A 93,078-nucleotide genomic window follows, 5' to 3' on the forward strand; every position below is an offset into this window, starting at 1 on the left:
GATAGCGGCGAGCCTGTGCGGCGTTCACCTCCACCGCTAGCACGGTGTTGCCGAAAAAGCCGTTATCTCCACTGGTCGATTCGGGTGCGGGCGTGCCTCCGCCGGCGATGTCGCTGGACGGCGACCATGCGGCTGGTGCCGGCAAGGAACCGGACAGGCCGTTGTCGGTGATCGATACTGTGCTGGCGGTGCTCGCCTGCGAGGGAGCGACCCGGCCGGTACCGAAGTCCGGGATCGGCGACGGCTTCAGCGCGGCGGCGAACGGACGGGTGAGCACGGCGGTCAGGAAACCAGCTGGCACGGAGACGCGCGGCGCACCCACGGCCCATGGGCCGGTCTGTGCGGAGGGCGCGGCGGGCACATAGTCCCACGCGCTCGTGATGCCCGCTGCGCTGTCCTGTGCCTTGGCGGCAAGCGGCAGCAGCGCGGCGAGCGCGGCGGCGCAGGAGGTCGTGAACGATGAAAGCGCGGTGCTGCGCGGCATGGCCAGGGGTCCGTTCGGGAGCTGTCGATGTTGCGGGGGTAGGCCGCGGGAGGCTGCGCAATCGCCAAGCTGGGCCTCCGTCAGAACCACGACAAGCGGCGCGATTTTCGGTAATCATGCCGCGCCGGAGCGAATGCGCGCCGGCGGCGTTGTGCGGGGAAACCGGCCCGACTCGAAAGGAAGCGCCCATGATCGACAAGCAGATTCCCGACGTCACCCTGAAGACCCGCGTGCGCGACGAGAGCATCGGCGGGGCCAATCCGTTCCGCTGGCAGGACCTGAAAGTGCGCGAGGCCTTTGCCGGCAAGCGCATCGTGCTGTTCTCGCTGCCCGGCGCCTTCACGCCCACGTGCAGCAACGAGCAGTGCCCGGCCTACGAACGGCTTTATGACGACTTGCGCGCGGCGGGCGCGGACGAGGTCTATTGCCTGTCCGTCAACGATGCCTTCGTCATGTACCAGTGGGGCAAGCACCTCGGCCTCGACAAGGTGAAGCTCCTGCCCGACGGCTCGGGCCATTTCAGCCGGCGCATGGGGATGCTGATCGACAAGGACCACCTGGGCTTCGGGATGCGCAGCTGGCGCTATGCCGCAGTGATCGAGGACAATGCCGTGACCCACTGGTTCGAGGAGCCGGGCATCAACGACGAGGGTTCTGACAGCGATCCTTACGGCGAAAGCAGCCCTGAAAAGGTGCTCGCGGCGCTGCGTTCGGCCTGATGCGCGTGGTGGACCGGGAGGCGGACGAGGCGGAGTCGCTTGCGGCGGCGGGCGCGCGCGCGCCGTTGATCGTGACGGCCACCCTGCCGCCCCCGGTCCACGCCTGGGCCGACGCCCTGCGCCGCGCGCATTTCCCGCCCGAGCGCAACGTGCTTTCGGCGCACGTCACGCTGTTCCACGCGCTGCCGCCGTTCGCGCAGGACGAGGCAAAGGCGGTGCTGGCCGACCTTGCCAAGCGTACCGCGCCGGTTGCGGCACGGCTGGAACGGGTGATGGACCTTGGCCGGGGCACCGCGTTCGCCATCTCCAGCCCGGATCTGCTGGTGGTGCGGGCGGAGATCGCCGAGCGGTTTCACGGCTTGCTGACCCAGCAGGACCAGCAGAAGCCGCGCCTGCACGTGACGGTGCAGAACAAGGTGACGACCGCCGAGGCCCGCACGCTCCAGCGCGAACTGGCCGAAGTGTTCATCCCCCGCGACTTTGCATTCGCCGGACTGGAACTGCACTTCTATCGCGGCGGGCCGTGGGAAGCGGCCGGACGCTGGGCGTTCCGCGGCAAGGCCCGCTGAACGCCTGCATTCTGCAGCGTCCTTCGTCGGCGTGGCAGTCGATCTCGTCGTGCATAAAATGGTTATTTAACAAATACCTGGCGATGCTCTATCCAAAATATCTGCGGATATAACCCATATTTCTGCCGTCGATATGCCTAGGTTGCCATTGTCTGCGGCTGCCTTCCTGCGATGGTTCGGGATGGTATTCAAGCGTGAACAGGGCGATTTATTAGCTTTATCGCTCCCGGATGTCGTCCGATTTGACCGATGATGAAATCACGTCTCGAAAATAAAATGATAGTAATTATCAAGAACGGTGGAAATTTAATTCTTCGGTGAACATCGGTCGGTCCCGTTGGGTCGTCCGATCCATCAACGGAAGAAAGCATGGCGGTTCAGGATAGACTTGCGGCTGAAAGCGACGCGCGCGTTCGCCACCTGCGCACCGCTGCGGAGCTGCTGCCCAGCCCGGACTCGGGCGATTTCGCCGACCTTTTCGAGCGCTTTGCCGATGCCCGCGTGATCCTGCTGGGCGAAGCCACGCATGGCACGCACGAATTCTATGCCGCGCGCGCCGCGATCACCCGCCGGCTGATCGAACGCCACGGGTTCAATATCGTGGCAGTCGAGGGGGATTGGCCAGACATTGCCCGCATCGACGATTACGTGCGCCACAATGCCGCGCGCCCGCATCGCGGTGACGCATTTGCGCGCTTTCCCACCTGGATGTGGCGCAACGTGGAAGTGCTGGGCTTTGCCGACTGGCTACGGGCGCACAACGCGGCGCTGCCGGAGGATGAGCGGGCGAGCCTGCGCGGGCTCGATGTCTACAGCCTTGGGCAATCGATCCATGCGGTGCTGGCCTATCTCGGCGATCACGCGCCGGATGCGGCGGAGGAGGCGCGCCGCCGTTATGGCTGTCTGCTGCCGTGGCAGGACGAGCCGCAGCACTATGGCCGTGCGGTGGAACACGGCCAGCTGGCCGGTTGCGAGGATGCGGTGGTTGCCCAGCTTGGCGACCTTCTGCGGCGGCGGATGCAACTGATCCGCGAGGATGGCGATGCCTATTTCGATGCGGAGCAGAACGCCCGGATCGTCCGTGCCGCCGAAAGTTACTACCGCGCCATGTACCGGGGATCGATCGCGAGCTGGAACCTGCGCGACCGGCACATGTTCGACACGCTGCAGCGACTGATGGCGCACAGGGCTGATGCGCGTGCGGTGGTCTGGGCGCACAATTCGCACATCGGCAATGCCTCTGCCACCGCGATGGGCTGGAACGGCGAGTTCAACGTCGGTGAACTCGTCCGTGCCGCCTACGGGGATGAGGCGGTGCTGATCGGTTTCGGGACCGACAGGGGGACCGTGGCCGCGGCCTCCGACTGGGGGGCCCAGATGCAGGTCATGCAGGTCAGGCCGGCGCGTGATGACAGCTGGGAAGGGGCATTCCGCCAGACCGGCTTCGCACGCAGCCTCACCGACCGGAGGAGCGGGCGCCCCGAACTCGCCCAAGCTCTTGCAGGGCCCTTGCTCGAACGGGCGATCGGCGTGGTCTACCGGCCGCAGACGGAGTTCGCGAGCCACTATTTCGAAGCGTCCCTGGCGGATCAGTTCGATGCCTATGTCTGGTTCGAAGAGACGCGGGCGGTCACCCCACTGGGCGCCGAACGCCCGCATGGCGTGCCCGAGACATGGCCGTTCGGACTATGAACGCGGGGCAGGGCTTTGCGGAGCCGCATGAACTGTGGCTGGAAGGGGCGCCGGCGCTGGCCGCCATCCTGGCCGTTCCCGCAGGGGCGAAAGGCATCGTCATCTTCGCCCATGGCAGCGGCAGCGGGCGATGGAGCCCGCGCAACAATCATGTGGCCGGCGAACTGCGCAAGTCAGGGCTGGCCACGCTGCTGCTCGATCTGCTGACGCCGGATGAAGAGGCGGACCGGCGCAACGTCTTCGATATCGACCTGCTGGCCCGGCGGCTGAAACGGGCGGTGGATTGGGCGGCGCATCGCCCAGAGACCGCCGGGCTGCGGCCCTGCTATTTCGGGGCCAGCACGGGCGGCGGCGCAGCATTGCGCGCGGCTGCATCCGATCTGCGCATCGCCGCAGTGGTCTCGCGTGGGGGGAGGCCCGATCTGGCCGGGGAACAGGCGCTTGGCGCGGTGGCTGCGCCCACCCTGCTGATCGTCGGCGGACGTGACGAGCAGGTGATCGACCTGAACGAGTCAGCATTCAATGCCATGCACTGCCGGCGCGAACTGGTGATCGTGCCCGGAGCCGGGCACCTGTTCGAGGAGCCGGGAACGCTTGACCAGGTGGTGAAGCTCGCGCGGGACTGGTTCCTGACCCATCTGGAGGGTCCGTCATGAATGGTGACTATGGCCGGTTCGCCGATCGCAGGGCGGCGGGCAGGGCGCTTGCTGTAGCGGTGAAGGCTGCGGCGCCGGTGGACCCGGTGGTGCTGGGGCTGCCGCGCGGCGGAGTTCCGGTCGCCTTTGAAGTCGCGCGGGCGCTCGTGGCACCGCTCGATATCCTGCTGGTGCGGAAAATCGGGGCCCCGGGGCATGAGGAGTACGGGATCGGCGCGCTCGTCGATGGCGCTTCGCCGCAAGTGGTGATCGACGAAGGCGCCGCGCGACTTGTCGGCGCGGACCAGGCCTATATCGACCGCGAAGTGACCCGGCAGCTGGCGGAAATAGAACGCCGGCGCGCCATCTATCGCACTGGAGCGCCCCAGCCGCTCGCGGGGCGGACGGTCATCGTGGTCGACGACGGGATTGCCACCGGAGGCACCGTCCGCGCCGCGCTGAAGGCGCTGGCCCGGGTGGACGCCGCGCGTGTCGTGCTGGCGGTGCCGCTTGCGCCGGCCGAGGTGCTGCCCGACCTGCGCCCGCTTTGCGACGAGGTGATCTGCCTGATGGTGCCCGAGCCTTTCCGCGCGGTCGGCATGCACTACGCTGATTTTACCCAGACCACCGACGCGGAAGTGATCGACCTTCTGGCCAAGGCGACCGAGTGGGCCGGACAGGGCAGCCCTTGAAGATCGCGGCGGTTCACAGCTTGCCGCCTTCGTGCAGCGAATCGGCAAGCAGCGAAAAACGGGCTGCCTGGGCATGGCAGGACCAGGATTGTCGCCGAGCCATAGCCAACGCATGAGCTCGTGCGAGCAGCCCGGGGCGCCGCGCGGCATCACCCGGCTCCGCAAGGCATTCGGCGCAGGCGCTTGAAGCGGTTCGCGAACCGTGTGCTCAAACGATCAAAGCTGGGGATTTTGGTAGCGGAGGAGGCGCTATAACTTTCGTCTCAGGCAATTTCAGAGCGTCTCCAACTACCCTGTAATATCAGCGATTTATCTTGTAACGTGTTCGCGGTCGGTCGCCCTGAATCGCCTGAATTCCCGCTGAAATGTGGGAACGATTGTGGGACCAAATACCCCTGATTTTGGCGGTATGAATCCCTGACAGGGACTCGAACCTGATGGCGCTGACAGTGTTGAAAGTGAAGAATGCGAAGCCCGGTCGCCATGTCGATGGGAGGGGCTTGTGCCTGGTCGTGAAGCCCAGCGGCGCGCGCACCTGGGTGCTGCGCATGCAGTTGAAAGGCCAACGCCGCGACTACGGGCTTGGATCGGCGCATGATGTCTCGCTGGCCGATGCCAGAACAGCGGCGGCGGAATTGCGCCGCCGGGTTCGTGACGGTTTCGATCCTGTTGCCGAGCGACGCAAGGCCCGGAAGATCATTCCGACCTTCGAAGCCGCAACCCGCACCTGCCATGAAACCCTGGGTGACGGCTGGAAGGACGGACATCATGCCCGCTGGCTGTCCGGTTTCGAGCGCCACCTCTTTCCGCGCATCGGCAAGAAGCCGGTTGATAAGGTGGACAGCGCCTGCGTCGTCGAGGCCCTGTCCCCGATATGGCTGGAGATACCGGAAACAGCGCGGCGCTTGCTCCAGCGCATCGGCGTGGTGCTCGATTTTGCGCATGTGAAAGGCTGGGTGCCGGAAGAGGTCTCGTTGCGTTCGGTGCGCAAAGGCCTGCCGCGTCAGAACGACAAGCGGGGGCACATGGAGGCTATGCCCTATTCCGATGTCCCGGCGCTTATGCAGAAGCTGGCCGCCGCCTCCCCAACAACCGGGCGCGACGCCCTGCGCTTCACGATCTACAACGCCGTACGATCCAACGAGACGCGCCTTGCGGCATGGTCCGAATTCGACCTCGAAAATGCGGTATGGACCATTCCCGCCGAGCGGATGAAAGCAGGCGAAACCCATGTCGTGCCGCTTTCGGCACCGGTTGTTGCACTGCTACGCAAGCGCTGGAATGAACGGACCAGCGATACTGGGCTGGTCTTTTCCAATGATGGCAAGAAGCCGATCAGCGACATGACCATGACCAAACTGCTGCGCGACGATGGTTTCGCTACCGTCACTGTGCACGGCTTTCGTTCGACCTTCACGGACTGGGCCGCTGAATGCACGGACTTTCCCAAGGAGGTCGCTGACAAGGCGTTGGCCCACAAACTGCCTAACAAGGTCGAAGCCGCCTACCGTCGAACCGATTTCTTCGAGAAGCGCCGGAGCCTGATGAAGCAATGGGCGGATTATCTGGGCACTATCGCCCCGGCGGCGAATGCGGCGGCAGCCGAGCCTATTCCGGCCCGCGCTGCCGCATGACCAGTTCGTGCAGACTGGCAGTCATGATGCGGGTCGACTTGCCAAGCTTGATGGCCTCGATCTCGCCCGACGCAATCAATTCGTACAGCTTGGTGCGACCGACGCCGATCATGCGCGCAGCGTCATTGACCTTCACGCAGATCGGCTCGACCGGAGGCGGCGCTTTCACTGCGCCGCGCCGTCGTTTCGATATGCCACGGGATCATCGATCCAGCGATTGATGGCGGATTCCCTCCAGCCCACGCCATGGATGCTGATCTTCACCTGGGGCGGAAAAGTCCCCTCATCGATCTTGCGATACATGGTGGAGCGGGACAGGCCGGTTCGGGCGAGGACGGTCTTCAGGCGGATGATCTTGTCGGTGTTGGACATGGGACTTGCTTCCATTCGTTGGCGTTTACTGGTTGCCCCTGACGCAAGAGTTCATCGTCGAAATGCCTGGTGCAAGGCGATTTTCAGCCCATCGGCCCGTCATCGCAAATGCGGATAGAATGACTGGAAGAAGGATAGGCACGGCTATGGACGGATAGAGAAGGTGGCGGACGCCAGCCTAGGCGTGCTCAGTGGGACAAAAATCTGACCATCTGTCCCGCTCCGAAGGCCCGCAACTCCAGCCATCGCCGTCAGCGGCGGAGATTTGCGCCACGACCGTCGGGGATTGCGCCCGAATCAGCCGGAAATGCGCAGCCTCTGCCCAAGGTCTGCCAATGAGCGAGAGCGCGAAGCCGCGCTTTGCCATTTGCACGCTTCGCGAACCCGAATTCCTGCACTCATTGGTTGCCGATAGCCCGCCACCTCCGCTACCTGTCAGGGACAAGGGGAATATGATTCAATGGCATCGCAAAGTAATACGGGCAGCGATCTTGGCTTCGAGGCCGATCTCTTCAAGGCGGCTGACAAGCTACGCGGCAATCTGGAGCCTTCGGAATACAAGCACGTTGCCCTTGGCCTGATCTTCCTCAAGTATATCTCCGAAGCGTTTGAACATCACCGCGCCAAGCTGATGCAGGAAGAGTTCGCCGATCCGGAGGATCCGGAGGAATATCTCGCCTCCAACGTGTTCTGGGTGCCTCAGGAAGCACGGTGGGAGCATTTGCAAGCCAATGCCAAGCGTCCGCAGATCACCTTCACCGATGTGACCACCGGCAAGGAGCGCGTGGGCGACATCGGAAACCTGATCGACAATGCGATGGACTCCATTGAGCGCGCCAACGCCGCCGTGCTCAAGGATGTTTTACCCAAGGAATATGGCCGCCCGCAGCTCGATAAGACGATGCTGGGCGAGCTGATCGACCTGTTTTCCAAAGTCGGGATGCACAGCGCGGACGGCAAATCGAAAGACCTGCTGGGCCGCGCCTATGAGTATTTTATCAGCCAGTTTGCGGGTGCGGAAGGGCGGCGCGGCGGCGAGTTCTTCACACCGCGATCTGTGGTGCAGACCATCGTGGAGATGCTGGAGCCGCACAATGGGCGGGTTTATGATCCGGCCTGCGGGTCTGGCGGGATGTTCGTGCAGTCGGAACGGTTCATTGAAAACCATCAGGGCCGCCGCAGCGACATCGCGATCTATGGGCAGGAGCGCAACCACACCACGTGGAAGCTCTGCAAGATGAACCTGGCCGTGCGCGGCATCGATGCGGACATCAAGTGGAACAACGAAGGCTCGTTCCTGAACGATGCCTTCCCCACGCTGAAGTTCGACTATGCGATGGCCAACCCGCCCTTCAACATCTCGGACTGGTGGCAGCCCCAGCTTGAGGGCGATGTCCGCTGGAAGTACGGAACGCCGCCCGCAGGCAATGCCAACTTTGCCTGGCTTCAGCACATCATCCACCACCTGGCCCCGCGCGGCACGGCGGGCGTGGTGCTGGCCAACGGATCGATGTCATCCCAGCAATCGGGCGAAGGTGAAATCCGCAAGGCGATGATTGAGGGCGACGTGGTGGATTGCATGGTCGCACTGCCCGGGCAGCTTTTCTATTCCACGCAGATTCCGGCCTGCCTGTGGTTTCTGGCGCGAGACAAGAGCGCGAATGGTCACCGCGACCGGCGCGGCGAAATCCTGTTCATCGATGCCCGCAACCTTGGCCACATGGTGGACCGGACCCGACGTGAGTTCTCCGAAAGCGACATTGCCGCTATCACGGGCGCCTACCACCGCTGGCGGGCAAAGCCCGATGCGGGACTAGGCGAGTATCAGGATATTCCGGGCTTTTGCCGTTCAGCGACTTTGGATGAAGTGCGCAAGCACGGCCATGTTCTTACGCCGGGGCGTTATGTCGGGGCGGAAGATGCAGAGGATGACGGGCTGCCCTTTGCGGAGCGGCTTCAGGAATTGGTAGCCGAACTAAGTGGGCAGTTTGTGACCGCGCGACAACTCGAAAATGAAATCCGCACGTTGTTGGGGCGTGTAGTCTGATGCCTCCCTGGCCAGTTGTGTCAGTCAGCGAAATCGCCGCGCAAGCGCGTAACGCGCTTGTTGGCGGCCCCTTTGGCTCGAACCTTGTTTCGGCTGACTACGTGCCTGCGGGAGTCCCGGTCATTCGGGGTCAAAACATGGGAGGGCGATGGGTAGGCGGTGATTTCGCCTTTGTGAGTACAGGTAAAGCTGAGAATTTGTCGTCAAATATCGCACAACCGGATGATCTAATTTTTACACAGCGGGGGACGCTTGGGCAGGTCGCGCTTGTTCCATCTGCCCCATATGACAGATATATTATCTCGCAGAGCCAGATGAAGTTAACGGTAAATCGGGAAATTGCCTGTCCGATCTTCTACTACTATCTGTTCTCTTCAGAGGATCAGCAGGCCTACATTTTTAATAATGCCATTCAAACCGGAGTTCCCCACACGAATTTGGGAATTTTACGAAATACACCCGTTCCGTTGCCGCCGCTTTCAGTTCAACGGGAAATTGCCCAACTGCTCTCATCCCTTGACGACAAGATCGAACTCAACCGGCGGTTGAATGACACGCTGGAAGGGATTGCGCAGGCGATCTTTCGCGACTGGTTTGTCGATTTCGGTCCCACGCGCCGCAAGGCAGCTGGCGAGGCTGATCCGGTAGCAATCATGGGCGGCCTGACCCCAGACCCCGCCCGCGCCGCCCAGCTCGCCGCCCTCTTCCCCGCCGCCTTTGGCGACGATGGCTTGCCAGTGGGGTGGACTGAAACCGCAATCGGCGATCTTGTGAAGGCTCAAGGCGGATCGACGCCAAGCACGGGTGACGAGTCCCTTTGGGCACCGGCCAAGCACTATTGGGCAACGCCCAAAGATCTGTCGAACATGAACGACCTCGCGCTATTCAACACGGCGCGGCAAATCAGCGACGCGGGATTGGCCAAAATTACGTCCGGCCTGTTGCCAGTCGGCTCGGTGCTGCTGTCGTCGCGCGCGCCGATTGGGTATCTCGCTATTGCCCAGGTGCCAGTGGCCATCAATCAGGGCTTTATCGGCCTTGCCCCCACTGCCGAAGTGGGCAGCGCCTACCTCTATTGTTGGTGCAAAGCCAACATGGACAAGATCGTTGCCAACGCAAACGGCTCGACCTTTCAGGAAATCAGCAAGAAGAACTTCCGCCCGATCACGTCGCCCCTGCCAGCGGATCGGCGGCTGATTTCTGCGTTTGTAGATGTTGCCGAGCCGCTATTCGCCCGCCTGATCGCCGGGGCCAGCGAGAACCGCACGCTCGCCGAAACCCGCGACTATCTCCTACCCCGGTTGATGTCGGGCACAGTGCGTGTCGCGCCCAAGGTTGAAGCTGCCTGATGGCCGAACCCTATTTCCGCTCGCTCCCACTGTTCCCTACCTATGCCATTGGCGATGTGGGCATCGACGGGCTGGTCCCGGCCTGCCGGGTGGAAAGCTGGGAAGCCTTCATCGAGGCGATGCGCTCGCCCGATCACAACAAGGCCAAAGGGGAAATCGTCTATCGCGGCCAGGCCGGGCATGACTGGCACCTGTCTTCCACGCTGGCCCGCCTGTTCGATGGCGGGGCGGTGCCCGCCGATCATCAGGCCAATCTGCTCGCCCAGTTCCGGCTCGCCATGCGCGGGCGCGGCCTGGATGTCAGCAATCTGGACGAGCAGGAAATCTGGGCTTTTGGGCAGCATCACGGCCTCAGAACCCCGCTGATTGACTGGACCAAGTCCCCCTACGTTGCGCTGTTCTTCGCCTTCGATGAGCCGGATGCCGAAGGCGTGGACAATCCGTCCCGCGCCGTGTTCTGCCTCAACATGACCGCGATCCGCGCCGACGAGAGCCTGTCGGAGATCATCTTCGAACCCACGCACCACGAGAATGCCCGCTTGGTCAATCAGGCCGGGCTGTTTACGATCACGCCCAGCGGCAAAGACAATCTCGTTTCGGCCATCCTCAACGAGCTGGCCGAAAACGAGGTCATCAATCCCGACGATCCGATGGATGTGGCGCGCTACATCAGCAAAATCCATATTCCGAACGAGAACCGGGTCGAGTGCCTGAACACTCTTCGGAAAATGAACATCCATCACGCGAACCTGTTTCCCGATCCGGGCGGCGCATCGAAATACTGCAACGATTGGCTTGCCCGTCTGATCGAAGAGGAGCGGCGCGACGCGGCAGAAGCCAAGGCGATTGAGGATGCGGCGGACAGGGCATTGGCAGAGCCCGATCCGACGCCCCAGACAGTCGAGGCGGTTTCCGCAGAGGCCATCGCCAAGCTGCTGCGGAACACGGTGCGCAATGATAGCGAATACCCGCCAGAGATGCTCGCCGGTTGGGCAACAAAGCTCATCTCGCTGTATGAACGAACGGCGGAAACCGACTGGCCCACACGCCCCTCGTCCGAACTCCGGCTGAAGCTGGAATTCCGCAAATTCCTCATGAGCAACAGCGTTAATCGCGCCGTTGCCGAAACTGGCGCACGGCGCTTGATCGAGTTCTTCAAGGCAAATTGGCGCGCAACGCATGCGTCGTAAGCCGTCTCGCCTTCAGATTTGGCGGAACCGGCTGGTTACGTCGCGCGCTGCCGGGAATTGGCGGAGCTTCTGGAACGAGACCAATTTCCCGATAGCGATTGGCCTGTTCATCGTCTGTGCCGCCATCACTTATGTCTGGTGGCGACTGGCCCCCCAGGACCCCAGCAACCTTTGGCCCGAAATGGGCGGAATGACGCTGGATGTGTTCTTCATCCTGATCGTGTTCGCACTGTTCGAACACCGCCGTAACAAGCGCCAGGATATTGCCCGCCAGCGTGAAGTGATCGATGACTACAAGCGCTGGGATCACCCAGAGGCGCATTTGCGCATTGCAGGTGCTATCCGCCGCCTCAATCGCCTCGGTGTTTTTGCGCTGGACATGGCTGGCGCACGGCTGAGCAAGTTCGATTTTGCCGAACAGGGCATCGAGAAAATCGATGGATCAACTTTCTTCAATGGCCAGTGGGGTGAACGGTTCGGCGATAGCACCGTGCATTTGGTTAAAGTTGATTTCGACCGAGTCAGCTGCCGGAACGTCACCTTTTCGCCATACAATCCATTTGGCGGATTTGGCCTTTCTGGTTCGAATTATGCTCGATTCGTGGACTGCTCGTTCAATGAAGCAGACTTGAGCCAATCCCTTTTCAATGGTGCGGAATTGACTTGGTCCGAACCGCCCCCAGAGGAAAATGGGTATGCTGAAGATATGGGGGACGGCCAATGGTGCTGGGATCAGACGCATTATGGCCCGTTTTACAATGCCGATCTGCAACAGACCTCATTCAAAGATTGCTGGTTTAAGAACGCAGATTTCCGTAACGCAGATAATATATTAGAAGCTGACTTCACTGGCGCAAAAGGCCTGGAGGACGCTTTCTTTGATAATGACGAAATCAGGGCGGCGATCCTGGCACAAGCGGCGGGTGGCCCAGCGGCATGAAGGTTCTTTTTCTTGACGAGTCCGGTGATCACAATTTGACTGTGATCGATCCGCTTTATCCGGTGTTCGTGCTGGGCGGCGTAATCATGGATCGGGACTATGCGCGCATCGAAGTTGCGGCAGCGCTCGACAAGTTCAAGTTGGCGATGTTCGGCACCACGGACATCGTGCTGCACACGGCGGACATCGCACGCAACCGCGCCGGGTTTGAACGCCTGAAAGATGCGGGATTTCGGCAGGCATTTTACGCCGAGATCAATGCGCTGATGGCGCAGCTTGAATATCAGGTGGTCGCCTGCGTAGTGCACAAGGATGTCCATCTCCAGCGATACGGGCTGGCTGCCGTTGACCCCTACATGCTCAGCCTGGATATCCTGGTGGAGCGCTTCTGCCTTGATGTTGGTCCAGTCGCAGGCGGCGGCATAATCGTTGCCGAGAAGCGCGGCAGCACCTTGGACCGGGGCATTGAATTGGCATGGTTGAACCTGAAAATTCAGGGGACTCGGTTCATGCAGGCCGCTGACATCGAACGGCGCGTGAGGGGGCTGCATCTGCGTGACAAGAAAGAGAATATCGCCGGACTGCAACTCGCTGATCTGGTGGTATCGCCCATCGGTCGCCATGTTCTGGGCAAGCCCGACAAGGCGGATTGGACGATTGTAGAGAGCAAGCTGCGGCGCAGCGCGAGCGGCAGAACAGATGGTTTTGGATTGGTTGTCCTGCCCAAAAAAGCAGGGCCAGCCCCCGCTACGCAGTGACTGACCCATGAACTTTTATATACATAACTCCCTGGGGAAGTCAAGGAATGTTCCGATAATCGGAACTCCTGCCTACCCATATATCCTGATAAATCAATGGCTTGTGGCTGAATGACAATCACGGAAGATATTGTCGAACTGGCGGCCATTGAAACGCTGCAGGAACTGGGCTGGAGCTATCTCCACGGCTCGGTGATCGCGCCAGATGGTTCCGCGCCAGAGCGCCGTTCGTTTGGCGATGTTGTCCTGACCGGCAGGCTGGAAGCTGCCATCGCCCGGATCAACCCGGATGTGCCGGATGCCGCGCGCTCAGAAGCCCTGCGGCGGATTCTGACCGGCGAGTTGCCCGATCTGGTCGAGGAGAACCGTCGCATCCACAAGCTACTGACCGAGGGCGTCGATGTCGAATATCGCGCCGACAACGGAAAGACCGCCGCCACCAAAATCTGGTTGATCGACCTTGACCGCCCGGACGCCAATGACTGGCTGGCGGTCAACCAGTTTGTCGTAGTCCAGAACCGCGCCAATCGCCGCCCGGACCTGGTCCTGTTCGTCAACGGCCTACCGCTTGCCGTGCTGGAGCTGAAGAACGCCGCCGCGCAGAACGCGACGATTGCTGACGCTTACAACCAGTTGCAGACCTATCAGCACCAGATCCCCGGACTGTTCAGCACCAACGCCGTTCTGGTGACATCGGACGGCATGGAAGCGCGCATCGGCTCCATCACCGCCAATGCCGAACGGTTCATGCCCTGGCGCACGGTAGACGGCGAGGACTTTGCCCACCGGGGCACGCCCGAGCTGGAGACCCTGCTACGCGGCGTGTTCACTCGCGCCAATCTGCTCGCTCTGATCCGCGATTTCATCGTTTTCGGCGACAAGGGCGAAGGCCCCTTCAAGATCATTGCCGGCTATCACCAGTTCCATGGCGCACAGAAAGCCGTGCGGCAGGCGGTTGAAGCATCGCGGCCCGATGGCGACCGCAAGATCGGCGTCATCTGGCACACCCAGGGTTCAGGCAAGAGCCTGTTGATGGCGTTCTTCGCTGGCCTAGCCGTGAAATCGCAGGCGCTGGAAAACCCGACGCTGGTCGTGCTGACCGACCGCAACGACCTGGACGATCAGCTTTACGGCACCTTTGGCCTGTGCCGCGACCTGATCCGCCAGAACCCGGAACAGGCAGACAGCCGCGCAGACCTCAAGCGGCTGCTCGACAAGGCGGCTGGCGGCGTGGTGTTCACCACCGTGCAGAAGTTCTCGCCAGAGAAGGGCGAAGAGAGTTTTCCGCTGCTGTCCGACCGGCGCAACATCATCGTCATCGCCGACGAAGCGCACCGCAGCCAGTATGGATTCGAGTCAAAGCTGAACCGGGAAACCGGCCTCAGGCGCTATGGCTATGCCCACTATATCCGGCAGGCCATGCCGAACGCGTCGTTCATCGGCTTTACCGGCACGCCGATTGAAGCCGCCGACATCAACACACCCGCGATTTTCGGCGAATATATCGACATCTACGACATCAGCCGCGCCGTGGAAGACGGGGCCACGGTGCCGATCTTCTACGAAAGCCGTCTCGCCAGGATCGAGCTGAACGACGATGAAAAGCCGCTGATCGACAGCGAGATCGAGGCGCTGGTCGAAGATCAATCGCTGACCGAAGCGGAAAAGCTGAAGGCGAAATGGTCCGCCGTTGAGGCGCTGGTCGGTTCGGAAAAGCGGCTGGCGCAGGTAGCGGAGGACATGGTTGCGCACCTGGAGGCGCGCATCGAGGCGATGAACGGCAAGGCGATGGCCGTTTGCATGAGCCGCCGCATCTGCGTTGCTCTCTACGAGCGGATCGTCGCCTTGCGGCCCGAGTGGCATTCGACCGATGATGCCGAGGGCGCGGTCAAGATCGTGATGACCGGATCGGCATCCGACCCGCTCGACTGGCAGCCGCATATCGGATCGAAGAAGCGCCGCGATGACCTCGCCAAGCGTGCCCGCAATCCCGATGATCCGCTTCGCCTGGTGATCGTCTGCGACATGTGGCTGACCGGCTTTGACGCGCCGTGCATGAACACCATGTACATCGACAAGCCGATGCGCGGGCACGGACTGATGCAGGCAATCGCCCGCGTGAACCGCGTGTTCAAGGACAAGCCCGGCGGGCTGGTGGTCGATTACATCGGCGTCGCACAGAACCTGCGCAACGCGCTCAGCCAGTACACCGATTCCGACCGCGACAAGACTGGCATCGACGAGTCCGCCGCCGTCGCGGCGATGATGGAACGGTACGAAAGCATCCGCGATCTGTTCCATGGTTTCGACTATCGCCCCGGCATCATAGGGCAGCCGCGCGAACGCCTTATCTGCCTTGGCGGTGCCATCGATTGGGTACTGAAGTGGCAGGAATCGCAGGCCGCACGGCAGAAGACCGACGAGGACAAGAAGCGCGCTCATCGTCGGTTCCTCGATATGGTTCTGGAATTGTCGAAGGCCTATGCCTTGGCTTCAGCCAGCGACGAAGCCCGCGCCATTAGGGACGAAGTCGGGTTCTTCCAGGCCATCCGGGCGGCACTCGCCAAGACCACTGCAACCGGCAAGATCAGCGAGAAGGACCGCGCCTTTGCCGTGCAGCAGCTCGTGGACCGGGCCGTTGCATCATCCGAGATCATCGACATCCTGAAAGTGGCCGGGCTTCAATCCCCGGACATCTCCATCCTGTCCGACGAATTCCTCATGGAAGTCGGCAAGATGGAGAAAAAGAACCTCGCGCTGGAAGCCCTGAAGAAGCTTCTCAACGGTGAAATCGTCAGCCGTTCCAGGACTAATCTGGTCGAGAGCAAGGCATTCTCGAACCGGCTGGAGGAAGCCGTCGCCCGCTATCACGCCGGGGCCATTTCTGCGGTGGAGATGATCCAGGAGCTGATCGAACTCGCCAAGGACATGAAAGCCGCCCGCGCACGTGGCGAGGATATGGGCCTCAGTCAGGAAGAAGTCGCGTTCTACATGGCCCTCGCGGAAAACGAGAGCGCGGTTGAAGCCATGGGCAACGAGAAGCTGCGCGTCATTGCCCATGAGCTGCTGGAGCAGTTGCGCAGCAACGTGACCGTCGATTGGCATCAGCGGGAAAGCGCCCGTGCCCGCATGCGCGTTTTGGTGAAGCGCATCCTCAAAAAATACGGCTATCCGCCAGACCTGGCTGACGAGGCGGTTCAGACCGTTCTGGCGCAGGCGGAAATCCTGCTGCGGGAAATCGGGAACTGAACCTCACTCAGTCGCTTTCCATCTCGAATGCCCGCTTGCCCTTGCGTTTCCACAGCAGCAGTGCCTGTTCCCGCTCCTCGCCGCGCAGCTTGGCCGCGACGGTGAGGAACGCGCCGTAAAGCGTGGCGCGATCATCATCGGCCAGTTCGACCAATCCGGCCTTCACGACCAGGCCGCCGAGTTCAATCAGTTGCCGGGTGCGCTCGCGTCGCTGGACCTGCCATTCGCGCATGTCGGTTCGCGCCTTTCGTGCCTCAAGCCGATGCCGCGCCGCCGTCAAGCGGGAGAGAGCCATTCGGCTGGCCTTGAGGTCCGCCGCCACGCTTGCGCGCCTTGCTCTGAAAGAAGGCAGCGCCGCGCTTGCGCCATGCCTCCTTCCTCTGGGCTTCGCTGGTTTCGGCAATGACCAGCAGCGCACCCGCCAGCGTTTCCGCATCGGTTGCATCGGCCCCGGTGGCGATCACCAGTTCGCCAAGCTGCTGGACGCGGCGTTCCTTCAGTTGCCTCGCCTTGTCGGCGAGCGCCTTCAGTTCCGAATCAATGTCACGGGGTTTGCGCATCGAAGTTCTCCATTGAGGGGCGATGCGCTGATGATAATATCGATGCTCTCCCAATGCTGTAGAGTCGTCGAGACGGCCTGATACTGCATAGTCCCGAGCAGGATTTTATCATGGGAGGGCGCGCTTATACGTCGTGCCGACGTCGCGCTCATGGCGTAGATGGATTGCCGTCATGGCGATTTTCCACCTCTCCGTCAAAGTCATCAGCCGGTCGAGCGGGCGCAGCGCTGTGGCCGCAGCCGCCTATCGCGGCGGCGAGCGGCTGCACGACGAACGGCTCGACCGCGACCATGATTTCACCAACAAGGACGGGGTCATCCATTCCGAAGTGCTGCTGCCGGAAGGCGCACCGGAAGAATTCGCCGACCGCGAAAAGCTCTGGAACGCGGTCGAGGCCGCCGAAAAGCGCAAGGACGCGCAGCTATCCCGCGAGGTCGAATTCGCCATTCCGCGCGAGCTGACCAAGGAACAGGGCATCGAACTGGCACGGGAGTTTGCTGAGGCCGAATTCGTCGAAAAGGGCATGGTCGCGGACCTCAATGTCCATTGGGATATTGGCGCGGACGGCCAGCCCAAACCCCACGCCCATGTCATGCTCACCATGCGCGAGGTCGGCAAAGACGGGTTCGGCGCGAAGGTGCGCGACTGGAACAAGGCCGAGCTGGTTGAACAATGGCGCGAACGCTGGGCCGACCATGTCAATCAGCGGCTGGCAGAACTCGATATCGATGCGCGGATAGATCACCGCAGCCTGGATGCGCAAGGCATTGCGCTGGAGCCGCAGGACAAGATTGGCCCCGCCGCTTCGCGCATGGGCGAGCTTGGGCTGGAGGCCGAACGGATCGAGGAACATCGCGCCGTCGCGCGGCGCAACGGCGAGCGGATCATTGCCAACCCCGCTGTCGCCCTGGACGCGATCACGCACCAACAGGCGACGTTCACGACCCACGACCTTGCCATGTTCGTGCATCGGCACAGCGACGGAAAGGAGCAGTTTGACCTGGCCATGGGCGCCGTGCGCGGATCGCCCGTCCTGATCGCGCTCGGCAAGGACGGACGCGGCGAAGAGCGGTTCACGTCCAGGCAGATGATCGAGACCGAACAGCGGCTTGGCCGCGCATCGGAATTGCTGGCAGAGCGCGAGCAGCATCGGGTCGAAGATCATGGCCGGGAAGGCGCGCTGACGCGCGCGGCGGTGCGCGGACTGGTGCTGTCCGGCGAGCAGCGCGCGGCGTTCGAGCATGTGACCGATGGGCGCGGCCTCAGTGTTGTCGTCGGCTATGCCGGGACCGGCAAGAGCGCGATGCTGGGCGAAGCGCGCGAGGCTTGGGAGAGCGCGGGTTATACCGTTCGCGGTGCGGCGCTGTCCGGCATTGCCGCCGAAGGGCTGGAGCACGGTTCGGGCATTGCCTCGCGCACCATCGCCAGCCTTGAACATCAGTGGGGCCAGGGCCGCGAATTGCTCACCTCGCGCGATGTGCTGGTCATCGACGAGGCAGGCATGGTCGGCACGCGCCAGATGGAGCGCGTCCTCTCCCACGCCGCCGATGCCGGCGCGAAGGTTGTCCTCGTTGGCGACCCGCAGCAGCTCCAGGCTATCGAAGCCGGAGCAGCCTTCCGTGCGATCCATGAACGGCACGGCGGCGTCGAAATCAGCGAAGTGCGCCGCCAGCATGACGGCTGGCAGCAGGACTCCACCCGGCATCTCGCGACCGGGCGCACTGGCCTTGCCATTCAGGCCTATGGCGAACGGGGCATGGTCCATGTTGCCGAGACGCGTGAGGCAGCGCGCGGCGAACTGATCGAGCGTTGGGATCGAGAACGGCAGGCCAGCCCCAGCGATACGCGGATCATTCTCACGCACACCAATGACGAGGTGCGCGAACTCAATGACGCGGCGCGTGGGCGGCTGAGTGCAAGCGGCGAACTTGGCAACGACGTGGCAATCCGCGTCGAGCGTGGCGACCGCCAGTTCGCCAGCGGCGACCGCATCATGTTCCTGCGCAATGAGCGGGGCCTGGGCGTCAAGAACGGCACACTCGGCACCGTCGAGCAGGTGACGCCGCAACGCATGGCCGTGCGTACCGACGATGGCCGCAACGTGGCTTTCGACACCAAGGATTATGCGCACATCGATCATGGCTATGCCGCGACGATCCATAAGGCGCAGGGCATGACGGTGGACCGCGCGCACGTGCTGGCCACGCCAGGCATGGACAGCCACGGGACCTATGTCGCGATGTCCCGCCACCGCGACGAGCTTGCCCTGCATTATGGCCGCGATGACTTCACCGATCAGTCGAAACTGGTCCGCACGCTGAGCCGCGAGCGCGGCAAGGACATGGCGAGCGACTACAAGCCGGAGCAGCAGTTCGCCGAACGTCGTGGCATCACCTTCCGCGAACGCATTGTCGAAATCGCCCGGCAGTTGCCGGAACGGGCGAAGTCGATTTTCGCAGGGTTCCGCCCGCAGGCCCAAAAGCTCGAAGCATTGCCGAGCGATCAGGCTGGCCTGTCCGATCAGCGCCGTGCGGTCGAACGTTATGCCCGTGCCGCCGCCGACATTGGGCAGATGCGCGAACAGGGATTGCCGGTCCTGCCACACCAGCGCGACGCACTGGAGAAGGCTGGAAAGGCGCTCGATACGATCCGGCCGCATGGCACGGCCGACCTCGCCAGTGCGTTGCAGCGCCAGCCCTCGCTGGCCCGTGAGGCCGCCGATGGTCGTACCCAGGGCGCTATCCGCGCCATGCAGCTTGAAGCGGAAATCCGCATCGATCCCGCGCAGCGCGCCGACCGCTTTGTCAGCGACTGGCAACGGCTTGGGCAGGCACGACAGGCCATGCAGCGTGATGGCGACACCAAGGGCGCGCAGAGGCTCACCAACCACATGACGGACATGGCGAAGAGCCTGGAGCGCGACGCGCAGGTGGAATCCCTGCTGCGCGGTCGCACCCGCGAACTTGGCATCAAGACAGAACTTGGTCGCGATCTGGCCCGCGACCTGGCCGCCTCCATCACGATGGAGCGGAGCCGGTCAATCGGCATGGGCCTGTAGGAGAAGCACGATGGATACCGATGACGTGGACCTGACCTTGGATCTTGAGCCGGAACCTGATCCTGACCCGCCCGTCCCGGACGCCACAGGCGACCCCGCCGCCGAGGCCTTTGCCCGCCTTGAAGGGGAGCTGGCCCTCATGCGCCGAGCCGTCCAGCACCTCGCCGCCGAACGCGCAGACATTGTCATTCCCGACTACGGCACGACCCTGACCGACATGGCCAAGCGGATGGGTGCGATCAGCGAGAGCCTGAAGGGCATGGCTGGTCATCCGGCGATGCAGATGACGCCTGACAGCATTGGCAATCGGATCGCCGCCGCAGCAGAAACGGCACGGCGGACAGATCACGACCGGATCAGTCAGGCACGGGATGATTTGCACCATGCAGCCCAGGCGATGCGCAGCGTAACTGCCCAAGCGCGCAATGCCGCTGAGCAGCGGCAACAGCTTTACCAGGTGGCAGGCGGAGCCTTGCTGGCGGGCATCCTGCTATGGTCTTTCATCCCCGGCACCATTGCCCGTACCATGCCCGAGAGCTGGCACTGGCCGGAGCGTATGGCCGCGCGGCTGGTGGGCGCATCCTCTCGCTGGGACGCAGGCGCACGGATGATGCAAAGCGACAACCCCGAGGCATGGAATGCACTGGTGCAGGCCGCTGACATCCAGCGCGACAATCGCGACGCCGTTGACGATTGCCGGAAGAACGCGGCAACCTCGCAGCAGCCGGTGCGATGCACCGTAAAGATTCGTCCGGATAACTCGGAGAGGAAGACTGCAACAACGCTAGAAGGGGCTGCGCAACGATCCCAACGAGGGGCATGACGGCCCATTCCGACCCGCACAAAATGTGGGATCAAATGTGGTTTCGATTTTCCGGAAAAGTCATATTATCCTTTGAAAACAGAGCGATAAATGACTTGAATGGTAGCGGAGGAGGGACTCGAACCCCCGACACGCGGATTATGATTCCGCTGCTCTAACCAACTGAGCTACTCCGCCCCGGACCGCGCCATCTGCTGATGACGCGCGGTAGGCGGCGCTATTAGGCGGGGAGTCGTGGCGGGTCAACCGGGTAATTTCCTGCTTGGCGCATCATCTCGCGCGGCCCGGGCGCGTAGGGCATTGCCTTTGTTCGCGTGTGCAGCAATGACAATGCGATGCGGATTGCCATTGTCGACGAAAGCGCCTCGCGCGCCGCAGTGATCGGCGAAGGACTTGCCGCGCTGGACGATTGCGAGATCTTCGTTGTGACCGAGCGGCGCGGGCTGGTGGCGCGCATTGGCGAGATTGCCCCGGACATCGTGTTGATGGACCTCGGCAACCCTTCACGCGACGTGCTCGAGGAATATTTTGCGGTCAGCCGAGCGCTGGATCGCCCGATCGCCATGTTCGTGGACGAAAGCGACGACGAGGCGATTGCCGCATCGATCGATGCGGGCGTCTCGTCCTATGTGGTCGATGGGCTGGCGGCGCACCGGATCCGCCCGATCCTCGATCTCGCGGTCAAGCGCTTCAACGCCTTCGCACGGCTTCAGGCCGATCTGGCTGAAGCCAAAGGCCGGCTGGCCGAACGAGACGCGGTCGACAAGGCCAAGCGCATCCTGATGGACAGCCGCGCTCTGACCGAGCCGCAGGCCTATGCCGAACTGCGCAAGACCGCGATGAACCAGGGCCGCCGCATCGCGGAGATCGCGGAAGCCGTGGTGACCGCGCACCAGTTGATGGGGGGGAAGTGATGTCCGCCGAACTGACCATTGGCTTCCTGCCGCTGGTGGACGCGTGCCTGCCGATCCTCGCGCGCGAGCACGGCTTTGCCGAAGACGAAGGGCTGTCGCTACGGCTGGTCAGGGACATGAGCTGGGCCACGGTGCTCGACCGGCTGCTCTATGGCCACAGCGATGCCGCGCATCTTGTCGCGCCGCTGGCCATCGCGACCACGCTGGGCCGGGGACGGCCGGCGCAGGCGCTGTCAGTGCCGTTCGTGCTGGGGCTGAACGGCAATGCCATCACCATGCGGCCCGAACTGGCGCGCCGCCTGACCTCTCCGGGCACGCTCGGCGATCCGATCAGGGCGGGGGCGGCGTTGAAGCTGGTGGCGGCCGAGCGGTGCGCCGCCGGACGGCCGCTGCGCTTTGGCGTGGTCCACCGCTATTCCAGCCACAACTATATGCTGCGCTACTGGCTGGCGGGCTGTGGCGTGCGGCCGGATCACGATGTCGAGATAACCACTGTGGCACCTCCGTTTTGCGCCGACGCGCTTGAGGCAGGGGAAGTTGACGCGATCTGCGTAGGCGAGCCATGGAACAGCGTCGCGGTGGAGCGCGGTGCCGGCGAGATCGTGCTCATGACCGCGCAGATCTGGCGGCGCGGCGTGGAAAAGGTGCTCGCTTTCAAGGAGCGCGTGCTCGACGAACGGCGCGCGGATGTCGAGGCGCTGATTCGTGCCATGGTGCGCGCGGCCCGGCATTTCGTCGATCCGGAGCACTGGGACGAGAACGCGGCGATCCTCGCCCGCGCCGAATATCTGGATGGCGATGCCGTGCTGATCAAGCGCGCGATCTCGGACCGGCTGCTGCTGGCCAAGGGCAGCGAAGTGGTTCCTTTTCCGGATTTCATGTTCCAGTATCGCGAGGCGGCGAACTTTCCGTGGGTCAGCCAGGCGGAATGGCTCTACACCCAGATGGTTCGCTGGGAGGGCGGCAAGATCGACCCAGGCGAAGCGGCGCGGGCGGCGCGGGTGTTTCGCCCCGATGTCTACCGCAGTGCACTGACCGGTGGTGCGGAGCCGCTACCGGGCGCCAGTTCCAAGGTCGAGGGAAGCCTGGGGCAGACCACGGTTGTGGGCACGCAACAAGGGCGCATGACGCTGGAAAGCAACCGTTTCTTCGATGGCGGCGTGTTCGATCCTGCGGACCTTGAGGGATACCTCGCCAGCCTGCCGTGATGCTGCGCTGCAAAAAACGCTTTACCTGTCCCCCGCGAATCGCTTACGCTTCAGTCAGCAGGTTGTTGCTTTCCGACGATGGGAAGCGCCGATGATGGCCTGCTGACAGCAACATTGCGTGGCAACGACGCCGCCCGATCTGACCTTCAGAGGTCAAGTCGAGGCGGCTTTTTTGCGTGCGCGTTTCGGACGGGACGGCATGGGCAGGCAGGGGACATCAGCGCAGCAGCAGCGAGGCGACCAGACCGGTCGCCAGCAGCGCGCTGGTCGCCTTCCAGAACAGCACCGGGTCACGTTCGAGCACGCTTCGGTGCCGTTCGGGTCCAAGCCCGAGCGCACCGCCGCTTTCCAGCGCGCGGAGCAGTTCGACCACGTCGCCGAAGCGTTGTTCGCGGCGCGGTTCGATGGCGGTGAGGATCGCGCCGTCGAGCCAGCTGGGGATTTCCGGGCGGTGGCGCGACGGGGCCGGAGCCTGCCCGAAGCGCGGGCGCTGGAAGGCTTCCTGCTCTCCGTAGGGCCACTTGCCGGTGAACCAGCGGTAGAGCGTGACGCCGAGCGCGAACTGGTCGGTCAGCGCGTCGCCGGCGTTCCCCTCGAACTGTTCCGGCGCCATGAAACCGGGTGTGCCGGGGATTTCGTCGGCGTGGAAATCCTCCACCCTGGGCAGGCGGGCCACGCCGAGGTCGATCAGTTTCAGGCCGCTCGCGCCGTCCTTGCCTTCGGTGGTGAGCATCACGTTGTCGGGCTTGATGTCGCGGTGAACAACGTCGAGCCGGTGCAGGGCGGCGACGCCGCGTACCAGCTTGACCGCCGCGTCACGTGCGACTTCGAGCGAGGGCACGCCGCGGCTCAACCGCTCGGCCATGGTTTCGCCTTCGAGCAGAGGCTGGACGCCGTAGAGCGCGCTTTGGCGGCCTGGCCGAACGGCGCGGGCGGCGAGCACGAACGGGCTCGTAACCCGCTGCGAAAGAAGCATTTCACGCGCGAAGGCGAGGCGCAGGGCGCGCTCGGACAGGACTTCGCGGCGGGGGAATTTCAGCACGACGCGTGCCTTTTCCTCCGCATCCTCGGCCACGAGCAGGACGGCGTGGCGGCCTTCGCTGAGCACACGCTCGATGCGGAAGCCGTCGATGCTTTCGCCCGGCTTGGGCGCTTCGGCGAAAGGCAGGGCGGACAGGCCGGCGAGGATGCCGTCGTGATCAGGTTCGGGCAGGCGCACCACGTCGAGGACCAGCGCGGTCGCGTTGTCCTTGCCGCCTGCACCGAGCGCGGCTTCGACCAGCATTTCGGCCGTGGCTTCGGCACTGGCGTTTTCGCGCAGGATTCCGGCGATCTTCGCCGCGGAGAGGGCGGCATGGACGCCGTCGCTGGTAAGGATCAGGCGGTCGTGCTCGGCCAGTTCGATCGCTGCGTGATCGAGCCGCAGTTCAGGCTCCAGGCCGAGCGCACGGATCAGCACGTGGTTGAGATCCGGCTCGGGCCGGACGTGGTCGGTGGTCAGGCAGGCGAGGCGCCCGGCGGCAAAGCGCCACGCGCGGCTGTCGCCCACGTGGACCAGATGGGCGCGGCGGCCGCGCAGCGCCAGCGCGGTGAACGTGGTTCCGCTCGCGGCCATGGTTTCGCCCCGACCCTGCGCATGGAGCCAGCGGTTGTAGGCGGCGAGGGGCACCTGCATGGCGCGGGCCGGACCGACGGTGTCGGGCATGGCGTAGAACCCTTCGATCAGCGTGCGCACCGCGAGTTCGGCGGCGACGCGTCCCTCGCGCCCGCCGCTCACCCCGTCGGCGACCGCGGCGACGATGCCGTGGCTGGCGCGCTCCGTGGCGGTGCCGAAGTGGACGCCGCCGAAATCCTGGTTTTCGGCGCGCGGGCCAATGCTGCTGGAAAAGCCCGCAGTCACAAGCAGTTCGCCCTTGTTTCGCATCCCGTTTTCAACCCCTCACGCACGGGCACGTTGCCCGCACGCGTGAGGATCGACCCCGCAACCCCCACGTCAAGTGCAGGAAGGACCACCTATGGCCACGCTTGCCATGCAATCCGATAAGTCCGCGCCTCCGGGCGCATCCTCGGCCAGTTTCTGGAAGTCCGGACACCGCCCGACGCTGTTTGCCGCGTTCCTCTATTTCGATGTCGCGTTCATGGTCTGGGTCCTGCTCGGGCCGCTGGCGCCGATCATCTCCAAGGAACTGGCGCTCGACCCGGCCCAGAAGGGCCTGATGGTCGCCGTGCCGACGCTGGCCGGCGCGATCCTGCGCCTCGTCAACGGACTGCTGGTGGACCGCATCGGTCCCAAGAAGACCGGCGCGATCGGCCAGGTCATCGTCATCGCCGGGCTTGCCGCAGCGTGGCACTTCGGCATCTCGACCTTCGAAGGCACGCTGGCGCTTGGCGTGGTTCTCGGCTTTGCCGGGGCGAGCTTCGCGGTGGCGCTGCCGCTGGCCAGCCGGTGGTATCCGCCCGAGCACCAGGGCAAGGCGATGGGCATTGCCGGCATGGGCAATTCGGGCACCGTGTTCGCCTCGCTTTTCGCCGCGCTCCTGGCCAAGTCGTTCGGCTGGACCAACGTGTTCGGCTTTGCGCTGATCCCGCTGATCGCGGTCTTCGTGTTCTACCTGTTCGCGGCCAAGGACAGCCCGGACCAGCCCGCGCCCAAGCCGCTTTCGGCCTATGCCGAGGTGCTGAAGGAGAAGGACGCCTGGTGGTTCATGCTGTTCTACGGCGTGACCTTCGGCGGCTTCGTCGGCCTCTCCAGCTCGCTGCCGACGTTCTATGCCGACACGTTCGGCGTGACCCCGGTTGTCGCCGGCTACTGCACCGCGGCCGCCGTGTTCATGGGCTCGATGCTGCGGCCTTTCGGCGGTGCGCTGGCAGACCGCTTCGGCGGGATCAAGACGCTGACCGTGGTCTATGCGGTGGCCGCGGGCATCCTCTCGGTCATCGCGACCGGGCCGGCCAGCCTTGCCATCGCGGTGGCGCTGTTCGTGGCGGTGATGGGCACGCTGGGCCTGGGCAACGGCGCGGTGTTCCAGCTGGTGCCGCAGCGTTTCCGCAAGGAGATCGGCGTGATGACCGGCCTGGTCGGCTTTGGCGGCGGCGTGGGCGGGTTCTACCTCGCCAGCTCGCTGGGCCTTGCCAAGAAGATGACCGGCAGCGCTTCGCTCGGTTTCCTGATCTTCGCCGGTCTTGCGCTGGTCGCGCTGGCCGGGCTGACCGTGGTGAAGAGCCGCTGGCGGACCACTTGGGGCGCGGCGCTGCAGGGCGCGCGCATCTGATAGCCCAGCCTGTCTGAACCCCGCCGGACGACCGGGGCGGGCGATGTATCCGCCCCGGCGTCGCATTCCATGAGGGAAACGTTCCATGAAGACCCGCCTCCTCGGCGCCGCCGCCCTGGCCGCGCCGCTCGCTCTCGCTCACCCTGCCTTCGCTGCACCCGCCGCGTTCGGCGATCCGGTGAAAGTGTCGGACGACGTGACGATCGACCCGATCCTGGATGCCCGGCTGCGCTGGGAAAACGTCGATACGCCCACGAAGGATGCCGATGCCGTCACGTTGCGGCTGCGCGGCGGTTTCGAGGTGAAGCACACGCCCTCGCACCTGTCGCTGCTGGCCGAAGCCGAAGGCACGTTGGCGCTGGGCGAGAACTATAACGGGCTGGGCTTCGTACCGGGGAAGGCGCGTCCGGCCTATGCCGCGGTGCCCGATCCGGCGAACGTTGAACTCAATCGCCTGCAGATCCAGTACCGGACCAAGCAGGCGGGGCTGACGATCGGTCGCCAGCGGATCAACCTGGACGACCAGCGCTGGGTCGGCTCGGTTGGCTGGCGGCAGAACGAGCAGACGTTCGATGCGGCGCGCGCCGAAGTTTCCGTCGGGCCGGTCATGGTCGATGCGACTTATGCCGACAGCCAGCGGACGATCTTCGGCGTCGATGCCGGGCCGCGCACCGCCTACGACGGGAACTTCCTGTTTCTGCAGGCCGGGGTGAAGCACGGGCCGGTGAGCGTGAAGGGCTTTGCCTACCTGCTGGACTATGACGCCAAGGAACAGGTCGGGCCGCTGGCGGTGACGCTGGCCGATACGCAGACCTATGGCGTGCGTGCGGTGGCGGCGTTGCCCTTGTCGAAGGCGGTGAAGCTGAACCTTGCGGCCAGCTATGCCCATCAGTCCGCCTACAAGGACAATCCGGCGAAGTTCGGGGCCGAGTATCTGGCAGGCGAGGCCGGACTGGCCGCGCGCGGCTGGACGCTGACCGGCGGCTACGAACGGCTGGGGACGGACAAGGGCATCGCCTTGCAGACGCCGATGGCCACGCTGCACAAGTTCAACGGCTGGGCGGACCTGTTCCTGACCACGCCCGCTGCGGGGCTGGAAGATGCCTATGTCGGGCTGGCCAAGGCACTGCCCAAGCTGAACGGGCTGACCGCCAACGTGACCTGGCACACGTTCCACAGCGAGGCAGGTCACATCCACTACGGCGATGAATGGGACGCGAGCATCGGGCTGAAAGTGCGCAAGGTCGCACTGCTGGCCAAGTATGCCGATTACAGCGCCAAGGGCTTTGGCGCCGACACGAGGAAGTTCTGGCTGGAGGCGGATTACGCCTTCTGAGCCGGGGCGGGGGCGGCGCTTTCGGGCGGGGCACCGTGAGTCAAAGCGCATCGGTCCGGTGCCGCCCCCCAATTCCCATGTCCCCGATTCGTTTTGCTGCAATGCAAAAACTTCTTGCTCTTGGCAGAGCGAATCGGTTAGCTTTGCTTTCGAAGGCACCAGCGCCGCCCAAAGAAGGGCGATCCAGCGCCGCCTGAAACAGTTTCAACATCGCGTGGCAACGTCGCCGCCCAGACCTTCCCAACAGGGATGCGTTCGGGCGGCTTTTTTGTGTTGTGCGCGTTCGAGAAGGAAAGAACGCACGTGAACGCCCCGACCAGCTTCAAGCAGTCCGACCAGCAGTCCGCCCTTCGCGAACGACTGGTGGTGATCGGCAACGGCATGGCCGGCTGCCGCGCGGTGGAGGAAATCCTCGCCCGCGATCCCGGCCGTTTCGACGTGACCATCTTCGGCGCCGAGCCGCGCGTGAACTACAACCGCATCATGCTCTCGCCGGTACTGGCGGGCGAAAAGGCGTTCGAGGACATCGTCATCAATGGCGAGGACTGGTACGCCGACAATGCGATCACGCTGGTTTCGGGTGACCCGGTGGTGAGCATCGACCGTGCCGCGCAGACCGTCGTGGCGAAGTCGGGCCGGTCCGAGCCTTACGACCGCCTGCTGATCGCCACGGGTTCCGATCCGTTCATCATTCCGGTGCCGGGCAAGGACCTTGCCGGCGTGGTGACGTTCCGCGACCTGGACGACGTGGACCGGATGCTGGCTGCCGCCGACAAGGGCGGTTCGGCGGTGGTGATCGGCGGCGGCCTGCTCGGCCTTGAGGCGGCGCACGGTCTGACCCTGCGCGGCATGAAGGTCACCGTGATCCACATCATGCCGACGCTGATGGAACGCCAGCTCGACGAGGCGGCAGGCTGGCTGCTCAAGGCCGAGCTGGAGCAGCGCGGGCAGACCATCGTCACCGGCGGCGATACCGGCGAGATCGTGGGCCGGGACGGTCACGTTTCCGCCGTCAAGCTGAAGGACGGGCGCGAATTCCCGGCCGACATCGTGGTCATGGCCGTGGGCATTCGCCCCGCGACCGGGCTGGCCCGATCGGCCGGGCTGGAGGTGGAGCGCGGCATCATGGTGGACGATCACATGGTGACCAGCGACCCGGCAATCATGGCGGTGGGCGAATGTGTGCAGCACCGCGGCACCTGCTATGGCCTTGTCGCGCCGCTGTGGGACATGTGCCGCGCGCTGGCTGACCATGCCTGCGGTGCGCCAACGGGCTATGCCGGTTCGGTCACTTCCACCAAGCTCAAGGTTTCGGGCATCGACCTGTTCTCCGCCGGTGACTTTTCAGGCGGGGAGGGCTGCGAGGACATCGTGATGCGCGATGCCGCGCGCGGGCTCTACAAGCGGGTGGTGATCAAGGACGACCGGCTGATCGGCGCGGTGCTCTATGGCGATACCGCCGACGGTTCCTGGTATTTCGACCTGCTGAAGAAGGGCGAGGATGTGTCGCCGATCCGCGAGGCGCTGATCTTCGGACAGGCCTTTGCCGCGGGAGGCGCCCCGCTGGACCCTAATGCAGCCGTTGCGGCGCTCTCGGACGATGCCGAGATCTGCGGCTGCAACGGCGTTTCCAAGGGCAAGGTGGTCGAAACGATCCGCGCCGGGGCGTGCAGCCTCGATGCCGTGCGCTCGCAGTGCAAGGCCAGCGCGAGCTGCGGTTCGTGCACCGGGCTGGTGGAAAGCCTGCTCGCGGTGACGCTGGGCGATGCGGTGCAGTCCAAGGCCAAGACGCTGTGCAAGTGCACCAGCTTCACCCACGACGATGTTCGCCGCCTGATCCTGGAAAAGAACCTGCGCGCGATCCCCCAGGTGATGCAGCAGCTGCACTGGTCCACGCCCGATGGCTGCGCCTCGTGCCGCCCGGCGCTGAACTACTACCTGCTCTGCGCCTGGCCGGGCGAATACGAGGACGACCAGAAGAGCCGCTTCGTCAACGAGCGGATGCACGCCAACATCCAGAAGGACGGCACTTATTCGGTAGTGCCGCGGATGTGGGGCGGGCTGACCAACCCCAGGGAACTGCGCGCGATCGCCGACGTGGTGGAGAAGTACAACGCGCCGATGGTCAAGGTGACCGGGGGGCAGCGGCTCGACATCTTCGGCATCAAAAAGGAAGACCTGCCCGCGGTGTGGGCCGATCTCAACGCCGCCGGGATGGTTTCGGGCCATGCCTATGGCAAGTCGCTGCGCACGGTGAAAACCTGCGTCGGGTCTGAATGGTGCCGCTTCGGCACGCAGGATTCGACCGGGCTGGGGGTCAAGCTGGAACGCATGACCTGGGGCAGCTGGATGCCGCACAAGTTCAAGATCGCGGTGAGTGGCTGCCCGCGCAACTGTGCCGAAGCGACGATCAAGGACTTCGGCGTGGTCTGCGTCGACAGCGGCTATGAACTGCACGTCGGCGGCAACGGCGGGATCAAGGTCCGCGCCACCGACCTGCTGGGCAAGGTGGCGACCGAGGCCGAAGCGATGGAAGTCTGCGCGGCCTTCGTCCAGCTCTACCGCGAACAGGCGCACTATCTGGAACGCACCGCGCCTTGGATCGAGCGTGTGGGGCTGGAGCACGTCAAGGCGGCGCTGTTCGACGACGCCGATGCCGTCACCCGGCTGGCTGCGCGCTTCCGCCATTCGCAGCAGTTCATGCAGGACGATCCCTGGGCCGAACGCGCCGCGGGCAAGCATGCCGAGCTGCACCAGCACCTCGCCGAAGTGCGCCCTCTCAACTTCACCCCCACCACCACCGAAGCGGAGTTTGCCTGACATGATCGGAGATTGGCTGGACATCGGTCCCGTGGACCAGATCGCCCCCGGCAATGCCCGCACCCTGCCGGTGCGCGGCGGCGACGAGATCGCCGTGTTCCACACGCTGGACGGCGGTTTCCACGCGCTGGTCAACAAGTGCCCGCACAAGCACGGTCCGCTTTCGCAGGGGATCGTCCACGGCGGCGTGGTGACTTGCCCGCTGCACAGCTGGAACATCTCGCTCAAGACCGGCGAGGCACTGGGCGATGACAAGGGCTGCGTGCCGGTGATCCCGCTGCGGGTCGATGCCGGGCGCATCTATCTGTTGCGCGAGGCGGTGCTGGGCGGTGCCTCGCCGGCGAAGGCGGCCTGACCATGGCGGCGGCGGTCCGCACCACTTGCGCATATTGCGGCGTCGGCTGCGGTATCCGCGCCACGGTGACCGGCCCGCGCGCCGTCACCATTGCGGGCGATCCGGAGCACCCGGCGAACTTCGGCCGGCTCTGCTCCAAGGGCACGCACCTGGGCGAGACGGTCGGTCTGGAGGGACGACTGCTTTCGCCCATGATCGGCGAGCAGCCGGCGGGCTGGGACGAGGCGCTGAATCTCGTCGCGGGCAAGATGCGTGATTGCATCGCGCAGCATGGGCCGGACAGCGTGGCGTTCTATGTATCCGGCCAGCTGCTGACCGAGGACTACTATGCCGCCAACAAGCTGCTGAAGGGCTTTGTCGGCACCGCCAACATCGACACCAACAGCCGGCTGTGCATGGCCAGCGCGGTCGCAGCGCACAATCGCACCTTCGGTGAGGATGTGGTGCCGTGCTCCTACAGCGATCTGGAGGAAGCCGACCTCGTGCTGCTGGTCGGATCGAACACCGCGTGGTGCCACCCGGTGATCTGGCAGGGGATCGAGAAGGCGCGCGAGACGCGCGGCACCAAGATCGTGGTGATCGACCCGCGCCGCACCGAAACCGCCGAACAGGCCGACCTGCACGTCCAGGTGGCGCCCGATGGCGACGTGGCGCTGTTCAACGCGCTGCTGCGCGAAATGCAGCGCCGGGGCCTTGCCGGCGAGGCCGCCTGGGACGGGCTGGACTGCGATCCCGGCGTGGCGGCAGACGCCTTCGCGCGGCTGGCGGACATGGTGGCCGCCCACCCGCGCATGGTCACGCTGTTCAGCATGGGCGCGAACCAGTCTGTGGGCGGGACCGACAAGGGCAACGCCATCGTCAATCTGCACCTCGCCACGGGCCGCATCAGCACGCCCGGTGCGGGGCCGTTCAGCATGACCGGACAGCCCAATGCCATGGGCGGGCGCGAAGTGGGCGGGCTGGCGAACACGCTCGCCTGCCACCTCGGTTTCTCGGACGCCGAACGCGCCGATGTCGCTTCGTTCTGGCAGACCGACCGGCTGTGCGGCGGGCCGGGGCTGAAGGCGGTGGACCTGTTCCGCGCGGTGCACGACGGCCGCGTGAAGTTCCTGTGGGTCATGGCCACGAATCCCGCCGTCTCGATGCCCGACGCAGGCTTCGTGCGCGAGGCGCTGGCCCGGTGCGAGACGCTGGTCGTCTCTGACGTGATCGCGGACACCGACACCGCTCGACTGGCGCATGTGCGGTTGCCCGCGCTTGCCTGGGGCGAGAAGGACGGCACTGTCACCAATTCCGAACGCCGCATCAGCCGCCAGCGCGCGCTGTTCACGGCCCCGGGCGAAGCGCGCGCCGACTGGGCGATCGTGGCCGATGTGGCGCAGCGGCTGGGCCACGGTGATGCTTTCGCCTGGCACAATGCGGCTGCGGTGTTCCGCGAATATGCCGCGATGACCGGGCTGGCACCGCGCCACGGCAAAGTGCTCGACCTGACGGCGCTCGCCGACGTGTCCGACGCCGAATACGAAGCGCTGGACCCGGTGCAGTGGGGCGGACGTCACCCGCTGGCCGGCCGCGCCGGCGCGAAGCTGGTGCCGGTGGCGCCCACCGTGCGGACGGTCGATCCGGCTTTTCCGCTGCGGCTCAACACCGGGCGCTACCGCGACCAGTGGCACACGATGACCCGCACCGGCCTCAGCCCCAGGCTGTCGCAACACCGACGCGAGCCGCTGCTGGAAATCCACCCGCGCGATGCCGCGCAGGCAGGGCTGGTCGATGGCGGGCTGGGCCGGGTCTTCACCCCGCACGGCGCGGCGACGTTCCGCGTGGCCGTGAGCGAGGGCCAGCGCCGCGGCGAGATCTTCGTGCCGATGCACTGGACCGATGCGATGGCGGGGGAAGGGCGCAGCAACCGGCTTGTCGCGCCGAACGTGGACCCGGTTTCCGGCCAGCCCGCCTTCAAGAACGGTGCGGCACGCGTCGAACCGGTCCTGCCCGATTGGCGCGCTTTCCTGATCTGCGAGGATGCGCCCGCGCCGCAGGGCCTGCTGTGGTGGACCCGTTCGCGCGTCGAGGGCGGCTGGCTGAGCGAGCTCGCCGGCGAAGGCATGGTCGATGTCGATGCGTTGCTGCCCGAAGGCCGGCGGCTGGAAGTGGCCGACGCGGGGCGCGGAATGCGCCGGATCGTGGTGCTGGGCGAGGACAACGCGGTGCGAGCGGCGCTTTATGTCACGCGGTCAGGGCAATTGCCCGCGCGCGACTGGATCGCAGGCCAACTGGGCCTTGGCGGCGCGGCGCCGCAGGAACTGCTGGCCGCGCGTCCGGCCACGCCCGCCCCGGATCGCGGCCCGATCGTATGCGTGTGCCACGGCGTCGGCACCAAGGCGATCCTTGCGGCAGCTGGGGCCGGAGCGTGCAGCGTGGCTGCCGTGGGCGCGGCGACGGCAGCCGGTACCAACTGCGGGTCGTGCCGTCCGGCCATCGCCCGTCTTCTCGCCGATATTGTCCAACCCGCAACGGAGGTGGCCGCATGACCGAGTTTCCCGAAGGCAGCGTCTGGCTGGTGGGTGCAGGGCCGGGCGATCCCGACCTGCTGACGCGCAAGGCGGAGCGCCTCATCGCTTCTGCCAGCGTGATCTTCCACGATGCGCTGGTGGGCGAAGGCGTACTGGCGCTGGCGCGGGCGGGCACGCGGCTCGTCCATGTGGGCAAGCGTTCTGGCCGTCATTCCAAGGCGCAGGAAACCATCGACGAACTGATCGTGGCGGCCGCGCTGGAAGGCGAGCGCGTGGTGCGGCTGAAAGGCGGCGATCCCGCGATCTTCGGCCGTGCGACCGAGGAACTGGACGCTTGCCGCGACGCCGGGGTCCCGGTGCAGATCTGCCCCGGCGTGACCGCAGCCAGCGCGGCGGCTGCGTCGCTGGGCGCGTCGCTCACGCTGCGCGGACTGGCGCGCAAGCTGACGCTCGTGACGGCGCACGCCCGCGCCGGCGAGGTGCTCGATCTCGACTGGAAGGCGCTGGCCGATCCGGACGCCACGCTGGCGGTCTACATGGGCAAGGCGGCCGCGAACGACGTCTCCTCCAATCTCATCGCGGCGGGCCTGCCAGGCGAGACCCCCGTGGCGCTGGTCGAGAACGCCAGCCTGCCCACCGAGCGGCACTTCCACACCCGGCTCGACTTGTTGCCGCTCGCGGCGCGGACCGCGCTCGGCGACGGCCCGGCGCTGCTGCTGATCGGCCGCGCGATGGGCCACCGCCAGCGCGCGCGTGCGGAGATCGCCCCGGAGGAACAATGCGCATGATGCTGCTGGTGCCGAAATTGGGGCGCGCGCTGCTGCGGCTGGCGTGGGTGCGGACCTGCACGTTCTGCGGCGACGTGCGGCATGGCGGAGAGACCCAGTGCCGCGCCTGCGGCCGGCGTCCGCAGGATTGACCACGCTTTTTCTGGCCCTCCCGGATGGGAGAGCCTACATTCGCGGCCATGCGTACGCCTGCTCCCGGTGAGACCGACCTGCTGGTGCCGCTGCACGAAGGCATCTTCGAGCAGCCGATGTGGCAGACTTTCCTGGCCCGCCTGCGTTCGGCGAGCGGGGCCGATCACGCTGCGATCGTCCTGCGTTCATCTGCGGGCGAGGATGAGGCCGAGTTCGGGGCGGGCCCGGTGTCGCTGCGCCTTGCCGGCCTGTTCGAGGACCACCCGCCCGAGGATGCCCCGGCCATGCGCCAGATGCGCGAAGGGCGGGTCTATGCGCTGGGCGAGATCGTCGAGGCTGCCGGCGCGGAGCGGGCGGGTGTATTGGCCGACGCGGGCTTGACCGATCTGCGCGCTGTACGCGTGCAGGAGCCGGGCGGGCTGGACGGCTGGCTGGCGATAGCGGGCAAGCGCGCGCTGGGCGCTGCGGAAGGGCGTCTGCTGGCGCTGCTTGTGCCGCATTTCCGCACCGCGCTGCGCACTTTCGCGGCACTGGAGCGCGAAAGGGTGCGCGCCAGCGTCAGCGTCGATGCGTTCCGGCGCATGAACTTCGGCTGGATCACGCTCGATGCGCGGTGCTGCGTGATCGACATGGACCCGCAGGCGGAGCGGCTGCTGTCGCGCACCACGCTGCTGCGCAAGGGGCACTACGGCCGCCTGCTGCCCGCCGCGCCGGAAGTGGACCGCGAATTGACCGCGTTGGTGCGCCGCATGGCGGAAGACCCCGATGCCCGGCCGCGCGGGCTGCATCTCAGCCGCGATCCGTGGATCGATATGCTGGTGGCGCCGGTGCGGGTGCGGGCGATGGCGGGCGGCGGCCAGCCCGTGGCGGTCGCCTATCTTTCGGGGGATCGCACATCGAGCGCGGATCGCTGCGACCAGCTGGCCGAGCTGTTCGGCCTGACCGGCAGCGAGGCGCGGCTGGCCTGGGCCATGGCGCAAGGGCTGAGCATCGCCGAAGCGGCGGCCGACGTGGGGCTGACGGTGGAAACCGCGCGCAACTATTCCAAGCGGATCTACGCCAAGACCGGCGCGCGCGGTCAGGCGGACCTTGTCCGCCATATCCTCACCAGCGTGCTGGCGCTGGCCTGATGGATCAGGCGTCGATCCGGGCGACTTCGGCCAGGACGCGCGCGGCGTGTTCGCTGCGGCAGATCAGCAGGTCGGGCACATAGGTGTCCGCCTGGTTGTAGACCAGCGGGCTGCCATCGATGCGCGAGCAGTGCAGGCCGTGCGCCAGAGCGACCGCCACCGGCGCGCAGGAATCCCATTCGAACTGGCCGCCCGAATGCAGGTAGATGTCCGCATCGCCCAGGATCACGGCCATCGCCTTGGCACCGGCGCTGCCCATCGGCACCAGTTCGGCGCCGATGGCTTCGGCCACGGCGACGGCTTCCTTGGCCGGGCGGGTGCGGCTCACGACCATGCGCAGCGTTTCGGGAGCCGGGGGGACGATGCGCGGCTGGTCCGAGCGCAGGACGATCCCGGCACCCGGCAGTGCGACCGCGCCCAGCGTGGCCACGCCATCGACCGCGAGGCCGACATGGACTGCCCAGTCGGTGCGCTTTTCGCCATATTCGCGGGTGCCATCGACCGGATCGACGATCCACGTGCGCGAAAAGCCCAGCCGGTCGAGATTGTCCTTCTCTTCCTCTGACAGCAGCCCGTCCTCGGGCCGCGTTTCGCGCAGCGCGTGGCACAGGAACTGGTTGGCGGTGGCGTCACCGGCCTTGCCCAGCGCCTTGAGCGACAGCACCGCGCTGTCGCGCACGGTGATCAGCAGCTTTCCGGCGACATCGGCCAGATGCGCGGCAAGTTCGGCGTCGGTCATGGTGCCGGTTCCGGCTGCGGTCATATCGTCGGCATCCATGCGCCGATCACCCTTTCAACGATGCGTTCGGCTGCGTCTTCGGGCTTTTCGCTGAGCGTGTCGATGCGGATTTCCGGATTTTCCGGCGCTTCATAGGGGCTGTCGATCCCGGTGAAGTTCTTGAGCGTGCCGCCACGCGCCTTCTTGTAGAGGCCCTTCACGTCGCGGCGTTCGGCTTCCTCCAGCGGCGTGTCGACGAACACTTCGATGAATTCGCTGTCCGGCAACAGGCTGCGCACCATTTCGCGTTCGGCGCGGAACGGGCTGATGAACGCTGTGAGCACGATCAACCCGGCGTCGGTCATCAGCTTGGCCACTTCGCCCACGCGGCGGATGTTCTCGATCCGGTCGGTCTCGGTAAAGCCCAGGTCCTTGTTCAGTCCGTGGCGCACGTTGTCGCCATCGAGCAGGAAGGTGTGCTTGCCCAGTGCGTGCAGCTTCTTCTCGACCAGGTTGGCGATGGTGGACTTGCCCGAGCCGGACAGGCCGGTGAACCACAGCACCGCCGGCTTCTGGTTCTTGAGCGCGGCGTGCGCCTGGCGGCTGACGTCGAGCGCCTGCCAGTGCACGTTCTGCGCGCGGCGGAGGCTGAAGTGCAGCATCCCGGCGGCGACCGTGGCGTTGGTGATCTTGTCGATCAGGATGAACCCGCCCAGCGTGCGGCTGTCGGCGTAAGCCTCGAACACGATCGGGCGATCGGTGATGAGTTCGGCCACGCCGATCGCGTTGAGATCGAGCGTCTTGCAGGCAAGATGCTCCATCGTGTTGACGTTCACCGTATACTTCGGCGCCTGCACCGTGGCCGAGACGGTCTGCGTGGCGAGCTTCAGCCAATAGGCGCGGCCCGGCACCATCGCGTCGTCTGCCATCCACACCAGCGTCGTCTCGAACTGGTCTGCAGCTTCGGGCGGGGCATCGGCGGCGGCGATCACGTCGCCGCGCGAACAGTCGATCTCGTCGGCAAAGCACAGCGTGACCGACTGGCCGGCAACGGCCTGTTCCAGGTCGCCCTCCAGCGTGACGATCCGCGTGACCGTGCTGGTCTTGCCTGAAGGCAGCACGCGGACCGCATCGCCGGGGCGGACGGTGCCGCTCGCGATCAGGCCCGAGAAGCCCCGGAAATCAAGGTTGGGGCGGTTGACCCACTGGACGGGCATCCGCAGCGGGCGGGCCTGTTCGATGGTGGTGTCGACCTCCACCGATTCCAGGTGCTGGATCAGGCTCGGCCCGGTGTACCACGGCGTGTTGGCGCTCGGCCCCGTGATGTTGTCGCCCTTGAAGCCGGAGATCGGCATGGGCACGAAGCTCTCGATTCCGATCGAGCGCGCGAAGGCGGCATAGTCGGTCACGATGGCATCGAACGTGGCCTGATCGTAGCCGACCAGGTCCATCTTGTTCACTGCCAGCACGATGTGGCGAATGCCGATCAGGTGCGCGAGGTAGCTGTGCCGCCGCGTCTGCGTCAGCACGCCCTTGCGTGCGTCTATCAGGATCACCGCGAGATCGGCGGTCGAAGCGCCGGTCACCATGTTGCGCGTGTACTGTTCGTGGCCGGGGGTGTCGGCGACGATGAACTTGCGCTTCTCCGTGCCGAAGAAGCGATAGGCGACGTCGATGGTGATGCCCTGCTCGCGCTCGGCGGCGAGGCCATCGACCAGCAACGCGAAGTCGATCTCGGCGCCCTGCGTGCCGACCTTCTTCGAATCCGCTTCGAGCGCGGCAAGCTGGTCCTCGAAGATCATCTTCGAATCGTAGAGCAACCGCCCGATCAGCGTGGACTTGCCGTCATCGACACTGCCGCAGGTGATGAAGCGCAGCATCGTCTTGTGCTGGTGCTGCTCGAGATAGGCGTCGATGTCCTCGGCGATGAGCGCGTCGGTCTTGTAGATGACGTCGGTCTGGTCGGTCATCAGAAATACCCCTGCTGCTTCTTCACTTCCATGCCCGCGCCGCCTGCGTCCTTGTCGATGGCGCGGCCCTGCCGCTCGGACGTGGTGGTGAGCAGGGTTTCCTGGATGACGTCGGGCAACGTCTTGGCGCTGCTTTCGACCGCGCCGGTCAGCGGGTAGCAGCCCAGCGTGCGGAAACGGATCGACCGCATCACCGGCTCTTCGCCCGGCTTCAGCGGGAAGCGGTCGTCATCGACCATCAGCAGCATCCCGTCGCGCTCCACCGTGGGGCGTTCCTCGGCGAAATAGAGCGGCACGATCGGCACGTCGTTCAGATGGATGTACTGCCAGATGTCCAGCTCGGTCCAGTTGGAGATCGGGAACACGCGGATGCTCTCGCCCTTCGCCTTGCGGGCATTGTAGAGGTTCCACAGTTCCGGGCGCTGGTTCTTCGGGTCCCAGCCGTGGCTGGCGGTGCGGAAGCTGAAGATGCGCTCCTTGGCGCGGCTCTTCTCCTCGTCGCGGCGCGCGCCGCCGAACGCGGCATCGAAGCCCCACTTGTCGAGCGCCTGCTTCAGCCCCTCGGTCTTCCACATGTCGGTGTGGAGTGCGCCGTGGTCGAACGGGTTGATCCCGCGCTCCTGCGCCTCGGGGTTGTGATAGACGAGCAGTTCCATGCCGCTCTCGCGCGCCATGCGGTCGCGCAGCTCGTACATCGCTTTGAACTTCCACGTCGTATCGACATGAAGCAGCGGGAAGGGCGGCGGCGAAGGATAGAACGCCTTGCGCGCGAGATGCAGCATCACCGCGCTGTCCTTGCCCACGGAATAGAGCATGACCGGGTTTTCCGCCTCGGCCACGACCTCGCGCATGATGTGGATCGCTTCGGCTTCGAGCCGTTGGAGATGCGTCAGGACCGTCTGGTCAACCATGAGAAAACCTGCACCCTTTCTTGAGCCGTGCAAATGGCACGCGCTCTCCCAAGGATAACCTCCCATTTGGGAGAATTTCAGAGGCCCAAGTTTTTCTACTGCGGCTTCAGGCAGAGAACCACAGGTGTGCCGCGATGCTGAGCAGCACGATCGCGACCATCAGCGCCAGCGCCGAAATCTGGTGCCAGTTGACCAAGCTGACGCGGTCCAGATCGCGTCGCCGCGTGTTGCGCCGGTCCAGCCAGCCCGCGACGAAGGCGATGAACGCAAGGACCAGGCCGCTGCCGGCGACAAGCTGGAACGTGGTGAGGTCGTCTGGGATCATCGAGTGGGGGAGGGGCGCGCAGATCGGGGCGGCGAGGCGGACCGGCCGCCCCGCCGCTTCCGGATCAGCGACCCTGCTGCGCGAGCAGGCGCAGGCGAAGGGCGTTGAGCTTGATGAAGCCCGCGGCGTCCTTCTGGTCATAGGCGCCGGCATCGTCCTCGAACGTGACGTGGCGCTCGGAGTAGAGGCTGTCGGGCGACTTGCGGCCGACGACCGAGGCGCTGCCCTTGTAGAGCTTGAGCCGGACGGTGCCGTTGACGCGCGCCTGCGAGTGATCGATCGCGGCCTGGAGCATCTCGCGCTCGGGCGCGAACCAGAAGCCGTTGTAGATCAGCTCGGCATACTTGGGCATCAGTTCGTCCTTGAGATGCGCGGCACCCCGGTCGAGCGTGATGCTTTCGATGCCCCGATGCGCGCGGGCATAGATCTCGCCGCCCGGCGTTTCGTACATTCCGCGGCTCTTCATGCCGACGAAGCGGTTTTCCACGAGGTCCAGGCGGCCGATGCCGTGCTTGCGGCCAAGCTCGTTGAGCGCGGTCAGCAGCGTGGCGGGCGACATGGCCTGGCCGTTCAGGGCAACGCCGTCGCCCTTCTCGAAGTCGATGGTGATGTATTCCGGTGCGTCCGGCGCGTCCTCGGGATTGACCGTGCGCGAATAGACATAGTCCGGGGTTTCTTCCCACGGATCTTCCAGCACCTTGCCCTCGGACGAGGTGTGGAGAAGGTTGGCGTCGGTCGAGAACGGGCTTTCGCCGCGCTTGTCCTTCGGCACCGGGATCTGGTGCGCCTCGGCCCAGGCGATCAGCGCGGTGCGGCTGGTCAGATCCCATTCGCGCCACGGCGCAATCACCTTGATGTTCGGATCGAGCGCATAGGCGGACAGCTCGAAGCGCACCTGGTCGTTGCCCTTGCCGGTGGCGCCGTGCGCGACCGCATCGGCGCCGGTCTCGCGGGCGATCTCGATCAGCCGCTTGGAGATCAGCGGCCGGGCGATCGAGGTGCCGAGCAGGTAGTCACCCTCATAGCGAGCATTGGCGCGCATCATGGGGAAGACGAAGTCGCGCACGAATTCCTCGCGCAGATCGTCGATGTAGATGTGCTCTGCCTTGACGCCCATCAGCTCGGCCTTGGCGCGCGCCGGCCCGAGTTCCTCGCCCTGGCCGAGGTCGGCGGTGAACGTCACCACTTCGCAATTGTAGGTGACCTGAAGCCACTTGAGGATGACGGAGGTGTCGAGTCCGCCGGAATAGGCAAGGACGACCCGCTTGATATCGGACATGGGTAACTCCCGTAAATTCGCGCCGGGCGCGTAACAGGGAGGGGGCGCAGGCGCAACCGTGGCGGTCTTCGCAGCGCATTTAGGGCGCAGCGGAGGCGGTGTCCATGCCGGCCCGACCGGCGCTCCCAAAGCGGAGCGCCGGAGCGGCAAAGCCATTCTGGTCTTGCGATATGCAGCCATCGTCAAGGACGGGGACCGCATGGGTTCGGCGGGTCGGGAGTTGGAGATCCCGACGGATAGCAGAAGCCAGGACTACCCACGCCCTTGGCAACCCTCCGGAGCTATGGCCAATCCGCCTTTCGCAAGAAGGAACTTCGCAGAATCGAACCTTTGGCGCTGTGGAGATGGTTGGCTGGAGATTGCCCAGTGCCCCCAAGCCATGTCTCAGATCGCCTGGAGATGGACTGGAGATCGACTGGAGATTACTGGAGTTCGGCCATTTTTGGGTCGCCGGGTTCCTGCGTGGGCCGATCCAAGTGCATCAACCGGAACGCGATTTCTGCATCTTCCAAAACCACCGATTCGGACATTTCATTCCAATTCGGCACCACTTGGTAGTGCGCCCGGGATGCCGGAATGGCATTTCCACGTGGGGGTTTTCTCATGCTCGACGACGTTCTGACCCATAAGGAAGATGTGAGGCTGACGGCGCGTCAGGCCGACTGCATCGCGCTCGTCGCAAAGGGCCTCAGTTCGAAGGAGATCGGGCGCGAGTTGGGTATTTCACCGTCGACGGTGGACAATCACATTGCGACCGCGATGCACCAGTTCGGGTTCGCCAACCGCAACGCGGTGGCGCGTTGGTATCGGCAAAGCCACGAATCACCTGCCGATGATCATCATGCTGGCGGCCGGAATATGTCTCAAGAACCTTCAAGAAGAGGAACCGGACTGCCCAACACCTTCGTCGTGGGGGGGATTCGCAACTCACTTTCGTTGAAGGAAAGGATTTTGTCGGTCGCGCAGGTGTCTATTCTCTCGATTATGGCGACATCTGCCATCGTCACGTTTGTTCTTGGTTTGATCTTTCTGCTGAAGTTGCGTATGTGACGGTACAATCAGGGTCCTCGAAACGAATACAGGAGGTATCCCATGATCAACCTGCGTGAATCGTCCGCCCGTGTCGTTGCCGGCGATGCTCGGGAAATGGGGGGGATGATCGACCGCGCGCTGCTTCAGCAGATGCGCCTCGCCACGAGCTTCATCGAAGTGACCCAGGAATCGAAGCTGGCCATGCCGCTTACCCAGGCCGCGATCCAGGCGATGACCGAAGGCCTCAACTGCCTCGTCGAAGGCCGCGCCAAGATTGCCGGCTCGGTGCGCGAGATGACGCGCATCCTCAGCGCCAGCAACCTGAAGGAAGTCAGCTTCGGCTGTCCTGACGGGCTGTGGAAGGCTTCGGTCGAAACCCCGGCGGTTGTCGCCGCTGCCTGACGCATGACGCTTGTGTTCAACCTCGTGGTGTTTCTTCTGTTTTGGTTGATGCTTTTCTGCAACCTGGCGGTGGCGTTCCTATTCGGCCGGTCGGTCGAGAAGGCCTTTGCGGCCTTTCTGTTCGGAATCAGCCTGCTCACCTTGGTTGTGCGTCGATTGGAGCCGGGGGACGCCACGGGGCTGGATCTGGTGCAAGCACTCGACTGGGCGATCCTAGTGATCGCCTGGTTCCTTGCTTTGCGATCGGACCGCTACTGGCCGATCTGGTTCGCCGCGATGCAGACGTTGGCGGTGGTGACCAGCGCCGTCGCATGGGCAGTGGAGGGGGTGCCGCACCTCTTTTTCACCAATCTCGCGGCGGTCTGGGCGCTGCCCGCCCTGTTCACGATGAGCTGGGGCACGATCCGCGACCGGCGTGCCTTCGGGGCGGCCGGTCGCGATGCGTTTGGTGCAGCTTCGCGCTAGCGCCCGCGTTCAGCCGTTTCGGGCTGCCACGCCCAGCTGCACGATCTTTCCGTCCGCGCCGCGCGCCGCGTGGAACGCGGTTTCGGCTTCATCGATGTAGTCGCGTGTGAGCGGCAGGGCATCGCGGTCTCGCACGATCTGGAACTGGAAGTTCACCAGATCGGCGTGCTCGAACGCGGTCGCCGCGCCCGCGAGGTAGAACAGCCACATCCGGTAGAAGCGCCCGTCATACAGCGAGATGATGCGCTCTTCCTGCGCCACGCAGCGGCTGTACCATTCGCGCAAGGTCAGCGCATAGTGGCGCCGCAGGATCTCCACGTCGGTCACCATCAGCTTGTTCGGCTCGATGGCGGCCAGCGCCTCGCTCATCGAGGGAATGTAGCCGCCGGGGAAGATATACTTGCGGGTGAAGGCGTCGGTGCCGTTAGGCGGTCCGGCCCGGCCGATCGTGTGCAGCAGCATCACGCCGTTCTTTGCCAGAAGATCGTGGCACTTGTGGAAGAACGTGCCGAAATTGGGCACCCCGACGTGCTCGAACATCCCGACCGAGACGATCCGGTCGAAGGGCCCTTCGGCATCGCGGTAGTCGGTAAGCGAGAAGGTGACCTTGCCTTCCAGACCCTCGCGCGCGGCCCACGCCTGGGCATAGGTCAACTGTTCGCGGCTCAGGGTGATGCCGTGGACGCTGGCGCCGGTCAGCCGATGGATTTCGATCGCCAGCCCGCCCCATCCGCAGCCGATGTCGAGCACGCGCATCCCCGGCCGGATCGCCATCTTGGCCGCGATATGCTCGATCTTTGCCTGCTGGGCCTCTTCAAGGGTGGTGATCCCGCCATGCCAATAGGCGCAGGAGTATTGCCGCAGCGGATCGAGGAACAGATCGTAGAGCCGGTCGTCGAGGTCATAGTGGTGGGCGACGTTGCGGCGCGAGGCGGTGCGTTGGTTCGCCTGGTCGAGCCGGAATGCGATGCGCTGGCCGATGCGCTGCAGCAGGCCCGGATTGTCGAGATCGCCGCCCCGGTCCCACGGATTGTTGCGGCGGATGAAAGACACGAAGTCCATGATGTCGCCGCCCTCGATCCGGACGCGGTCATCCATGAAGGCCTCGGCCATGCCCAGGCTGGGATTGCGGGCGATGGCGCTGGGCACTTTGGCGTCCATCAGTCGCAGGCCCAGGTCCGGCCAGCCGCTGGTGGGGGTTCCATAGGACCGCTTCCGGCCCGAAGACTCGGTGACGGTCAGCGTTCCATGTTTGACAAGGCGTTTGAGTGCCTGATCGAGCAGCATCATCGTCATCGCGAGACTCCCGTTTATCCCCGACGCACAATGCACGAAAAGCGGCGCACGTTCCCGTACGCCGCTTTTCTTTTTTCATGTTGGGGTGGTGGCGAGCCGGATTAGCGGCAGCGCACGTTCCCGCGGTCGATTTCACGGCCGAGCAGACCGCCGCCCGCCGCACCGAGGATCGTGCCGAGCGCGCGGTCGCCGCGGTTGTCGATCGAGCGGCCCAGGAGGGCCCCCACGCCAGCCCCGATGATGAGGCCGGTGGTGCCATTGCCGCGGCGACAATAATAGCGCCCGTCGCGGCCGCGCCAGATGCGGTCGTCGCGGTTCAGGCGGCGGGGTTCACTGTAGCGGCCATAGCGGTCGTAACCGCTCGAATAGTATCCACGGTCACGTCCGCCGTCATATTCGCGCTCGCGGTCGTGCGCGCGGCGTCCGTGCGCGGGTGCCCACGGCGGCGGATCGGCGAACGCCGGTGCGGAAGGAATGGCGACCGCGGCGAGAACCGCGGCGATGATGGCTTTCTTCATGGGAAACTCCCTGCATCTGAAAATGCTGATGTCTCGAACTTGCGCCGATTAACGGGCCTTCTGTCCGGACGATCCACAACGCCCGATGAACGCGCGGCCAGCGCGTCCGTTCCGCGACGGACCGGTTATCGGCGGCGGCAAGGCGTTCATCGAAAGCCACTTTGCAGGGCCGGAACGACACCTAGAACGACCTGAACGCAATACGAGGCACACATGGAACTGGATCTGATCGATGTTTTCGGAGCGAAGCCGCTGTCGGGCAATCCGCTGGCGGTGGTGCGTGGCGGCGAGGAACTGTCGGGCACGCAGATGCAGGCGCTGACCCGCTGGCTGGGCTTCTCCGAAACCACGTTCCTGCTGCCGCCCACCGATCCGGCAGCGGACTACCGCGTACGCATTTTCTATCCCGCGGGCGAACTGCCGTTTGCCGGACACCCCACGCTTGGTACGGCGCGGGCGTGGCTGGCTGCCGGCGGGGTGCCGCGCCGCGCGGACGAGATCGTGCAGGAATGCGGCATCGGCCTGGTTCCTGTGCGGCCGATGGGCGATCGACTGGCGTTCCGCGCGCCGCCGCTGCGCGTCTCGGGTCCGCTTTCGCCGGAGGAGCGCGCGGAGGCGATCCGCGTGGCGGGGGTGCGTGAAGATCAGGTGGTCGAGGCGATCCACGCCAACAACGGTCCGGCGTGGAAGCTGTTGCGCCTTCGGTCGGCCGAGGACGTGCTGGCTGCGCAGCCGGTCGCGCGCGCTTCGGTTCCCACCGATGTGGGGCTGGTGGGCCCTTGTGGGCCGGGCGGGGAAGCGCAGTTCGAAGTGCGCGCCTTTTTTGCCGACCCTGTGGGCAAGGTGTGCGAGGACCCGGTGACCGGCAGCCTCAACGCCGGAATCGCGCTGGCACTGTTCGAGCGGGGATTGGGCGGGGGCGGATATGTCGCCGCGCAGGGGCGCATCGTCGGCGCGGACGGGCAGGTCCATGTGACCCGCGACGGGGCCGAGGCGTGGATCGGCGGATCGGCGGTGATCGTGACGCGGGGTGGGACGCTGGACCTTTAACGGGACCCGTGGTTTCCTACAATAACCAAATAGGTTATTTCATGGGTGAGTATCCCATGGAGGTTCCACGATGCCCAATCCCCTCGTCCAGTTTCCCGCGGCGTTCACGGCGGCCAATGCGATCGCTTTCGCCAACCCTGACAATTCCGCGCAGCCTGTCAGCGTGGAGGCGCCGTTGCCCGTTACGATCGGCAATTTTGCGGCGACGCAGGCGGTGTCGGCCGCCCAGCTTCCCGCCAGCCTTGGCGCGAAAGCGGGCGCGGCGAGCCTTTCCATTGCCCCCGCCAGCGATCTTGCCAATCTGGAGCCGGCCGGCGCGCCGATCACCGGAACGGCGATGCCGGGCGGGGGCATCGGCCTGACCGGCTGGCTGTCCGCGATCTACAAGGCCTGCACCGAAGGATCGGCGGTGTCGGGAAGCGTCACCGCCGCCGCCACCGTCGTTTCCGCGAGCAATACCTATTACATGGGCGGCACGTTCCAGGTGACCAGCGCGGGCACGACCTGCACGATCAGCTACGAGCAATCGAACGATGGCACGACCTGGGTGGCCTTGCCGGTCATTTCGGCGGCAGCGGCGAATGCCGCGCCGGTGACGACTTCATCCGCCGCAGGGCTCTTTGCCTTCACTTCGGCCGCGGCCTTCGTGCGGGCGCGCGTCTCCACCTATGGCAGCGGCACGGTGGCGGTCACGCTCAACCAGAAGCAGCAGGCCGCGCCCAACGCCGGTGTGTCGCTGGCATCGGGTGCGGCGACGATCGGCGCGGTCACGGTGACGGGCACGGTCAATACGGGCACCGGCTATACCGACAGCACAACCGCGCTGGCGGGCGCGGCCACGTTCACCGGCACCGGACGCGCCACGGGCAGCACGCCCTATGCGTTCTTCAACGCCTGCGCCTATGCCGATCAGGCCGGAACGCTGTTTGTCGACCAATCGCTTGATACGGGAACGACTTATCAGCCGGTGGCGAGCCAGGCGGTGCCTGCTGGCAGTTTCGCCAATCTGGCGGTGCGGCTGTGCGGCGCGTTCGGTGCGGCAACGCTCTACCGCGTGCGCTATGTCAACGGCGCCACCGCGCAGGCGACGTTCCGGCTTTCCAGCAGCTTCAGCGCAGGGTGACGGGGGGCGGGGGCGGGGCAGATCGGCCGCCCGCCCCGTTCCCCGTTCAGCCGAGCGCGGCCAGCTTTTCCTCGGCGAGCCGGTCGAGTTCGGCGCGGCTCTTCTTTTCGGCGGCGGTCTTGAGCTGGCCGCACGCGGCGTCGATGTCACGGCCGCGCGGCGTGCGGACCGGGGCGGAAATGCCCGCCGCGAACACGATCTCCGCAAAGCGCTTGATGCGATCGGGCGTCGAGCATTCATAGGCCGCGCCGTCCCACGGGTTGAACGGGATCAGGTTGACCTTGGCGGGCAGCTTGTACTGCTTGATCAGGCGGACCAGTTCGCGCGCGTCGGCATCGCTGTCGTTCTTGTCCTTCAGCATCACGTATTCAAAGGTGATGCGGCGGGCGTTCGACGCGCCGGGATAATCGGCGCAGGCCTGGAGCAGTTCCTCCAGCCCGTACTTGCGGTTGATCGGCACGATCTCGTCGCGCACATCCTTGTTCACTGCGTGGAGCGAGACGGCGAGATTGACGCCGATTTCCTCGCCCGCGCGGGCCATCATCGGCACGACGCCGCTGGTCGACAGCGTGATGCGACGCTTCGACAGGGCCAGCCCTTCGCCGTCCATCACCAGCTTGAGCGCATCGCGCACGTTGTCGAAATTGTAGAGCGGTTCGCCCATGCCCATCATCACGATGTTGGTCAGCAGGCGACCGTCCGAGGTGTAGGCGCTGGCGGCCTCCTCGGTTTCCTCGTCGAAGTCCAGCCCCGCCATCGTGCCGGTGCGGGTATCGTTGGCGCCCTTGGGCCATTCGCCCAGCGCATCGCGTGCCAGCATCACCTGCCCGACGATTTCGCCCGGCGTCAGGTTGCGCACCAGCCGCATCGTGCCGGTGTGGCAGAAACGGCAGTTGAGCGTGCAGCCCACCTGGCTGGAAACACAGAGCGTGCCCCGGTCCGCGTCGGGAATGAACACCATCTCGAAATCGTGCTTGTCCGCCGTGCGCAGCAGCCACTTGCGCGTGCCGTCGGTCGAAACCTGCGCCTCGACGATCTCCGGCCGCCCGATGACGAAGCGTTCGGTCAGCCAGGGCCGCATCGTCTTGGCGATGTCGGTCATGGGCTCGAACTCTGTCACGCCGCGGTGATAGAGCCAGTGGAACACCTGCTTGGCGCGCAGCTTGGCCGCCTTGGCATCAAGGCCCGCTTCTTCGAACAGCTCGGCGATCCGTTTTTTCGGCAGGCCCATCAAGTCGACGCGGCCATCCTCGCGCGGGGTGACGCCATCGACAAGGCCGGGGCGCGAAACGGGGACGGGATCGGTGTGGCCGGGGATCGGCATCAGGGGGGTATGCATGGGCGGCATATAAGGATTCGCGGCCGCGCACGCAAATGGGCGCGCACGAACCTTCGGCAGGGAAGGGCGTTCCACGGCTCGTCCCCCGCCGGCCACCATCCACAGCACGTATATGTTGCTAAAATACCACGGTTTCTTGTTGTCTCAGGTTCAGGAAACCATACCGTCCTCCCAGACATTCAGAGGACCACTGTCGGGCCGCACGTTCTCTTTGCCGGCAGGGGAATTTCGAATGGAGTGTTACATGAACAAGATCCGCGCCATCCTCGCCGTCGGCACCGCGCTTGCCGCTGCCGCCGCCGCACCTGCGTTCGCGCAGGATGCCACGCCGGCAGAAGGTTTCGCCGGTCCGCGCGTCGAAGCGCTCGTCGGGTATGACCACCACCGTTCGGGCAGCAGCGTCGATAACGACACCACGCGCAACACCAAGCAGTCGATCGACGGTGTCGTATTCGGTGGCGGCATCGGGTACGACGTGGCGACCGGTCCGAACATGACCATCGGTGCCGAAGCCGAAATCACCGAGAGCAGCGCCGGTTGGGACAACAACAACGGCGTGCCCAACACGTTCAACCTCGGCCGGGTCGATGCCGGGCGTGACATCTATGTCGGCGGCCGCGTGGGCTATGCCATGTCGCCCAGCACGCTGCTCTATGTGAAGGGCGGCTACACCAACGCCCGTTACAACCTGAAGGGCACCGACGGCACGGTCAATCTCAGCCAGCGGCTGGATACCGACGGCTGGCGCGTGGGCGCGGGCGTGGAACAGAAGCTCGGCCAGAACACCTTCGCCAAGCTTGAATACCGCTACTCGAACTACGGCAAGGGCGAGTTCGACTTCAACGGCGGCACGCCGGACAGCAGCCGCTTCAACATCGACACGGACCGTCATCAGGTGATGGCGGGCGTGGGCGTGCGCTTCTGACCTGATGACCGGATGGACCGGGCAATGCCCGGTCCGTCCTTCCAGCCGTGATCGGCTTCTCCCGCCCGCGAGATGTGTCTCGCGCGCAGGGGAAGGCGCGCGTCTCGACCACTCTAAATCACTGCATCAAAGGAGTTTATCCGCATGAACAAGATCATTGCCGCGCTCGCCGCGGCCACCGCGCTCACCGCCGCCGTCCCGGCCTTCGCGCAGGACGCCGCCGGTGACGAGATCGTCTCGCCCGCCAAGAACTTCAGTGGCCTCAGCGTCAATACCGTGATCGGCTGGGACCACCTGCGTTCGGGCAGCACCAAGGACATCGACACCAATGCCGACGTCAAGCAGTCGCTGAACGGCGTCGTGTTCGGTGGCGGCATCGGCTTCGACGTGCCGCTGGGCGACCGGCTCACCATTGGTGCCGAGGGCGAAGCGACCACCAGCTCCGCGCGGTGGGACAACAACAACGGCGTGCCCAACACCTTCAACCTGGGCCGCGTGAAGGCCGAGCGCGATCTCTACGCCGGTGCGCGCCTGGGCTATGCGATGTCGCCGAAGACGCTGCTTTACGTGAAGGGCGGCTACACCAACGCACGCTTTGCGCTGGAAGGCAGCGGCGGCGGGCTGACGAGCAGCCAGCGGCTGGACACCGACGGCTGGCGCGCGGGCGCGGGCATCGAACAGAAGCTGGGCAACCACGGGTTCGGTCGCCTCGAATATCGCTACTCGAACTACAACAAGGGCGAATTCGACTTCAACGGCAGCACGCCGGACAGCAGCCGCTTCAAGCTCGACACCGACCGCCACCAGGTCGTTGCGGCGGTGGGCGTGCGCTTCTGACCTGAACGGCCGCAAGGCGAATGGGCGGGCCGGGGAAACCCGGCCCGTTTCGTTTGCGCGGCTGTCCTAGCGGCCGGCGCAGCCCAGCGCGGCGGCGTCGAGCGCGGAGGCGATGCCGGCAAGGCGCCAGCTATCGCGGAAGGTGCGGCCATCCGTGCCGCGCGCGGCGACGGTCAGATCGCCGGCCGAGCGCACCAGCGCCACGATCGCGGCATCGGCGCGGCGGTCCGCCGCCCAGGCGCTGGCGCCGCCGGCCACGAGATCGAAGCTCTGCCCGCCGAGCGAGAGCGTGACCCGCGCGCCGGGGGCAACGCGGCGCGCCAGCCGCACGTGAACCTGCCCGCGCACGTCGCGCGTGGGCCAGGTGCCGATGGTGAGATAGGGCTGGAATTCGCGCGGGCGGCCGGGCGCGGGGCGGGCCATGGCGATGGCGTAGCAGCGCGGCACGCCGGGATCGCGGAAGGCGCCCCAATCGTTCCAGATGCCCAGGCTGTCGCGCGCGGCGGCGGGGCAGGGGGCTGCCGCCACCGCGAGGACGGCGGCGAGGGCCAAAACCGGGCGCTTCATTCCCCGATCAGGTCGAGATAGGCGACCACATCGTTGTCGGTGGCGAGGAACAGGCCGTCCTGCACGTCTTCCGGCTGCTGCGCGGCGAGCGCGAGCGCCTCGGCCAGCGGGCCGTAGAACAGGGTTTCCGCGCTGCCCATCTCGGGTCCGTCGGCGAGATGGTAGAGCCGCACGGTCGCGTCATTGTGGGTGGTGCGCATCAGGGCTCTTCCCGGCGCGCGCCATCGAGCAGGCGGGCGGCGCGGCTGGCTTCGGCGGAGTCGCGCGCCTTTTCGCCGCTGGTGCGGCCGAACTTGGCCCGGTTGGCGGCGGCAAGGGTGGCCGCAGTATCGCGCGCCTTCGCCTTGCGCGCCTGCCGCAGGTTGACGACTTCGCCCATCAGGCGTGTTCCGTGCCCCGGTCGGATCCGAACAGCACGCGCTCCGCGCCGTTTTCGACCAGCGCGATCGAGCCTTGCACCAGCGAGGGGGCGATGGGCACGCCGTGGTCGGCGTTGACCGGATAGCCCGCCATCAGCCCGCGCAGCACACGGCTGGAAATGCCGTGCATGACGACGACATGGTCGCGCCCGTCATGATCGACGCTCTCGATCCAGCGGGTGAGGCGCGCGGCGATGGCCGGATAGTCCTCGCCGTCCGGGGCGGGGCGCAGCAGGTGGTCGGAGATGACGATGGGGCCATGCTCGGCCTCGACATCGTCGTAGGAGCGTTCGCACCACGAGCCCATGTCGATCTCTTTCAGATCGTGGGTGCGGTTGGCGACGAACCAGTCGATGCCCAGCTCCTCCGCCACCAGCGCGGCGGTCTGCAGCGCGCGGCCGGTTTCGGAGACGTGGAGCACGACCGGCGGCCGCTCGCCGAGTTCGGCGCGCAGCGCCTGTCCCATCGCGGTGGCCTGCTCGCAGCCGAGGCGGGTGAGCGGGGTGTGGATGTGGTTCGCCTGGAGGCGGCGGGCGGCATTATAGACCGTCTCGCCGTGGCGCATGATGAAGAAGCGGCCGGGTTTCATGACAAGCCTGATAGCGCGCCCGGCGCGCGAGCGCCATGGAAGGGGGCGATGAGGGGCTATTTTAATCGCCCAACCAATCGGCTGTGATCTCGCCCCTGTGCCCCTCCGGCGCCAGCGCGGCGCGCAGGGCTTCCAGCAGAGGCGGCAGCGCCTGCGTGAAGGCGTAGGGCGGGTTGACGATAAAAAGGCCCGCGCCGTTATAGATGCCGGGCTGATCGCCATCGTACAGCCAATGCTCCACGCACAGGAACTTCGGGATGCCGAGCCTGCGTAGCTGCCCCTTCCACCGGCAATGCGTGGCGCGGTCTTTCAGCGGATACCAGATCACCGTCACGCCATGCGCCCATTTACGGTGAGCGGCCGCCAGGGTGGCCGTGATACGTGCGCGTTCGTCCGTCTGCTCGTACGGCGGGTCGACGACGACCACGCCGCGCGCGGTGCGGGTCGGCAGCATCGCCAGCCAAAGCTCGTAGGCGTCGCGCTCATGAACGGCAGCGGATGTGTCGCGCATCACACCGCGCAGGGCATAGGCGTCCTCGGGATGTTTCTCGTTCAGGACCAGGAAATCCTGCGGGCGCAGAAGCTGCGCGAGAATCCGCGGCGAGCCGGGGTAGAGGTGCGGCCCAACTCTGACGTTCAAGGCCCCGGCATTCACCGCCTGTACGGCGGCGCGGTAGTCGTTCAGCAAGGGGTTCGGGTCGGCAAAGGTCCGCAGCACGCCATGCGCGGACTCGCCGGTGCGCTGGGCGTCCTCGCCGCCAAGGTCGTACAGCCCGCAGCCGGCATGGGTGTCGATCAGGGTCAGCGCGCTCTGTTTTTGCTGCAAGGCCCGCACGAGGGCGATCAGCAGGCTGTGCTTCACGACATCGGCGCTGTTTCCAGCATGGAAGGAATGGCGATAATTCATTGCGACTCAAAATCCTGACGATCGACCTTATGCGAGCTGCAGGGCGCGGTTGCCGAGCGCGAGGCGATTGAAGTGACCAATCCGGCGCTGGTATAAAGTCGGGCGGAAACCTTCAACGCACTTCTGCGCGAGGCCTCAGGCCCGCGCCAGGCTCAGAGGCTCCCGCTCTTCCTCCCCACTGACGAGGCGCGCCGCTGCGCAGGATGCGGGCGCGGTCTTGCTGCGGGTCGGGTCAGTTGTCGGCAGCGATGACTTCGATGCGCAGCGGATCACCGCCGGCGGCGATTTCGAGCAGGCGGTCGACGTTGGGATGGGCGCCCGGACGGCTGCGCGCGTCGGCGGTGTGTTCGGCGAACACGGCGAGGCCGTGATGGGCCGCTGCCGCGTCCAGGGTGCCGAAAGCCTGCTTCAGATACTGATAGACCGCGACGGACCCTTGCTTGCCCGGCTGGTTTTCGATGCTGGCGACCACGGTCCCTTGCGGGTCTGCAAGGTCGAGGCGGCTCACCCCGCCGATGGGCGGCAATTGCTGAAGGTTGTCCTTGAAGGACGCGCCTGGTTGAATCATCGCCAGCATATTTCCGACTTCCCGAGTTGATCGCGGGCGGCCCGTAACACCTTCCGCGGGTGTCCGCTACGCGGTGTGCGCTCAGGCATCGGGGTAGGTGATGCTCATGATTTCCCACTCCTTCTCTCCGCCGGGGAGACGCACCGTGCGCAGGTCTCCCACGCGGGCGCCGCGCAGGGCGCGGGCGATGGGGGCGCTCCAGCCGATCAGGCCGGCGGTCGCGTCCTGCTCGTCGTCGCCGACGAGGGTGAGCGTCTTGCGGTTGTCGTCCTCGTCCGCGATTTCCACCGTGGCGCCGAACAGGGCGCGGGTGCGGTCCTCCTGCTTGGCCGGGTCGATCACGCGCGCGGCTTTCATGCGGCGGGCGAGGAAGGCGAGCTCGCGGTCGATCTCTCGCATCCGCTTGCGTCCGTAGAGGTAATCGCCGTTTTCGCTGCGATCGCCATTGCCCGCCGCCCAGCTGACGATCTCCACGATCTGCGGGCGTTCGGTGCCCAGCAGGTGATCGTAGCGTGCGCGCAGGGCGGCGATGCCTGCGGGGGTGATGGGGTTGCCGTCGGGTTTCATGGCGCCGGGCCTTATAGCCTTGCGGCTGGTCGCGAAAGGCGCGCGGGGGCGGTTGCCTCTCGCAGCGGGCCCGCCTAGGGCGCGGGCCGATCCACTAGCCGAAAGCGAATCCCCCATGTCCGATACGATGACCCTGACCGTGAGTGCCGACGAACTGGAAATGATTGTCGATGCGCTCGAAGCGGACCTTGAGGGCTATGTCGAAGCGGCCAAGGAAGCGCGCGGCAACGCCGAGAGCGAGCACGTCGAGACGTTCAAGGACGCCGCGCTGAACATCCAGAAGCTGCTGACCCGCCTGCAGGACCTGCTGCCGGAATAAGCGGCCGGAGACGGCGCCCGCTCAGCCCGGCTGGTTCTTGCCGAGGAAGTGGCTGAGCGGGTTCGTGCCGGTATAGCTGGCGCGATCGGGGTTCATCGCCTCGTACACCACGGCGTTTTCCAGCACGCGCTGCACGTAGTTGCGCGTTTCCTGCAGCGGGATGCGCTCGATCCAGTCAACCCAGGCAATGGAGCCGGTGCGCGGATCGCCATTGGCGCGCAGCCACTTGTTCACATTGCCCGAACCCGCGTTGTAGGCGGCGACGGCCAGCGGATAGCTGCCGCCGAAATAGCTGAGCAGGCGCTGGAAATAGGCGCCGCCGAGCTGGATGTTGTATCCCGCATCGCCCAGCAGCGCGCCGTCGCTGTAGGACAGGCCAAGCTTGCCCGCCTGCTCGTTGGCGGTGCCGGGCATCAGCTGCATCAGCCCGCGCGCGCCGGCGTGCGAGATGGCGTTCTGCGCGAACTGGCTTTCCTGCCGGGTGATGGCGTGGATCATCGTCCAGGCGTGGTCGTAGCCGGTGGGCACCGGGATCAGCGGGAAGGCGATGTGCTGGAAATCGAGGTAGCCGCGCGCCCCGGCGGCCTGCCCCACGATCACGCCCAGATCACGCCGGCCAAGGCTGCGGGCAAGGTCGGCCACCAGCATGTGCTGGCCTTCGCTGCGCTGCTGCTCGCTGATTTCCTTGAAGAAGCGCACGGTGGTGCGCCAGTCGCCATTGCGGGCCACTTCGCGCACGGCCTGGGTGATGGGGGCGGAGGCAAAGCGGCTGCGTTCGTCGGGCGTGGGCTGCGCCGCCGAATCGAGCGCGAAGCGCGGCACCGGGCGGCCGAGCCGTTCGAGCGCCAGCAGGCCGTAGAACTGGTCGGCATATTGGGCGGCAATCTCGAAATAGCGCTGCGCATCGGAGGTGCGCCCCGCCTGCGCGGAGGCGCGGCCGGCCCAGTAAAAGCCCTTGGAGCGAGTGCCCGGCGTGCGCGCGGCGGCGCCGTAGCGATAGAACAGAGGCGCGGCATCGGCACCGTTACCCAGGTTCCACAGCGACTGCGTGGCACCCAGCCACATCAGCGAGGTGTAATCGTCGCGCAGGCCATAGACCATCTGGCTGACGTCCTCGCCCGGATCGAACGCGTCGTCGATGCCGGCGGCGATGCGGACGGCCGAGCGCGCATCGCCGGCGCCTGCTGCGCCGCGCGCGTTCAGCAGCAGTTCCTCCACCCACTTCTCGCGGTCGAAGGGCTTGCGGACCAGCAGCGGGCGATTGGCGAGCAGGGCGCGGGCGCCTGCGCCGTCACCAGCCTTGCGCAGCTGGCGGGCACGCTGGAAGACGAAGCCGGGATCGCTGTTCAGTGCCTGCCCCGAAACGCCGGCGGCGGCGGAATACGGGTCGAGGCCCTGAAGAGCCGCAAGGCGGGCGGCATCGATGCCGCGGCGCGCGGGCGAGACCCACGGCAATTCGCGCTGGGCCTGCCCGAGCGCACCGGCCCAGAGCAGCGCGTCCATCCGCGCGTCGTGATCGTCCTGCGTGAAGGTGTTGCCATAGCCCGCCAGCAGCGAGGTTTCGGCCATGTCGGTCATCGCCCCGCCGCGCCAGGCGGCGCGCGCAACCTGCGCGGCTTCGGGCCGGCCCAGCGCCTTGAGCGCGAGCGCGTATTGCGCGCGGCCGGGGTTGGTCAGCGGCGGCTGGCGGTCGAAGAAGGCGACGAGCGTGGAAGCGTCGGCGAAGTCGCGTTCGAGCGCGCCTTCGGCATAGCGGCGAAGCTTGTCCTCGTCCGGGAAGCCGGGGTAGGCGAGGACGAAGCCGGCGTAATCGTTGAACGAGAAGCGGTTGGTGCTGGACAGCAGCTTCCAGCGGTCGATCGCCTGAGCCATCGGCCCCTGGCTGCCCGACACGAGCTGCGCGCGGGCGCGGTCCCACGCGCTGGCGTCCACATCGCTGCCGCTGCCATCGCTGGCGTGGCAGGCGACAGAAACCGCAAGACCGGGCAGCACCAGGGCGCCCAGACCAAGTTTTCGAAGCATAGCTTTCACGTCCATGCTGGACATCCTATGGCGCGCGTCCTTATCAGGCGCTGAACACGAGACCCCGTTGGCGGCTCGGCGCCCTGAAAGGGCGCCGTTTCCCGATCATGCGGCATTTGAAGGGTGAAAGTCCATGTTTTCCGGCTCGATTCCGGCTCTGGTGACTCCTTTTCGCGATGGGGCGTTCGATGAGAAGGCGTTTCGCCGGCTCGTCGACTGGCAGATCGAGAACGGTTCTTCGGCGCTCGTCCCCTGCGGCACCACCGGCGAGGCCTCGACCTTGTCGAATGCCGAGCATCACCGCGTGATCGAAGTCTGCGTCGAGCAGGCGGCTGGCCGCGTGCCGGTGATCGCCGGCTGCGGCAGCAACGACACGATGAACGCGTTGCTGCACATGAACTTTTCCAGGAAGTGCGGGGCGCAGGCCGCGCTCTGCGTGGCGCCCTACTACAACCGGCCGAGCCAGGCCGGACTGCTGGCGCACTTCAGCTACCTGGCCGAGCACAACGAGCTGCCGATCATCCTTTACAACGTGCCCGGCCGCACCGTGACCGACATCAAGCCGGAAACCGTGTGCGAGCTGGCGAAGCGCTATCCCGACAAGATCGTGGGCATCAAGGACGCGAGCGGCGACCTTTCGCGCGTGACCGATCACCGCATGGGCATCGGCACGTATTTCTGCCAGCTTTCGGGCGATGACGAACTGGCGCTGCCGGCCAATGCGGCGGGCGCGGTCGGCTGCATCTCGGTGACGGCGAACGTCGCGCCGAAGCTGTGTGCCGAATTCCAGAAGGCGTGCGCCGAGAACGACCTGGTGCGCGCGCGGGAGCTGAACGACCAGCTCTATCCGCTGCACTACGCGATGTTCGAGGATGCCTCGCCGGGGCCGGTCAAGTATGCGCTGACCCGCGTCCATGACTGGCTGACCGAGGATCTGCGCCTGCCCATGGTGGCGTGCAGCCAGGAAGCGCGCGATGCCGTTGATGCGGCGCTGGAGCACGCGGGCCTGATCTGAAGCAGCAAGCAGGCCAGGTTCGCGGGCGGGGGGCAGCGCGATGATCCGGAGTGAGCGGGCAAGGCACATGGCGATGGGCGCGGCGGTCGTGCTCGTGCTTGTCGTGGGCTTTGTGCTTCTGACGCCGTTGGGCGCGCCGATGCCGGCGGATTTCAATGGCGCCTCGCTCGAGATGATGCGCCTCCAGACCTACGACTTCGCTTTGTCGGGAATCACCGGGGTCGCCACGCTCATCACGGCGGTGGCGGCGGCGCGCTTCGCCAGCCAGGCGGCCCAGCAATCGCGGCGCAGCGCCGATCTTGCGCGCGAGGCGATGATTTCCAGCGAGCGGGCGTGGATCCACGTCGACGTGCAGCTGGAGGGGCCGGTCGTCTACAAGGACGATGGCAGCGTGCGGGCGCCGGTGCGCGTGACCATCGGCAATATCGGCAATTCCCCGGCGATCAACGTGCACAGCAACGTGCGGCTGATCGAGGACACCGCGAAGGCACCAGAGCGGCTCAAGCGGTTTGCGGCGCGGGCGCGCACGACCGACGAGAAGCGTAGCCGGATGCTGCTGCCGCACGATTCCTACGAGCGGCACTACCAGCCCGAGATCAGCGCCGAGGATCTGGCGGGGGCGGAAGGCTACCCCCGTTACCGCCCCGCGATCATCGGCTGCATCACCTACCAGCTGGCGCAGGACATGAGCCTGCACCAGACGGTGTTTTCCTATGCGCTGTCGCGGATCGACAAGCGTGGGCGCGGCGGGCACCGGTTGACCGCCGGCCGCGAAATCCCGCTGGAACAAGCCAGGCTGGACTGGGCGGCCGGCGGTTTCGCCGACTGGGGACCGCGCCCAAAGTCATGGGCCGAGCCGCGCGATCAGGTCATCGACCAGCCGTGGCTGGCGGTGAGCGACTGGCCGGTGAGCGCGTTCGACGGGAAAGCGGCGAAGAACAGCGCGAGTTCGGCGATGTCCTCGACCGAGGTGAACTCGCCGTCGACCGTCTGGCCGAGCATGACCTTCCGGACCACCTCGTCCTCGGAAATGCCGAGTTCGCGGGCCTGTTCGGGGATCTGCTTGTCGACCAGCGGGGTGCGGACGAAGCCGGGGCAGATCACGTTGGAGCGCACGCCCTTGGGACCGCCTTCCTTGGCGATGACGCGGGCAAGCCCGAGCAGCCCGTGCTTGGCGGTGACATAGGCGCTCTTGAGCGGCGAGGCTTCCTTGGAATGGACCGAGCCCATCAAGATGACCGCGCCCGAACCTTGCGCGTACATGTGGGGCAGGACGGCCTTGGAGGTGAGGAACGCGCCGTCGAGATGGATCGCCAGCATCTTCTTCCAGTCGGCATAGGCGAACTGTTCCACCGGGTTGACGATCTGGATGCCGGCATTGGACACCAGCACGTCGACCGTGCCCCAACGCGCGACCACGGCCGCGACGCCGGCGTTCACCTGTGCCTCGTCGGTCACGTCCATCGCCACGGCCATGGCCGCGTCCGGATGCGCGGTGTTGATCGCGTCGGCAGCAGCCTGCGCCGCATCGAGCTTGAGGTCGGCGATGGCGACGCGCCCGCCCGCTTCGGCATAGCGCCTGGCGATGCCGAGGCCGATGCCGCTGGCTGCGCCGGTGACGATGGTGACCTTGTTGTCGAGTTTCATGCTGGCTTCCTTCATTGGTCCGGACAGGTCCCTGCTGGCGCAACGCGCGCCGCATCGCGGGGTGCCCTTCCTATTTTGCGGGATGGGGCCTTCAGGCGAGATCGAGGCTGATAATGCCGTGGCGGGGGCGCGGCCGGCCATGCCAGCGCGGGCTGGCCAGCGACCGCGTGACATCGCGGTGCCCGGCCTGCCAATGGCCTTCGACCGAGGTGCGCGAGAACTCGTAGTCCTTGCTGGGCGTCTCGTAGTCCTCGCAGCGGTTGATGAGTTGCAGCACGGTGACCCCGCCTTCGTGCGCGCGTCGGGTGAGCAGCGCGACGTCGGGATCGTCGCGCAGGCTTTCGGGCAGCTTTTCCGCCAGCCGCGCGGCGGCGGCCTGAAGCGCTTCGATCCGCTTGGGCAGGTCGGTGTTCAGGCGGGTGCGGCTGGAAAAGCGGATGTCCTTTTCGCGCTGGGCGGCTTCGGCAAGGCTGCGCGGCATCATCCCGCGCGCGCTGAACAGATCGACCTGGAACACCAGCAGGTCATGGCGCTGGTCTTCGTTGTCGCGCATGTCGAGCACGTATTGCAGCGGGGTGTTCGAGACGATGCCCCCGTCCCAGTAAGGTTCGCCGTCGATCATCACCGGCGGCAGGCCGGGGGGCAGCGCGCCGCTGGCCATGATGTGATCGGGTTCGATCAGACGGTCGCGGTTGTCGAAATAGACGAAGTTGCCCGTCAACACGTTGACCGCGCCCACGCTGAAGCGCACCGGGCCGTTGTTCAGCAGGTCGAAATCGACGAGATCGAGCAGGGTCTGGCGCAAGGGCGCGGTGTCATACACGCTGATCGCCTCGGGCGAGCCGGGCAGCGCCAGCCACGGCGGCGTGGTGCGCGGCGTGAAGAAGCCGGGAATGCCGGTGAGCGCGACCCAGCCGGCCGCCGCCTCGTTGAACAGGCGCCGGCCCCAGCCTTGCGCAAAGGGCGAGGGGTAGGGAACGCGGGAAGAAGCCTGCTCCCAGAAGGCGCGCAGTCGCTCCACCCGCCGCTCGGGCGGATTGCCGGCGATGAGCGCGGCGTTGATCGCGCCGATCGAGATGCCGCCGATCCAGTCCGGCTCGTGCCCGGCCTGGGCGAGCGCCTCGAACACGCCGGCCTGATAGGCGCCCAGCGCGCCGCCGCCCTGAAGGACGAGCACGCATTTTTCGCGCGACCGGTTCCGCGATTGCACCGTTGCCATGTCGTTCCTTCCAGCGGTTCTGCGGGCAATTGTGCACTGCAACGTGGCATTGGCAAGACATCTTCGCCGATGCCGGGGCAGAGCCTTCCCATCCGCGCGCGCAGTCCCTACATACGCGCCATCATGGCCCGTCCGACCCCCGCTGCATTCGACAAGAAGAAGATCGTCGCCGAGAACCGGCGCGCGCGCTTCGATTATTATATCGAGGACGTGTTCGAGGCGGGCATCGCCCTGACCGGAACCGAAGTGAAGTCACTGCGGTTCGGCGAAGGCTCGATCGCCGAGAGCTATGCCGAGGTGAAGAACGGCGAGGTGTGGCTGATCAACTCGAACGTGCCCGAGTTCAGCCATGGCAACCGCTTCAATCACGTGCCGAAGCGCCCGCGCAAGCTGCTGCTGAAGGAACGCGAGATCAGCAAGTTCCACGGCGCGGTCGAGCGCAAGGGCATGACGCTGGTGCCGCTCTCAGTCTATTTCAACGGGCGCGGCCGCGCGAAGGTGGAACTGGCGCTGGCCAAGGGCAAGAACGCCGCCGACAAGCGCGCGACGACGAAGGAACGCGATTGGCAGCGCGACAAGGCCAGAATCATGCGCGAGCACGGGTGATCGCGTCGGAGGCGTATCATGCGCGAGCACGGGTGATCGCGCGGGGACGCTGCTTCACCGCCCGGAAAGGCTTCGCCGGCTAGATTGGTGTCATCGTCCCATGGCGGGACGATCGCGAGTGGGGTAATCCCCGAGGACCGATGCAGACCAGAATCGCCAATTGGGCCCGGGCCAACATGCCGACGCGCGAACAGATGGAGCGCAACCGCTTTGCGCGTCCGCTTGCCGCGCGCCATGAACTGTGGCGCTTCACCCGCCGTTCGGTACCGCGCGGCGTGGCCGTGGGGCTGTTCATCGGCATCTTCGCGATGATTCCCGGCGTGCAGATCGTGGGCGCGGCGGTTATGTGTCTGCCGTTCCGCGCGAACATCCCGATCGCGGCGCTGATGACGTTCATCTCGATCCCCCCGACGACGCTGTTCGTATTCCTGCCCGGGGCGATCTGGGTGGGCAACCGCTTCGGCTTCCATGCCGACATGGCGACCGTGTCGCATCTCGTCTCCCACGGGGCCGGGGTGGGCCAGTGGCTGGCCTGGCTGGGCACGGACGCGGCACCCTCGCTGGTCATCGGACTGGGCGTGATCTCGCTGGCGTCGGCGGTGGTCGGCTATTTCGTGTCGGCAGTCGGCTGGCGCTGGTGGACCGCGCACAAGCGGCGCACGCGGCTGATGCGCAGCGAGGCGAGGGACTTTCCGGAGTGAATTCAGGCGAGGGGACGAACGTGGCGGGCATGGCGGGAAGCGATACGGTTTCCGCGGCCCAGGTGCGGCTTCCCCTGCGCGAGGTGCTGGCGGTTGCTGCTGGCGTGGCGGTTTCGGCGGGGTTGCTGTGGGCCGTCTCGCGTGAGCCGCTGGTCGTGCTCGCTTTCGTGGCGGGCATGGCGCTGCTCGCCGTGCTGCTCCATCTCCTGCTGCGCTTGCGGCCCGAGGTCGAACTTCCCGATTTTGCCGTTCCCGACTGGTCGGTGACTCATGCCGCTATCGACCGCCCGGACGAAGCCGTGGCCATTACCGACCGCGCCGGACGGCTGGTTTGCGCCAACGGCCGTTTCGGTGAATGGTTCGGGGCGAGCGCAGTGCCGCCGCGCCTTCCGGTCGATCCCGTCGATGCGGACGTGGTGGAAAATGCCGGCCGCGCCGCGTGGCGCGACGGGCGTGCCCACGCCGCTGGCGTCGCCGCGGGGCAGAACCTGCTGCGGCTGGACGTCCACCGCGCCGGGCGGGGCGAAAACTATCTCGTCTGGCGCTTCGTGCCAGTGGCCGAACACAATATCCTTGCCGAAGTGGCCGGCCATGTCGGCGGGAAGACCGGGCGCGCGCTGGCCCGGGAAGGCATCCAGACCGCGATGGTCGCGCCCGATGGGCAGGTGCTGGCCGCCAACGCGGCGTTCGCGCTGCGTGCCGCGGGCAGCGAGGCGAGCGACCTTGTCGGAACAGACTTCGTGGGCTGGTTCCGCTCCGATGAGCACGAGCGCGTTTTCTATGCCAGCGAAGGCGCGAAAGGCGCGCCTGTGCGCTTCGTCCACGTGCCGGTGGCCGATCCCGACGAAGCCGGCGATGTCGATCCGGCGCGGACGGCCTCGCTGTTCCTGCTGATCGACGATCAGGCCGGCATTGGCGATCCGCGCGCGGGCCTGCCGCAGATCGAGGCGCTGCTGTCTCGCTTGCCGCTGGGGCTGGCCATGACCGACCGCGACGGGCGCTTCCTGTTCGCCAACCGTGCCTTCCTGCGCGCGGCCGGGCACGAGGACCCCAACGTGCCGCCGACCTACCCTTCGGACCTTGTCATCCGCGAGGACAAGGGGGCGCTGGCGGATGCGGTGCGCCGCTATGCGCAGGGCACGCCGATGGCCGGCGACGTGGCGGTGCGGCTGCGCGCGGCCCCGGATGAGCCGGTGTCGCTTAGCCTGGCGGGGGTGCGCGGGCTGGGCGAAGGCGCGGTGCTGCTCAGCCTCAAGGATTCGTCGGAGGAAACCCGGCTCAAGCGCGAGATCGCGCAGGCCACCAAGATGCAGGCCGTGGGCCAGCTGGCGGGCGGCGTGGCGCACGATTTCAACAACGTGCTGACCGCGATCATCGGCTATTGCGACCTGATGCTGATGCGCCACACGCCGGGCGACAGCGACTATGACGACATCCAGCAGATCAAGGCCAATTCCAACCGCGCCGCGTCGCTGACCCGGCAGTTGCTGGCGTTCTCGCGCCAGCAGACGCTGCGCCCCGAAGTGCTGCAACTGCCCGATGTGGTGGCGGAGGTCTCCACCCTGCTGAAGCGGCTGCTGGGCGAGAAGATCAGCCTGGAAGTCACCCATGACCGCGAACTGGGCTTCGTGCGCGCGGACCCGGTGCAGCTGGAGCAGGTGCTGCTCAACCTCGCGGTCAACGCGCGCGATGCGATGGCGGGCGGCAAGGCGGGGGGCATCCTGCGACTGAAGACGCGCCGGATCACCGCCGCCGACGTGCGCGCGATGAAAAGCGAGATCCTGCCGATTGGCGATTATACCGCGCTGATCGTGGAGGACACCGGCCACGGCATCAAGCCCAGCCAGATCGGCAAGATCTTCGAGCCGTTCTTCACCACCAAGGAAAAGGGCAAGGGCACCGGGCTGGGGCTTTCCACCGTCTATGGCATCGTCAAGCAATCGGGCGGGTTCATCTTTGCCGAGAGCGAAGTGGGCAGGGGCACGAAGTTCACCGTCTACCTGCCTGTGCATGTGCCCGATCCGGCCGACCTGGCCGAGGCTGCCAAGCCCAAGGCCGAGGCGCGCCGTGCCGAATGGAGCGGCGGCGGGCGCGTGCTTTTGGTGGAGGACGAGGACACCGTTCGCGCCGTGGCCGAACGCGCGCTGGTGCGGCAGGGCTACGAAGTGGTCACGGCGGCGGACGGCGAGGAGGGGCTGGAAGCGCTGGGCCGGACGATTGCGGCCGGCGGCGATTTCGACCTCGTGGTCTCGGACGTGGTGATGCCCAGCATGGACGGCCCGGCGATGGCGCGCGAAATCCGCCGCATCCGCGCGGACCTGCCCGTGCTGTTCATGTCCGGCTATGCCGAGGAACAGCTGCGGCGCGACATCGATATTCCCAATATGCACTTCCTCGCCAAGCCGTTCAGCGTCGCGCAGATCGTGGCGGCGGTGGAGGACGTGCTGCGCGCCGGCTGACCGGCTGGCCGCGGGGTTCGACTCGGGTAGGGCGCTGGGTGCGGCGGGCGCGTGACGGAAAATCGTTTCGGATTCGGCGGTGCAACGGCTGGCGGCGCGGGCCGACAGGTCTTTGGCGGAGCTTGCCTGGCCCGGAAAAGCCCTTGTCCACTAAGTGCTTGACCCGGTTTGTTTCCATTTTGGCGAGAAATTTTTGTTCCCCTCTTGTTCGTATGGAACAAACGGAATACACAGGTGCCTGTTGACGGTTCGTGTGGGCCATCTCTAGGCAAGGGAAAGCAAAGCCATGGCGGCGCAGCTCAAGCTCATTCAGGAAGGCAAAGACAAGCACATGGACCGTCAGAAGGCGCTCGACGCCGCGCTTGCCCAGATCGACAAGGCATTCGGCAAGGGGTCGGCCATGCGGCTCGGCTCGAAGGAAACCATGCAGGTCGAGGCGATCTCGACCGGCTCGCTCGGGCTGGACATCGCGCTGGGCGTCGGCGGGCTGCCGCGCGGCCGCGTCATCGAGGTCTACGGGCCGGAAAGTTCGGGCAAGACCACGCTCGCGCTCCACGTCATCGCCGAGGCGCAGAAGGGCGGCGGCACTGCGGCCTTCGTCGACGCGGAACACGCGCTCGATCCGGTCTATGCCAAGAAGCTGGGCGTCAACATCGACGAACTGATCGTCTCGCAGCCTGACACGGGCGAGCAGGCGCTGGAAATCGTCGACACGCTGGTGCGCTCGAACGCCATCGACGTGCTGGTGGTCGATTCGGTCGCCGCGCTGGTGCCCCGCGCCGAAATCGAAGGCGAGATGGGCGACAGCCACGTCGGCCTTCAGGCGCGTCTGATGTCGCAGAGCCTGCGCAAGCTGACCGGCTCGATCAGCCGTTCGCGCTGCATGGTGATCTTCATCAACCAGCTGCGGATGAAGATCGGCGTGATGTACGGCAACCCGGAGACGACCACCGGCGGCAACGCGCTCAAGTTCTACGCCTCGGTCCGCCTCGACATCCGCCGCACCGGCCAGATCAAGGACCGCGACGAGATCGTCGGGAACGCGACACGCGTGAAGGTCGTGAAGAACAAGGTGGCGCCCCCGTTCAAGCAGGTCGAATTCGACATCATGTACGGCGAAGGCATTTCCAAGATCGGCGAGATCCTCGACCTCGGCGTCAAGGCCGGTCTGGTCGAGAAGTCTGGCGCCTGGTTCAGCTATGACAGCATTCGCATCGGGCAGGGGCGTGAGAACGCCAAGAATTTCCTGCGCGAGAACAAGGAACTTTGCGACCGCCTGGAAGCCGCGATCCGCGGCCGCACCGAGCAGGTCGCCGAAGGCCTGATGGCGGGTCCGGACGCGGACGACGACATCTGAGCTTTCAGGCGTCGGAAGCCTCCATCCTTTCCCTTTCCGCCGCCAGATCAAAGAACGGCGCGTTCCCCGGCAGGAACGCGCCGTTTTCTTTTGATTGCCGCGGCTCTCCCCCGGCCTTGGCTCTCCCTAGCTTGCTGCGATTCTCCTACGCCGCCAGCTTCGCCTTGGCCTGAACCACTTCGTCGGCCTGCCGGCCCGACAGTTCGGCGAGGTGGTCGGGCTGCGCGGTAAAGCTGGCGAGGCCCTGGCTGAGCGAACGGAGCTCGGCATCGAGCCCGTGCAGGCTGGCTTCGGGCATCATCGCTTCAACCCGTTCCCACCGGTCCCATTCGGGATGGGGGGCGAGTCCCAGGATCTGCCCGCGCCGGGTGGACAGGACCGACCCCGCTTTCGAACCGGTGCCCGCGGGCGTGTCGATGGTCACCCGGCAGATGGGCTCGAGCAGATAGGGCGCGGCCTGCGCCAGCGCGTCGGTCATGGCCAGACGTCCCGCGAGGCGGAAGGCGAGTTCCGAACTGTCCACGGCGTGGAAGCTGCCGTCGGTCAGCGTGACCGCGACATCCACAACCGGGAAGCCGAGCGGGCCGCAGGCCATGGCATCGCGCACGCCGGCCTCGACCGCGGGAATCCATTGCTTCGGAATGGCCCCGCCGGTGATGCGCTCTTCGAACACGAAGCCGGCGCCGGGATCGAGCGGCCGGATTTCGATCACGGCGTCGCCATACTGGCCATGTCCGCCCGACTGCTTCTTGTGCCGTCCGCGCGCGCCGGCCGCCTTGCGGATCGATTCGCGATAGGCGATTGCCGGTGGCGCGGTATCGAGCGCGACGCCGCTGCGCCGCTTCAGCCGCGCCAGCACCACCGCAAGATGCTCGTCGTTGATCCCGCCGAGCAGCGTGGCATGGCTTTCCTCGTCGCGGGTCCACACCAGTGCCGGGTCCTCCTCGCACAGCTTGTGGAGCGCGGCGGAAAGTTTCACGTCGTCCTTGCGGTCGCGCGTAGTCACGGCCAGTGCGGCGTTGCGCGGGGGCAGGGCCAGCTCGGTCGCTTCGGGCGCATCGGCATCGCGGCGCAGCAGGGCGCCGACGCGCACGCCTTCGAGCCGGGCCACCGCGACGACCTCGCCGGGCCTCGCCGCTGCGATCTTGGCGGTCTTGTCGCCCTGCACCGCGAACAGGCCGCCGGTGCGCTGGCCGCCGATGGTATCGCCTTCGTGCAGGGTTCCGCCCAGCACACGCCCTATGGCGAGGCGGCCGATCGCGCCGCCGTTGCTCACCTTGAACACGTGCAGCGCGCCGCCGGAGCCCTCTACGCCGAGCCGGGCAGCCGCCGCGTCGGGCGCGGGAGCTTCGTGGCGCAGCAGCTTGAGCAGGCGGCGCACCCCGCCGTCCTGCAGGGCCGAGCCGAACAGCACGGGGACGACGCGGTTGGTGGCGGTATCTACGGCGAGGTCGGCCAGGACGGTTTCGGCGCCGGGCTCCTCGTCCATCAGCAGCGCTTCCATCAGCGTGTCATCGAAATCGGCGAGCGTTTCGAGCAGCGCCTGCCGTTCGGCCTTTTCGCGCATTTCAAGCTCGCCGGGAATCGCCACGGGCTCGGACGGGGCACCCGGCCGGTAACGCCATGCGCGTTCCAGCGCGACGTCGACATAACCCGTCACCTGCTCGCCTTCGCGGATCGGAAACTCGCGTAGCACCAACGGCTCGCGGCTGAGCGGCTGGAGAGCTGCCAGCACTTCACGCACCGATCCTGCACGCGCACCATCGATCTTGTTGATGAAAATGGCGTGCGGAATTTCGAGCGCATCGAGTCGCCGCAGGATGGGGCCGGCGAGCGCGGCGCGTTCGGGTGCCGGATCGACCACCACCACCGCCATGTCCATCGCGGTGAGGGCGGGGAAGCCGTCGGCGGCAAAGCCGGTGCCGCCGGGGGTGTCGAGCAGGGCGAAGCGCTCCCCCAGATAGTCGAAATGCAGCACGTTGGTTTCGGTCGAGCCGCGGCGTGCGCGGGCTTCGGGGCTGGCATCGCCCGCGCTTGTTCCCGCTTCGACGCTGCCCTTGCGTGGCAGGGTGCCGGCGGCGTGGAGCAGAGCTTCGGCCAAGCTTGTCTTGCCCGTTCCTGCCGGGCCGACCAGCGCGATCGCCCGGACAGGTCCGGACCCGGCGCCGGCCTCCCGGCCGCCTTTGCCTCCGTGGACTTGGGTTTCCTTCAGGTTGCTGCCCATCGTCGCCTCCTTTCATGCGAAGGCGCGTCGGGCGCTGGTTCGTCGCACGCCTGACGCGCAGGGGGACCGTGAACGGATGGTCTGCCTGCCGGGCGTGAGTCGCAAGTGCAAAACGGAACTGCTTGCCGCTTGCCGCGCCCGTCCCGCAGGCGTAGCCTTCCGTGATGACGGATGCGCGAGACTGGGAAGGCGGCGTTGGCCGCAACTGGGCCGCCGAGTGGCAGCGGACCGATCGGTCTTTTGCGGCGCTCACCCCGCGCCTGTTGGAATGCATTGCGCAGCAATCCGGCGTGCGCGTGGTCGATATCGGCTGCGGCGCTGGCGAGCTTTCCATCGGTGTGGCGCGCGCCCGGCCGCACGCGCACGTGACCGGCATCGACTTGTCCCAAGACTTGCTGGCGGTGGCCGCCGCGCGGGCTGAAGGCGTGCCCAACGTATCGTTCGAGCGGGCGGATGCGTCGCGCTGGATCGATCCGGATCGGGCGCCCGATCTCTATGTCTCGCGCCATGGCGTGATGTTCTTCGACGATCCGCCCGCCGCTTTCGCCCATCTTGCGCGGGCGTCGATGCCGGGGGCGCGGCTGGTGTTCTCGTGCTTCCGCGCGGTGGAGGAAAATGGCTGGGCTGCGGAAATATCCCGGCTGTTGCCCCCTGCGCCGCCTCCATCCACGCCGGTCGGGCCCTATCCGCCGGGTCCCTTCGCCTTTGCTGATCCGGAACACGTCCGCCACTGCCTCGCGGGGTGGAAGGACATTGCCTTCACCCCGTTCGATTTCTCCTATGTCGCGGGCAGCGGGGAATCGCCGGTGGCCGATGCGCTGGCCTTTTTCCAGCGAATCGGTCCGGCAGCCTTTGCCATTCGTACATTGCCCGACAGCGCCCGCGCTTCGTTCGAAAAGCGGCTGGAAGAGCTGGTCCGGTCGCGTCTGGCGGCCGGTCAGGTGACGTTTCCGTCGGCCGTCTGGCTCGTGACCGCAACGGCCGATCACAGATAGAGATGAATCGTGCTTGTTCCGCGTCGAACGCTCGCCTAATTCGCGGCGCATGACGTCGACGAACGAAATCCGCCGCTCCTTCCTCGAATACTTCGGCTCCAACGGGCACGAGGTGGTCCAGTCTGCGCCGCTGGTCCCCTATAACGACCCGACGCTGATGTTCACGAACGCGGGCATGGTCCCGTTCAAGAACGTGTTCACCGGGCTGGAAACGCGCGCGACACCCCGCGCCACATCCTCGCAGAAGTGCGTGCGCGCGGGCGGCAAGCACAACGATCTCGACAATGTCGGTTATACCGCGCGCCACCATACGTTCTTTGAAATGCTGGGCAATTTCTCGTTCGGCGATTACTTCAAGGAACAGGCGATCACCCATGCCTGGACCCTGCTGACGCGCGAATGGGCGCTGCCCAAGGACAAGCTGCTCGTCACCGTCTATCACACCGACGACGAAGCCTTCGACCTGTGGAAGAAGATCGCGGGCCTGCCTGATGACCGCATCATCCGCATCGCCACCAAGGACAACTTCTGGGCGATGGGCGACGATGGCCCGTGCGGTCCGTGCTCTGAAATCTTCTTCGACCACGGCGATCACATCTGGGGTGGCCCTCCGGGATCGCCGGAAGAGGACGGCGATCGCTTCATCGAGATCTGGAATCTCGTGTTCATGCAGTTTGAGCAGACCGCCGGCGAGATCACCGGCAACCTGCCCAAGCCGAGCATCGACACCGGCATGGGGCTGGAGCGCCTCGCCGCGGTGATGCAGGGCGTGCACGACAACTATGACATCGACACGTTCAAGGCGCTGATCGCGGCCAGCGAAAGCCTGACCGGGGTGAAGGCCGCGGGCGAGAACACCGCCAGCCACCGCGTGATCGCGGACCACCTGCGCTCCACCAGCTTCCTGCTGGCCGATGGCGTGCTGCCGTCCAACGAAGGGCGCGGCTATGTCCTGCGCCGCATCATGCGCCGCGCCATGCGCCACGCGCACCTGCTGGGTGCGAAGGATCCGCTGATGCACCGGCTGGTGGGGGCGCTCGTCACCGAGATGGGCCAGGCCTATCCCGAGCTGGGCCGCGCGCAGCCGTTGATCGAGGAAACGCTGCTGCGCGAGGAAGTGCAGTTCCGCCGCACGCTGTCGAACGGTCTGAAGCTGCTCGACGAGGCGACCGGCACGCTGGGCGAGGGCGACAAGCTGCCCGGCGAAACCGCGTTCCGGCTCTATGACACGTATGGCTTCCCCTATGACCTGACCGAGGACGCGCTGCGCGCACGCGGCATCAGCGTGGACAAGGACGGCTTCGACGCGGCGATGGCGCAGCAGAAGGCCGCCGCCCGCGCCGCGTGGAAGGGATCGGGCCAGGCCGCCGACAGCGAGGTGTGGTTCGATATCGCCGAGCGCGAGGGGGCGACCGAGTTCACCGGCTATACCGCCACCACCGGCGAAGGCGTGGTCGTGGCGCTGGTCAAGGACGGCAAGGAAGTCACCGAGGCCAGGGCCGGTGACGAAGTGACCGTCCTGACCAACCAGACCCCGTTCTATGGCGAAAGCGGCGGGCAGATGGGCGATACCGGCACGATCACCGGCGCCGATGGCCTGCACCTGACCGTGGCCGACACGGCCAAGCCGCTCGGCCGCCTCCACGCCCATGCGGCGAAGGTGGATGCCGGCACGCTCAAGGTGGGCGATGCGGTGCAGCTGGTGGTGGACGTGGCGCGCCGCGATGCGACCCGTGCCAACCATTCCGCCACGCACCTGCTGCACGCGGCGCTGCGCCACCGGCTGGGCGCGCACGTCACGCAGAAGGGCTCGATGGTTTCCGCCGACCGCCTGCGCTTCGACTATTCGCACCCGACCGCGCTGACGGCCGAGGACATCGCCGCGATCGAGGCCGAAGTGAACGCCGAGATCCGCGCGAACGAGCCGGTGACCACGCGCCTGATGACGCCCGACGACGCCATTGCCGCCGGTGCGATGGCGCTGTTCGGCGAAAAGTATGGCGATGAAGTGCGCGTGCTCAGCATGGGCCGCGTGACGGACCTGCCCTATTCGGTCGAACTGTGCGGCGGCACCCACGTGCGCGCGCTGGGCGATATCGGCGTGCTGCGCATCGTATCGGAAAGCGCGGTGTCTTCGGGCGTGCGCCGCATCGAGGCGCTGACCGGTGAAGGCGCGCGCCAGTGGCTGGTGAGCCGCGAGGACGCGCTGAAGGGCACGGCCGGGCTGCTGCGCACGACGCCCGATGATGTCGAAAACCGCGTGGCCGCGCTGCTCGACGAGCGCCGCAAGCTGGAACGCGAACTGGCCGAGGCGAAGAAGGCGCTCGCGCTGGGCGGCGGCGGTGCCAAGGCGGAGAGCGCCGACGAGGACGTGGGCGGGATCAAGTTCTCGGGCCAGGTGCTCGATGGTCTGGACCCCAAGGAACTGCGCGGGCTGCTCGACCAGGCCAAGCAGCGACTCGGCTCCGGCGTGGCGGTGATCGTGGCGGTGAACGAAGGCAAGGCCAGCGTCGCTGCTGCCGTGACCGAGGACATGGTCGGCAAGGTCAGCGCGGTCGACCTCGTCCGTGCCGGCGTCGAGGCGCTGGGCGGCAAGGGCGGCGGCGGCCGTCCCGACATGGCGCAGGGCGGCGGGCCGGACGGCAGCAAGGCGGCCGAGGCCATCGCGGCGGCAAAGGCCGTGCTGGGCGGGTAAACCGCGCCTCGCGATGTCCAAGGAGATGTGGATAGGGGAGGGCGCAAGTCCTCCCTTTTTTCATGCGTTCAAGGCTGCTTGGTCACGGCAGCGGCGCGAGATTTTCCAGCAGGCTTTCGAGATGCGCGCGGCCGAGTCTGCTCCATACGTTATAGGTACACGTCTGGCCGCCCACCCGCACGTAGGCCAGCGAGTTGAGGCCATGGCCATCGGGATTGCCGGCGGGATAGGGTTGTGCGCCCTCGATGCCGTAGCCGGCGAAGGCGGGGCGGGGCAGCTGTTCGAGATCGCGGAATAAGGGCCACTGCCCGGCAAGGCGTGCGCGGTGTTCGCTGGCGGGCTTGTCGTCCATGGGAAGCAGGCTCGTGCCCGCCAGGCCGAAGGCGCTACGCCTTCCGGGCTGGTCCCAGGCGACCGCCCATCCGCCGGAGAAGCGGGCGGGACGGGGCGTGCCGTCGGCCCCGGCGGTATCCGTGAAATGCAGCGGGGCGCAGCGGGCGCGGTTTTCCGCCTTGCGCCACTGCGCGCGGATCAGGCCATCGGCCAACGGAAGCCGGGCGACCGGGGGAGACGGTTCAGGCTCAGGCCCGATGTGGGGTGGCGGCGGTTGCGTTGGCGGGAGGGACGGCGGCGAGGGTCTGCTTGCCGGGCCGGGAGGGGCGGCGCGGGTTTCAGTCGTGGGCGGCGGATCCTGTGACTGCTGGTTGCAGGCACCAAGTGGTGCCAGCAGGATCAGGGGCAGAGCGCAAGTGCGGGCGGGGCGCAGGGTCATCATCCGGTCAATGGCCGGCAATGGCTCCGCGTTCCCGCCGGTTCACGCTGGCCGGTCGCGCAGCAGCGACGATTTGAGGCGCGGCGGCGCATCGAGTTCGCCGTCTTCCATGATCTGCTTGCGCAGTTCATCGCGCTTTTCGTGGATCGAGGCGATCACCGGGCCCATCGGCACGCCCAGATCGACCAGCACCGCTTCGGACAGTTGCAGCGAGCTTTCGAGCGTTTCGGGGACTGCGTGGCTCGCCCCTGCGCGGTATAGTTCGGCCGCGTGAACCGCATCGCGCGCGCGGACGATGATCGGCAGGTCGGCCCGCCGGGCGCGCAGCTTGCGCACGATGCGCGAGACGAGCACCGGCTCGTCCATCGTCAGGATCAGCGCGCGGGCATGGTCGAGGTCGAGCCGCTCGATCATCGCCTCGCTGTCGATGTTCCCGAACAGGACCGGCATTCCGGCCTTGCGCGCCTCGCGCACGAGCAGGGGATTGCTGTCGATGCCGATGAACGGCGTGCCGTGGACCTTCAGCATATCGCCCACCAGTCTGCCGACGCGGCCGAAGCCGAGGATGACGGCCCGGTCGCCCGCCGGCAACTCAACGTCCGCATCGGCGGCTCGCCCTTCCGCGCGTTCCACCCGGCGGCCGGACAGTTCGCCCAGCTTGGCGAGCAGAGGGGTGATGGTCAGGCCGATGGCGGTGACGATCTGCCAGTATTGCGCGGTCTCGGCATCGATCAACTGGGCCGTTGCGGCGGTGGCCAGCACGATGAGCGTGGTTTCCGACGGGCTGGCCATGAGGATGCCCGTCTGGAGCGCGGTCGCCCGCTCCTTGCCCATGACGCGCAGCGAGAAGCCGGTGACCAGCGCCTTGACCAGCACTACACCCGCCACGCCGAGCAGCAGCGGGCCGAAATTCGCCCAGACCACGCGCAAGTCGATGCCCATGCCGATGGTGATGAGGAATACGCCGAGTGCGAGGCCCTTGAACGGCTTGGTGATCGATTCCACCTCGCCGTGATATTCCGTCTCGGCGATCAGCAGGCCGGCAAGCAGCGCGCCCATGATCGGCGAGAGGCCCACCGCGCCGGTCGCCAGCGACGCCACGATCACGACCAGCAGACTGGCGGCCAGGAACAGCTCGGGGCTTTTGGTGTGGGCGGCCAGAGCGAACAGGCGAGGCAGCAGCAGCTTGCCCGCCGCCAGCAGCACCGCGATGACCAGCGCGCCCTTCCACAGCGTGTCGATCAGGCTTGGTCCGGCATTCGCCGCCGCCGGGGCCAGCGCGCCGAGCAGGAAGATGATCGGCACCAGCGCGATGTCCTCGAACAGCAGCATCGACAGCGCGGCGCGTCCGACAGGGCCCTGCGTGCCCGAAATCGGCAGGACCAGCGCGGTGGAGGACAGGGCAAGCGCGAGGCCAAGGCCCATGGCCCCCGATACGCCTTCGCCCGTCGCCAGCAGTACCAGCCCCAGCAGCGTTGCCGAAACCAGCAATTCGATCGCGCCCAGCCCGAACACCAGCCGCCGCATCGACCACAGGCGCTTGAACGAGAGTTCCAGCCCGATCTCGAACAGCAGCAGAATGATGCCGAACTCGGCGAATGGCTCGATCGCGTGCGGGTCGGAGATGGTGACGTGGTAGAGCCAGGGGTAGCGCGGCACGAGGGCGCCGAGCGCGTAGGGGCCGACCAGCACGCCCACCAGGATGAAGCCGATGATCGGTGTGATGCGAAGACGTGCGAACGCCGGGATGACGATGCCCGCCGCGCCCAGGATCACGAGCGCATCGGACAGCGCAGCGGTGGGTACAAGTGTTCCGGCCATGGGGCAGCCTACCCGCCGGAGCACACGCTTGTCACCCCTTGGGGGGCAACGCGGGGCCGGGCGGTAACACTTTGAATTGAAGCGGACGTCTGAAGGGTGGCAGCCCAGCCTGGGCCGGGGGGAAGGCGCAAACGAAAAAGGCCCCGGATCGCTCCGGGGCCTTCGCATTTCGTGCCGGAAAGGGCGGGGACGATCAGGCCCAGGTCGCCATTTCCTTGTCGAGGTTCTCGACGATGGCTTCGAAGAACTGCTCGGTGGTCATCCACGGCTGGTCGGGGCCGATCAGGATGGCGAGGTCCTTGGTCATCTTGCCGCTTTCGACGGTCTCGATGCAGATGCGCTCCAGCGTCTCGGCGAACTTCACCACTTCCGGCGTCTCGTCGAACTTGCCACGATAGATCAGGCCGCGGGTCCACGCGAAGATCGACGCGATCGGGTTGGTCGAGGTCTGCTTGCCCTGCTGGTGCTGGCGGTAGTGACGGGTCACCGTGCCGTGCGCCGCTTCGGCTTCGATGGTCTTGCCATCGGGGCTCATCAGCACCGAGGTCATCAGGCCGAGCGAACCGAAGCCCTGTGCCACGGTGTCCGACTGCACGTCGCCGTCGTAATTCTTGCAGGCCCAGACGAACTTGCCCGACCACTTGAGCGCCGAGGCGACCATGTCGTCGATCAGGCGGTGTTCGTAGACGATGCCGGCGGCGGCGAACTTTTCCTTGAAGCCTTCGGTCTCGTAGACTTCCTGGAACAGATCCTTGAAGCGGCCGTCGTAGGCCTTGAGGATGGTGTTCTTGGTCGACAGGTAGACCGGCCAGCCGAGGTTGAGGCCGTAGTTCAGGCTGGCGCGCGCGAAGTCGCGGATCGAGTCGTCGAGGTTGTACATCGCCATGGCGACGCCCGCGCTCGGGAAATCGAACACGTCGAGATCGATCTTCTCGCCGTTGTCGCCGTCCCACACCAGGCGCAGCTTGCCGGGGCCGGGGATCAGAGTGTCGGTGGCCTTGTACTGGTCGCCGAAAGCGTGACGACCGACCACGATCGGGTCGGTCCAGCCCGGAACCAGGCGGGGCACGTTCTGGATCACGATGGGTTCGCGGAAGACCACGCCGCCCAGGATGTTGCGGATGGTGCCGTTGGGCGACTTCCACATCTTCTTGAGCTTGAATTCCTCAACGCGGGCTTCGTCGGGGGTGATCGTGGCGCACTTCACGCCGACGCCATACTGCTTGATCGCGTTGGCGGAATCGATGGTGATCTGGTCAGCCGTCTCGTCGCGCTTCTCGACCGAGAGGTCGTAGTACTTCAGATCGATGTCGAGATAGGGCAGGATCAGGCGCTCGCGAATCCACTGCCAGATGATCCGGGTCATTTCGTCGCCGTCGAGCTCGACGACCGGGTTCTTCACCTTGATCTTCGCCATGTCCGTCCTGTCTTTTCCGGGGGAGGTTTGCGCACTCCCTTAGCAGAGGTTCTTGCGTGTGCAAGACGCGCCAAGGCAGGGTTTGACGCCTTCGTAAAGGTCCGCCGCGCGCCCTTCGCGGCGTGTCCATTTTCGCGGCCGGGGTCTGGACAGCGAGCGAGATCCGGTCCAATCCCTTTAAGCGATCAATTAAAACGTTCCTGTAGAGAAGGAAGCAAGGGATGAGCGAACCTGAAGTCCTGACCCACGTCGATGGCAACGTCCTCGTCGTGACCATCAACCGCCCTGAAGCCAAAAATGCGATGACCAAGGCCGCAGCCGAAGGCATTGCGGCGGCGATGGACCGGCTCGATGCCGAAGCCGACCTGCGATGCGCGATCCTGACCGGCGCGGGCGGCACGTTCTGCTCGGGCATGGATCTCAAGGGCTTCCTCCGCGGTGAGTCGCCCTCGATCAAGGGACGTGGTTTCGGCGGTCTTTCCGAATGGACGCCGAAGAAGCCGATCATCGCCGCTATTGACGGCTATGCGCTGGCGGGCGGCATGGAACTGGCGCTGGCCTGCGACCTGATCGTGGCCAACGCAGGCGCCAAGTTCGGCATTCCCGAAGCCAAGCGCGGCCTTGCGGCGGCTGCCGGCGGCTTGATCAAGCTGCCCCGCCAGATCCCGCCGCGCATCGCCATGGAACTGGCGCTGACCGGCGATTTCATCGACGCCAGGCGCGCCTATGAGCTGGGCTTCGTCAACCAGATCACCGAAGGCCCCGCGATCGAGGCGGCCAAGGCGCTGGCCGCGCGCGTTGCCGAGAACGGCCCGCTCGCGTTGATCGCGTCGAAGGGCATCATCCGCGATTCGCATGAATGGAGCGAAGCGGAGATGTGGAAGAAGCAGCAGGAATACATCGCCCCCGTGTTCTCCTCGAGCGACGCGCGCGAAGGCGCCGCCGCTTTTGCCGAGAAGCGCAAGCCGAACTGGCAGGGCAAGTAATCCGGCGGGCCGGGGCAGGGCGCAGGCCTTGCCCCGGCCGCCTCCCCATGATTCCCAGCGTTGGAGCAAAAGATGACGGCCGTGGCCGCTGACCGCATTCCCGTGATTGTCGCCATCGGCGAAGTCGCCGATCGCCCGACCGATCCCGCCGCTGCGCGAGAACCCGTGGTGTTGATGGCCGACGCGCTGCGCGCGGCCGAAGCCGACGCGGGCGTGCCTCTGCTGTCGGCGCTCGGTTCGATCGAGGTCGTCGGGCTGATCTCGTGGCCCTACAAGGACCCGGTCGGTCTGCTCTGCGAAAAGCTCGGCATTGCCCCGGCGCGCGCGATCAACGCCAGCATGGGCGGCGAAACGCCGATCCGGCTGGTCCACGATGCGGCATTGCGCATTGCGGCCGGCTCGAATGAAGTGGCGGCCATTGTTGGCGGCGAATCCGTGAACGCGGTGCAGAAAGCGCAGAAGTCCGGCGCAAAGCTCGACTGGACGCCGCCCTGCTCGCGTGATGAGCAGGTGAAGCTGGACTTCAGCAAGCTGCCGATGAGCGCAGCGGCCAAGGCCGCAGGCGCGGTCGCTCCCGTTCACATCTACCCGTTCTACGAAAACGCGGTGCAGGCGGTGAAGGGCGTGACCCCGGCGCAGGGGCGCAAGGCTTCTGCCGAGCTGTGGGCGCGTTATGCCAAGGTGGCGGCCGACAATCCCTATGCCTGGTTGCGCAATGCGCCCTCTGCCGAGGAAATCGGCGAAGTTTCGGTCAGCAACCGGCCGATCAGCTTCCCCTATACCAAGTTCAACGTCGCCAACATGATCGTCAACCAGTCGGGCGCGGTGGTCGTCGCCAGCCTGGCTTGGGCGCGCGCCGCTGGCATTCCCGAGGACAAGCTGATCCACATCTGGGGCGGCGCCGCGGCGGCCGAACCGGGCGACTACATGGAGCGCGATGACTACACCCATTCGTCCGCGCAGCGCGCCGTGCTGGAAAAGGCGGTCGAAGTGGCGGGAGGCGATGCCGCGAAGTTCGACCTTGCCGAGCTGTATTCCTGCTTCCCGGTCGTGCCCAAGATGGCCATCGAGATTGCCGGCCTGCGTCCTGAAGTCGAACCGACCACCGCTGGCGGGCTGACCTTCTTCGGCGGCCCGCTCAACAACTACATGACGCATGGCCTTGCCGGCATGGTGCGCAAGCTGCGCAATGGCGAGGGCAAGCTGGGTCTTGTCTATGGGCAGGGCGGGGTGGTTTCCAAGCACCACGCCATCGTTGTCTCGACGGAGCCCGCACCGGCGCCGCTGGCCCCGTCCTACAAGGTGCAGGACCGTGCAGATGCCGAGCGTGGCCCGGTGCCCGAAGTGACCGAGGACTATGCCGGCCCCGCCACGATCGAGACGTGGACGGTGATCCACAAGCCCGATGGCTCGGTCCAGAACGGCGCGGTGATCGCCCGCACGCCGGAAGGCAAGCGGCTGATCGCCAGCGTTCCGGCGGATGATACGGCGACCATCGCCGTGCTGACCGACATGGAACGCAACGCCGTGGGGCGTAGCGGGACGGTCAGCAAGGACGCCGAGGGCAAGATGATCTGGCGCGACGCTGCCTGATCGTCCGCTCCACGCGATGACATGAAAAAGCCCCGCTTCCGCGGGGCTTTTTTTTGTCGAAGCGCCCGGGTGAGATGCGGTGCGGAACGGTGCTTTGACGGGCATTGGCTAATTGTATACACCGCAGCAATATTGTTGTTTGATGGCATCAGTCGCTGACGGGGATTCGCGTGGCAGACCAATACGACGTCATTGTCCTCGGATCGGGCCCCGGCGGCTATGTCGCGGCGATCCGCGCTGCGCAGCTGGGCCTGAAGACGGCAATCGTGGAGCGTGAGAACCTGGGCGGGATCTGCCTCAACTGGGGCTGCATTCCGACCAAGGCGCTGCTGCGCTCGGCCGAAGTCTATCACCAGATGAAGCACGCGGCGGCCTATGGCCTGGCGGCGGAGAACATCACCGCCGATATCGCGGCCGTGGTGAAGCGTTCGCGCGGGGTGGCCAAGCAGCTGAACCAGGGCGTCACGCACCTGATGAAGAAGAACAAGATCGCGGTCCACATGGGCACGGGCGTGCTCAAGAGCGCGACCACGCTGGAAGTGACCAGCGACAAGGGCACCGAGACGCTTTCGGGCAAGCACATCATCGTCGCCACCGGCGCGCGTGCCCGCGACCTTCCCTTCGCCAAGGCGGACGGCGAGCGCGTGTGGACCTATCGCCACGCGATGACGCCCAAGGAAATGCCGACCAGGCTGCTGGTGATCGGCTCGGGCGCGATCGGTATCGAGTTCGCCAGCTTCTACAACGACATGGGCGCCGACGTGACCGTGGTCGAGATGATGGACCGCGTGGTGCCGGTGGAGGACGCCGACGTGTCGGCCTTCCTCGAAAAGGCGCTCAAGAAGCAGGGCATGACCATCCTGACCGGCGCGGGCGTCGAGAGCATCGACGTTTCCGCCAATGGCGTGAAGGCCAGGATCAAGGGCAAGGACGGCGCCGTTACCGAAGCCGACTACAGCCACGTGATCGTCGCGGTGGGCATCGTGCCCAACACCGAAGCGATCGGGCTCGAGACGCTGGGGGTGAAGGCCGAGCGCGGGATCATCGCCATCGACGGCTATGGCCGCACCAATGTCAAGGGCGTGTGGGCCATCGGCGACGTGACGCCGGGGCCGTGGCTGGCGCACAAGGCAAGCCATGAGGGCGTGATCGCGGCCGAATCCATCGCGGCGGAGCTGGGCAACAAGGACGTCCACCCGCACCCGATGGACCGCGCCAACATCCCCGGCTGCACTTATTGCCACCCGCAGATCGCCAGCGTCGGCCTGACCGAGGCCAAGGCCAAGGAAGCGGGCTACGGCGTGAAGGTGGGCATGTTCCCGTTCATCGGCAACGGCAAGGCAATCGCGCTGGGCGAGTCCGAGGGCTTCGTGAAGACGGTGTTCGACGAGAAGACCGGCGAACTGCTGGGCGCGCACATGATCGGCGCGGAAGTGACCGAGATGGTGCAGGGCTTCGTCGTCGGCAAGACGCTGGAGACCACCGAGGCCGAGCTGATGCACACCGTGTTCCCGCACCCGACGATCAGCGAAGCCATGCACGAAAGCGTCCTCGCCGCTTATGGCCGCGCCCTGCACATCTGAGCGCGCGAACTTTCGCAGGAGCACCCATGCAGTCAGACCAGAAACCCAGTGAACTGCCCGAAGCAGGATGGAAGCCGATTCAATTCAAGACGCCGTTTCTTGACGAGAGCGGCCCTTACTTCGTTCCGGCCGGCCCCATTGATCCGCTCGACAAGGGCAGCGGCGGGCTGGCAATCCGGGTGGTGCCAGATCACGTCAACTACGTGGGCATTGCGCACGGCGGTGTGCTGGCAACCTTCGCCGACGTTGCCCTCAGCTACGAGCTCTATCGACTGGAGCCGGGCGGGCTGCCGGTCGTCACGCTCAGCATGGGGGTCAACTACCTTGCAGCGGCGCGGCTGGGCGACTGGCTGACCAGCGAAGTGCGGATCGACCGACGCGGGCGGAAGGTCGCCCATGTCAGTGGCCGGATCCTGTGCGGCAGCACCCCGATCATGACGATGACCGGGGTCTACAACCTGCTGTCGGCAGCCGCCGACGGGAATGCCCCGAAGCAGGGGTAATCCCGTCGCATTCGGTCAGTCCTTCTCGCGCGTGCGGTAGTCGCCGAAAGCCGTGTCGCGCTGGCTCAGGGCCTGGCTGACGCCGCCGCTCATCCGCTCAAATGCAGCACGGCTGGTTTCGGTGGTGAGCGCCAACGCCTGGATTTCGGTTCCGGCCCGGATCGCCGCGCGCAGGCCCATGATTTCCATTGCGCGGTGCACCGAGCGCTTGTTCATGGCCTGGACGTCGCTGGGAATGCGGGCAACCTGTCGCGCCATGTCGAGCACGGCATCTTCCAGTTCCGCGATGGGAAAGGCCCGGTTGGCAAAGCCCAGCCGTACCGCTTCGCGCCCGTCGATGGCGTTGCCGGTCAGCATCATCTCCATCGCCGCGCGCATGCCGCACAGCCAGGGGTGGAACTGGTTGTCGGGCGGGCTCATCTCCCGCACCGGGGGATAGCCGATCTGCGCGTCTTCCGCGACGTAGACGAGGTCGCACGCAGTGGCGAGTTCCGACCCGCCGGCAAGGCACCAGCCATGCACTTGCGCGATCACCGGCTTGGCAAGATCCCAGACCCGGAACGCACCTTCCACGACATGGCGCGCCCAGTGCCCGCTGCCCGGTGCGGTGTGGAAGGGGTAGGGCGGCGCGCTGCCCCCCGCGAGGTCGTAGCCCGCGGAAAAGCAGGGGCCGGCCCCGCGCAGGATGGTCACGCGGACATCGGGATTGGCGTCTCCCGCTTCCAGCAATTCAAACAGCCGCGCGCGCAGGGCATTGGACAGCGCATTGCGCTTGGCGGGGCGATTGAGCGTGAGGCGCTGCACCCCTTCGGCCGGGAAATCGACCAGAACCAGTTCTTCGCCGTCTTGTGCCATTCCGCTCGCCTCTTGTTTTCGATCGCTTGTCGGGCGCAGGGTGGCGGCCGGGGGATCGCGCGTCAATCCTGATGCGTGTTGCTGAATCGTGGCGGTGATGCGGACGTGGGCCGCGGCGTGTGCCGCGCGGGAAAACCGGTTGAGGGGAGGCTATCCACCGGCTGGCGCAAAAGATGGTGGATGGGCTTCACAAGTTTGCATGATGTGTTACTTTCTGTGGCGAGAGGACAAGGCCCAGAGCCGCCGGAGGTAACAACATGAACGTAGAAGCACGGAATTTCCGCACCGACCGGCATCCGGCGGAGACCTATGAGGAGATCCTCGAGCGCGATACCCGGCCGATTCCCGAGCATCTGCGCGAAGGGCCGGTGCCCGACATCGGCACCGAGCCTGTCGATGTGGCGCGCTACATCGATCCGGCCTTTGCCCGGCTGGAGGAAAAGTACCTGTGGCCGCGCATCTGGCAGATGGCTTGCCGCGAGGAGGAAATCCCCAACGTCGGCGACACCTATGTCTATGAGATCGCGGGCAGGTCCCTCCTGGTCGTGCGACAGAAGGACGGCTCGATCCGTGCCTTCCACAATTCCTGCCTGCACCGCGGGCGCAAGCTGGCCACGCTGGGCGGCTGCAAGAACGAGTTCCGCTGCCCGTACCACGGCATAGCGTGGAACACCGACGGCAGCTTCAAGGACAACCCCATCGCCTGGGACTTTCCGCAGTGGCAGGGCAAGGACGTGTCGCTGCCCGAAGTGAAGGTCGGCACCTGGGGCGGCTTCGTATTCGTCAACCTGGACAAGGATGCGCCGCCGCTGGAGCAGGTGCTTGGCCCGCTTCCCGAGCATTTCGCCGGCTATGGTTACGAGGACCGGTACATCCATTTCCACGTGCAGAAGACCGTTGCCTGCAACTGGAAGGCGGCGGCGGAAGGCTTCATGGAAAGCCATCACGCCATCACCACGCATCCGCAGCTGCTGCCCTATCTGGCCGACGTGAACAGCCAGTACGACATCCTCACCGACTACGTGACGCGGCAGTTCTCGGCGCAGATGGTGCCCAGCCCCTACAACGACCGGGAGATTACCGAGAACGAGGTGGTGCAGGCGGTTCTGGGCGTGGGTTCGCGCTCGGTGGTCGGCGGTGCCGGCAAGGACGCGATGAACGTGCCCGACGGCGAGACGGCGCGGACGTTCATGGCGGAATTCACGCGGCGCTCGCTCGGCGCGGATGACGGCCACGATTATTCCGCGGCGTCGGATGCTGAAATGGTCGATGCGCTGCTCTACAACGTCTTCCCGCACATGAGCTTCTGGGCCGGTTTCATGCCCAGCCTGGTCTATCGCTGGCGGCCGAACGGGCACGATCACGCGACCTCGATCATGGACATCTACATGCTGAAGCGCGTGCCCAAGGGCCAGCCGCGACCCCGGCCGGCGCCAGTGTTCGAGATCGGCCTTGACGAGAGCATGGTCGAATATGGCCCCAAGGCCGGTTTGTCGCCCGGTCTGGCTGCCGTTTTCGAGCAGGACATGAGCAACCTGCCGCATGTGCAGACCGGCATGGAAGCGTCCGAGATCGGCGTCTGCCATCTCGGCCGCTACTCGGAACTGCGCATACGCAAGATGCACCAGATGCTCGACCAGACGATCGCCGAAGGCAAGGCGAGGGACGCGGCTCAGGCCGGTTGAACAGACGCGGACCGGCCCATTGCCCGCGCCGACCTTGTGGTCGGGCGGGCAATGGGCAGGCCGCTGGGAGAGGGCGCTGGCCCATGGATTTGGCGAAATGCGCGATCCGGCTGTCCTGGCGGACAGTCGGCCGGCATGGTGCGTCATCGTGATGCACGCCCCTGAACAGCGGGGGGCAGGCCGCGTGGACGGGGTATCCCCACCGCGGGCAGGCACCGCCTATGCCTGGTACGTGGCCGGGTTCCTTACGGTGGCATCGACAGTGTCGATCATCGACCGGCAGATCCTGGCTTTGATGATCGGTCCGGTGAAGCGGGATCTCGCCGCCACCGACACGATGATGGGCCTGCTCGGCGGGCTGGCGTTCACGCTTTTCTACACCTTGCTCACGCTGCCGATCGCGTGGCTGGCAGACCATGCGAGCCGGCGCCGCATCATCGCACTGGGCATTTTCTTCTGGAGCCTTGCCACGGTGGGCTGCGGGCTGGCCGCCAGTTATGGGCAATTGTTCGCCGCTCGGGCCACGGTTGGCATTGGCGAGGCGGCGCTGGGGCCGGCGGCGATTTCCCTGCTGTCGGACTATTTCGACCGGCGCCGCCTGCCGATGGCGATCGCGGTCTTCGGTGCGGCGCCGTTCATCGGCGTGGGTCTTGCCAATCTGGCGGGTGGCTATCTGGTCCAGTGGCTGGAAGCGCAGCCGCGGCTGGCCTTGCCGCTGCTGGGCGAAGTGCGATCATGGCAGGCAATGTTCGTGATCGTGGGCTTGCCGGGGCTGGTGCTGGCAGCACTGTCGCTGACCGTGCGCGAGCCGGCACGCAAGGGGCGGATCGAGAACGGGCAAGCGCTCGACTTTCGCGGCGTGCTGCGGTTCTTCGCGGCCCGGCGTGGCTTCTTCGGCTGGCACTTCGCGGGGTTCACCGCGCTGGCGATCCAGGGCTGGGCGCTGTTCTACTGGGTGGTGGAGTTCTTCCTGCGCGAACATGGCGCCGACCGTGCAGGCACCGGCCTTGCCTTTGGCCTGATCGCCTTGTTCGTGGGATTGGCGGGCGGACTGCTCGCCGGCCGCATGGCGAAAGGCATGATGGACGCCGGCCGCCCCGATGCGACCATGCGCCTTGTTCTGGTGGCGTGCCTGGCGCTCGCGGTGGTTGGCGTCGCGGCGTTCCTGGTGCCCGGCTCTGGCCTGGCGATGACGCTGGTTGCGGCGGCGATCTTCTTCATGGGCTGGCCCAACGGGCTGGGCTCCGCCGCGTTGCAGTTCGTCGTGCCCAACGAACTCAAGGGGCGGACCATGGCGCTCTACTTCGTCGTGGTGAATTTCCTCAGCTACACGCTCGGCCCCCTGCTGGGTGGCCTGATCGGCGATGTCGTTTTCGGCGGTGGTGCGTTGGGGCCGACGCTCGCGCTCATGGCCGCGATCAACTACCCGCTCGCCGCCTTCTGCATCTGGCGCAGCCTGCCCCATTTCCGCGCCGCGCTCGGCTCCGCCGAGGCCTGGCGCGCCGATTGAGCCAAAGAGGGAGATCCGATGTCGCTTGTCGCCGCCGACCGCGCGAAGACCACGCCCGATGACCTTGCCGTTACCGACGGCAGGTTGACGCTGACCTGGTCGGAACTCGACCCTTTCATCAACCGTGCCGCCAACGCGCTCCTGGGCGAAGGGCTGGGGCAGCCGCCTCGCGCGGCGGTTTTCGCGCACAATTCTGCCGAGTGCGCGCTGGCCTACCTTGCCCTGTTGCGCGCGGGTGTTTCGGGCGTGCCGGCCAACTTCCACCTGACCGCGGACGAACTGGCCTACATCCTCGAGGACAGCGGCGCGCGGTTGCTGTTCGTCGGGCCTGAGACGGCAGACATCGGCGTTCAGGCAGCGCGCGCGGCCGGGATCGACCGGGTGGTCGGATGGCGCTGTGCGGGCGTTGAGGGCGTGACGGCGTGGGAGGACTGGCTTGCCGCGGCCAGCGATGCGCCGCCGCCGGAAACGATGCCGCCGCTGCCCTATATGCATTACACTTCGGGAACGACGGGCCGCCCGAAAGGCACGGAAACGCCCCCGAGCATGTTCCCGCGTGAGGCGGACGTGACCGGCCTGTTTCGTGCCTTGCGTGAACTGGTCGAGGCAGCCGCGCCGGGGCCGGCGCTGCTGGTCGGCCCGAATTATCACACGGGGCCGCTCGGCTCGATCCGCCAGCTGGCGGGGGGACGGCCACTGGTCGTTCTGCCCAGGTTCGATGCCGAACAGATCCTGGCGGCGGTGGAGAAGCACAGGGTCGCCACGATGGTGATGGTGCCCACGCACTTCCAGCGGCTGCTGGCGCTGCCGGACGAGGTGCGTGGCCGCTATGACGTGTCGAGCCTGCAACTGGTGCCGCACACGGGCGCGGCCTGCCCGGTCGATGTGAAGCGGGCAATGATCGCGTGGTGGGGGCCGGTGTTCGTCGATGCCTATGGCGCGACCGAGGCTGGCACGACCAACATGATTACGTCCGAGGAGTGGCTGCTGAAGCCCGGCTCAGTTGGCAAGCCGGTGCCCCCGCTGGAAATGGTGGTGGTGGCCGAGGATGGCACGCGGTTGGGGGCCAATGCGGTGGGCCAGCTTTATTTCCGCGATCCCAGCGGCCGGGGCATCGTCTATCACAACGATCCGGAAAAGACCGCAGCGGCACACATCGAGCCCGGCGTGTTTACGCTGGGCGAGATCGGTTACGTCGATGATGACGGCTATGTGTTCATCACCGACCGCTCGTCGGACATGATCGTCTCGGGCGGGGTCAACATCTATCCGGCCGAGATCGAGCAGGTGCTGATCACCCATCCCGCGGTCGAGGACGTGGCGGTGATCGGCGTGCCAAACCCCGACATGGGCGAGGAAGTGAAAGCCCTGGTCGTGCTCCGGCCCGGCGTTGGCGTGACTCCGGCGGAACTGGGCAGCTACGCCCGCAAACGGCTCGCCCGCTACAAGCAACCGCGCAGCATCGACGTGGTCGATACGGTTGGCCGCAACGCCATGGGCAAGGTCAACAAACGCGAACTGCGAAGGCCGTTCTGGCCCTCCGACCGGACGATCGGGGGCTGACCGGGCAATATCCAGAAAACAAGGAGAGGAATATGCGGCTTGAAGGAAAGCGCGCCGTCGTGCTGGGCGCGGCTGGTGCCAACAACATGGGCCAGGTTATCGCGCGGCGACTGATCGCCGAAGGCGCCAGCGTGCTGGTGGCCGGGCGCAAACCCGAGCATCTGGAGGCATTCGTTGCCGCGCACCCCGGCAAGGGATTCATGGCGCTGTGCGACATTACCCGGAAGGCCGACAACGAGGCGCTGGCGAAGTCCGCCGCCGAGCAGATGGGCGGCGTGGACATCGCCGTCAACGCGACCGGCTGGGGCCTGCTCAAGCCGTTTCTGGAGACGACCGAGGACGAATTGCAGCGTATCGGCGATCTTCAGTTCAAGGGGCCGTTCCTGTTCTTCCAGGCGATGATCGAGGCGATGGCGCAGGGTGGATCGCTGATCCAGATCTCGTCGGCAACCGCGACGATCATGCTCAACGATCACGCCGCCTACATGGGCACCAAGGCGGGGACCGACCATGTGATCCGCTGCATCGCCAACGAATTCGGCGCGCGGGGGATCAAGGCGAACTCGATCTCGCCCGGACTGACCGAGACGCCGATGACCGCCGCCAACGGTCGCACGCCCGGCCTGTGGGAAGCCTTCGTGCCTTCCTATCCGATGGGCCGGGTCGGCACGTCCGACGACATCGCCGCGGCAGTGGTGTGGCTCGCGTCCGACGAGTGCTTCATGACCGGGCAGAACTTGCAGGTGAACGGCGGCCTGACGCTGCGCCGCAACCCGTGGAAGCACGAGATCGAGGCATCCGTCGTCGCGGCGATGCAGCAACTCTCCACCTGAAACCAGCCTGCGGGGCGGTCGGTGCCCGCCCCACCTTTCGGCATCAGAGAAGGGAAAACGGATATGTCCGACACGCCAGCCGGGGACCGCAAGCGGCTGGAACTGCTGAAGCTGCTTGCCGAAGATGAGCGCGTGCGGACGCGGGGCCGGTCCGTTGCCCCAGACCCGATCAGTCGGCTGCGGGAGCGAAGGCCAGCAACCCGTCGAGATCCTTCTTCAGTCGCACCTGGCAGGCAAGGCGCGAGCCGGGCGCCCGGTCGAGCAGGTCAAGCAACTGGTCCTCGGCGGCGTGCGGCGGGCCTACGCGATCGGTCCACGCCGGGTCGATGATGACGTGGCACGTGGCGCAGGCGCACGAGCCGCCGCATTCCGCGCGAATGCCCGGTATGCCGGCGCGCACGCCCACTTCCATCAGGCTGTAGCCTTCACGGCCGAAGGCGCGCTGGCGGGTTCCATCGGGCAGCACAAACTCGACTTCGATCATTCAACGTCCATGTCAATCGGCGACCCTGATCAACAGTTTGCCGCGGTTTTCGCCGCGGAACAGGCGCATCAGCGTCTGCGGCGCGTTCTCCAAACCATCCACGACTTCGTCCCGTTGCACAATTCGCTTTTCGGCCAGCCAAGTGCGCAGGCGATCGCGGCCGATGTCGTGATCGTCGGCGAAGTCCGACAGGAGGAATCCCTCCATCCGCGCGCTCTTGAACACGATGTTGAAGTAGCTTGCCGGGCCGGGCGGGCGACCGCCCTGCTGGTAGCGCGCAATGCCGCCGCAGATCACGACGCGGGCCTTGCGGGCGATGCGCGCGAGCAGGTCGTCAAGCATCTGGCCGCCGACGTTGTCCCACAGCACATCGATGCCGCCCGGGGCGAGTTCGCGCACCCGCTGCTTGGGGTTTTCCGCCTTGTAGTCAATGGCGTGGTCGAACCCGAGTTCGTCGGTCAGCCAGCGGCACTTGTCCGCTCCGCCCGCCAGGCCGATGACGCGGCATCCTGCGATCTTGCCGATCTGTCCCACGATCGAGCCGACGCCGCCGCCCGCTCCGGTCACTACGAGCGTGTCGCCCGGTTGCGGCACGCCGATGCGGGCAAGGCCGAAATAGGCCGTCAGGCCGCTCGATCCCAGCAGACCGAGCGCCAGCCGCGGAGCATCGGGTTCGTCGCGGACCCGGCGCATCGCGCTGGCCTCCACCACCATCTCGTCGGACCAGCCGAGCGTTCCCTGGACAAGATCGCCAGGGGCAAATTCAGCGGCGCGGCTTTCCAGAACGCGGCCTACGCCGCCTGCCGGCATCACGCCCCCGATTTCGGTAGGCGCGGCATAGCCGGCCACGTTTTCCATCCAGCCCTTCTGGGCCGGATCGCAGGACAACATCAACACTTGTACGCGAATCGCACCCTCCCGCAGCGCAAGCTCGGGCGGGGCGGAATCCCTCTCGAAATCCCCGATTCGCAGTTCCCTGCCGATCGGGCGGGCAGCTATCTTCCAGCGCATTTTCATCGCCTCCTGAAAAAAGTTGATGCGCGATGCAAAATGTTGTGTAGCCCTCTCAAGGACAAAGCAAGGCAGGATTGCGAGTCCGCAGGTGCCGCCAGCCTTTACGAGCGAACCGACATGGACATGATACTCACCGACGAAGACCGCGCCTTTGAACAGGAAGTTCGGGATTTCCTGGGCGAGCAGTTCACGCCCCAGTTGCGCAGTGCCGCCGCCCGACAGGCTGGCGTGTTCGCCGAAGGCGAACTGGCCCGCACGTGGCATTCGATCCTCTATCGCAAGGGCTGGATCGCCCCCACGTGGCCCCGCGAACATGGCGGGCCGGGATGGACGGCCATGCAGCGCTACATCTATGAGCGCGAATGCGGCCTTGCCGGCACACCCGCGCTTCCGGCGATGGGGCTGGCGCTGTGCGGGCCGGTGATCATGCGTTTCGGCACACAGGCGCAGAAGGACTTTTTCCTGCCGAAGATGCTCTCTGGCGAGCATTACTGGTGTCAGGGCTTTTCGGAGCCCGGATCGGGTTCCGACCTTGCATCGCTGCGCACCCGTGCCGAGCGCGAGGGCGATCACTACGTGGTCAACGGGACCAAGATCTGGACCACCCACGCGCACGAGGCGAACTGGATCTTCCTGCTGGTGCGCACGCGTAAGGACGGGCCGAGTCAGGCCGGGATCAGCTTCCTGCTCGCGCCGATGGACCTGCCGGGCATGACCGTCACCCCGATCCTGTCGATGTCGGGGGAGCACGAAGTCAACCAGGTGTTCTTCGACAACGTGCGCGTGCCCGCCGAATATCTCGTCGGTGAGGAGAACCAGGGCTGGGAGATCGCCAAGTATCTCCTCGCCTTCGAGCGCGGCGGCGGCTCGGCCGCAGGACGGCTCAATGCCCAGCTTGCGAAGCTGAAGGATATCGCGCGCAGCGAGCCGGGCGAGGACGGCGCGCCGCTGTGGGACGACATGCGTTTCCGCGAGCGGATCATGCGGCTGGAAACGGAGATCATGGCGATCGACTGGACCGAGCGGCGCCAGATTGCGAAGCTGGTTGCGGGCGACGGTGCCGACGGCGCGATGCCTTCCATCCTCAAGCTGTCGGTCAGCGAGCTTTACCAGAAGCTGGCGCAACTCAGTTCCGAGGCGCTTGGCGTTCATGCCATTGCGGACCAGCGCCATGCGCTGGGCCTTCATGCGAACGAACCCCCGATCGGCCCGGACCACGGGCTCACGCCGACTGCGCGCTATCTCAACACCCGCGCGGCAACGATCTTTGGCGGGTCGAGCGAAATCCAGCGGGGCATCATCGCCAAGAGCCTAGGGCTCTGAGGTTTGGGAGAAACAGGAATGCCGGTGGCGGTTGCTGAAAATCTCTTCGTCGGTTCGGGAAGCGTCACGCGCCTGCTTGCCGGGCGGTCGCGCATCGACGGGAAGCTGGTGTTCCCGTTCCCCTCGGGAGGGGCGGAAGAGAACTACGATCTTGTCGAACTCGCGCCCGAGGGCACGTTGTGGTCCTACACGATCCAGCGCTTCCGCCCGAAATCGCCGTTCAACGGCGACGGCAGCGAGTTCGATTTCAAGCCTTATGGGGTCGGCTATGTCGAACTACCGGGGCAGTTGATCGTCGAGACGCGGATCGTCGCCGATGACCTGACCAAGCTCCGCATCGGCGAGGCGATGCGCATCACCACAGAGGCATACCGTACGGACGATGCCGGCGAGGCCGTGCTGACCTACGCCTTCCGTCCGGCAAGGGAAGGGGAAAAGGCATGACCGACATCGTCATCGTGGGCGCCGGCATCCATCCGTTCGGCCGCACCGACGGCCGCACCGGGCTGGAACAGGGCGTGTTCGCCATCCGCGAGGCGCTGAAGGACGCCGGGCTGGAATGGAAGGACATGCAGTTCGCGTTCGGCGGATCGTCGGCCGCCGGGGCTGCCGATGCGGTCCTGCCTCGACTGGGCCTGACCGGGATTCCGTTCATCAACGTCAACAACGGCTGCGCCACGGGCGGGTCGGCGCTGCTGTCGGGTTATGCGGCGATCAAGTCGGGGGATGTGGACCTTGGCATCGTCGTCGGTTTCGACAAGCACCCGCGCGGAGCCTTCAACGCCGATCCGGAGGCCTCCGGCCTGCCGCGCTGGTATGGCGAGACCGGAATGATGCTGACCACCCAGTTCTTCGCGAACAAGATCACGCGCTACATGGCGCTGCACGGCATCAGCCAGAAGACGCTTGGACTGGTCGCGGAAAAGGCGTTCTCGAATGCGGTCCATACGCCCCATGCGTGGCGGCGCAGTCCGGTCGATCTCGAGACGATTCTCAATGCACCGATGATTTCGGACCCGCTGACCAAGTACATGTTTTGCTCGCCGGCGGAAGGCGGTGCGGCGCTGATCCTTGCGTCCGAGCGCAAGGCCCGCGAACTTGGGCTGACGGGCCCCAGGGTGCGCGGTGCCGCGATCCGGACCCGACCGGTCGGCAGCTTCGAGGTCTTCGCGCCGGCGCTGGAAATCGAGCGCGGCAAGTCGGCGGTCGAGCTTGCCTCGGCAGCAACGTGGGAGATGGCCGGGGTGGGGCCTGCCGATGTCGATGTCGCCCAGCTTCAAGACACCGAGAGCGGGGCCGAGATCATGCACATGGCCGAAAACGGCTTTTGCAGGGATGGCGAACAGGAGCGCCTGATCGCCGATGGCGAAACCCGGCTGGGCGGCCGGATCCCGGTCAATACCGATGGCGGCTGCCTTGCCTGCGGAGAACCAATCGGGGCCTCTGGTCTTCGGCAAGTATATGAGAACGTGCAGCAATTGCGCGATCGTGCGAATGGCCGGCAGGTGCCGGACGCGCGCATCGCCTATAGCCAGGTCTATGGCGCGCCCGGGCTATCCGGTTGCGTGGTGCTCGAGCGCTGAGACGCCGAATGCTTGGGGGCCGACTGACGACGCCCCCAAGTCACGGTCCGCCCATTCGCCGGAGCGGGCGGGGGTCATTGTTCGTCGGTCACCGTCTTGCTGGCGCGGGTGCGCTTGGGTGCGGCGTCCTCTGCGATGTCCTCGGCCGGTTCGTCCGGGCGGCGGGGCGGATCCGACACCGGGGTGATGATCGAATTGACGTCGCCGGTCCGCTGTATGGTTTCGAGGAACCGCGTGGCTTCCTCGGCCAGTTCCCCCTTGGCCGATCCGATGACCAGCAGGAGGATGTTCTCGGCCAGGCGCGGCAGATATTCCTGATCTTCCAGGCGCCCCAGCGCCCAGTCGTTGATCGTCGCATAAAGAACGTTCGCCATGACTTCGGCGAGGTGGTTCACATCGACCCACGGCTGCAATTCCGCCTTGCGCCGTTCCAGCCAGCGATGGGTGCCAAGCAGCGACATTTCCTGGAGCGTTTCCCAGACGTCGGGCTTGGTATTGGCCGAAAAATAGAGCGCGCAGACGGCTTTGGTATAGTTGCGCACGCGGAAGTTGCGGCGGTTGATGGCGATCGTTCTTGAAAGCAGCCCCGCGAGCGACGCGCTCTCCGTGCTCGTGCGCGCATAGGCCGAATATTCGTCATACGCTTCGCGGATCGCCAGCGCGATCAACCGGTCCTTGTTCTGGAACGCATTGTAAAGCGTGCGCTGCGCCACGCCGGCGCGCTGGCAAAGGCGGCGGATGCTGAAGCCATCGAGCCCGTCCTCGGCGATCATGCGCCGCGTTTCCTTGAGCAGGCGGCGGCGGCGGGCAAGAATCGACGGGCTGAAATAGAGCAGCGGCTTGTCCGGGTGAGGGGCCAGGTCTCCTCGACCAACTGACGAAGCCATTTTTCCGATTGCCCTGCCTGATAATTGCCAACGCAACTCCTGCTTTGGCGCAGCGGCGCAAATCTTGCAACTCTCCGGCCCAGGATGGGCTTGAAATTTGCAGCGCATGGCATAAAAGTAGTGCGCAATACATAATTACGGAGCGCGTGTGAATTTCCAGCTTTCCGAAGAGCAGAACCTGCTGCGCGAAGCGCTCGCCGGATATCTGGCGCGCCGCTACACTTTCGACGAGCGGCGCGCGGCATTGGCGGGCGCGGGGTGGAGACCAGAGGTATGGGCGGATCTCGCAAGCGAGATCGGCCTGTTTGGCGCAGCCATCCCGGAGGCGGATGGCGGATTGGGCGGTGGGCCGGTCGAAGTCATGGTGATCGCCGAGGAACTCGGGCGCGTCCTTGCGCTTGAACCCTATGTCGAAGCGATCGTCGTGGCGGGGGCCCTATTGCGCGGTAACGGCGATGCGGTGCTTCTCGCGGACATCGTCGCGGGCCATGCGGTTGTCGTCCCGGCGCTTCAGGAAGCGTCGAGCAGATTCAATCCTGCCCGCATCGATTGCCGCCACGAAGCCGGAGCGATCAGCGGGACCAAGGCTGCGGTCGTCGCCGCGCCATTCGCCACCCACCTGCTGCTTTCGGCCCGCGATGACCGCGGCGTCGGGCTTTATATCGTGGAGAGCGCCGCCGCCGGGGTGGAGCGTCGCGATTATCGCCTGGTCGATGGCCGGCCAGCGGCGGACATCGTCCTGCACGCTGCACCTGCGCGCCGGATCGGTCCGGTGGACTGCGATGCGCTGGCGCTCATCGAGCGGGCGCTGGACGAAGGCGCCGCGGCGCTTTGCTCGGAAGCCGTGGGCATCATGGCCACGCTCTTGGCGCGAACCGTCGATTATGCGCGCCAGCGCGAGCAATTTGGCCGGCCCATCGGCACGTTCCAGGCGCTGCAGCACCGGATGGCGGACATGGCGGTGGCGATCGAGCGGTCGCGCTCGATGGTATACATGGCGACGCTGTCTCTCGCGCTGCCCGCGGGGGAGCGCGCCCGCGCGGTCTCTGCGGCCAAGGCCTATGTCGCGGATGCGCTGAAGTTGGTGGCGGAATCTGCGGTCCAGATCCACGGCGGGATCGGCACCACCGACGAGATCGACGTGTCGCACTATTTCAAGCGCGCCTTCGTCTTGCAGAACTATTTCGGCACTGCGCAATATCACCTCGGACGAATGGCCGCCCTGTCGTGATGGCTGCCCCTGTCGCGCGGTGCCAGCCGGCATGGCGCGACAGGGGCGCAGTTCCCGCTGCGCTTAGAGGAACAGTCCTTCGGGATTTTCGATGAGTGCCTTGAGGGTCTGGAGGAACTGGGCGCCGAGAGCGCCGTCGATGGCGCGGTGGTCGACGGACATGGTGAACTGGATGCGGCTTTCGAAGCCGATGTCACCGTTGGGGAGTTCGACCGCGACCTTGTTCACGCCGCCGACCGCGAGGATCGCGCCCTGGGGCGGGTTGATGATCGCATCGAACTGCTCGATCCCGAACATGCCGAGGTTGGAGACGGAGAAGGTGCCGCCGTCCATGTCCTCGTAGCCGAGCCGTCCGGCCTGGGCCTTGTCGATCAGCGCGCGGGTTGCCGCCGCGAGCTGCGCGATGTGCATCCGGTCGGCCTGGCGCACGATCGGGGTGACGAGGCCCTTGGGGCTGGCCACCCCGATCGCCACGTCGGCGTGCGGGTAGAGGTGCACTTCGTCGCCGTGCACCTGCACGTTGACCGCGGGATGCTTCACCAGCGACAGCGCCACCGCCTTGACGATGTAGTCGTTGATCGACGCCTTGGTGCCGAGCACGAGGTTGGCCGTCTTGCGCAGCGCCATCAGCTCGTCCACCGCCGCCGAGACGCGCAGGTAGAAGTGCGGGATGGTCTGCTTGGCCTCGGTCAGGCGGCGCGCGACGACCTTGCGGACCTTGTCGAAGGGCTGGACCGCCGGCTGGTTGGCGACCAGTTCGAACGGCGCGCCGAAGGCGACCGCACCGGCGGGGGCCGCCGGCTTGACCAGCGCGAGCACGTCGGCCTTCGAGATGCGGCCGCGGGGGCCGGTGCCGACGAGGCCCGACAGGTCGATGTCGTGCTGCGCGGCGATGCGGCGGGCGAGCGGCGAGGCGAAGATCGCCGCGATCTCGGCGGGCAGCGGCGCCGTGCCGCGCAGCACCGGGCCGCGATCGGGACGCAGCGCCTGCGCGACGTCCTGGTAGGTGATCCGGCCATTGCGGCCCGAACCCTCGATCTCCTCGATGTCGACGCCTTCTTCCTCGGCGAGCTTGAGCGCCTCGGGGCTGATCGGACGGTTGGTCACGATCTTCTTCGGCGTGCGCGCGG

At 66.0% G+C, this 93,078-nt stretch carries 84 protein-coding genes and 1 tRNA gene (1 of these 85 only partly in view); 51 read left to right on the plus strand and 34 right to left on the minus strand.

Annotation, left to right across the window (positions count from 1 at the left end):
• On the minus strand, positions 1-484 hold the 5' portion of the coding sequence (locus OLX02_RS08490) for a hypothetical protein (RefSeq protein ID WP_264421921.1). It extends 236 nt beyond the left edge of the window; the window shows 484 of its 720 coding nt (coding positions 1-484); it begins with the start codon at positions 482-484; the stop codon falls past the left edge of the window.
• Positions 485-672: 188 nt separating this feature from the next.
• Here OLX02_RS08490 and OLX02_RS08495 point away from each other — a divergent pair, with 188 nt between their 5' ends.
• From OLX02_RS08495 to OLX02_RS08520, 6 genes are all read left to right on the plus strand, one after another.
• Positions 673-1,203 carry a peroxiredoxin gene (locus tag OLX02_RS08495; protein WP_264421922.1) on the plus strand — a complete coding sequence of 177 codons (531 nt, stop codon included), beginning with the start codon at positions 673-675 and terminating at the stop codon, positions 1,201-1,203.
• Positions 1,203-1,772: a 2'-5' RNA ligase family protein gene (locus tag OLX02_RS08500; protein WP_264421923.1), complete on the plus strand. Its 570-nt coding sequence runs from the start codon at positions 1,203-1,205 to the stop codon at positions 1,770-1,772. The genes OLX02_RS08495 and OLX02_RS08500 overlap by 1 nt, the downstream gene beginning before the upstream one ends.
• A 369-nt stretch (positions 1,773-2,141) precedes the next feature.
• Entirely contained in the window at positions 2,142-3,464 is a 1,323-nt protein-coding gene (locus OLX02_RS08505) for an erythromycin esterase family protein (RefSeq protein ID WP_264421924.1), read from the plus strand.
• Positions 3,446-4,120 carry a dienelactone hydrolase family protein gene (locus OLX02_RS08510; protein ID WP_264421926.1) on the plus strand — a complete coding sequence of 225 codons (675 nt, stop codon included), beginning with the start codon at positions 3,446-3,448 and terminating at the stop codon, positions 4,118-4,120. Before OLX02_RS08505 ends, OLX02_RS08510 begins: the two co-directional genes overlap by 19 nt.
• Positions 4,117-4,791, plus strand: a complete 675-nt coding sequence (locus OLX02_RS08515; protein WP_264421928.1) for a phosphoribosyltransferase — start codon at positions 4,117-4,119, stop codon at positions 4,789-4,791. The genes OLX02_RS08510 and OLX02_RS08515 overlap by 4 nt, the downstream gene beginning before the upstream one ends.
• 437 nt (positions 4,792-5,228) lie before the next feature.
• Complete coding sequence (locus OLX02_RS08520) at positions 5,229-6,425, plus strand: tyrosine-type recombinase/integrase (protein ID WP_264421930.1); 1,197 nt, start codon at positions 5,229-5,231, stop codon at positions 6,423-6,425.
• On the opposite strand, the gene OLX02_RS08525 is transcribed toward OLX02_RS08520, so the two are convergent.
• Both OLX02_RS08525 and OLX02_RS08530 read right to left on the minus strand, forming a co-directional pair.
• The gene (locus tag OLX02_RS08525; protein ID WP_264421931.1) at positions 6,400-6,594 is read right to left on the minus strand and encodes a helix-turn-helix domain-containing protein; all 195 of its coding nucleotides are present in this window, start codon (positions 6,592-6,594) and stop codon (positions 6,400-6,402) included. The two genes, OLX02_RS08520 and OLX02_RS08525, sit on opposite strands and share 26 nt — an antisense overlap.
• Entirely contained in the window at positions 6,591-6,797 is a 207-nt protein-coding gene (locus tag OLX02_RS08530) for a helix-turn-helix transcriptional regulator (RefSeq protein ID WP_264421932.1), read from the minus strand. The genes OLX02_RS08525 and OLX02_RS08530 overlap by 4 nt, the downstream gene beginning before the upstream one ends.
• Positions 6,798-7,257: 460 nt before the next feature.
• Between OLX02_RS08530 and OLX02_RS08535 the strand changes: the two genes are divergently transcribed.
• The 6 genes from OLX02_RS08535 to OLX02_RS08560 all read left to right on the plus strand — a co-directional run bounded on the left by OLX02_RS08535 (position 7,258) and on the right by OLX02_RS08560 (position 16,330).
• The gene (locus OLX02_RS08535; RefSeq protein ID WP_264421934.1) at positions 7,258-8,844 is read left to right on the plus strand and encodes a type I restriction-modification system subunit M; all 1,587 of its coding nucleotides are present in this window, start codon (positions 7,258-7,260) and stop codon (positions 8,842-8,844) included.
• A 137-nt stretch (positions 8,845-8,981) separates the two neighbouring features.
• On the plus strand, positions 8,982-10,193 hold the full coding sequence (locus OLX02_RS08540) for a restriction endonuclease subunit S (RefSeq protein WP_264422079.1): 1,212 nt from the start codon (positions 8,982-8,984) through the stop codon (positions 10,191-10,193).
• Positions 10,193-11,383: an FRG domain-containing protein gene (locus OLX02_RS08545; protein ID WP_264421936.1), complete on the plus strand. Its 1,191-nt coding sequence runs from the start codon at positions 10,193-10,195 to the stop codon at positions 11,381-11,383. The genes OLX02_RS08540 and OLX02_RS08545 overlap by 1 nt, the downstream gene beginning before the upstream one ends.
• Positions 11,373-12,323, plus strand: a complete 951-nt coding sequence (locus tag OLX02_RS08550; RefSeq protein WP_264421937.1) for a pentapeptide repeat-containing protein — start codon at positions 11,373-11,375, stop codon at positions 12,321-12,323. Before OLX02_RS08545 ends, OLX02_RS08550 begins: the two co-directional genes overlap by 11 nt.
• Positions 12,320-13,081, plus strand: a complete 762-nt coding sequence (locus OLX02_RS08555; protein WP_264421938.1) for a DUF3800 domain-containing protein — start codon at positions 12,320-12,322, stop codon at positions 13,079-13,081. The genes OLX02_RS08550 and OLX02_RS08555 overlap by 4 nt, the downstream gene beginning before the upstream one ends.
• Before the next feature lie 111 nt (positions 13,082-13,192).
• Entirely contained in the window at positions 13,193-16,330 is a 3,138-nt protein-coding gene (locus tag OLX02_RS08560) for a type I restriction endonuclease subunit R (RefSeq protein ID WP_264421939.1), read from the plus strand.
• A gap of 7 nt (positions 16,331-16,337) precedes the next feature.
• On the opposite strand, the gene OLX02_RS08565 is transcribed toward OLX02_RS08560, so the two are convergent.
• Both OLX02_RS08565 and OLX02_RS08570 read right to left on the minus strand, forming a co-directional pair.
• Positions 16,338-16,562 (minus strand): conjugal transfer protein TraD, encoded by a 225-nt coding sequence (locus OLX02_RS08565; RefSeq protein ID WP_242770442.1) that lies wholly within the window; start codon positions 16,560-16,562, stop codon positions 16,338-16,340.
• Positions 16,563-16,584: 22 nt separating this feature from the next.
• Positions 16,585-16,890 (minus strand): conjugal transfer protein TraD, encoded by a 306-nt coding sequence (locus OLX02_RS08570; protein WP_264421942.1) that lies wholly within the window; start codon positions 16,888-16,890, stop codon positions 16,585-16,587.
• A gap of 172 nt (positions 16,891-17,062) precedes the next feature.
• On the opposite strand from OLX02_RS08570, the gene traA reads away from it, so the two are divergent.
• Positions 17,063-19,948: a Ti-type conjugative transfer relaxase TraA gene (gene traA, locus OLX02_RS08575; RefSeq protein WP_264421944.1), complete on the plus strand. Its 2,886-nt coding sequence runs from the start codon at positions 17,063-17,065 to the stop codon at positions 19,946-19,948.
• A gap of 10 nt (positions 19,949-19,958) precedes the next feature.
• Positions 19,959-20,771 carry a DUF6118 family protein gene (locus tag OLX02_RS08580; RefSeq protein ID WP_264421946.1) on the plus strand — a complete coding sequence of 271 codons (813 nt, stop codon included), beginning with the start codon at positions 19,959-19,961 and terminating at the stop codon, positions 20,769-20,771.
• Positions 20,772-20,871: 100 nt separating this feature from the next.
• Here the strand turns inward: OLX02_RS08580 and OLX02_RS08585 are convergent.
• A tRNA-Met gene (locus tag OLX02_RS08585) sits at positions 20,872-20,948 on the minus strand.
• A gap of 158 nt (positions 20,949-21,106) precedes the next feature.
• Between OLX02_RS08585 and OLX02_RS08590 the strand changes: the two genes are divergently transcribed.
• Together OLX02_RS08590 and OLX02_RS08595 are read left to right on the plus strand one after the other, a co-directional pair.
• Positions 21,107-21,685 (plus strand): ANTAR domain-containing response regulator, encoded by a 579-nt coding sequence (locus OLX02_RS08590; RefSeq protein ID WP_264421948.1) that lies wholly within the window; start codon positions 21,107-21,109, stop codon positions 21,683-21,685.
• Positions 21,685-22,893 carry an ABC transporter substrate-binding protein gene (locus OLX02_RS08595; RefSeq protein WP_264421949.1) on the plus strand — a complete coding sequence of 403 codons (1,209 nt, stop codon included), beginning with the start codon at positions 21,685-21,687 and terminating at the stop codon, positions 22,891-22,893. The genes OLX02_RS08590 and OLX02_RS08595 overlap by 1 nt, the downstream gene beginning before the upstream one ends.
• A gap of 217 nt (positions 22,894-23,110) precedes the next feature.
• Here the strand turns inward: OLX02_RS08595 and OLX02_RS08600 are convergent, their stop codons facing one another.
• Entirely contained in the window at positions 23,111-24,817 is a 1,707-nt protein-coding gene (locus OLX02_RS08600; RefSeq protein ID WP_264421950.1) for a bifunctional protein-serine/threonine kinase/phosphatase, read from the minus strand.
• A 91-nt stretch (positions 24,818-24,908) separates the two neighbouring features.
• Here OLX02_RS08600 and OLX02_RS08605 point away from each other — a divergent pair, with 91 nt between their 5' ends.
• The 8 genes from OLX02_RS08605 (at position 24,909) to OLX02_RS08640 (ending at position 35,239) form a co-directional block, all read left to right on the plus strand.
• Positions 24,909-26,165: a nitrate/nitrite transporter gene (locus OLX02_RS08605; RefSeq protein ID WP_264421951.1), complete on the plus strand. Its 1,257-nt coding sequence runs from the start codon at positions 24,909-24,911 to the stop codon at positions 26,163-26,165.
• An 85-nt stretch (positions 26,166-26,250) separates the two neighbouring features.
• Complete coding sequence (locus OLX02_RS08610) at positions 26,251-27,501, plus strand: alginate export family protein (RefSeq protein WP_264421952.1); 1,251 nt, start codon at positions 26,251-26,253, stop codon at positions 27,499-27,501.
• A 303-nt stretch (positions 27,502-27,804) separates the two neighbouring features.
• The gene (gene nirB / locus OLX02_RS08615; RefSeq protein ID WP_264421954.1) at positions 27,805-30,321 is read left to right on the plus strand and encodes a nitrite reductase large subunit NirB; all 2,517 of its coding nucleotides are present in this window, start codon (positions 27,805-27,807) and stop codon (positions 30,319-30,321) included.
• A gap of 1 nt (position 30,322) precedes the next feature.
• Positions 30,323-30,676: a nitrite reductase small subunit NirD gene (nirD, locus tag OLX02_RS08620; RefSeq protein WP_264421955.1), complete on the plus strand. Its 354-nt coding sequence runs from the start codon at positions 30,323-30,325 to the stop codon at positions 30,674-30,676.
• 2 nt (positions 30,677-30,678) lie between these two features.
• A complete protein-coding gene (locus OLX02_RS08625; RefSeq protein ID WP_264421957.1) occupies positions 30,679-33,207 on the plus strand; it encodes a molybdopterin oxidoreductase family protein in 2,529 nt (842 codons plus the stop codon).
• Positions 33,204-33,977, plus strand: coding sequence for a uroporphyrinogen-III C-methyltransferase (cobA, locus tag OLX02_RS08630; protein ID WP_264421959.1), 774 nt, complete (start codon positions 33,204-33,206; stop codon positions 33,975-33,977). The genes OLX02_RS08625 and cobA overlap by 4 nt, the downstream gene beginning before the upstream one ends.
• Positions 33,974-34,108, plus strand: coding sequence for a hypothetical protein (locus OLX02_RS08635; protein WP_264421960.1), 135 nt, complete (start codon positions 33,974-33,976; stop codon positions 34,106-34,108). The genes cobA and OLX02_RS08635 overlap by 4 nt, the downstream gene beginning before the upstream one ends.
• Positions 34,109-34,156: 48 nt before the next feature.
• Positions 34,157-35,239 (plus strand): helix-turn-helix transcriptional regulator, encoded by a 1,083-nt coding sequence (locus tag OLX02_RS08640; RefSeq protein ID WP_264421961.1) that lies wholly within the window; start codon positions 34,157-34,159, stop codon positions 35,237-35,239.
• A 4-nt stretch (positions 35,240-35,243) separates the two neighbouring features.
• On the opposite strand, the gene OLX02_RS08645 is transcribed toward OLX02_RS08640, so the two are convergent.
• From OLX02_RS08645 to OLX02_RS08665, 5 genes are all read right to left on the minus strand, one after another.
• Positions 35,244-36,002, minus strand: coding sequence for a 3'(2'),5'-bisphosphate nucleotidase CysQ (locus tag OLX02_RS08645; protein ID WP_264421963.1), 759 nt, complete (start codon positions 36,000-36,002; stop codon positions 35,244-35,246).
• The gene (gene cysN, locus OLX02_RS08650) at positions 35,999-37,927 is read right to left on the minus strand and encodes a sulfate adenylyltransferase subunit CysN (protein ID WP_264421965.1); all 1,929 of its coding nucleotides are present in this window, start codon (positions 37,925-37,927) and stop codon (positions 35,999-36,001) included. Before cysN ends, OLX02_RS08645 begins: the two co-directional genes overlap by 4 nt.
• Positions 37,927-38,838, minus strand: a complete 912-nt coding sequence (gene cysD, locus OLX02_RS08655) for a sulfate adenylyltransferase subunit CysD (protein WP_264421966.1) — start codon at positions 38,836-38,838, stop codon at positions 37,927-37,929. Before cysD ends, cysN begins: the two co-directional genes overlap by 1 nt.
• Before the next feature lie 106 nt (positions 38,839-38,944).
• Positions 38,945-39,163 carry a hypothetical protein gene (locus OLX02_RS08660; protein ID WP_264421967.1) on the minus strand — a complete coding sequence of 73 codons (219 nt, stop codon included), beginning with the start codon at positions 39,161-39,163 and terminating at the stop codon, positions 38,945-38,947.
• A gap of 64 nt (positions 39,164-39,227) precedes the next feature.
• Positions 39,228-40,442: an argininosuccinate synthase gene (locus OLX02_RS08665; RefSeq protein ID WP_264421969.1), complete on the minus strand. Its 1,215-nt coding sequence runs from the start codon at positions 40,440-40,442 to the stop codon at positions 39,228-39,230.
• Between the two features lie 603 nt (positions 40,443-41,045).
• On the opposite strand from OLX02_RS08665, the gene OLX02_RS08670 reads away from it, so the two are divergent.
• From OLX02_RS08670 to OLX02_RS08680, 3 genes are read left to right on the plus strand one after another with little or no spacing between them, the layout of a single operon-like run.
• Positions 41,046-41,492 (plus strand): response regulator transcription factor, encoded by a 447-nt coding sequence (locus tag OLX02_RS08670; RefSeq protein WP_264421971.1) that lies wholly within the window; start codon positions 41,046-41,048, stop codon positions 41,490-41,492.
• Positions 41,493-41,534: 42 nt separating this feature from the next.
• Positions 41,535-41,876, plus strand: coding sequence for a hypothetical protein (locus tag OLX02_RS08675; RefSeq protein WP_264421972.1), 342 nt, complete (start codon positions 41,535-41,537; stop codon positions 41,874-41,876).
• Positions 41,877-41,879: 3 nt separating this feature from the next.
• A complete protein-coding gene (locus OLX02_RS08680; protein WP_264421974.1) occupies positions 41,880-42,341 on the plus strand; it encodes a hypothetical protein in 462 nt (153 codons plus the stop codon).
• A 9-nt stretch (positions 42,342-42,350) separates the two neighbouring features.
• On the opposite strand, the gene OLX02_RS08685 is transcribed toward OLX02_RS08680, so the two are convergent.
• The gene (locus OLX02_RS08685; RefSeq protein ID WP_264422080.1) at positions 42,351-43,631 is read right to left on the minus strand and encodes an SAM-dependent methyltransferase; all 1,281 of its coding nucleotides are present in this window, start codon (positions 43,629-43,631) and stop codon (positions 42,351-42,353) included.
• 107 nt (positions 43,632-43,738) lie between these two features.
• A complete protein-coding gene (locus tag OLX02_RS08690) occupies positions 43,739-44,155 on the minus strand; it encodes a glycine zipper 2TM domain-containing protein (RefSeq protein ID WP_264421975.1) in 417 nt (138 codons plus the stop codon).
• A 213-nt stretch (positions 44,156-44,368) separates the two neighbouring features.
• Between OLX02_RS08690 and OLX02_RS08695 the strand changes: the two genes are divergently transcribed.
• Both OLX02_RS08695 and OLX02_RS08700 read left to right on the plus strand, forming a co-directional pair.
• Positions 44,369-45,205, plus strand: coding sequence for a PhzF family phenazine biosynthesis protein (locus OLX02_RS08695; protein ID WP_264421976.1), 837 nt, complete (start codon positions 44,369-44,371; stop codon positions 45,203-45,205).
• 70 nt (positions 45,206-45,275) lie between these two features.
• Complete coding sequence (locus tag OLX02_RS08700) at positions 45,276-46,328, plus strand: hypothetical protein (protein WP_264421977.1); 1,053 nt, start codon at positions 45,276-45,278, stop codon at positions 46,326-46,328.
• Between the two features lie 46 nt (positions 46,329-46,374).
• On the opposite strand, the gene rlmN is transcribed toward OLX02_RS08700, so the two are convergent.
• Complete coding sequence (rlmN, locus tag OLX02_RS08705; RefSeq protein ID WP_413630134.1) at positions 46,375-47,667, minus strand: 23S rRNA (adenine(2503)-C(2))-methyltransferase RlmN; 1,293 nt, start codon at positions 47,665-47,667, stop codon at positions 46,375-46,377.
• Positions 47,668-47,911: 244 nt separating this feature from the next.
• Here rlmN and OLX02_RS08710 point away from each other — a divergent pair, with 244 nt between their 5' ends.
• Both OLX02_RS08710 and OLX02_RS08715 read left to right on the plus strand, forming a co-directional pair.
• Entirely contained in the window at positions 47,912-48,592 is a 681-nt protein-coding gene (locus tag OLX02_RS08710; protein ID WP_264421980.1) for an outer membrane protein, read from the plus strand.
• Between the two features lie 144 nt (positions 48,593-48,736).
• Positions 48,737-49,429, plus strand: coding sequence for an outer membrane protein (locus OLX02_RS08715; protein WP_264421982.1), 693 nt, complete (start codon positions 48,737-48,739; stop codon positions 49,427-49,429).
• A 66-nt stretch (positions 49,430-49,495) separates the two neighbouring features.
• Here OLX02_RS08715 and OLX02_RS08720 read toward each other — a convergent pair whose 3' ends face one another.
• The 7 genes from OLX02_RS08720 to OLX02_RS08750 all read right to left on the minus strand — a co-directional run bounded on the left by OLX02_RS08720 (position 49,496) and on the right by OLX02_RS08750 (position 53,046).
• Positions 49,496-49,996, minus strand: coding sequence for a hypothetical protein (locus tag OLX02_RS08720; RefSeq protein ID WP_264421984.1), 501 nt, complete (start codon positions 49,994-49,996; stop codon positions 49,496-49,498).
• Positions 49,993-50,196, minus strand: a complete 204-nt coding sequence (locus OLX02_RS08725) for a hypothetical protein (RefSeq protein ID WP_264421985.1) — start codon at positions 50,194-50,196, stop codon at positions 49,993-49,995. Before OLX02_RS08725 ends, OLX02_RS08720 begins: the two co-directional genes overlap by 4 nt.
• Positions 50,196-50,375 (minus strand): DUF4169 family protein, encoded by a 180-nt coding sequence (locus tag OLX02_RS08730; RefSeq protein ID WP_264421987.1) that lies wholly within the window; start codon positions 50,373-50,375, stop codon positions 50,196-50,198. The genes OLX02_RS08725 and OLX02_RS08730 overlap by 1 nt, the downstream gene beginning before the upstream one ends.
• Positions 50,375-51,004 (minus strand): histidine phosphatase family protein, encoded by a 630-nt coding sequence (locus tag OLX02_RS08735; RefSeq protein WP_264421989.1) that lies wholly within the window; start codon positions 51,002-51,004, stop codon positions 50,375-50,377. The genes OLX02_RS08730 and OLX02_RS08735 overlap by 1 nt, the downstream gene beginning before the upstream one ends.
• Positions 51,005-51,065: 61 nt before the next feature.
• Positions 51,066-51,911, minus strand: a complete 846-nt coding sequence (locus tag OLX02_RS08740) for a 23S rRNA (adenine(2030)-N(6))-methyltransferase RlmJ (protein WP_264421991.1) — start codon at positions 51,909-51,911, stop codon at positions 51,066-51,068.
• A gap of 232 nt (positions 51,912-52,143) precedes the next feature.
• Positions 52,144-52,479, minus strand: a complete 336-nt coding sequence (locus tag OLX02_RS08745; RefSeq protein WP_264422082.1) for a DUF2322 family protein — start codon at positions 52,477-52,479, stop codon at positions 52,144-52,146.
• 81 nt (positions 52,480-52,560) lie between these two features.
• Positions 52,561-53,046, minus strand: coding sequence for a GreA/GreB family elongation factor (locus OLX02_RS08750; protein WP_264421993.1), 486 nt, complete (start codon positions 53,044-53,046; stop codon positions 52,561-52,563).
• A 115-nt stretch (positions 53,047-53,161) separates the two neighbouring features.
• Between OLX02_RS08750 and OLX02_RS08755 the strand changes: the two genes are divergently transcribed.
• Positions 53,162-53,365 (plus strand): hypothetical protein, encoded by a 204-nt coding sequence (locus OLX02_RS08755; RefSeq protein ID WP_264421995.1) that lies wholly within the window; start codon positions 53,162-53,164, stop codon positions 53,363-53,365.
• 21 nt (positions 53,366-53,386) lie between these two features.
• On the opposite strand, the gene OLX02_RS08760 is transcribed toward OLX02_RS08755, so the two are convergent.
• Positions 53,387-55,387 (minus strand): lytic transglycosylase domain-containing protein, encoded by a 2,001-nt coding sequence (locus OLX02_RS08760; RefSeq protein WP_264421997.1) that lies wholly within the window; start codon positions 55,385-55,387, stop codon positions 53,387-53,389.
• Between the two features lie 133 nt (positions 55,388-55,520).
• Here OLX02_RS08760 and dapA point away from each other — a divergent pair, with 133 nt between their 5' ends.
• Positions 55,521-56,402: a 4-hydroxy-tetrahydrodipicolinate synthase gene (gene dapA / locus OLX02_RS08765; protein ID WP_264421998.1), complete on the plus strand. Its 882-nt coding sequence runs from the start codon at positions 55,521-55,523 to the stop codon at positions 56,400-56,402.
• Between the two features lie 864 nt (positions 56,403-57,266).
• Here the strand turns inward: dapA and OLX02_RS08770 are convergent.
• Positions 57,267-58,049, minus strand: a complete 783-nt coding sequence (locus OLX02_RS08770) for a 3-hydroxybutyrate dehydrogenase (protein WP_264422000.1) — start codon at positions 58,047-58,049, stop codon at positions 57,267-57,269.
• Between the two features lie 91 nt (positions 58,050-58,140).
• Entirely contained in the window at positions 58,141-59,226 is a 1,086-nt protein-coding gene (locus OLX02_RS08775; protein WP_264422001.1) for a patatin-like phospholipase family protein, read from the minus strand.
• A gap of 165 nt (positions 59,227-59,391) precedes the next feature.
• Between OLX02_RS08775 and smpB the strand changes: the two genes are divergently transcribed.
• The 4 genes from smpB (at position 59,392) to recA (ending at position 64,391) form a co-directional block, all read left to right on the plus strand.
• On the plus strand, positions 59,392-59,874 hold the full coding sequence (gene smpB, locus OLX02_RS08780) for an SsrA-binding protein SmpB (RefSeq protein ID WP_264422002.1): 483 nt from the start codon (positions 59,392-59,394) through the stop codon (positions 59,872-59,874).
• Positions 59,875-60,050: 176 nt separating this feature from the next.
• Complete coding sequence (locus OLX02_RS08785; protein ID WP_264422004.1) at positions 60,051-60,575, plus strand: DUF2062 domain-containing protein; 525 nt, start codon at positions 60,051-60,053, stop codon at positions 60,573-60,575.
• Positions 60,576-60,604: 29 nt separating this feature from the next.
• On the plus strand, positions 60,605-63,034 hold the full coding sequence (locus tag OLX02_RS08790) for a PAS domain-containing sensor histidine kinase (RefSeq protein WP_264422005.1): 2,430 nt from the start codon (positions 60,605-60,607) through the stop codon (positions 63,032-63,034).
• A 286-nt stretch (positions 63,035-63,320) separates the two neighbouring features.
• A complete protein-coding gene (recA, locus tag OLX02_RS08795) occupies positions 63,321-64,391 on the plus strand; it encodes a recombinase RecA (protein ID WP_264422006.1) in 1,071 nt (356 codons plus the stop codon).
• Between the two features lie 145 nt (positions 64,392-64,536).
• On the opposite strand, the gene OLX02_RS08800 is transcribed toward recA, so the two are convergent.
• Positions 64,537-66,615 carry an elongation factor G gene (locus OLX02_RS08800; RefSeq protein WP_264422008.1) on the minus strand — a complete coding sequence of 693 codons (2,079 nt, stop codon included), beginning with the start codon at positions 66,613-66,615 and terminating at the stop codon, positions 64,537-64,539.
• Positions 66,616-66,779: 164 nt separating this feature from the next.
• On the opposite strand from OLX02_RS08800, the gene OLX02_RS08805 reads away from it, so the two are divergent.
• Positions 66,780-67,610, plus strand: a complete 831-nt coding sequence (locus OLX02_RS08805) for a class I SAM-dependent methyltransferase (protein ID WP_264422010.1) — start codon at positions 66,780-66,782, stop codon at positions 67,608-67,610.
• A gap of 49 nt (positions 67,611-67,659) precedes the next feature.
• Entirely contained in the window at positions 67,660-70,305 is a 2,646-nt protein-coding gene (gene alaS / locus OLX02_RS08810; RefSeq protein WP_264422012.1) for an alanine--tRNA ligase, read from the plus strand.
• Between the two features lie 82 nt (positions 70,306-70,387).
• On the opposite strand, the gene OLX02_RS08815 is transcribed toward alaS, so the two are convergent.
• The 3 genes from OLX02_RS08815 to OLX02_RS08825 form a co-directional block, all read right to left on the minus strand.
• On the minus strand, positions 70,388-70,852 hold the full coding sequence (locus tag OLX02_RS08815) for a hypothetical protein (protein ID WP_264422013.1): 465 nt from the start codon (positions 70,850-70,852) through the stop codon (positions 70,388-70,390).
• A 267-nt stretch (positions 70,853-71,119) separates the two neighbouring features.
• Positions 71,120-72,898, minus strand: coding sequence for a cation:proton antiporter (locus OLX02_RS08820; protein WP_264422015.1), 1,779 nt, complete (start codon positions 72,896-72,898; stop codon positions 71,120-71,122).
• Between the two features lie 193 nt (positions 72,899-73,091).
• On the minus strand, positions 73,092-74,315 hold the full coding sequence (locus OLX02_RS08825; RefSeq protein WP_264422017.1) for an NADP-dependent isocitrate dehydrogenase: 1,224 nt from the start codon (positions 74,313-74,315) through the stop codon (positions 73,092-73,094).
• A 221-nt stretch (positions 74,316-74,536) separates the two neighbouring features.
• Here OLX02_RS08825 and OLX02_RS08830 point away from each other — a divergent pair, with 221 nt between their 5' ends.
• From OLX02_RS08830 to OLX02_RS08845, 4 genes are all read left to right on the plus strand, one after another.
• The gene (locus tag OLX02_RS08830) at positions 74,537-75,301 is read left to right on the plus strand and encodes a crotonase/enoyl-CoA hydratase family protein (RefSeq protein ID WP_264422018.1); all 765 of its coding nucleotides are present in this window, start codon (positions 74,537-74,539) and stop codon (positions 75,299-75,301) included.
• 72 nt (positions 75,302-75,373) lie between these two features.
• Positions 75,374-76,894, plus strand: coding sequence for an acetyl-CoA acetyltransferase (locus tag OLX02_RS08835; protein ID WP_264422020.1), 1,521 nt, complete (start codon positions 75,374-75,376; stop codon positions 76,892-76,894).
• 170 nt (positions 76,895-77,064) lie between these two features.
• The gene (lpdA, locus tag OLX02_RS08840; RefSeq protein WP_264422022.1) at positions 77,065-78,477 is read left to right on the plus strand and encodes a dihydrolipoyl dehydrogenase; all 1,413 of its coding nucleotides are present in this window, start codon (positions 77,065-77,067) and stop codon (positions 78,475-78,477) included.
• Positions 78,478-78,503: 26 nt separating this feature from the next.
• On the plus strand, positions 78,504-78,980 hold the full coding sequence (locus OLX02_RS08845; RefSeq protein WP_264422024.1) for a PaaI family thioesterase: 477 nt from the start codon (positions 78,504-78,506) through the stop codon (positions 78,978-78,980).
• Between the two features lie 15 nt (positions 78,981-78,995).
• Here OLX02_RS08845 and OLX02_RS08850 read toward each other — a convergent pair whose 3' ends face one another.
• Positions 78,996-79,835, minus strand: a complete 840-nt coding sequence (locus OLX02_RS08850) for an enoyl-CoA hydratase-related protein (RefSeq protein WP_264422026.1) — start codon at positions 79,833-79,835, stop codon at positions 78,996-78,998.
• Between the two features lie 257 nt (positions 79,836-80,092).
• On the opposite strand from OLX02_RS08850, the gene OLX02_RS08855 reads away from it, so the two are divergent.
• The 4 genes from OLX02_RS08855 to OLX02_RS08870 all read left to right on the plus strand — a co-directional run bounded on the left by OLX02_RS08855 (position 80,093) and on the right by OLX02_RS08870 (position 85,426).
• On the plus strand, positions 80,093-81,520 hold the full coding sequence (locus tag OLX02_RS08855; protein WP_264422027.1) for an aromatic ring-hydroxylating oxygenase subunit alpha: 1,428 nt from the start codon (positions 80,093-80,095) through the stop codon (positions 81,518-81,520).
• 97 nt (positions 81,521-81,617) lie between these two features.
• A complete protein-coding gene (locus tag OLX02_RS08860; protein ID WP_264422029.1) occupies positions 81,618-83,030 on the plus strand; it encodes an MFS transporter in 1,413 nt (470 codons plus the stop codon).
• 18 nt (positions 83,031-83,048) lie between these two features.
• Positions 83,049-84,593 carry an AMP-binding protein gene (locus OLX02_RS08865; RefSeq protein WP_264422030.1) on the plus strand — a complete coding sequence of 515 codons (1,545 nt, stop codon included), beginning with the start codon at positions 83,049-83,051 and terminating at the stop codon, positions 84,591-84,593.
• A gap of 32 nt (positions 84,594-84,625) precedes the next feature.
• The gene (locus tag OLX02_RS08870; RefSeq protein WP_264422031.1) at positions 84,626-85,426 is read left to right on the plus strand and encodes an SDR family NAD(P)-dependent oxidoreductase; all 801 of its coding nucleotides are present in this window, start codon (positions 84,626-84,628) and stop codon (positions 85,424-85,426) included.
• Positions 85,427-85,595: 169 nt separating this feature from the next.
• On the opposite strand, the gene OLX02_RS08875 is transcribed toward OLX02_RS08870, so the two are convergent.
• Positions 85,596-85,910 (minus strand): (2Fe-2S)-binding protein, encoded by a 315-nt coding sequence (locus OLX02_RS08875; RefSeq protein ID WP_264422034.1) that lies wholly within the window; start codon positions 85,908-85,910, stop codon positions 85,596-85,598.
• 12 nt (positions 85,911-85,922) lie between these two features.
• Entirely contained in the window at positions 85,923-86,921 is a 999-nt protein-coding gene (locus OLX02_RS08880; protein ID WP_264422035.1) for an NADP-dependent oxidoreductase, read from the minus strand.
• A 120-nt stretch (positions 86,922-87,041) separates the two neighbouring features.
• Here OLX02_RS08880 and OLX02_RS08885 point away from each other — a divergent pair, with 120 nt between their 5' ends.
• From OLX02_RS08885 to OLX02_RS08895, 3 genes are read left to right on the plus strand one after another with little or no spacing between them, the layout of a single operon-like run.
• On the plus strand, positions 87,042-88,247 hold the full coding sequence (locus tag OLX02_RS08885) for an acyl-CoA dehydrogenase family protein (protein ID WP_264422037.1): 1,206 nt from the start codon (positions 87,042-87,044) through the stop codon (positions 88,245-88,247).
• Between the two features lie 24 nt (positions 88,248-88,271).
• A complete protein-coding gene (locus OLX02_RS08890) occupies positions 88,272-88,691 on the plus strand; it encodes a Zn-ribbon domain-containing OB-fold protein (RefSeq protein ID WP_413630125.1) in 420 nt (139 codons plus the stop codon).
• Positions 88,688-89,830 carry a thiolase family protein gene (locus tag OLX02_RS08895; RefSeq protein ID WP_264422041.1) on the plus strand — a complete coding sequence of 381 codons (1,143 nt, stop codon included), beginning with the start codon at positions 88,688-88,690 and terminating at the stop codon, positions 89,828-89,830. The genes OLX02_RS08890 and OLX02_RS08895 overlap by 4 nt, the downstream gene beginning before the upstream one ends.
• A gap of 74 nt (positions 89,831-89,904) precedes the next feature.
• Here OLX02_RS08895 and OLX02_RS08900 read toward each other — a convergent pair whose 3' ends face one another.
• Positions 89,905-90,717, minus strand: coding sequence for a TetR/AcrR family transcriptional regulator (locus OLX02_RS08900; RefSeq protein ID WP_264422042.1), 813 nt, complete (start codon positions 90,715-90,717; stop codon positions 89,905-89,907).
• Between the two features lie 148 nt (positions 90,718-90,865).
• Between OLX02_RS08900 and OLX02_RS08905 the strand changes: the two genes are divergently transcribed.
• Entirely contained in the window at positions 90,866-91,948 is a 1,083-nt protein-coding gene (locus tag OLX02_RS08905) for an acyl-CoA dehydrogenase family protein (protein WP_264422043.1), read from the plus strand.
• A 63-nt stretch (positions 91,949-92,011) separates the two neighbouring features.
• Here the strand turns inward: OLX02_RS08905 and OLX02_RS08910 are convergent.
• On the minus strand, positions 92,012-93,078 hold a 1,067-nt coding region (locus tag OLX02_RS08910), incomplete at its 5' end, for a 2-oxo acid dehydrogenase subunit E2 (protein ID WP_264422044.1).

It is taken from the genome of Novosphingobium sp. KCTC 2891 (genome assembly GCF_025938155.1).
Taxonomy (GTDB): domain Bacteria; phylum Pseudomonadota; class Alphaproteobacteria; order Sphingomonadales; family Sphingomonadaceae; genus Novosphingobium.

Bases quoted from the DNA above. Each gene is read 5' to 3' on its own strand.
- OLX02_RS08830 (WP_264422018.1), top strand. From the start codon at position 74,537: ATGAGCGAACCTGAAGTCCTGACCCACGTCGATGGCAACGTCCTCGTC.
- OLX02_RS08610 (WP_264421952.1), top strand. From the start codon at position 26,251: ATGAAGACCCGCCTCCTCGGCGCCGCCGCCCTGGCCGCGCCGCTCGCT.
- OLX02_RS08800 (WP_264422008.1), bottom strand. From the start codon at position 66,615: ATGGGCAGCAACCTGAAGGAAACCCAAGTCCACGGAGGCAAAGGCGGC.
- OLX02_RS08875 (WP_264422034.1), bottom strand. From the start codon at position 85,910: ATGATCGAAGTCGAGTTTGTGCTGCCCGATGGAACCCGCCAGCGCGCC.
- OLX02_RS08700 (WP_264421977.1), top strand. From the start codon at position 45,276: ATGCCCAATCCCCTCGTCCAGTTTCCCGCGGCGTTCACGGCGGCCAAT.
- OLX02_RS08745 (WP_264422082.1), bottom strand. From the start codon at position 52,479: ATGATTCAACCAGGCGCGTCCTTCAAGGACAACCTTCAGCAATTGCCG.
- OLX02_RS08760 (WP_264421997.1), bottom strand. From the start codon at position 55,387: ATGCTTCGAAAACTTGGTCTGGGCGCCCTGGTGCTGCCCGGTCTTGCG.
- OLX02_RS08880 (WP_264422035.1), bottom strand. From the start codon at position 86,921: ATGCGCTGGAAGATAGCTGCCCGCCCGATCGGCAGGGAACTGCGAATC.
- rlmN (WP_413630134.1), bottom strand. From the start codon at position 47,667: ATGCATACCCCCCTGATGCCGATCCCCGGCCACACCGATCCCGTCCCC.
- OLX02_RS08735 (WP_264421989.1), bottom strand. From the start codon at position 51,004: ATGAAACCCGGCCGCTTCTTCATCATGCGCCACGGCGAGACGGTCTAT.
- OLX02_RS08860 (WP_264422029.1), top strand. From the start codon at position 81,618: ATGCGCGATCCGGCTGTCCTGGCGGACAGTCGGCCGGCATGGTGCGTC.
- OLX02_RS08550 (WP_264421937.1), top strand. From the start codon at position 11,373: ATGCGTCGTAAGCCGTCTCGCCTTCAGATTTGGCGGAACCGGCTGGTT.
- cysD (WP_264421966.1), bottom strand. From the start codon at position 38,838: ATGGTTGACCAGACGGTCCTGACGCATCTCCAACGGCTCGAAGCCGAA.
- OLX02_RS08645 (WP_264421963.1), bottom strand. From the start codon at position 36,002: ATGACCGCAGCCGGAACCGGCACCATGACCGACGCCGAACTTGCCGCG.
- OLX02_RS08755 (WP_264421995.1), top strand. From the start codon at position 53,162: ATGTCCGATACGATGACCCTGACCGTGAGTGCCGACGAACTGGAAATG.
- OLX02_RS08675 (WP_264421972.1), top strand. From the start codon at position 41,535: ATGATCAACCTGCGTGAATCGTCCGCCCGTGTCGTTGCCGGCGATGCT.
- OLX02_RS08520 (WP_264421930.1), top strand. From the start codon at position 5,229: ATGGCGCTGACAGTGTTGAAAGTGAAGAATGCGAAGCCCGGTCGCCAT.
- OLX02_RS08500 (WP_264421923.1), top strand. From the start codon at position 1,203: ATGCGCGTGGTGGACCGGGAGGCGGACGAGGCGGAGTCGCTTGCGGCG.
- OLX02_RS08560 (WP_264421939.1), top strand. From the start codon at position 13,193: ATGACAATCACGGAAGATATTGTCGAACTGGCGGCCATTGAAACGCTG.
- OLX02_RS08855 (WP_264422027.1), top strand. From the start codon at position 80,093: ATGAACGTAGAAGCACGGAATTTCCGCACCGACCGGCATCCGGCGGAG.
- OLX02_RS08680 (WP_264421974.1), top strand. From the start codon at position 41,880: ATGACGCTTGTGTTCAACCTCGTGGTGTTTCTTCTGTTTTGGTTGATG.
- OLX02_RS08770 (WP_264422000.1), bottom strand. From the start codon at position 58,049: ATGAAACTCGACAACAAGGTCACCATCGTCACCGGCGCAGCCAGCGGC.
- cysN (WP_264421965.1), bottom strand. From the start codon at position 37,927: ATGACCGACCAGACCGACGTCATCTACAAGACCGACGCGCTCATCGCC.
- OLX02_RS08670 (WP_264421971.1), top strand. From the start codon at position 41,046: ATGCTCGACGACGTTCTGACCCATAAGGAAGATGTGAGGCTGACGGCG.
- OLX02_RS08505 (WP_264421924.1), top strand. From the start codon at position 2,142: ATGGCGGTTCAGGATAGACTTGCGGCTGAAAGCGACGCGCGCGTTCGC.
- OLX02_RS08595 (WP_264421949.1), top strand. From the start codon at position 21,685: ATGTCCGCCGAACTGACCATTGGCTTCCTGCCGCTGGTGGACGCGTGC.
- OLX02_RS08665 (WP_264421969.1), bottom strand. From the start codon at position 40,442: ATGTCCGATATCAAGCGGGTCGTCCTTGCCTATTCCGGCGGACTCGAC.
- OLX02_RS08865 (WP_264422030.1), top strand. From the start codon at position 83,049: ATGTCGCTTGTCGCCGCCGACCGCGCGAAGACCACGCCCGATGACCTT.
- OLX02_RS08695 (WP_264421976.1), top strand. From the start codon at position 44,369: ATGGAACTGGATCTGATCGATGTTTTCGGAGCGAAGCCGCTGTCGGGC.
- smpB (WP_264422002.1), top strand. From the start codon at position 59,392: ATGGCCCGTCCGACCCCCGCTGCATTCGACAAGAAGAAGATCGTCGCC.
- OLX02_RS08820 (WP_264422015.1), bottom strand. From the start codon at position 72,898: ATGGCCGGAACACTTGTACCCACCGCTGCGCTGTCCGATGCGCTCGTG.
- OLX02_RS08545 (WP_264421936.1), top strand. From the start codon at position 10,193: ATGGCCGAACCCTATTTCCGCTCGCTCCCACTGTTCCCTACCTATGCC.
- OLX02_RS08885 (WP_264422037.1), top strand. From the start codon at position 87,042: ATGGACATGATACTCACCGACGAAGACCGCGCCTTTGAACAGGAAGTT.
- OLX02_RS08895 (WP_264422041.1), top strand. From the start codon at position 88,688: ATGACCGACATCGTCATCGTGGGCGCCGGCATCCATCCGTTCGGCCGC.
- OLX02_RS08715 (WP_264421982.1), top strand. From the start codon at position 48,737: ATGAACAAGATCATTGCCGCGCTCGCCGCGGCCACCGCGCTCACCGCC.
- OLX02_RS08790 (WP_264422005.1), top strand. From the start codon at position 60,605: ATGGCGGGAAGCGATACGGTTTCCGCGGCCCAGGTGCGGCTTCCCCTG.
- OLX02_RS08750 (WP_264421993.1), bottom strand. From the start codon at position 53,046: ATGAAACCCGACGGCAACCCCATCACCCCCGCAGGCATCGCCGCCCTG.
- OLX02_RS08685 (WP_264422080.1), bottom strand. From the start codon at position 43,631: ATGATGCTGCTCGATCAGGCACTCAAACGCCTTGTCAAACATGGAACG.
- alaS (WP_264422012.1), top strand. From the start codon at position 67,660: ATGACGTCGACGAACGAAATCCGCCGCTCCTTCCTCGAATACTTCGGC.
- OLX02_RS08870 (WP_264422031.1), top strand. From the start codon at position 84,626: ATGCGGCTTGAAGGAAAGCGCGCCGTCGTGCTGGGCGCGGCTGGTGCC.
- OLX02_RS08835 (WP_264422020.1), top strand. From the start codon at position 75,374: ATGACGGCCGTGGCCGCTGACCGCATTCCCGTGATTGTCGCCATCGGC.
- cobA (WP_264421959.1), top strand. From the start codon at position 33,204: ATGACCGAGTTTCCCGAAGGCAGCGTCTGGCTGGTGGGTGCAGGGCCG.
- OLX02_RS08785 (WP_264422004.1), top strand. From the start codon at position 60,051: ATGCCGACGCGCGAACAGATGGAGCGCAACCGCTTTGCGCGTCCGCTT.
- traA (WP_264421944.1), top strand. From the start codon at position 17,063: ATGGCGATTTTCCACCTCTCCGTCAAAGTCATCAGCCGGTCGAGCGGG.
- OLX02_RS08690 (WP_264421975.1), bottom strand. From the start codon at position 44,155: ATGAAGAAAGCCATCATCGCCGCGGTTCTCGCCGCGGTCGCCATTCCT.
- OLX02_RS08825 (WP_264422017.1), bottom strand. From the start codon at position 74,315: ATGGCGAAGATCAAGGTGAAGAACCCGGTCGTCGAGCTCGACGGCGAC.
- OLX02_RS08805 (WP_264422010.1), top strand. From the start codon at position 66,780: ATGACGGATGCGCGAGACTGGGAAGGCGGCGTTGGCCGCAACTGGGCC.
- OLX02_RS08720 (WP_264421984.1), bottom strand. From the start codon at position 49,996: ATGAAGCGCCCGGTTTTGGCCCTCGCCGCCGTCCTCGCGGTGGCGGCA.
- OLX02_RS08540 (WP_264422079.1), top strand. From the start codon at position 8,982: ATGGGAGGGCGATGGGTAGGCGGTGATTTCGCCTTTGTGAGTACAGGT.
- OLX02_RS08565 (WP_242770442.1), bottom strand. From the start codon at position 16,562: ATGCGCGAATGGCAGGTCCAGCGACGCGAGCGCACCCGGCAACTGATT.
- OLX02_RS08730 (WP_264421987.1), bottom strand. From the start codon at position 50,375: ATGGGCGAAGTCGTCAACCTGCGGCAGGCGCGCAAGGCGAAGGCGCGC.
- OLX02_RS08510 (WP_264421926.1), top strand. From the start codon at position 3,446: ATGGCCGTTCGGACTATGAACGCGGGGCAGGGCTTTGCGGAGCCGCAT.
- OLX02_RS08535 (WP_264421934.1), top strand. From the start codon at position 7,258: ATGGCATCGCAAAGTAATACGGGCAGCGATCTTGGCTTCGAGGCCGAT.
- OLX02_RS08640 (WP_264421961.1), top strand. From the start codon at position 34,157: ATGCGTACGCCTGCTCCCGGTGAGACCGACCTGCTGGTGCCGCTGCAC.
- OLX02_RS08555 (WP_264421938.1), top strand. From the start codon at position 12,320: ATGAAGGTTCTTTTTCTTGACGAGTCCGGTGATCACAATTTGACTGTG.
- OLX02_RS08495 (WP_264421922.1), top strand. From the start codon at position 673: ATGATCGACAAGCAGATTCCCGACGTCACCCTGAAGACCCGCGTGCGC.
- OLX02_RS08710 (WP_264421980.1), top strand. From the start codon at position 47,912: ATGAACAAGATCCGCGCCATCCTCGCCGTCGGCACCGCGCTTGCCGCT.
- OLX02_RS08580 (WP_264421946.1), top strand. From the start codon at position 19,959: ATGGATACCGATGACGTGGACCTGACCTTGGATCTTGAGCCGGAACCT.
- OLX02_RS08625 (WP_264421957.1), top strand. From the start codon at position 30,679: ATGGCGGCGGCGGTCCGCACCACTTGCGCATATTGCGGCGTCGGCTGC.
- OLX02_RS08570 (WP_264421942.1), bottom strand. From the start codon at position 16,890: ATGCGCAAACCCCGTGACATTGATTCGGAACTGAAGGCGCTCGCCGAC.
- nirD (WP_264421955.1), top strand. From the start codon at position 30,323: ATGATCGGAGATTGGCTGGACATCGGTCCCGTGGACCAGATCGCCCCC.
- OLX02_RS08725 (WP_264421985.1), bottom strand. From the start codon at position 50,196: ATGCGCACCACCCACAATGACGCGACCGTGCGGCTCTACCATCTCGCC.
- OLX02_RS08740 (WP_264421991.1), bottom strand. From the start codon at position 51,911: ATGAATTATCGCCATTCCTTCCATGCTGGAAACAGCGCCGATGTCGTG.
- OLX02_RS08605 (WP_264421951.1), top strand. From the start codon at position 24,909: ATGGCCACGCTTGCCATGCAATCCGATAAGTCCGCGCCTCCGGGCGCA.
- OLX02_RS08635 (WP_264421960.1), top strand. From the start codon at position 33,974: ATGATGCTGCTGGTGCCGAAATTGGGGCGCGCGCTGCTGCGGCTGGCG.
- OLX02_RS08900 (WP_264422042.1), bottom strand. From the start codon at position 90,717: ATGGCTTCGTCAGTTGGTCGAGGAGACCTGGCCCCTCACCCGGACAAG.
- OLX02_RS08845 (WP_264422024.1), top strand. From the start codon at position 78,504: ATGCAGTCAGACCAGAAACCCAGTGAACTGCCCGAAGCAGGATGGAAG.
- OLX02_RS08850 (WP_264422026.1), bottom strand. From the start codon at position 79,835: ATGGCACAAGACGGCGAAGAACTGGTTCTGGTCGATTTCCCGGCCGAA.
- dapA (WP_264421998.1), top strand. From the start codon at position 55,521: ATGTTTTCCGGCTCGATTCCGGCTCTGGTGACTCCTTTTCGCGATGGG.
- recA (WP_264422006.1), top strand. From the start codon at position 63,321: ATGGCGGCGCAGCTCAAGCTCATTCAGGAAGGCAAAGACAAGCACATG.
- OLX02_RS08515 (WP_264421928.1), top strand. From the start codon at position 4,117: ATGAATGGTGACTATGGCCGGTTCGCCGATCGCAGGGCGGCGGGCAGG.
- OLX02_RS08660 (WP_264421967.1), bottom strand. From the start codon at position 39,163: ATGATCCCAGACGACCTCACCACGTTCCAGCTTGTCGCCGGCAGCGGC.
- OLX02_RS08530 (WP_264421932.1), bottom strand. From the start codon at position 6,797: ATGTCCAACACCGACAAGATCATCCGCCTGAAGACCGTCCTCGCCCGA.
- OLX02_RS08600 (WP_264421950.1), bottom strand. From the start codon at position 24,817: ATGCGAAACAAGGGCGAACTGCTTGTGACTGCGGGCTTTTCCAGCAGC.
- OLX02_RS08590 (WP_264421948.1), top strand. From the start codon at position 21,107: ATGCGGATTGCCATTGTCGACGAAAGCGCCTCGCGCGCCGCAGTGATC.